Source organism: Flavobacterium sp. FlaQc-28, assembly GCF_044007415.1.
GTDB lineage: Bacteria > Bacteroidota > Bacteroidia > Flavobacteriales > Flavobacteriaceae > Flavobacterium.
The window spans coordinates 519,043-630,116 of sequence record NZ_JBIPCM010000003.1; the positions used below are offsets into that span (position 1 = coordinate 519,043).

The 111,074-nt window shown below is 34.0% G+C and carries 86 protein-coding genes and 1 pseudogene; 34 read left to right on the top strand and 53 right to left on the bottom strand.

Annotated features, from left to right (window positions below; genetic code table 11):
* Positions 1 to 102 precede the first annotated feature (102 nt).
* The 3 genes from ACHRVL_RS11520 to ACHRVL_RS11530 form a co-directional block, all read right to left on the bottom strand.
* Positions 103 to 1,683 carry a sodium:solute symporter gene (locus tag ACHRVL_RS11520; RefSeq protein WP_395412865.1) on the bottom strand — a complete coding sequence of 527 codons (1,581 nt, stop codon included), beginning with the start codon at positions 1,681 to 1,683 and terminating at the stop codon, positions 103 to 105.
* A complete protein-coding gene (locus tag ACHRVL_RS11525; protein ID WP_395412867.1) occupies positions 1,680 to 2,744 on the bottom strand; it encodes a Gfo/Idh/MocA family protein in 1,065 nt (354 codons plus the stop codon). The genes ACHRVL_RS11520 and ACHRVL_RS11525 overlap by 4 nt, the downstream gene beginning before the upstream one ends.
* Positions 2,745 to 2,908: 164 nt before the next feature.
* On the bottom strand, positions 2,909 to 5,422 hold the full coding sequence (locus tag ACHRVL_RS11530) for an L-rhamnose mutarotase (protein WP_395412869.1): 2,514 nt from the start codon (positions 5,420 to 5,422) through the stop codon (positions 2,909 to 2,911).
* 430 nt (positions 5,423 to 5,852) lie between these two features.
* On the opposite strand from ACHRVL_RS11530, the gene ACHRVL_RS11535 reads away from it, so the two are divergent.
* Both ACHRVL_RS11535 and pelA read left to right on the top strand, forming a co-directional pair.
* The gene (locus ACHRVL_RS11535) at positions 5,853 to 7,535 is read left to right on the top strand and encodes a glycoside hydrolase family 28 protein (RefSeq protein ID WP_129053551.1); all 1,683 of its coding nucleotides are present in this window, start codon (positions 5,853 to 5,855) and stop codon (positions 7,533 to 7,535) included.
* A gap of 13 nt (positions 7,536 to 7,548) precedes the next feature.
* Complete coding sequence (pelA, locus tag ACHRVL_RS11540; protein ID WP_395412871.1) at positions 7,549 to 8,736, top strand: pectate lyase; 1,188 nt, start codon at positions 7,549 to 7,551, stop codon at positions 8,734 to 8,736.
* Between the two features lie 96 nt (positions 8,737 to 8,832).
* On the opposite strand, the gene ACHRVL_RS11545 is transcribed toward pelA, so the two are convergent.
* The 5 genes from ACHRVL_RS11545 to ACHRVL_RS11565 form a co-directional block, all read right to left on the bottom strand.
* Positions 8,833 to 9,663: an amidohydrolase family protein gene (locus ACHRVL_RS11545; RefSeq protein ID WP_395412873.1), complete on the bottom strand. Its 831-nt coding sequence runs from the start codon at positions 9,661 to 9,663 to the stop codon at positions 8,833 to 8,835.
* A gap of 6 nt (positions 9,664 to 9,669) precedes the next feature.
* On the bottom strand, positions 9,670 to 10,467 hold the full coding sequence (locus tag ACHRVL_RS11550) for an SDR family oxidoreductase (RefSeq protein WP_395412876.1): 798 nt from the start codon (positions 10,465 to 10,467) through the stop codon (positions 9,670 to 9,672).
* Positions 10,468 to 10,625: 158 nt separating this feature from the next.
* Positions 10,626 to 11,639 (bottom strand): zinc-binding alcohol dehydrogenase family protein, encoded by a 1,014-nt coding sequence (locus tag ACHRVL_RS11555; RefSeq protein WP_395412879.1) that lies wholly within the window; start codon positions 11,637 to 11,639, stop codon positions 10,626 to 10,628.
* A 215-nt stretch (positions 11,640 to 11,854) separates the two neighbouring features.
* Positions 11,855 to 12,709 (bottom strand): fumarylacetoacetate hydrolase family protein, encoded by an 855-nt coding sequence (locus tag ACHRVL_RS11560; RefSeq protein WP_395412880.1) that lies wholly within the window; start codon positions 12,707 to 12,709, stop codon positions 11,855 to 11,857.
* Between the two features lie 91 nt (positions 12,710 to 12,800).
* Positions 12,801 to 13,565: an SDR family NAD(P)-dependent oxidoreductase gene (locus ACHRVL_RS11565; RefSeq protein WP_395412883.1), complete on the bottom strand. Its 765-nt coding sequence runs from the start codon at positions 13,563 to 13,565 to the stop codon at positions 12,801 to 12,803.
* A gap of 325 nt (positions 13,566 to 13,890) precedes the next feature.
* Between ACHRVL_RS11565 and ACHRVL_RS11570 the strand changes: the two genes are divergently transcribed.
* The 7 genes from ACHRVL_RS11570 to fucP all read left to right on the top strand — a co-directional run bounded on the left by ACHRVL_RS11570 (position 13,891) and on the right by fucP (position 21,681).
* Entirely contained in the window at positions 13,891 to 15,039 is a 1,149-nt protein-coding gene (locus tag ACHRVL_RS11570; RefSeq protein ID WP_395412885.1) for an ABC transporter substrate-binding protein, read from the top strand.
* A complete protein-coding gene (locus ACHRVL_RS11575) occupies positions 15,036 to 16,181 on the top strand; it encodes a CaiB/BaiF CoA transferase family protein (RefSeq protein ID WP_395412887.1) in 1,146 nt (381 codons plus the stop codon). The genes ACHRVL_RS11570 and ACHRVL_RS11575 overlap by 4 nt, the downstream gene beginning before the upstream one ends.
* 1 nt (position 16,182) lies before the next feature.
* Positions 16,183 to 17,319, top strand: a complete 1,137-nt coding sequence (locus ACHRVL_RS11580; protein ID WP_395412889.1) for a CaiB/BaiF CoA transferase family protein — start codon at positions 16,183 to 16,185, stop codon at positions 17,317 to 17,319.
* Positions 17,320 to 17,322: 3 nt separating this feature from the next.
* On the top strand, positions 17,323 to 18,549 hold the full coding sequence (locus tag ACHRVL_RS11585; RefSeq protein ID WP_395412891.1) for an extracellular solute-binding protein: 1,227 nt from the start codon (positions 17,323 to 17,325) through the stop codon (positions 18,547 to 18,549).
* An 80-nt stretch (positions 18,550 to 18,629) separates the two neighbouring features.
* Complete coding sequence (locus tag ACHRVL_RS11590) at positions 18,630 to 19,688, top strand: Gfo/Idh/MocA family oxidoreductase (RefSeq protein ID WP_395412893.1); 1,059 nt, start codon at positions 18,630 to 18,632, stop codon at positions 19,686 to 19,688.
* A gap of 96 nt (positions 19,689 to 19,784) precedes the next feature.
* Positions 19,785 to 20,225: a MaoC/PaaZ C-terminal domain-containing protein gene (locus ACHRVL_RS11595; RefSeq protein WP_089059310.1), complete on the top strand. Its 441-nt coding sequence runs from the start codon at positions 19,785 to 19,787 to the stop codon at positions 20,223 to 20,225.
* A gap of 154 nt (positions 20,226 to 20,379) precedes the next feature.
* The gene (fucP, locus tag ACHRVL_RS11600; protein ID WP_395412894.1) at positions 20,380 to 21,681 is read left to right on the top strand and encodes an L-fucose:H+ symporter permease; all 1,302 of its coding nucleotides are present in this window, start codon (positions 20,380 to 20,382) and stop codon (positions 21,679 to 21,681) included.
* A gap of 133 nt (positions 21,682 to 21,814) precedes the next feature.
* Here fucP and ACHRVL_RS11605 read toward each other — a convergent pair whose 3' ends face one another.
* From ACHRVL_RS11605 to ACHRVL_RS11615, 3 genes are read right to left on the bottom strand one after another with little or no spacing between them, the layout of a single operon-like run.
* Positions 21,815 to 23,221, bottom strand: a complete 1,407-nt coding sequence (locus tag ACHRVL_RS11605) for an efflux transporter outer membrane subunit (RefSeq protein WP_395412896.1) — start codon at positions 23,219 to 23,221, stop codon at positions 21,815 to 21,817.
* An 18-nt stretch (positions 23,222 to 23,239) separates the two neighbouring features.
* Positions 23,240 to 26,407, bottom strand: coding sequence for an efflux RND transporter permease subunit (locus ACHRVL_RS11610; protein WP_395412898.1), 3,168 nt, complete (start codon positions 26,405 to 26,407; stop codon positions 23,240 to 23,242).
* Positions 26,408 to 26,409: 2 nt separating this feature from the next.
* On the bottom strand, positions 26,410 to 27,573 hold the full coding sequence (locus ACHRVL_RS11615; RefSeq protein ID WP_395412899.1) for an efflux RND transporter periplasmic adaptor subunit: 1,164 nt from the start codon (positions 27,571 to 27,573) through the stop codon (positions 26,410 to 26,412).
* 266 nt (positions 27,574 to 27,839) lie between these two features.
* Here ACHRVL_RS11615 and ACHRVL_RS11620 point away from each other — a divergent pair, with 266 nt between their 5' ends.
* From ACHRVL_RS11620 to ACHRVL_RS11630, 3 genes are read left to right on the top strand one after another with little or no spacing between them, the layout of a single operon-like run.
* The gene (locus ACHRVL_RS11620; protein WP_395412900.1) at positions 27,840 to 28,883 is read left to right on the top strand and encodes a sensor histidine kinase; all 1,044 of its coding nucleotides are present in this window, start codon (positions 27,840 to 27,842) and stop codon (positions 28,881 to 28,883) included.
* A 2-nt stretch (positions 28,884 to 28,885) separates the two neighbouring features.
* A complete protein-coding gene (locus tag ACHRVL_RS11625; RefSeq protein ID WP_089054715.1) occupies positions 28,886 to 29,614 on the top strand; it encodes a LytTR family DNA-binding domain-containing protein in 729 nt (242 codons plus the stop codon).
* Positions 29,615 to 29,631: 17 nt separating this feature from the next.
* Positions 29,632 to 29,925: a DUF3861 family protein gene (locus tag ACHRVL_RS11630; protein WP_089054716.1), complete on the top strand. Its 294-nt coding sequence runs from the start codon at positions 29,632 to 29,634 to the stop codon at positions 29,923 to 29,925.
* Between the two features lie 70 nt (positions 29,926 to 29,995).
* Here the strand turns inward: ACHRVL_RS11630 and ACHRVL_RS11635 are convergent, their stop codons facing one another.
* Both ACHRVL_RS11635 and ACHRVL_RS11640 read right to left on the bottom strand, forming a co-directional pair.
* On the bottom strand, positions 29,996 to 30,886 hold the full coding sequence (locus tag ACHRVL_RS11635; protein ID WP_395412901.1) for a dihydrodipicolinate synthase family protein: 891 nt from the start codon (positions 30,884 to 30,886) through the stop codon (positions 29,996 to 29,998).
* A 12-nt stretch (positions 30,887 to 30,898) separates the two neighbouring features.
* Complete coding sequence (locus ACHRVL_RS11640) at positions 30,899 to 31,360, bottom strand: cupin domain-containing protein (RefSeq protein WP_089054718.1); 462 nt, start codon at positions 31,358 to 31,360, stop codon at positions 30,899 to 30,901.
* Between the two features lie 97 nt (positions 31,361 to 31,457).
* Here ACHRVL_RS11640 and ACHRVL_RS11645 point away from each other — a divergent pair, with 97 nt between their 5' ends.
* The gene (locus tag ACHRVL_RS11645; protein ID WP_395412905.1) at positions 31,458 to 32,870 is read left to right on the top strand and encodes a PLP-dependent aminotransferase family protein; all 1,413 of its coding nucleotides are present in this window, start codon (positions 31,458 to 31,460) and stop codon (positions 32,868 to 32,870) included.
* A gap of 61 nt (positions 32,871 to 32,931) precedes the next feature.
* Here the strand turns inward: ACHRVL_RS11645 and ACHRVL_RS11650 are convergent, their stop codons facing one another.
* Complete coding sequence (locus ACHRVL_RS11650) at positions 32,932 to 33,195, bottom strand: DUF2024 family protein (RefSeq protein WP_395412907.1); 264 nt, start codon at positions 33,193 to 33,195, stop codon at positions 32,932 to 32,934.
* Positions 33,196 to 33,288: 93 nt separating this feature from the next.
* Complete coding sequence (locus tag ACHRVL_RS11655) at positions 33,289 to 33,516, bottom strand: thioredoxin family protein (protein ID WP_089059321.1); 228 nt, start codon at positions 33,514 to 33,516, stop codon at positions 33,289 to 33,291.
* 161 nt (positions 33,517 to 33,677) lie between these two features.
* On the opposite strand from ACHRVL_RS11655, the gene ACHRVL_RS11660 reads away from it, so the two are divergent.
* Together ACHRVL_RS11660 and ACHRVL_RS11665 are read left to right on the top strand one after the other, a co-directional pair.
* Positions 33,678 to 34,409, top strand: coding sequence for a YggS family pyridoxal phosphate-dependent enzyme (locus ACHRVL_RS11660; protein WP_395412909.1), 732 nt, complete (start codon positions 33,678 to 33,680; stop codon positions 34,407 to 34,409).
* A 31-nt stretch (positions 34,410 to 34,440) separates the two neighbouring features.
* Positions 34,441 to 35,175 carry an AAA family ATPase gene (locus tag ACHRVL_RS11665; protein ID WP_395412911.1) on the top strand — a complete coding sequence of 245 codons (735 nt, stop codon included), beginning with the start codon at positions 34,441 to 34,443 and terminating at the stop codon, positions 35,173 to 35,175.
* A 49-nt stretch (positions 35,176 to 35,224) separates the two neighbouring features.
* On the opposite strand, the gene ACHRVL_RS11670 is transcribed toward ACHRVL_RS11665, so the two are convergent.
* The 4 genes from ACHRVL_RS11670 to ACHRVL_RS11685 form a co-directional block, all read right to left on the bottom strand.
* Positions 35,225 to 35,836, bottom strand: coding sequence for a thioredoxin family protein (locus ACHRVL_RS11670; protein WP_395412914.1), 612 nt, complete (start codon positions 35,834 to 35,836; stop codon positions 35,225 to 35,227).
* 11 nt (positions 35,837 to 35,847) lie between these two features.
* Entirely contained in the window at positions 35,848 to 36,324 is a 477-nt protein-coding gene (locus ACHRVL_RS11675) for a TlpA disulfide reductase family protein (protein WP_395412915.1), read from the bottom strand.
* Positions 36,325 to 36,451: 127 nt separating this feature from the next.
* Complete coding sequence (locus ACHRVL_RS11680) at positions 36,452 to 36,850, bottom strand: hypothetical protein (protein ID WP_395412916.1); 399 nt, start codon at positions 36,848 to 36,850, stop codon at positions 36,452 to 36,454.
* 36 nt (positions 36,851 to 36,886) lie between these two features.
* Positions 36,887 to 37,204: a helix-turn-helix domain-containing protein gene (locus ACHRVL_RS11685; RefSeq protein ID WP_129024893.1), complete on the bottom strand. Its 318-nt coding sequence runs from the start codon at positions 37,202 to 37,204 to the stop codon at positions 36,887 to 36,889.
* Between the two features lie 165 nt (positions 37,205 to 37,369).
* On the opposite strand from ACHRVL_RS11685, the gene ACHRVL_RS11690 reads away from it, so the two are divergent.
* From ACHRVL_RS11690 to ACHRVL_RS11700, 3 genes are all read left to right on the top strand, one after another.
* Positions 37,370 to 38,287 carry a DsbA family protein gene (locus ACHRVL_RS11690; RefSeq protein WP_395412918.1) on the top strand — a complete coding sequence of 306 codons (918 nt, stop codon included), beginning with the start codon at positions 37,370 to 37,372 and terminating at the stop codon, positions 38,285 to 38,287.
* Between the two features lie 296 nt (positions 38,288 to 38,583).
* Positions 38,584 to 38,967 (top strand): hypothetical protein, encoded by a 384-nt coding sequence (locus ACHRVL_RS11695; RefSeq protein WP_395412920.1) that lies wholly within the window; start codon positions 38,584 to 38,586, stop codon positions 38,965 to 38,967.
* A 269-nt stretch (positions 38,968 to 39,236) separates the two neighbouring features.
* Positions 39,237 to 39,518, top strand: coding sequence for a PrgI family protein (locus ACHRVL_RS11700; protein WP_129024895.1), 282 nt, complete (start codon positions 39,237 to 39,239; stop codon positions 39,516 to 39,518).
* A gap of 152 nt (positions 39,519 to 39,670) precedes the next feature.
* Here the strand turns inward: ACHRVL_RS11700 and ACHRVL_RS11705 are convergent, their stop codons facing one another.
* From ACHRVL_RS11705 to ACHRVL_RS11720, 4 genes are all read right to left on the bottom strand, one after another.
* Positions 39,671 to 40,045, bottom strand: coding sequence for an STAS/SEC14 domain-containing protein (locus ACHRVL_RS11705; RefSeq protein ID WP_089054731.1), 375 nt, complete (start codon positions 40,043 to 40,045; stop codon positions 39,671 to 39,673).
* Positions 40,046 to 40,207: 162 nt separating this feature from the next.
* A complete protein-coding gene (locus tag ACHRVL_RS11710; protein ID WP_370432323.1) occupies positions 40,208 to 41,233 on the bottom strand; it encodes an NAD(P)-dependent alcohol dehydrogenase in 1,026 nt (341 codons plus the stop codon).
* Positions 41,234 to 41,810: 577 nt separating this feature from the next.
* Positions 41,811 to 42,446 carry an HAD family hydrolase gene (locus ACHRVL_RS11715; protein ID WP_395412922.1) on the bottom strand — a complete coding sequence of 212 codons (636 nt, stop codon included), beginning with the start codon at positions 42,444 to 42,446 and terminating at the stop codon, positions 41,811 to 41,813.
* 126 nt (positions 42,447 to 42,572) lie between these two features.
* On the bottom strand, positions 42,573 to 43,604 hold the full coding sequence (locus tag ACHRVL_RS11720) for a LacI family DNA-binding transcriptional regulator (protein ID WP_395413016.1): 1,032 nt from the start codon (positions 43,602 to 43,604) through the stop codon (positions 42,573 to 42,575).
* A 181-nt stretch (positions 43,605 to 43,785) separates the two neighbouring features.
* On the opposite strand from ACHRVL_RS11720, the gene ACHRVL_RS11725 reads away from it, so the two are divergent.
* From ACHRVL_RS11725 to ACHRVL_RS11740, 4 genes are all read left to right on the top strand, one after another.
* Complete coding sequence (locus tag ACHRVL_RS11725) at positions 43,786 to 44,235, top strand: YhcH/YjgK/YiaL family protein (protein WP_395412925.1); 450 nt, start codon at positions 43,786 to 43,788, stop codon at positions 44,233 to 44,235.
* 116 nt (positions 44,236 to 44,351) lie between these two features.
* Positions 44,352 to 45,164 (top strand): SDR family oxidoreductase, encoded by an 813-nt coding sequence (locus ACHRVL_RS11730; RefSeq protein ID WP_395412927.1) that lies wholly within the window; start codon positions 44,352 to 44,354, stop codon positions 45,162 to 45,164.
* A 31-nt stretch (positions 45,165 to 45,195) separates the two neighbouring features.
* A complete protein-coding gene (gene uxuA, locus ACHRVL_RS11735; RefSeq protein ID WP_395412929.1) occupies positions 45,196 to 46,380 on the top strand; it encodes a mannonate dehydratase in 1,185 nt (394 codons plus the stop codon).
* Between the two features lie 129 nt (positions 46,381 to 46,509).
* A complete protein-coding gene (locus ACHRVL_RS11740; protein ID WP_395412931.1) occupies positions 46,510 to 47,073 on the top strand; it encodes a DUF2911 domain-containing protein in 564 nt (187 codons plus the stop codon).
* Positions 47,074 to 47,148: 75 nt separating this feature from the next.
* On the opposite strand, the gene ACHRVL_RS11745 is transcribed toward ACHRVL_RS11740, so the two are convergent.
* Positions 47,149 to 47,634 carry a copper resistance protein NlpE gene (locus ACHRVL_RS11745; protein ID WP_395412933.1) on the bottom strand — a complete coding sequence of 162 codons (486 nt, stop codon included), beginning with the start codon at positions 47,632 to 47,634 and terminating at the stop codon, positions 47,149 to 47,151.
* A gap of 194 nt (positions 47,635 to 47,828) precedes the next feature.
* Here ACHRVL_RS11745 and ACHRVL_RS11750 point away from each other — a divergent pair, with 194 nt between their 5' ends.
* Positions 47,829 to 48,161, top strand: a complete 333-nt coding sequence (locus ACHRVL_RS11750) for a YegP family protein (protein WP_089054739.1) — start codon at positions 47,829 to 47,831, stop codon at positions 48,159 to 48,161.
* Between the two features lie 47 nt (positions 48,162 to 48,208).
* On the opposite strand, the gene ACHRVL_RS11755 is transcribed toward ACHRVL_RS11750, so the two are convergent.
* The 9 genes and pseudogenes from ACHRVL_RS11755 to rhaT form a co-directional block, all read right to left on the bottom strand.
* The gene (locus tag ACHRVL_RS11755; protein WP_395412935.1) at positions 48,209 to 49,462 is read right to left on the bottom strand and encodes a gliding motility-associated C-terminal domain-containing protein; all 1,254 of its coding nucleotides are present in this window, start codon (positions 49,460 to 49,462) and stop codon (positions 48,209 to 48,211) included.
* Between the two features lie 4 nt (positions 49,463 to 49,466).
* On the bottom strand, positions 49,467 to 54,383 hold the full coding sequence (locus ACHRVL_RS11760) for a beta strand repeat-containing protein (protein WP_395412936.1): 4,917 nt from the start codon (positions 54,381 to 54,383) through the stop codon (positions 49,467 to 49,469).
* Positions 54,384 to 54,788: 405 nt separating this feature from the next.
* A complete protein-coding gene (locus ACHRVL_RS11765) occupies positions 54,789 to 55,376 on the bottom strand; it encodes a lactate utilization protein C (protein ID WP_395412938.1) in 588 nt (195 codons plus the stop codon).
* Entirely contained in the window at positions 55,366 to 56,769 is a 1,404-nt protein-coding gene (locus ACHRVL_RS11770) for a lactate utilization protein B (protein ID WP_395412939.1), read from the bottom strand. Before ACHRVL_RS11770 ends, ACHRVL_RS11765 begins: the two co-directional genes overlap by 11 nt.
* A gap of 155 nt (positions 56,770 to 56,924) precedes the next feature.
* A pseudogene (locus tag ACHRVL_RS11775) lies at positions 56,925 to 57,664 on the bottom strand ((Fe-S)-binding protein).
* Between the two features lie 295 nt (positions 57,665 to 57,959).
* On the bottom strand, positions 57,960 to 59,321 hold the full coding sequence (locus ACHRVL_RS11780; RefSeq protein WP_395412942.1) for an FGGY-family carbohydrate kinase: 1,362 nt from the start codon (positions 59,319 to 59,321) through the stop codon (positions 57,960 to 57,962).
* 36 nt (positions 59,322 to 59,357) lie between these two features.
* On the bottom strand, positions 59,358 to 60,632 hold the full coding sequence (locus ACHRVL_RS11785) for a TIM barrel protein (RefSeq protein ID WP_395412944.1): 1,275 nt from the start codon (positions 60,630 to 60,632) through the stop codon (positions 59,358 to 59,360).
* Positions 60,633 to 60,990: 358 nt separating this feature from the next.
* Complete coding sequence (locus ACHRVL_RS11790; protein ID WP_395412946.1) at positions 60,991 to 63,132, bottom strand: bifunctional aldolase/short-chain dehydrogenase; 2,142 nt, start codon at positions 63,130 to 63,132, stop codon at positions 60,991 to 60,993.
* A 24-nt stretch (positions 63,133 to 63,156) separates the two neighbouring features.
* The gene (gene rhaT / locus ACHRVL_RS11795; protein ID WP_395412949.1) at positions 63,157 to 64,206 is read right to left on the bottom strand and encodes an L-rhamnose/proton symporter RhaT; all 1,050 of its coding nucleotides are present in this window, start codon (positions 64,204 to 64,206) and stop codon (positions 63,157 to 63,159) included.
* Positions 64,207 to 64,600: 394 nt separating this feature from the next.
* Between rhaT and ACHRVL_RS11800 the strand changes: the two genes are divergently transcribed.
* Positions 64,601 to 65,641: a GntR family transcriptional regulator gene (locus ACHRVL_RS11800; RefSeq protein WP_089054749.1), complete on the top strand. Its 1,041-nt coding sequence runs from the start codon at positions 64,601 to 64,603 to the stop codon at positions 65,639 to 65,641.
* Positions 65,642 to 65,897: 256 nt separating this feature from the next.
* On the opposite strand, the gene ACHRVL_RS11805 is transcribed toward ACHRVL_RS11800, so the two are convergent.
* Entirely contained in the window at positions 65,898 to 66,953 is a 1,056-nt protein-coding gene (locus ACHRVL_RS11805) for a hypothetical protein (protein ID WP_395412951.1), read from the bottom strand.
* Positions 66,954 to 67,248: 295 nt separating this feature from the next.
* Between ACHRVL_RS11805 and ACHRVL_RS11810 the strand changes: the two genes are divergently transcribed.
* The gene (locus ACHRVL_RS11810; RefSeq protein WP_395412953.1) at positions 67,249 to 68,304 is read left to right on the top strand and encodes a serine hydrolase domain-containing protein; all 1,056 of its coding nucleotides are present in this window, start codon (positions 67,249 to 67,251) and stop codon (positions 68,302 to 68,304) included.
* Complete coding sequence (locus ACHRVL_RS11815; RefSeq protein ID WP_395412954.1) at positions 68,301 to 69,227, top strand: alpha/beta hydrolase; 927 nt, start codon at positions 68,301 to 68,303, stop codon at positions 69,225 to 69,227. The genes ACHRVL_RS11810 and ACHRVL_RS11815 overlap by 4 nt, the downstream gene beginning before the upstream one ends.
* Before the next feature lie 155 nt (positions 69,228 to 69,382).
* Here the strand turns inward: ACHRVL_RS11815 and ACHRVL_RS11820 are convergent, their stop codons facing one another.
* The 6 genes from ACHRVL_RS11820 to ACHRVL_RS11845 all read right to left on the bottom strand — a co-directional run bounded on the left by ACHRVL_RS11820 (position 69,383) and on the right by ACHRVL_RS11845 (position 79,250).
* Complete coding sequence (locus tag ACHRVL_RS11820; protein ID WP_395412956.1) at positions 69,383 to 70,096, bottom strand: DUF1266 domain-containing protein; 714 nt, start codon at positions 70,094 to 70,096, stop codon at positions 69,383 to 69,385.
* Between the two features lie 12 nt (positions 70,097 to 70,108).
* A complete protein-coding gene (locus tag ACHRVL_RS11825) occupies positions 70,109 to 70,801 on the bottom strand; it encodes a hypothetical protein (RefSeq protein WP_395412958.1) in 693 nt (230 codons plus the stop codon).
* A gap of 17 nt (positions 70,802 to 70,818) precedes the next feature.
* Complete coding sequence (locus ACHRVL_RS11830; protein ID WP_395412961.1) at positions 70,819 to 71,280, bottom strand: hypothetical protein; 462 nt, start codon at positions 71,278 to 71,280, stop codon at positions 70,819 to 70,821.
* 267 nt (positions 71,281 to 71,547) lie between these two features.
* Positions 71,548 to 73,401, bottom strand: a complete 1,854-nt coding sequence (locus tag ACHRVL_RS11835; protein ID WP_395412963.1) for a rhamnogalacturonan lyase — start codon at positions 73,399 to 73,401, stop codon at positions 71,548 to 71,550.
* 244 nt (positions 73,402 to 73,645) lie between these two features.
* Positions 73,646 to 75,772 carry a hypothetical protein gene (locus ACHRVL_RS11840; RefSeq protein ID WP_395412966.1) on the bottom strand — a complete coding sequence of 709 codons (2,127 nt, stop codon included), beginning with the start codon at positions 75,770 to 75,772 and terminating at the stop codon, positions 73,646 to 73,648.
* A gap of 70 nt (positions 75,773 to 75,842) precedes the next feature.
* Positions 75,843 to 79,250: a DUF4450 domain-containing protein gene (locus ACHRVL_RS11845; protein WP_395412968.1), complete on the bottom strand. Its 3,408-nt coding sequence runs from the start codon at positions 79,248 to 79,250 to the stop codon at positions 75,843 to 75,845.
* Between the two features lie 330 nt (positions 79,251 to 79,580).
* Between ACHRVL_RS11845 and ACHRVL_RS11850 the strand changes: the two genes are divergently transcribed.
* Both ACHRVL_RS11850 and ACHRVL_RS11855 read left to right on the top strand, forming a co-directional pair.
* Positions 79,581 to 82,436: a glycoside hydrolase family 2 TIM barrel-domain containing protein gene (locus tag ACHRVL_RS11850; RefSeq protein ID WP_395412969.1), complete on the top strand. Its 2,856-nt coding sequence runs from the start codon at positions 79,581 to 79,583 to the stop codon at positions 82,434 to 82,436.
* Positions 82,437 to 82,612: 176 nt separating this feature from the next.
* Positions 82,613 to 84,088 carry a rhamnogalacturonan acetylesterase gene (locus ACHRVL_RS11855; RefSeq protein WP_395412970.1) on the top strand — a complete coding sequence of 492 codons (1,476 nt, stop codon included), beginning with the start codon at positions 82,613 to 82,615 and terminating at the stop codon, positions 84,086 to 84,088.
* 129 nt (positions 84,089 to 84,217) lie between these two features.
* On the opposite strand, the gene ACHRVL_RS11860 is transcribed toward ACHRVL_RS11855, so the two are convergent.
* From ACHRVL_RS11860 to ACHRVL_RS11895, 8 genes are all read right to left on the bottom strand, one after another.
* A complete protein-coding gene (locus ACHRVL_RS11860; RefSeq protein WP_029272605.1) occupies positions 84,218 to 84,394 on the bottom strand; it encodes a histone H1 in 177 nt (58 codons plus the stop codon).
* A 306-nt stretch (positions 84,395 to 84,700) separates the two neighbouring features.
* A complete protein-coding gene (locus tag ACHRVL_RS11865) occupies positions 84,701 to 86,029 on the bottom strand; it encodes a glycoside hydrolase family 28 protein (protein WP_395412972.1) in 1,329 nt (442 codons plus the stop codon).
* A 63-nt stretch (positions 86,030 to 86,092) separates the two neighbouring features.
* A complete protein-coding gene (locus ACHRVL_RS11870; protein ID WP_395412974.1) occupies positions 86,093 to 87,385 on the bottom strand; it encodes a DUF4861 domain-containing protein in 1,293 nt (430 codons plus the stop codon).
* A gap of 38 nt (positions 87,386 to 87,423) precedes the next feature.
* Positions 87,424 to 87,750, bottom strand: coding sequence for an L-rhamnose mutarotase (rhaM, locus tag ACHRVL_RS11875; RefSeq protein ID WP_395412976.1), 327 nt, complete (start codon positions 87,748 to 87,750; stop codon positions 87,424 to 87,426).
* A 36-nt stretch (positions 87,751 to 87,786) separates the two neighbouring features.
* Positions 87,787 to 88,857 (bottom strand): glycoside hydrolase family protein, encoded by a 1,071-nt coding sequence (locus ACHRVL_RS11880; protein WP_395412978.1) that lies wholly within the window; start codon positions 88,855 to 88,857, stop codon positions 87,787 to 87,789.
* A 106-nt stretch (positions 88,858 to 88,963) separates the two neighbouring features.
* Positions 88,964 to 90,493, bottom strand: coding sequence for a sialate O-acetylesterase (locus ACHRVL_RS11885; protein ID WP_395412980.1), 1,530 nt, complete (start codon positions 90,491 to 90,493; stop codon positions 88,964 to 88,966).
* Positions 90,494 to 90,855: 362 nt separating this feature from the next.
* Positions 90,856 to 92,391 (bottom strand): RagB/SusD family nutrient uptake outer membrane protein, encoded by a 1,536-nt coding sequence (locus tag ACHRVL_RS11890; protein ID WP_395412982.1) that lies wholly within the window; start codon positions 92,389 to 92,391, stop codon positions 90,856 to 90,858.
* Between the two features lie 6 nt (positions 92,392 to 92,397).
* Positions 92,398 to 95,541 (bottom strand): SusC/RagA family TonB-linked outer membrane protein, encoded by a 3,144-nt coding sequence (locus ACHRVL_RS11895; RefSeq protein WP_395412984.1) that lies wholly within the window; start codon positions 95,539 to 95,541, stop codon positions 92,398 to 92,400.
* A 445-nt stretch (positions 95,542 to 95,986) separates the two neighbouring features.
* Here ACHRVL_RS11895 and ACHRVL_RS11900 point away from each other — a divergent pair, with 445 nt between their 5' ends.
* Together ACHRVL_RS11900 and ACHRVL_RS11905 are read left to right on the top strand one after the other, a co-directional pair.
* Positions 95,987 to 98,788 (top strand): glycosyl hydrolase, encoded by a 2,802-nt coding sequence (locus tag ACHRVL_RS11900; RefSeq protein WP_395412986.1) that lies wholly within the window; start codon positions 95,987 to 95,989, stop codon positions 98,786 to 98,788.
* A 22-nt stretch (positions 98,789 to 98,810) separates the two neighbouring features.
* On the top strand, positions 98,811 to 99,935 hold the full coding sequence (locus ACHRVL_RS11905; RefSeq protein WP_395412987.1) for a glycoside hydrolase family 88 protein: 1,125 nt from the start codon (positions 98,811 to 98,813) through the stop codon (positions 99,933 to 99,935).
* Positions 99,936 to 99,996: 61 nt separating this feature from the next.
* Here ACHRVL_RS11905 and ACHRVL_RS11910 read toward each other — a convergent pair whose 3' ends face one another.
* Both ACHRVL_RS11910 and ACHRVL_RS11915 read right to left on the bottom strand, forming a co-directional pair.
* The gene (locus ACHRVL_RS11910; protein WP_395412989.1) at positions 99,997 to 100,395 is read right to left on the bottom strand and encodes a hypothetical protein; all 399 of its coding nucleotides are present in this window, start codon (positions 100,393 to 100,395) and stop codon (positions 99,997 to 99,999) included.
* A gap of 98 nt (positions 100,396 to 100,493) precedes the next feature.
* Positions 100,494 to 101,030 carry a YcxB family protein gene (locus ACHRVL_RS11915; RefSeq protein ID WP_395412991.1) on the bottom strand — a complete coding sequence of 179 codons (537 nt, stop codon included), beginning with the start codon at positions 101,028 to 101,030 and terminating at the stop codon, positions 100,494 to 100,496.
* Positions 101,031 to 101,375: 345 nt separating this feature from the next.
* Here ACHRVL_RS11915 and ACHRVL_RS11920 point away from each other — a divergent pair, with 345 nt between their 5' ends.
* The 4 genes from ACHRVL_RS11920 (at position 101,376) to ACHRVL_RS11935 (ending at position 106,137) form a co-directional block, all read left to right on the top strand.
* On the top strand, positions 101,376 to 102,470 hold the full coding sequence (locus ACHRVL_RS11920) for a sensor histidine kinase (protein WP_395412993.1): 1,095 nt from the start codon (positions 101,376 to 101,378) through the stop codon (positions 102,468 to 102,470).
* A gap of 4 nt (positions 102,471 to 102,474) precedes the next feature.
* A complete protein-coding gene (locus tag ACHRVL_RS11925) occupies positions 102,475 to 103,809 on the top strand; it encodes a sigma-54-dependent transcriptional regulator (protein ID WP_395412995.1) in 1,335 nt (444 codons plus the stop codon).
* Positions 103,810 to 104,104: 295 nt separating this feature from the next.
* Positions 104,105 to 105,085, top strand: coding sequence for a helix-turn-helix transcriptional regulator (locus ACHRVL_RS11930; protein WP_395412997.1), 981 nt, complete (start codon positions 104,105 to 104,107; stop codon positions 105,083 to 105,085).
* A 59-nt stretch (positions 105,086 to 105,144) separates the two neighbouring features.
* Entirely contained in the window at positions 105,145 to 106,137 is a 993-nt protein-coding gene (locus ACHRVL_RS11935; RefSeq protein WP_395412999.1) for a helix-turn-helix domain-containing protein, read from the top strand.
* Between the two features lie 82 nt (positions 106,138 to 106,219).
* Here ACHRVL_RS11935 and ACHRVL_RS11940 read toward each other — a convergent pair whose 3' ends face one another.
* The 3 genes from ACHRVL_RS11940 to ACHRVL_RS11950 all read right to left on the bottom strand — a co-directional run.
* Positions 106,220 to 108,202: an OmpA family protein gene (locus tag ACHRVL_RS11940; RefSeq protein WP_395413001.1), complete on the bottom strand. Its 1,983-nt coding sequence runs from the start codon at positions 108,200 to 108,202 to the stop codon at positions 106,220 to 106,222.
* A gap of 17 nt (positions 108,203 to 108,219) precedes the next feature.
* Positions 108,220 to 109,131: a type IX secretion system membrane protein PorP/SprF gene (locus ACHRVL_RS11945; protein ID WP_395413003.1), complete on the bottom strand. Its 912-nt coding sequence runs from the start codon at positions 109,129 to 109,131 to the stop codon at positions 108,220 to 108,222.
* 303 nt (positions 109,132 to 109,434) lie between these two features.
* Positions 109,435 to 111,074: gliding motility-associated C-terminal domain-containing protein (locus ACHRVL_RS11950; protein WP_395413005.1), on the bottom strand; the 1,640-nt coding region annotated here is incomplete at its 5' end.

A 111,074-nucleotide genomic window follows, 5' to 3' on the forward strand; every position in this document is an offset into this window, starting at 1 on the left:
TTCTTCGCAAATTCATACGTATTTACACTCATTTTCATCTTTTTTTACGCATAAAAAAACGCTTTCTTATAGAAAGCGCTTTTTATGATATATACTAAATTTTTAATTCCCATTAAAAACCAAATACAAAACCAAAATCGCTAACCCCAACAAACCAAACAAAAGCTTCACCTTTTTACTAGTTTTAGGAATATCGGTTTCATCTGAAACATTCACTTCAGGATTTTTATCGGTTAAAGAAATAATAACGGCTGTAATTAAAAGCACAGCAAAAATGTAAAACGAAATCAATAAAAAGTGAGGCCAAACTGGATATTTATCGGCAGGAAAAATCCATAAATATAAAACCCCAACAAATAAACTAAACGCAGAACCCCAAGAAAGTGTTGCATTTACGGCTTTTTTCGTAGTGCGTTTCCAGAAAACACTCAAAAGGAAAACAACAGATAACGAAGGCGCCAAGAAACCTAAAACCGCCTGAAAAATATTGAATAAATTCTGTCCTTTGATATTGTCAATCGCAACGGCAATCAGAATCGCAAAAACACATCCTGCAGCAATTGTTAATCGGCCAATTTTAATTTGATCCTGAATCGTAGCCGTCGGGTTGATTTTCTTTACATAAATATCATTCGTAAAAACGGTGCTCAAAGCGTTTAAAGAAGAACCAATTGTTCCCACCAAAACGGCAATCATCACGCAGATTACCAAACCGTTCATTCCGCTTGGGAAAAGATTCGTAACCATAGTCATATAAGCTAAGTCTGAATTGCTTCCTAATTCTGGATATAACGCATAACACAAAATTCCGGGAAGAATAAACAATGGCAAAGCCATAACTTTTAACCAACCAATGAAGTTTACCCCCAATTGTCCCTGCTCCAAGTTTTTCGCTCCCAAAACACTCTGAACCATCGATTGATCGGTACAGAAAAAAGCAACTGCAGCAACAGGATATCCTAACAAAATAGCCGGCCACGGATAATGCGCATCATCTGAAGGACGGACTAAATTCCAAAAGTTAGAAGGGGTTTTCGCTATTAAAACATCAATTCCACCCAGTTTTTGCAAACCTAAAAACGAAAGCGTCAATGAAACTACAATCAGCAGAATCATCTGAAAAACATTCACTTTTGCAATCGCTTTTAATCCTCCGGCAAACGTAAAAATTCCAGAGAAAATCACTAAAACCGTAACGCTCTGCCACATCGGGATTCCTAAAATCTGACGAACTAAAACGCCTCCGCTGAATAATCCTAAAGACAGCCAGCTTACCAAAATTTTTACCAAAGCGTACCAAGCCAAAATATTTTGCGTACTGTCGCCGTAGCGTTTTCCCATATATTCGGGCATCGTGCTTACTTTACTTGCAATATATCTTGGTGCAAAAACCATCGCCAAAAGCAGCAAAAACACAAAAGCGTACCATTCGAAATTTCCTGCTACAATTCCCGTAGCGTAACCAATACTCGCAAAAGCCAATAATGACGAAGGCCCAACATTGGTTCCCCACATATTAAACCCGATGCTATACCAGTTTAAAGAATTTCCAGCCAAAAAAAGCGTTTCGTTTTTCTTTCTCTGCTTCATACTTACCACATATCCAATGACCAATAGAGCCACTAAATAACCCGCTACAATCACAAAATCGAGCGTGGTTAATTTATCGTAGATACTGTTCATAGTCCGTATTCGTTAAGAATATCGGCAATTTTAACCGGCATTCCAGTTTGCAAAGATTTATCCATTGCTTGTAACAAAGCTACCGTTCCAATTCCTTCTTCCATGTTTGGATAAGCTTCAAAACCTTGCTCGATACTGTCTGTAAAATATTCTAAATAATTCTGATATTCCCCGCCGTGATGGCTTCGCCCTTCAAAACGGAAATAATATTTTATCGTGCTGTCGCCCCAAGTAATCACTTTTTCTTCGCCTGTTTTGTCTGTAACGGCATAACGCAATTCATGATAATCAGCTTGGCTTGCTCCTTCTGTAGCTCTTAAAATAGTACTCATTCCACTATCACGTTGCGCTGGCTGAGTTGGCGAAGTATAAACACCGCTTACACGAGCAATTCTTCCATCGGTCGCTTTAAAGATAAAATGCATCGTATCTTCATTCTTCAATCCTGCCTTCTGTCCGTTACTGCTGATCATTCCATAACCCATTACTTCCTGAATATTTGGCAAATACCATCTAATAAAATCTACAGGGTGACTCAAACCTCCGTACAACCATTTAAACGATTGCAAAAGCGACCATTCTTTCTTCAAAAACCATCTGTGATCGGCATGATATTGTGCCTCGATTGTAATTAAATCTCCAATTAATCCTGCTTCAAAATCGGCTCTTTGTCTTTTGGCTGGTTCAAAGAAACGAGAACTTTGTCCAATAAAAACTTTCTTTCCAGTCGATTTGCTTAATTCTAACAATTCTTTTGCATCCGAAAGATCATCGATAAACGGTTTGGTGCAAACGACATGTTTTCCATGCAACAAAGCTTGTTTTACATGTTGTGCATGAAGATGATCTGGCGTATAAATCGCTATAATATCAATTGACGAATCGTTTAATAAATCGTCATAATTAGTGGTGTACAAATGAAAATCGAATTCTTTTGCTCGCTGTTTACACAATTCTTCGTTTCGGTCGCATATTTTAACGAGTTCTAGTTTTGAACTTTCTATAGCAGCCGACATTGTGCTTCGTCCTTCTCCAAGTCCTAGAATGGCTATTTTTAACATGAGGTGTGGTTATTTTAGATTGTTGATTTTGTTTTTTTTTGCCACAGATTAAAAGGATTAAATGGATTTTTTAATCTGTGGAAATCCTTTAATCTGTGGTTAAATATTTTTTTTCGCGTTTAAACCCGACAGGTTTTAAAAACCTGCCGGGTTTATTATGCGTATTATTTTTTTGCTTCTACTTCTACTTTATTTAAGAAAATCCATGTTTCATCTGGTTTTGCGCCTTCAATTCCAGATTGGTATTTTTTCATTAAGGCATTCCATTGATCTACTTTCGGATTATTTTCTGTTGTTTTCGGATTTAGTTTATCCAAACTTTCTCCTTTCGGAATACTGATTACCAAGATCAATTGTCTGTCTTTTTTGAAAACCTGCAATTGCTGAAAATCGGCGTTACAGAAACCTTTAGCAACTTCTGGCCATTTCTCAAATTGCGTTTTATGATAATCCACATATTCTTTTTGCAGTTTTTCATCAGCAGGAAGATTAGCGGTTAAAACCACATTTTCCCAATCTGATGCTGGTTTTGAATCTTTACATCTTTCGAAGTTTTGGAAATCGTAAACCAAATCTTCATAGATTTTAATTTCTAAAGAAGGGAAAGCGCCCGCCAGTTTTCGCTTTGTTCTTTCTGGCTGATTCATTTTTCCGTAAATCACCAAATGATTTTTCCATTGGTACAATTCCTGACCTACAATTCTAAATCCAGTTAAAGTCGATTTGATTTTTTCGATATCAAAATCAGAACCTATTAATTCTATCGCATATGGTTTTGGCATTTCCTGCAATCCCCATTTTTCATCGATTACAACTTCTTTTTCTAAATCTTTGTAAGGCGCTCTGATTCCGGCATTTTCTTTAATTTTAGAACTTACATACGGATCATTGTGTTCCCAGATATTTCCCTTTGGGCCGTTATGGTTTTTAAGTATTTTCTTTTCGGCAATCCAGTTGTTTTTAATGGTAAAACCTTCACTTCCTTCATCGGTATATAAATACAGCCATAAAAACGGATCATGCGCATACGGACTGTTGTAAACTTTGTCGATATAATTTTCTTCGATTCGGCTGTTTGGTTGAGCCGAAAGCGTGTAAATTCCAGCAACATCATGTAAATGTTTTGCATAATGATGAATTTTATTCGCCAAAATTTTATTGTTCTGCATTACGTTTGGCGTGTGGGTCCAACCCCAACCCATTGCCATTCCGGAATACGATACATCCGAAATTTCGTTATGTTCAATTGTGATGTTTCTAACAAAACCAGCACTGATTCCTAAAGTTCCCCAATCTTCATTGGTTACGTTGGTAATTAAATTATCTGAAATCACTTCATCCGAACACATTTCTCTTTCATCTTTTATGATTAGAGGCAAATGCGCTTCAAAAGCTTCTTCAGAGAAGACACCAACATTGATGGCGCTTCCGCCAATATCTTTAAACAAATTTCCTTTTACAGTATTATGATTTGTTCCTTTATTTAAGTCTAAACCAGTCGAAGCCAGATGCTCAAAACGGCACGATTCAAACTGAATATTATTGGCATAATTTACTTCAACCGCTGCACGAGGTCTTCCTACCCAAGCTTGATTTTCTAAACTTGCCTGATTTGGCGTTCCTGGAATTTTAAGTTTATAAGCATCCAACAAATACATACCAGATTGCAAGGGCACATGACCTTGTTCTGAAGGACGAAGCCAATTGCTGTATTGAAATGAAATACCTTTAAATTGAAAATGATGTACAGGAGAATCGATAGTTCCTTTTACTTCAACCAGATTTTCTAAAACTGGAACAGTAACTTTAACCGAATTAATATCTTCACCCTGACGTGGAATATAATAGACTTTAGCATTCTTTTTATCTAAAAACCATTCTCCGGGTTCGTTTAATAATGAAAGAGCGTTGTTTAAATGAAAAGCAGAATTTCCGTTGTTTTTAGAAATCCACGGTGCAGGCCAAGGATGCTCACTTTGGATTCGGCTTTCAGGCTCTTCAAACGAAAGTCTGGCGCTGTCTTTTTGCACTTCAATATTTTTAATTCTAAGGTTCGCAATCGACCACCATTGCACAATAAACATTTCCATTCCTGGTTCAAACTTAACCGACTTATCTTTAAACGGAATCCAGCAAGTCTGCGATTTATGATCCCAAGACAAAATTCTATCCATTGTATTTCCTGCCGTACTTTTAGCTCTAACGGCTTTTTTCCCGTTTACCCACAATTGTCTGTAATTGATTAATGAACCCGCTTTTTGAGGCGCATCGGCTACCCAAAATATTCCTTTTTTACCATTTAAAACGCTGACTTTTTTCCAGTTTTTTATTTCAATTCCACCACTTATAATGGATTTAGCATTTACATCAGCTTCAATTGTTGTTGGACTTTCGGCGGTTCCAGAATCTTCTGGTCGTACAAACAAAGGTTCGTTTAAATAATAGGTTCCATTCATTACTATAATACGAATACCATCTTTAATAGATGGATCTTTTAATCGGCGTAGCTCTCTAGCTTTTCGCATTGCCATATGAACAGTTGCCAGCGGATTTGATTTTGTTCCGAGGTTGGAATCATTTCCAGATGGTGAAACCCAAATTTCTGCAGCGTTTGCCGTAAAAATTGTAAATACCGTTAAAAAAACGATTAGTAATTTGTTGAAAGGAATTAAACGCATTATTTATAGTATTGATTTTTTTATTGGGATAAAATTACGAGGCATTAATTTTAAGTATTATTATTTTTACAAATAAATGTATTTTTAACACTTTTACCAAATAATTAGGACAATTTAAAAGAATATAAAATTACAGGCATCCTGTACCCTCCTGTAATTTAGGATAAACATCAAATTCTTGCCTTCCTTTTAAGCTAAAACTCCAAATGAAAATCTTAATCAATTTCCCATAAAAAAATTAAATTCATAAAAAATCTGTTATAATTAAATCAAAATTGTCGTTTCATAATATTTTTTTAATAGATTTGTGTAATCGATTACATTATTAAATTATAGTTTATAAGGGATTTTTTTATTCATCAAATAAAAAAATAGCAGATAAAAAATCTAGCCGACATCAAAAGTAAATTTTAACCATAATACAATTCTAATGAAAACTAACCTGACTAATCTTTTCTGTACAGCTTTGACCATTCTGGCAGCAAGTTTTTCTGTACCAGCTTTGGCGCAAAAAGCATCTGACACTTACAAAGACATTGAATTTAAAATGACCAAAATAAAAGAGCCGGTTATTCCTAAAAACAGTGTAAACATAAAAGATTTTGGTGCCGTAAACGGTGGTTATGTTTTAAATACTAAGGCTTTCGCGGATGCTATAGATGCCGTTTCAAAAAAAGGCGGCGGAAAAGTTATTATTCCTCCTGGAATCTGGCTTACAGGTCCAATTATCCTAAAAAGCAATATTGAATTACACGCAGAAAGAGGTGCTTTAATAAAATTTTCTACAGACAAATCTTTATATCCCATTATCGAAACCAATTTTGAAGGCTTAAACACTTGGCGATGCATCTCTCCTATTTATGGCAAAAATCTTGAAAACATCGCTTTCACAGGAAATGGTGTTTGGGATGGTTCTGGAGAAGTTTGGAGACAGATTAAAAAAAGTAAATTAACTGAGAGCCAATGGAAAGAAGCTATTTCTAAAGGCGGTGTTTTAAATGCACAAAAAACGAGCTGGTATCCATCAGAAACCTTTATGAATGCTTCTAAAGGTGCAGATCAAAATGTGCGCCCTGATTTAAAAACTAAAGAAGATTTTGAAAAAATTCATGACTTTTTACGACCTGTATTGGTAAGTATCCAAAACAGTAAAAGAGTTTTATTTGACGGTCCTGTTTTTCAAAATTCACCAGCTTGGAATATTCATCCTTTTATGGTGGAAGATTTAATCGTGAGAAATGTAACGGTTCGTAACCCTTGGTATTCTCAAAACGGAGACGGTCTAGATATAGAATGCTGTAAAAATGTTTTGGTTGAAAATTCAAGTTTTGATGTCGGTGATGATGCAATTTGCATTAAATCAGGAAAAGATAAAGATGGACGTGAAAGAGGTATTCCTAGCGAAAATATCATCGTAAGAAACAATATCGTATATCACGGACACGGCGGTGTAACAGTTGGAAGCGAGATGTCCGGCGGCGTAAAAAACCTGCATGTTTCAAATTGTACTTTTATGGGAACTGATGTTGGTTTACGCTTTAAAAGTGCACGCGGAAGAGGCGGTGTTGTAGAAAACGTATTTATTTCGGATGTTTATATGACTGATATTCCATCGCAGGCCATTTCTTTCAATTTGTATTATGGAGGAAAATCAATAGCTGAAACTTTAGAAGAAGGCGGAGACAAAATCATTAATAAAGCAATGCCTGTAACGGTTGAAACGCCTCAGTTTAAAAATATTTCGATTAAAAACATTACGATTAAAGGTGCTCAGCAAGCGGTATTTTTACAAGGTCTTCCTGAAATGAATCTTGAAAATATCGAAATTTCAAACTTAACAGTTACGGCTGAAAAAGGGTTTTCGATTATTGACGCAAACGGAATCAAAATCACCAATGCGAAACTAGATATTGAAAACAGTAATGTATTTGAAGTTTACAATGTAAAAAATATGTCTTTAAAGAATGTCGAATTCAATTCTACATCTCCTAAAGCTGTAAATATAAATGGTGAAGGGAACGCAAATATCGAATTGGTTTCTTCTAAAAATTTAGATTTTTCAAAAACAACTACACTTGGAAATGATGTTCCAAAAGGAGCTGTAAAATTTTAATCACAATTTTAAAATGAAATTTATCAATAGTTCAAAAGCAGTTGTTTTAAGTCTTTGCTCTTTTTCGTTTCTACATTCAAATGCACAAACTAGCAAAGAGGAAAAATCAGTAATCAGTACCAAAGTTTTTACAGATGGGACCAATCATTGGTACCATATTAAAGACAAAACTAATATCGTAAATCCAATTCCGAATCAGCCTCAATATGCTGAAACGGATTATGCTAAAATTGCTGATAATATCTTACTTTTTCAGCGCAATAATGGCGGATGGCCTAAGAATTACGATATGAAAGCGATTCTGACTCCAAAACAAATTGATACGGTTATTGCAACCAAACCAATTTTGCATACTACTTTTGACAATGAAACGACCTACACACACGTCAATTATCTGGCTCAAGTTTATACTTTAACTAAAGAAACAAAATACAAAGACGGTGCGCTAAAAGGAATTGATTTTATTTTGGAAGCGCAATACGGCAACGGAGGCTGGCCTCAATATTTTCCTTTAGAAAAAGGTTACAGCCGACATATTACCTTTAATGACGGCGCTTATATAGGTATTATGAATCTTTTGAAAAAGATCGTAAACAATGACCCTGATTTTGCATTTATTGATACTAAAACTAGAAAAAAAGTGACCGCTTCATACGAAAAAGGAATTGACTGTATTTTAAAAATGCAGATTAAAGAAGATGGAAGACTTACGGCTTGGTGCCAGCAGCATGATGAAATTACGCTTTTACCAGCATGGGCACGAAAGTTTGAGCCACCCAGCATTTGTAATGCCGAAAGTGTTGATGTCGTATTGTTTTTAATGGCAATCGATAATCCGAATGAGAAAATCATAAACGCGGTGCAAAGCGCTGTAAAATGGTTTCAGGATTCTAAAATATACAATACAAGAGTTGAAAGTTTTCAAGCTCCAGAAATGGATTCTAAATACAAAAAAATCACCAACGATGTGCGTGTTGTAACCGATACTGCTGCACCGCCAATCTGGACGAGATATTATGAATTAGGAACTCATAAACCTTTATTCTGCGATAGAGACAGTCAATTTTTGTATTCTTTGGCAGAAGTAAGCCGAGAACGCAGAAGCGGTTATGCGTGGTACACGGATAAACCGGAAAAAGCATTAAAAAAATATGCGGCTTGGCAGAAGAAATGGAGTGCTGGAAATGATGTTTTGAAATAATTTTCCGCAACAAATAAAAAAATATTAGCCACAGATTAAAGGATTTTCACAGATTTTTTAATCATTTTAATCCTTTAATCTGTGGCAAAAAATCTATTACAGATTATAAAATGAAACCGCATTTTCAAACCAAATTTTATTTTGGTCTTCGATAGAGAACTTCGAAATATAATCTTCTAAAGTTTTTACAACCTCGATATAATCAGAAGCAATATTAAGAACCGGCCAATCTGAGCCGTACAGTATTTTATCTATTGATAAATTTTCAAAAATCACATCCAAATACGGTTTTAAATCCTCTGGTTTCCAATTGTTCCAATCAGCTTCAGTGACCATTCCTGATATTTTACACCATACATTGTCGTATTTAGCAATTTCTTCGATTCCTTCTCTCCAGGAATCAATACTTCCTGATTTGATATTTGGTTTAGCAATATGATCAATTACAAACTTTTGATTCGGGAAATCTTTTACCAAACTTATCGCAGCTGGTAATTGACGATGAAAAATGAGAATATCATACGTGAAATCAAACTCTTTTAAAGCTGAAATTCCGTTACGAAAATCTTCTCTGAACATAAAATCATCAACTTCGCCTTGTACAACATGTCGGAATCCTTTAATTGTTTTATTCGAAGAAAAATGACGTAAACGTTCTGAAATATTATCTGCACGAAGATCAACCCAGCCTACAATTCCTTTTATAAAATCATTTTTAGATGCCAAATCCACAAGGAAATTGGTTTCGTCTTCAGACTGACTTGCTTGAACTGCTACACAACCAGAAAACTTATTTTCTGTAAGCAATGGCAATAAATCTTCTGGCAGGAAATCTCTTTGAATTTCTGACATACTTTCATCAATCCAGCTGTCTCTAACAGGATCAAATTTCCAAAAATGCTGATGAGAATCAATTCGGTTATTCATTTTGAATTAGTTTACATCGTTGATTAAAGCACGATCTAAGTGTACGTAGCCACCATCTACAAAAACAAATTGTCCAGTTGTATGCGAAGAACGATCAGAAATAATGAAAAGCGCCGTATCAGCAATTTCTTCTGTTTTCGTCATTCTTCCTTCAAACGGAATGCTTTTGTTGATTTTCTTTAAAACGGTTTCTCCATCTTCCAATGTTTTAATCCAATCTTCGTATGCAGGAGTATAACTTTCAGCAATAATAATAGCATTCGAACGGATTCCGAATTGAATTAAATCTACCGCCCATTCTCTCGTAAGTCCTAAAACTCCGCCTTTTGCCGCAGCATAACCTGAAGTTCCGCCTTGTCCCGTTAAAGCTACTTTTGAACCAATATTCAGAATATTTCCTTTTGATTCTTTTAAGTATGGAAGCGCATATTTAACCAATAAAAAATAACTTACTACATTTAGTTTTAAAGAATCCATAAATTCCTCGTAAGAAGCATCTAAACCAGCACCGTCATTTACACCAACATTGTTGATTACAGCATCGATTCTTCCGTATTTTGCTACGATTGCTTTTACAGCATTTTCTATTTCTACAGGATCAGTTACATCAGTCTGCACAAATAAAGAATCAATTCCCTTGTTTTTAAGCTTTTCCACATAAGCGAAACCTCTTGCATTTCGGTCTACCAAAACTGGAATCGCACCTTCATCTGCAATTCGGTTAATGATTGTTTCTCCAATACTGCCTTCTTTTCCAGCAGAACCAGAGACAACAATTATCTTATTTTTTAAATTTAAATCCATTTTTTTTTGTGTTAAATGTGATTTGTAAAATGTAAAATGTTTTTTCTTTTGTAAAATATTAAGATGTGAAAAATGAAATACAAAATGGAGTAAGTTTTGTTCTTTTACAGCAAAAGTCACATCTCACATTTTACAAATCACATTTCACATTTCATTAATTATTCTATCTCGATTAATGCCTTAATTACATTATTTTTCGGATCAATTAATTGTCCGAAATCAGTAATCATTTCAGAAAAACTTGTTCTATGTGTAATATACTTTTTAGGATCTATTTTGCCTTCTTTCAAGCATTTCATTACATACTCAAAGTCTTCAATAGTAGCATTTCTGCTGCTCATTAAAGTAGATTCTCTCTTATGGAAATCAGGATGGCTGAAACTTAATTCTCCTTTTTGAAGTCCGACTAAAACAAATCTTCCGCCATGCGAAATATAATTGAAAGCACTGTTCATTACATTTCTATTTCCGGTAGCGTCGATCACAACATTCGCCATATCACCATTTGTTAATTCAGCTAGTTTTACGGCTACATCATCGTTTAACGGATTGATCGTTTCATCCGCATTCAACTCAGTTTTACAGAAATTTAATCGGTAATCATTGATATCCATTACGATCACTTTTGCTCCAGCAATTTTAGCAAACTGAATCAATCCAATTCCAATTGGCCCTGCTCCCATTACTAAAACCGTATCCGTTGACTTCACAGCCGCTCTTCGTACTCCGTGCGCTGCAATTGCCAATGGTTCTACCAAAGCCAATTCATCATAATCTAATCCCTGCCCGTGAAGTAAATATTGTTCTGGAATCGAAACATATTCAGCCATTCCGCCGTCAATGTGTACCCCAAAAACTTTAATATTTACACAACAGTTCGTTAAACCATTTCGGCAGGCAACACATTTTCCGCAGTTGAAATACGGAATAAAAGTTACTTTATCACCCGGTTTAAAACCTTCCGCATTTCCTTTTACATATTCTGCTGCCAATTCGTGTCCTAAAATCCTAGGATATTCAAAATACGGCTGCGTTCCGCCAAAAGCGTGAATATCAGTTCCGCAGATTCCAATTCTTTTAATTTTTAAGAGAACCTCACCATCTTTTGGTTCGGGAATTTCTTTTTCTTTTAATTTAAATTCCTGTGGCTTTTCGCATACAATAAATTTCATCTTCATTTTTTTTTTAACTACCCGTAGAACACAATTAGCGAAAATTTTATTTAACACATAGAAACATAGATTTTTTGTTCCTAAAAAGAGAGTAAAAAAGAAACTAGTTTCTTAACACATAGCTATGTTTGTTAATGCAAGTGAAACGCCTTTCTTAGATAAACAAATTCTATGTTTCTATGTATTTAAAATAATTATGCTCAACGAGTTAATAATTACTTTTTATAGGCAACCGCAGTCTGCCTGCTTGTACCTAAACCTTCAATTCCAAGTTCTACAACATCGCCTGCTTTTAAGTAAATTGGATCTGGTTTAATCCCCAAACCAACTCCCGGAGGCGTTCCTGTACTAATGATATCACCCGGAAGCAAAGTCATAAACTGACTTAAATAATGCACTAAATAAGGAATTTTAAAAACTAAATTTAACGTGTTGCTGTCTTGATATTTTTTACCGTTTACGCTCAGCCACATCGATAAATTATCGACATCTTTTACTTCATCTTTTGTAGCCAAAAATGGTCCAAGAGGTGCAAATGTATCGCAGCCTTTTCCTTTTGCCCATTGTCCGCCGCGCTCAATTTGAAATTCTCTTTCACTGTAATCATTCAATAAAGCATAACCTGCGACGTAGTCTAAAGCTTCAGCTTCTTCAACATAACTTGCTTTTTTGCCTACAACAAATGCTAACTCTACTTCCCAGTCGGTTTTCACACTGTTTTTCGGAATAATCACATCATCATCCGGGCCGCATAAAGAAGTTGTTGATTTAAAAAAGATAATCGGCTCTGTTGGAATTGGTGCGTTTGTTTCTTTACAGTGATCTACATAATTTAATCCAATACAGATTATTTTTGAAGGTCTCGCCACTGGAGATCCTAAACGAACACTCGCATCAACTTCTGGTAAAGCAGGATTGCTGTCTAATGCTTTTTGTAATTTTTCTAAACCATTTTCTTCAAAAAAACTTTCGTTAAAATCTGAAACGATAGAAGAAACATCATATCTTTTTTCATTAATTAAAACTCCTGGTTTTTCTTTTCCGATTTCTCCAAAACGTATTAATTTCATTTTCTTATATATTTTAATTATTATTTTTTTAGGTTCTAAGGTGCTGAGTTTTTCCTTAGCGTCTTAGTCCCTCAGAACCTTAGTCCCTTTTCTAGTTATTTAACTTAATAAATCCTCCATCAATTGGGTAATCACATCCTGTGATAAATCCAGCTTCTTCGCTGCATAAGTATAAAGCCAAAGCAGCTATCTCGTCTGGTTTTCCCATACGACCGATTGGTTGTGATTTAGAAAGTTTTTCAAACATTTCTTCTTCTTTTCCGGCATAATTTTTAGAGATAAATCCATCTACAAAAGGTGTGTGAACTCTTGCTGGAGAAATAGAATTACATCTGATATTTTCACTTAAATAATCTCTTGCTACAGATAAAGTCATTGCCATTACAGCTCCTTTTGCTGTTGAATAAGCAAATCTATCCGAAATCCCCACCCATGCCGCAATTGACGCCATGTTTAAAATTACACCGCCATTTGAAAGTCGGAATTGCGGAATCGCAGCAAACAAACAGTTGTAAACTCCTTTTACGTTTACATCCATTACACGGTCAAAATCAGCTTCAGAAGTAGTGTCTACTTTCCCAACATTAGCGATTCCTGCATTATTGATTAAAATATTGATATTACCAATTTTATCAAAAGTCGCTTTAACATCAGCCTGACTAGAAACATTACAAGCATACGAAAATACACTTCCTCCGGCATTTTTAATTTCGTCAACAGCATCTTGTGCACTTTCAATAGATAAATCAATAATATGAACTTCTGCTCCCTGCTTGGCAAACAAAGCAGCAATTGCTCTTCCTATTCCGCTTCCGCCGCCCGTTATGACTGCTTTTTTATTTTGTAATGAAAACATCCCTTTAATTATTTAGTATTATAAAAACCGTATTTTTTGATCAAAACATTTACATAAAATAATAAATGTAAAAAATACAATTACAAATGTAGCTGATATAAATTAAATTTGAGTTTTATTTTTTTACTAATCTAATAAAATGATCTTTCTTTAATAAATTATAACATTTTTTAATCGCTTTGTAAAAATTTCACAGAAGTTTAAAGCTTTACACAAAAAAGAATGTGTTAAAAACTACAATTTCTTGCCTATCTCAATCTTATTCCTAATTTTGTAATTGTATTTTTTACATTTATTATTTTCCATACACATAATTCAATCAAAAATGGCAGTATTAAAAGGCATTACGTGGAATCATACAAGAGGTTTATTGCCTATGGTTGCAACGGCACAGCGCTTTACAGAGTTAAATCCTGAAATCGAAATCACTTGGGAGAAAAGAAGTTTACAAGAATTTGCAGATGCTTCCATTGAAGATCTTGCAAAAAGATTTGACTTACTTGTAATCGATCATCCGTGGACAGGTTTTGGAGCGCATACTAATGCTATACTCCCTCTTTCTGATTATTTGTCTGTCGATTATATAAAAGACCAAGAAATAAATACGGTTGGAAAATCATACGGAAGTTATGTTTTCAGCAATAAATTATGGGCCTTACCAATTGATGCCGCGACTCCGGTTGCTGCAGCGCGTTTGGATATTTTAGAAAAAGCAGGACTTGAAGTCCCTCAAACATATGACGATTTATTGGCTTTAGCCAAAAAAGGTTTGGTCGCATTTGCTGGAATTCCAGTTGATGTTTTAATGAGTTTTTATATGTTTTGCTGCAGTTTAGGAGAAGCTCCGTTTCAATCTGAAGATAAAGTTATTTCTGCACAAACAGGAAAAATAGCTTTACAGTTGTTTAGAGAATTGGCACAATTAATTGATCCTGCCAACTTTAATCGAAATCCAATTCAGGTTTACGAAGCGATGGTAAATTCAGATGAAATTGCTTATTGCCCATTTGCTTATGGATATTCAAACTATTCAAGAGCGGGATACGGCAAGAATCTGCTTCATTTTTATGATTTGGTAAAACTGAATAATGCGCCAATGATTAGTTCTTTGGGCGGAACAGGATTAGCTGTTTCATCTTTCAGTAAACATATTCCGGAAGCGATTCGCTATGCTGAATTTACAGGATCATCTCATGTTCAGCAGAATATTTTTGCCGATAATGGCGGTCAGCCAGGACATTTGCAAGCATGGAAAAACGACAGGATCAATTCGATCACAAATGATTATTTCAAAAATACCCTGCCTGCTTTAGAAAGAGCATTTTTAAGACCAAGATACTCTGGACATATGCATTTTCAGGATCATGCCGGCGATGTGGTTCGTGATTATTTATTGTATGGCGGTAACGAAGAACTGGTTTTAGAAGAATTGGATTTGCTTTATGCTAAATCTTTAAAATTGCAAAACTCATGAAACCATTAGAAGGATTAATTGTTTTAGAATTCTGCCAGTTTTTGGCAGGTCCTTCCGCTGGATTAAAATTAGCCGATTTAGGTGCGAGGGTTATCAAAATTGAGCGTCCTGTAAAAGGCGAAGCGTGCAGACAATTAAGCATTAAAGACCTTTTTGTTGATGACAGCAGCCTTTTGTTTCACACGATCAACAGAAATAAAGAATCTTTTGCAGCCGATTTAAAAAATCCTGACGATTTGGTTTTAATTAAAAAACTAATCGAAAAGGCTGATATTATGACGCATAATTTCAGACCGGGCGTAATGGAAAAAATCGGACTGGATTATAATACAACGCTTATCATTAATCCGAAGATTATTTACGGAACTATAACAGGATACGGAGATAAAGGTCCTTGGGCAAAAAAACCAGGACAAGATTTGCTTTTACAATCACTTTCGGGTTTGAGCTGGTTGAGCGGACGAAAAAGTCAAGGGCCGGTTCCGTTTGGTCTGGCTGTAGCCGATTTAATGTGCGGGAATCATTTTGTACAAGGAATTTTGGCTGCATTATTAAAAAGAGCCAAAACAGGAAAAGGTGTTTTAGTTGAAGTGAGTTTACTAGAATCTATTCTAGATGTTCAGTTTGAAGCGCTTACTTCTTTCTTAAATGATGGCGGACAACAACCGGAACGAGGTGATATTAAAGGAAGCGCACATGCTTTTTTGAGTGCGCCTTACGGAGTTTACAAAACACAAGACGATTATATTTCGCTGGCAATGGGCGATTTACTTTTCATAGGAAACACGCTTGGAGTCGATTTAAATCAATATGCTGACAAACATCTTTGGTTTGAAAAAAGAGACGAAATCAGAGCCATTTTAGCCGATAAACTAGCGGAACAGAAAGCCGATTATTGGTTAGAATTACTTCAAAAACAAGGAATTTGGGCAGGAAAAGTTCTCGATTATGAAACTTTAGACCAACAGTCATTTGTGAATGAATTACAATTAAAACAAACCGTAAAAAATTCAGACGGCGAAACTTTGGTAACAACCCGAAGTCCAATTCAGCTTGACGGTAAAATTTTAGACAGTACAAAAGCAGCTCCTAAAGTGGGCGAAGACAATTTAGCAATACACGAACAATTTTTAAACGAGTAGAATGAAACCCTTAGAAGATTATTTAATAGTAGATTTTAGTCAGTTTCTTTCGGGTCCGTCGGCAAGTCTTCGCTTGGCCGATTTGGGCGCACGCGTTATAAAAATTGAAAAACCAGGAACTGGTGATATTTGCAGAACCTTATATACTTCTGACTTAATTATGAATGGCGAATCGTCTGTTTTTCATACCATAAACAGAAATAAAGAATCGTTTGCCATTGATTTTAAACAACCAGAAGAACTTCAAAAATTAAAAAAATTATTAGCGAAAGCCGATGTTGTCATGCATAATTTCAGACCGGGCGTAATGGAACGCATTGGTTTAAGTTATGATGATGTAAAAGCAATAAATCCAACTGTGGTTTATGCTTCAATTTCTGGTTTTGGAAATCATCCTGAACTTAAAGATTTACCGGGACAGGATTTATTATTACAATCTTTAACGGCTTTAACTTGGCTGAGCGGTAATCACGAAGATGGTCCTGTACCAATGGGATTGTCGATTGTTGATATGCTCGCGGGCGCACATTTAGCACAGGGAATTTTAGCCGCTTTGTATCGAAAAGCAACACAAAATATAGGCGGGACCGTTCAGGTTAGTATGCTGGAATCGGCTTTTGATTTTCAGTTTGAGACTATTACAACTTTCTTTAATGATGGCGGTGAATTACCCGTTCGAACTAAAACTAATAATGCTCACGCTTATCTAGGCGCACCATACGGAATTTACGAAACCAAAAACGGTTATCTAGCTTTGGCAATGGGTTCGATTCCAGTTTTAGCTTCGCTGCTAAAATGTGATGAATTGCTACAATTCCCAGAGAATAAATTTACGCTGAGAGATGAAATCAAAAATATTTTAGCCTCTCACCTATTGACACAGGAAACGCAATTTTGGCTGGATATTTTAGAACCGGCTGACATTTGGTGCGCAGGCGTTTTAAACTATGAACAGCTTTTCAAAGAAGACGGTTTTAAAGTTTTAGAGTTTACACAGCAAGTTGAAATGCTTGACGGATATTCCTATAAAACTACGAGATGTCCTATAAAAATTGACGGTGAATATTTTACATCAACTAAAGGTTCTCCAAAATTAGGACAGGATAATGAGCGAATTATAAACGAGTTTATAGCATAAAATATGGCAAAATTTAGAATCGCTGTTAGAAAATTTTCTCCTTTTGAAAGCACGCTGCAAAAGCTGTGGGATGCTTTTTGTTTGAAAAACAATATTCAGATTGACGTTGAAATGATTCCAATGGAACTTCACGATCTTTATGAAAAAACCATTGTAAAAAAAGGTTTAAAAAAGGGTAAATGGGATATTGCACATCTAAATACGGATTGGATTTTTGATGCTGCAAATGAAAAAGCGGTTCTAGATTTAACTTCTTTTATTTCTCAAAATCCTCCACAGAATTATCCTGACGGCTGGCACAAATCTTTATTGCATTTACAGCAGATTAATAACGGAACATACGGTCTTCCGTTTCATGATGGGCCTGAGTGCTTGATTTTTAGAAAGGATTTATTTGAAAATCCAACAGAAAAAGAAAACTTTAAGAAACAATTTGGTTACGAATTGTTCCCTCCTAAAACTTGGGAGCAATTCACCCAAATCGCGACATTTTTCAACCGCCCTGAAAGCAATTTATACGGCTGTGTTTTTGCCAATTATCCTGACGGTCATAATATGGTTTTTGATTTCTGTTTACAGCTATGGACACGCGGCGGCTCACTCTTAGACAATAACAATCAAATTAATATCAATCATAATCAAGCTGTTGAAGCTTTAGATTATTATAGAACTATAGTAAGTAATACAGATGCTGTTCATCCGGGGTCGAAGAATTTTGGTTCTGTTGAAGCTGGTATGGCTTTCGCCGAAGGGCAAGCAGCAATGGCAATTAACTGGTTTGGATTTGCCTCTATGTGTGAAGTAATCGAGGAATCGAAAGTAAAAGGCAAAGTTGATATTACTGAATTGCCTTTTAACGCAGACTGCAAAACGGCTTCGTTAAATGTGTATTGGCTGTACACGATTGGCACAGGAAGTAAAAATCAACAATTGGCTTACGATTTTTTACGATTCGCGACAACGGCTGAAAGTGATAAATTGTTGACTACTGAAGGCGGAATCGGCTGTCGAAAATCGACTTGGAATGATGCCGAAATCAATAAAACGATTCCGTATTACCATAAACTGGAAATGCTGCATGAAAATGCTTTGACTTTACCACAAACTCCAATCTGGCCTAAAGTGACTGAATTTATAGATCAGATGGTTTTGAAAGCGATTGAAACAGAAATTCCATCAAAAATACTTTTAGAAATAACACAGCATAATATTGAAAAATTAACGAAGTGATTACGTGCAGTCAACATTGTCAAAGTTTAGAACTTTGACAATGTTTGCTTCTAGTAACTAACCATAAAAAAGTTAACAAAATGAATATTCCATATAAACCTTTACTTCCCGAAACCAAACAGCCGATTATCATTATCGGAGCCAGCGGAATTGTAAAAGACGCACATTTACCTGCCTATAAAATGGCTGGTTTTACGGTTTTTGGCATTACGAACAGAACTATTGCAAAAGCACACGATCTAGCAAAAGAATTTGAGATTCAGCATGTTTTTGAAAATGTTGCCGATGCTGTTAAAAATGCACCATCAAATGCGGTTTACGACATTACAGTTTTACCTGATCAATATATAGAAATATTAGAGCAATTACCTGACGGTGCAGCAGTTTTGATTCAGAAACCTATGGGAAATGATTTGACTCAAGCCAGAGAGATTGTTGCAGTCTGCGAAAGAAAAAACCTCGTTGCAGCAATCAATTTTCAACTTCGTTTTTCACCATTTGTAAGTGCTGCCAGATATTTAATTAATGAAGGATTGATTGGCGATTTATATGATTTTGAATTTAAAGTTACGGTAAATACACCTTGGGAATTATTTCCGCTAATCAAAGAACATCCGCGATTGGAAATTCTTTTTCACAGCGTACATTACATCGATTGTATACGATCTTTTCTAGGAAATCCAAAAAGTGTAATGGCGAAAACAGCCAAACATCCGCTTAAAAAATTATCATCATGCCGTTCTACTATTATTCTTGATTATGGCCAAGACAAACACGTTGTTATCAACACAAATCACGATCATCATTTTGGTCCAAATCACGAAGAAAGTTACATTAAATGGGAAGGGACAAAAGGCGCAATCAAAGCCAAAATGGGTTTATTGATGAATTACCCTGACGGACTTCCAGACATTTTTGAATATGCAATTGAAAACGAAGAAGGCAAATATGAATGGAAAAAAGTTGATCTTGAAGGTTCATGGTTTCCAGAAGCTTTCATAGGAACGATGTCAAATTTAATGCGCTTTAAAGAAGGCTCAGACTCAAAATTATTAGCAAGCGTTCAAGACGTTTTAGATACCATGAAAGTTGTTGAAGCTTGCTACATCAGCAACACAAATGGAGGAATTTTAATTTAAGTCTTAAAGTCGAAAGTCTTAAAGACTTGGCTTTATAACACTTTATGACTTTTAACATTACAACTTTAGACTTTACAACTTTACGACTAAATATTTATGTATTTCAAATCAACATTTTTCGAGGATTACTTACTTGATGATAAGCGAGTAACTTTAGGCAGAACTATTACAGAAACTGATTTTGTAGTTCATGCCGGGCATACGGGAGATTTTTTCCCTCATCACATGGATGCTGAATGGTGTAAAACACAACCATTCGGACAGCGTATTGCGCATGGAACTATGGTTTTTGCCATTGGTATCGGACTAACTGCTTCTGAAATAAATCCTGAAGCTTTTTCTAGAGGATATGACAAAATGCGTTTTGTAAAACCAGTTCATATTGGCGATACGATCCACTCTGAAATTACCATTTCTGAAAAAGGCGAAGCCAAAAATCCCGAAATGGGAACCGTAACAGAACATGTTGAAATCATTAACCAAAGAGGTGAAGTGGTTTTGGTATGTGATCACCTTCTTTTGGTCAAAAAGAAATAATTCTTTTTGGAGGTGCAAAGGTTCAAAGTGGCAAAGGAACAGAGGTTTTTCTCCTCATTACCTTTAGATCAAGATGCGCTAATGTGCGTCTCTACAAAAAAATCTTTGAACCTCTGAACCTCTGCATCTTTGAATCTTTTAAAAAAACTAACTAATGCAAGTAACAAACCAAACTGGCGACATACACGAAGTAACGTCAGAAGGCGGAAAGGGAACAAAATACCTTTTGCCATTTATTTTAATTACCAGCTTATTTTTCCTTTGGGGAATGGCACATAATCTGGATTCTATTTTAATTCCGCATTTAAAAAAAGCATGCGAACTAAACAATCGTCAATCGACATTAATTGATACTTCGGTATTCTTTGCCTATTTTATAATGGCGATTCCAGCGGGAATGCTTATTAAACGATTTGGTTATAAAAACAGTATCATAACTGGATTATTGGTTTTCGCAGCGGGTGCATTTTTATTTGTACCTGCAGCAAATACGAGAACTTATGAATTGTTTTTATTTGCACTATTTGTAATTGGCTGCGGATTAACAATTTTAGAGACAAGTGCCAATCCGTATGCGGCAATTTTAGGACCTGCAGAATCATCTTCTAAAAGATTGAATTTAGCGGCTTCATTCAACGGTTTAGCAGCTATGATTGCTCCAATTGTAGGTTCGTTATTTATCCTTTCTGGTACAAATCATACACCTGAACAAATGGCAGCAATGCCCGAAGCAGAGAAAGCATCCTATTTATTGGGTGAAGCTGCTGCAGTAAAAATGCCTTATATTATTTTAGGAAGTGTATTGGTTTTGGTAGCAATTATATTCTACTTTATGCATCTGCCTTCAATGAAACCTCAGCATACTGAAGCCGAAATTAAACCCGGATTTTTCTCTGTTTTAAAATTTCGTCATTTAAGCTGGGCTGTCGCAGCGCAGTTCTTTTATGTTGGTGCACAAGTTTGTATTACGAGTTTCTTTATTAGAATAGCACAGCAAGGCGCAGGTTTAGATGAAAAAACAGCAGGATATTATCTTGGTATTTACGGTTTCTTATTTATGGCAGGACGTTTTATTGGAACTTTCTTCTTGAAGTTTGTAAAGGATTATGTTTTACTTTCTATTTATTGTGCTGCCAGTATTGTGCTTTGTTTATTAGCAATTTACGGAACTGGAATTGTGGTTATTTACGCACTTGGCGGTATTGGCTTTTTTATGTCAATTATGTTCCCAACTATTTTCTCATTAGGATTGGTTGGTTTGAAATCGAATACAGAAACCGGCTCTTCTTGGCTTGTAATGTCGATTGTAGGCGGCGCGATTCTTCCTTATGCAATGGGAACTTTAATCGATATCAAACATGATGATATTCAATCAGGTTATATTATTCCGCTTTTGTGTTTTGTGATTATTTTATCGTTTGGTTTGTATGGTCATAAAGTGAAAGTTTTAAAATAATAAACCATTCTCGATATTAGATTTAATAAAAAACGCCTCAATTAATTGAGGCGTTTTTCGTAATGTTTAAATTTAATTAATAGGCGATCATCGAAGAAACATGATCATTGTGGAATTTTTATTGCTTTCACTTCTATTTCCAGCCTCCGCCAAGAGATCTGTACAAATTAACAACGGCTTGCAGTTTCTGCAGGTTATCATTTACACCGCTCAATTGCGCCGCTAAAAGGTTTTGTTCTGAAGTTAATACATCTGTGTAATTTGTTGCCGAGCTGTATTCTAAAAGCTGTTGCGTAAAATCGACTGCTTTTTCTAAAGCTTCAATTTGTTTTTCTCTTGAATCTTCTTTTTCTACTGCCATCTCATAAGCATACAAAGCATTTGAAACTTCTTGTCCAGCATTTAAAAGGCTTTGCTGAAAATTATTGTAAGCTTGTAATTGTTGTGACTGCGCAGTTGTCAATCTCATTTTATTAAGCCCTTGATTAAAAATTGGCTGTGTTAAACCGCCAATAATCGAATAGAAAATAGAATTACTAAAGAAATCTTTCAACTCTAAATTCGAAAATCCGCTGCTGGCTGTAAGGGTCAAACTTGGATAAAAATAAGTTTTAGCCAAATTCGTCGATTCAAAAGCAACTCTGAAATTAAATTCCGCCTGACGAACATCTGGACGATTGTGCAGCAATTGTGAAGGCATGCCTACAGCAATATTCTCAGGAATAATCTGCGTACCTAATACTCCTCTTTCAATTGCTCCAGGCGCCTGCCCTAACAAAATATTTATTGCATTCTCAGTTTCGCGAATGCTTTGTTTTAAATCTGGAATCAATACCTCAGCAGCATGTTGATTGGCTTCACTTTGCACTACAGCTGCACCCGTTACAATAGCTCCTTCTTTTAATGCTTTAATCGTTTCAACGTTCTTAATACGACTTGCCAATGTAGCTTCTGTAATTGCTAATTGTTTATCGTAAGCTAGCAGCAAGAAATAATTATTTGCAATGTCTGAAATCAATTGTGTCTGAATTGCTTGCTTTGCAGCATCTGTAGCAAGATAAGAAGCTAAAGCTGCTCTTTTTGAACTGCTTAGTTTTCCCCAAACATCAATTTCCCACGAAGAACTTAAACCTAATTTATGGGTTGTAGTTAATGTATTGATATTAATACCTGGAGGAAAATTAAGTCCCGCTTGCGATTGTTTATTTCGCGTAATGTTTGCATCTACATTTAATGTTGGATAATACGCTAATTTACTTTGACGTAAAGCAGCTCTCGACTGCACAATATTTTCAATTGCATTTTTCAAGTTAAGATTTTGGTCTAATCCTTTTTGAATTAATGCATTTAATTTTTCATCTTTAAAAACACTCTGCCAAGGCATATCGGCAATTGTAGCAGAATCGGCAGAAGCCTGATCACGATACAACTTATCTGTTGAGAGCGTTGTTGGACGTTCGTACTTTTTGGTAATCGAGCACGCACTTAAAAGTGCGGCTGTGATTACCATCAGAATATATTTATTTGAACTCTTAGTCATCTCTGTTTGAATTAAATTTTACTCTTTGTGAGCTTCTAGTAACTGAATTTCCTCATCATCGTCTTCATCATCATAACCGTCTTTTGCAGGACCGCTTACTCTTTCTTGTAAGGTTTGGAAAATGATAAACAGAACCGGAATTACAAATACTCCTAAAATGGTTCCAATTAACATACCTCCAACAGCTCCTGTTCCAATCGATCTATTTCCTACAGCTCCTGCTCCAGTAGCAAACATCAAAGGAACAAGTCCTAAGATAAAGGCAAACGAAGTCATTAAAATTGGTCGTAAACGTGCTACGGCTCCTTCGATTGCTGCTTGCACAATTGGCAGACCTTTACGTCTTCTATCAAGGGCAAATTCGACGATCAAAATACCATTCTTCGCAAGAAGTCCGATAAGCATGATTAAGGAAATCTGCAAATAGATATTACTATTTAGCTTGAACACAATCGAGAACAAATACGCTCCCGCTAATCCAAACGGAATGGAGAATAATACCGCAAACGGCAGAATATAACTCTCATACTGCGCACTTAATAAGAAGTAAACGAATACTAAACACAAAATAAAGATGAAAATCGTTTCACTTCCTGATGCTAATTCCTCACGCGTTAATCCTGAAAATTCGTATCCGTAACCTGCTGGCAGATTTTCTGCAGCAACTTCTTGAATTGCTTTAATCGCATCTCCAGAACTAAATCCTGGGTTTGGAGCTCCAGTAATCGAAATAGAAGAGAAAAGGTTAAATCTTGAAATCGATTCTGGTCCAAAAACTCTGGTCATTTTTACAAACTCCGTAATTGGAGCCATATTTCCAGCGCTGTTACGAATAAAGATTTTATTTAATCCTTCTGTATTGGTTCTAAACTCTGGCGAAGCCTGAATCATCACACGATACTGTTTTCCAAACTTATTGAAATTCGACGCATACAATCCGCCATAATACCCTTGCATAGTTGATAAAATTGTGTTTATCGAAACTCCTGCATCTTTGGCTTTTGCCAAATTAATGTCCATCATATATTGAGGGAAACCAGGATTAAAAGGTGTTGTCGCGTATTGTATTTCTGGACGTTTAGATAACTTTTCTAAAAACTCAGTATTTACTTTAAAGAACTCAGCAGTTGTATGTCCGCCTTTATCTTGAAGCTGAAATTCGAATCCGCCGCTTTGTCCAAAACCTTGAATAGTAGGAGGCGAAATAAAGAATATATTGGCTTCACGTATTCCTCTTGTTTTAGCAAAAAGCTGCCCAATAACATCATCAACACTTAAATCACGATCACCCCACGGCACTAGTTTTACAATAACCATACTATACGCACTTCCCGCTCCAGCAGTAAAGTTCTGCCCTACAATACGAAGTGTATTTTTAACTCCCGGAATCGTCTTAGCAATACTGTCTACTTGTTTAGCAATTACATCAGAACGTTCCATAGAAGATGATGGCGGCAAACTGATATTAGCAAAAACAGTTCCTTGATCTTCCGAAGGAACGAAAGCAGATGGTGTGGTTTTCATCATGTAAAATAATGCCAGACCTGAAATCAAAATTGAAGCTAATACAATCCATTTTTTTACAGAAAGGAAACTTACTGAACGTTTATATCTTTTGGTTACATTATCAAATGCAACGTTAAATGAAGTATAAAAACGCTGTAAATAACTTTTATGTTTATGATCATCTGCATGCGGTTTAAGTAAAAGCGCACACAAAGCCGGACTCAACGTCAAGGCATTTACTGCCGAAAGTATAATCGCTACAGCCAGTGTAATACCAAACTGCTTATAGAAAACTCCTGTTGATCCTGTAATAAAAGTTACCGGAATAAATACAGCCGCCATTACTAAAGTAATCGAAATAATCGCTCCAGAAATTTCGTCCATAGCATGAATAGTCGCTTTTTTAGCCGATTTATAACCGTGATCTAATTTGGCGTGTACCGCCTCAACGACCACAATTGCATCATCGACAACAATACCAATGGCAAGAACCATAGCAAAAAGCGTCAACAAGTTGATCGTAAATCCGAATAAATTCAGGAAGAAGAACGTTCCTACAATTGCAACCGGAACTGCAATTGCTGGAATCAAAGTAGATCTAAAATCTTGAAGGAAAATAAATACTACAATGAAAACTAATATAAAAGCTTCAATCAAAGTATGAATTACTTTCTCAATAGAGGCATCCAAATTTTCGTTGACGTCAACCATAATGGTATACTTCATTCCTTTTGGAAAAGTCTTTGCCGCTTCTTCAATTAATTTTTTAGAATTAATAATTACATCACGAGCATTCGATCCAGGAGTCTGGCTGATCGCCATAGCTGCCGATTCTACACCGTTTGTTTTAATCGTCTGAGCATAACTTAAAGATCCTAACTCTACTTTAGCCACATCTTTAAGTCGGAGCATTTGTCCGTTTCCTACCGATTTAATAACAATATCCTCAAATTCTTGAGCACTGGTTAAACGTCCTTTGTATTTAATTACATATTGAAATGCTTGATTTCCGTTTTCACCAAATTTACCTGGCGCCGCTTCAATATTTTGTTCTGCCAAAGCAGCCGAAATATCACTCGGAATCAATTTATATTGCTGCATTACATCTGGTTTCAGCCAAATTCGCATAGAGTAATCTTTTGCACCAAAAACGGTTACATCTCCTACTCCAACTACACGCTGAATTTGCGGAACAAGATTGATCTTCGCATAATTTTGAAGAAACGTTTGATCATAAGCTTTATCATCACTGTATAAAGAGAATATCAATAAGTTACTACTCTGACTTTTGGTTACTGTAACCCCTGCCTGAGTTACCTCAACTGGTAATAAACTTGTTGCTCTTGAAACTCTATTTTGAACGTTTACTGCTGCTAAATCTGGATCTGTACCAACTTTAAAGAAAATTTTAATAGAAGCATTTCCATCATTTGTTGCTGTAGAAGTCATGTAAGTCATGTTCTCTACACCATTAATCTGCTCTTCAAGAGGAATTACAATACTTTTAAGTACTACGTCGGCATTTGCTCCAGTATAACTTGCCGCTACGTTTACAGTAGGAGGTGCAATATCTGGATATTGAGAAATAGGTAACTCTATTAGGCCTAAAACACCTAAAATGACAATAATAACAGATATTACCGTCGAGAGTACGGGTCTTTGTATAAATTTTTTAAACATCTTTATTGTTTTAAGTCAGCATAAATCATTTCTGATTTTTGATTATTAGCTTTAATCTCACTTCCTTCTTTTAAAGAAGCTACTCCTTCTAATACAATTTCATCTCCTGCTTTCAAACCGCTTGTTACTACGTAATAGTTTTTGGCTGTATTTTCAAGAATCGTAATATTGGCATTTTTAGTTTTGCCATCTTTACCTACAACTACTGCAAAAATTTTATCCTGAAGTTCAAATGTTGCGCTCTGAGGAATGATCATAGCATCTTTTACTTCACTCGGTATTCTAATTGTTGTACTGCTTCCGCTTCTAATAATTCCTTTTGGATTTGAAAAACGAGCTCTAATATTTACAGTTCCTGTTTCGGTATTAATCAACCCGTTTACAGTTTCTATTTTTCCTTTTTGATCGTAAGCTGAACCATCTGAAAGCAATAAAGAAACATCCGGCAGACTTTTAATTTTCTGACTTAACGATATTCCGGTGTTATCTTTAGTGAAATTTAAAAGTGCTTTCTCATTCATTGCAAAATAAGCATACACATTTCCTATGCTCGAAACTGTTGTTAAAGCTTCTGCAGTATTAGAACTTACTAAACTTCCTAAACGAAATGGAATTGAACCTACAACGCCGTCAACTGGACTTGTTACTGTTGTATATCCTAAATTGATTTTGGCATTTACTAAAGCTGCATTTGCCTGTGCTAAAGCTGCTAATGCCGATTCGTAAGTATATTGAGCTGACTCTAAGTCATATTTGCTTATAATACCTTTTTCTACTAATGGTTTTACTTTGTTAACTGCAAGTTTTGCGCTGCTTACATCTGCTTGTGCGCTTTTAATGCTTGCAGCAGCAGTTCTAACTTGCTGCTCGTATTCTGGTGCACTAATTTTAAACAATGGCTGGCCTGCTTTTACTACTGCACCTTCATCTACAAAAATCTTGTCAATATAACCTTCAACTCTTGGTCGAATATCAATATTCTGCTGTCCTTGAATACTAGCAGGATAATCGCTGTTTAGCGTAGCTGATTCTGGCTGTAATGTCAGCGTTTTATACTCTTTAACTTGTGGCGCGCCTCCGGCTTGAGCCGATTTATCATTTTTATTACCACAAGATGCGATAATAATTGATGCTGCGAAAATGCTTAAAAACGATTGCTTATTCATTGTTAAAATGTGTAATTATCTATTTATTAGTAAGCAAAAGAACTAAAATAGAATACGCAAAAAATAGGAAATAGACGAAAAGCAAAAGACAATCGATAGAGATGAGCTGACACACGATGAAATTTTCTAAAAATTAAACAACTGTTTAATTTCTGAACTCATCGGTTCTAATAAGGTTTATAAAGTCTCTAAATCTCTTTTTAGCGATTGCTTTTATATCTTATTTAAATAAAATGTAATATTGTCATAAAAAAAGAAAACGTATAATGGCTTCAAACATTTTTAGACCTTATTTATTTACTGGACTGCATATTTTGAGCTGGTTATTATTGGGATTTATCATGTTGTTTTACATCCCTTTAACTTGGAATGTAGTGCTTCCAACGGTTTTTTGGATTTGGCAGATAATAGTATTGTTTTTATTAATAATTGTTTTCTATTCGAATGCCCGAATTATAGTTCCAAGAACCATAATAAAAGATAATACTTCACCATTTCTGCTGTGGGCTCTGCTCATTGTTTTTGCTATGCAGATCATTGCCTTTTTTTATACGTCACAAACAGATCTTCACAGCAAAATACGCTTGGTTTTAGGACTAAAAAAGTATAAAAGCCCTTATTTTGATAATTATGTTTTAATGCTGACTTTATTGGTTTTAGGAATCAGTACAAGCTGGGCTATGCTGCAGCATTGGCAAAAAGCCGCTCAGCACAAACAAAAACTGGAACAGGATAAAACAATGGCTGAACTGGCAATGCTTAAAGCACAGATAAATCCGCACTTTTTCTTTAATTCTCTTAATAGTATTTATTCACTGACTTATACCGATATTGAAGATTCAAGAAATGCACTTCATACTTTGAGCCGAATGATGCGCTACTTACTTTACAGTACCGAAGAAACGACAACTTTACTGAAAGAAGCTGACTTTATGAAGGATTTTATTGCTTTAATGAAACTTCGTGCCAACAGTAAACTTACTATTACAACTGATATACCGCAAAAAATTCACGATTACCCAATAGTTCCAATGTTATTATTACCTTTAGTAGAAAATGCCTTTAAACATGGTGTTCATGCTACTGATAAAAGTGAAATTCATATTTCGCTGAGACAAAAAGACAGCACTTTAGAATTTGAAGTAGAAAACACGTATTTCGAAAAATCTTCAACTACAAATGAAGGCGGTATTGGGTTAACAAATACAAAACGCAGACTGCATTTAATTTACCCTGACAAGCATACTTTAAAAGCCGGTATTGCTCCAAATGGTAAATACAATGTAAAACTGCACTTAACTTTAGATTAACGATGGTATTAAAATGTATAGCTGTAGACGATGAACCACTCGCATTAAAGCTCGTAGAAACTTTTATTGAGCAAACGCCTTTTTTACAATTGAGCGCCAGTTGCGATAATGCAGTTGAAGCTATGGCTTTGATTCGCGACAAACAACCAGATCTTGTTTTCTTGGATATAAACATGCCAAATTTAACTGGAATGGAACTCGCCCGACTTTTGCAAGATCAGCCGGGATCACTTCCAAGAATTGTTTTTACAACAGCTTACAACCATTATGCAATAGAAGGTTATAGAGTAAATGCAGTAGATTATCTCTTAAAACCTTTTAGCTATGAAGAATTTCTGCGTGCCGCAAACAAAGTACTGCAATTAACAGAAGATAATTCTAACCAATTTCAGTCTATTACTGCCGATGATGAGTTTATTTTCTTAAAAGTCGAATACCAATGGGTTAGAATTTCTTTAAAACATATTTTATACATCGAAAGTTTGAAAGATTATGTAAAAGTACATCTCGATGACTCTCAAAAAACAGTGCTGTCGCTTATTTCCTTAAAAGCACTCGAAGAAAAACTGCCTTCAACCAAATTTATGAGAGTTCACCGCTCATTTATTGTTTCGCTGGATCAAATTACCGCTATTAGTAAAAACTCACTTTTTATTGGAAAATTTGAAATTACAGTAGGCGAGCAATACAAAGAAACGTTTAAAACCATCGTAGATAAATGGTTAAAATAAAATTGAAATAGAATATCATGGAAAAAAGATCAAACAAATATCATTTGACATTAAGTCTAAAACAATATGCAAATGGTGAAACAGAACCCGCAAAAGAACTTGGACTGGAGTTTAGTAATCACGATGAAATCTTTGGAATCATAGAAAAAATAAAAGACAAAAACATATTCGATAATCCGCATGAAGCAACACAGTTTGCAGTAGGTTTAAAATTATTTAATGAAATACACATCAAACATCGCAAAAATCCTTTGTTTGACGAATTAAACGAAGTGTTTCCTATCTTTATGAAAAAGCTTAAAAGTTTATAATTTTACACAGAAAAGCAGCCAAACTTAATTATCAGGTTTGGCTGTTTTTTTTTAGAATCTATTCTTATTTCTAATTCAAATTATTAACTAATTTTAAAATAGCACTAAGTTCGGTGCTTTCTTTTTCAGTTAACGGCAATAACGGTTTTCTTAATTTTCCGCCGTCAATTCCCATACTGTTCAAACCCGATTTTATTGCTCTTGGAAGTCCTTTTTCTACAATGAACTTCAATAAATTGATCTGCTTATAAAATACTTTTTGAGCTTCTTTTAAATCATTGTTTTGAATGGCCTTGTATAAGGCAATATTCAATTCAGGAATTAAATTGGGAGCTGCCGTACACCAGCCCGTTGCTCCTGCCGCAAATGCAGAAAGTGCCAGCGGATTTGATCCGTTGTAAAAAGCTACATCTTCGCCTAACTCCTTCTTCAAATAATGCATTCTTTGAACATCTCCCGTACTTTCTTTAATCATTGTAACATTCGGAATTTCGAGAAGTCTTTTCAATAAAGCTGGCGACATATCAATTCCTGCTGTAGCTGGGTTATTGTAAGCCATTATCGGAATAGAGATTTGTTTTGCTACAGCATCGTAATGTTTCACAATTTCGTCATCGCTTAATTTCCAATAACTCATCGGAATAATCATTACAGCATCAGCACCTGCTTTTTCGGCAGTTTTCGCGTGATAAATAGTTCTTTCAGTCGTTAAATTTGAAACTCCTACTAATATCGGAACCCGCCCTTTTGTCTGTTCAACAGTTGCTTCAGTAATAGCCTCTTTTTCTTCATCATTCAAATAAGGCATCACTCCTGTACTTCCCAGCGGAGCAACTGCGTGAGATCCTGATACAATTAACCGCTCTAACAATTGCTTGTAAAGCTTAATATCAACTTTTTCATTTTCATCAAATGGCGTAATTGGGTAGGCAATAATACCTTTAAACTGTTTGTTTTTCATTTCTTTGCTTTTTTATAAATCTCTTCCCTCTTCTTCTCTAAGTGCTACTCCTAAATTTTGCAATTGCGGTGCATTTTCAGTCGCAATGTATTTTGCATTTTCAGTATTGCTTAAATTCTGATGTCTGTGCCATGTCCAAGCTGGAATGTAAACCGCATCTCCAGCCTTCCACTCTACTTTCTGATCCTCGATTTCAGTATATCCAGAACCTTCAATTACATATAGCAATGTTTCGTACGTATGTCTATGTCTGTTCGTTAATTGTCCAGGCAATAATCCTCCAATAGTCATGCTTACATTTTTACTTGGCAGATCGACAAAAAACACTGGATGTTTTCTCTCCGTAGAAAATTGATCGTGTACACCCGCGTTTTCAACATTTCTATGAATTAATTTTTCAGGCATTACAAAACTTGGTCTTGCATAAGTTTGATGAAAATCTTTTGATGAGAATTTTTTTTCTTTAGTTTCCATGTTCATTAAATTTTAATTGTTGCATTATTGCGTGACAAAAATATTGTAACTTTGGACTGTACAGATAACACAGTTTTATCACAAACAACTAGTCCAGATGTTACGACCATGGCAATTTGAAATTCAGTTAGATAAAAAATCAGATAAAGCACTTTATCTGCAAATTGCCGATGCTATTATAGCCGCAATTAAATCACACAAACTTACCTCAGGAAATGCTTTACCTGGAAGTAGACAACTTGCTGGTTTACTGAATGTAAACAGGAACACAGTCATCGAAGCACTAGACGTTTTAACTGCCGAAGGCTGGCTCATTACAATCGATAGAAAAGGCACTTTTATTGCCGATTTATCACCTGATATGCTTTGTGATAAAAAGAACGATTCTCAAATTAATGCAACTATAACGGAAGCAAAAACGCATCTTATTTTTGATGATGGATTACCCGACAGCAGTCTTGCGCCGATGAATGATCTTGCTCGTGCTTACAGAGAAATCTTTAATCGAAAATCACGAAGACAAATTATGGGATACAGCACTGAACTTGGCGATATCGAATTCAGAAAAGCGATAGTCCAGATGCTGAATTTTAAAAGAGGGATGAACGTTTCGGCAAATGAAATCTGTATTACAAGAGGAAGTCAAATGGCAATGTATCTAGCGGCTCATTGTTTGCTCACTAAAGATGATTTTGTGATGATCGAAAATCCAGGCTACAAACCTGCTTGGGAAGCTTTTGAAAATGCCGGTGCAAAACTGCTTCCAGTAAATGTCGCATCAGACGGTTTAGATTTACATGAAGTTGAAGCTTATCTTAAAAAGTATCCAAACATAAAAGCCATTTACGTTACACCTCATCATCAATTTCCGACGACGGTTACAATGAGCTTAAAAAAGAGGTTGAAATTGATCGAATTATCCAATCACTATAATTTTACCATTATTGAGGATGATTATGATAATGAATTTCATTTTGGACAACGACCAATTTTACCCATTTCAAGTTACAGCAAAGCAAAAAACTTTGTTTACATAGGCACATTAAGTAAAATTGTAGCGCCGGCACTGCGAATTGGTTATCTTGCAAGTTCGGTAGAAAACGTAGAAAAGATTGGAAAACACAGAAAAATCATCGACGTTCAAGGGGATAACATCATGGAAGAAGCGGTCTTGAACCTTATAAACGAAGGTAAAATAAAAAGACATCTCAAACGAACGAGTTTAATTTACAAGGCTAAAAGAGATTATTTTGAAAGTCTTTGCAAACTCCATCTTAAAGATAAAATTACTTTTATTAAACCAGAAGGCGGTTTGGCTTTTTGGATTGTTCCAAGTACTGAAACTAATCTTCAAAAAGTATGTGATGAATTGTTAACCAAAGGAATCAAAATCATGAATCCTGAAAAATTCAGTTTTGAAAAGCCCGTTTTAGGTTTGCGTTTGGGTTATGCTTCTCTTAGTGAAAAACAACTGGAAGAAGGAATTATTGCACTCTCTAAGTACTTATAAAACATAAAAAAAGACTGAAAACACAAAGATTTTCAGTCTATACTAAACTAAGAAAACAAAATTAATTGCAATTTTCCATTTCGATAATCGAAAAGCCGTTTTTACGAATTTGATTTTCAATTTCTAAAGGCGCTTTATCGATATGACAAAATCTGCATTCTTTCGAAGTTAAAGACTGACCTTCTTGAGAAACACTTTTAAGATACGTTTTTCCATATTCAAAAACCTGTTCTGTATCGCTCGTATTTTCATCAACTAAAATATCAAAATGCATAATCTTACCGTCTTTTCGGGTAACATAAGTATCCCATACTGCTACTTTCATATTGTTTTTTGTTTGTCGTTTTTAGTTTATGGTTTGTGAAAACTTAACTTTGTCAAAGTTTCAAACTTTGACAAAGCTTGAAACCACCTGTGTTTATCCAATTACATCTGCAATTGAGGCTCCAAAATTAATATGAAGCACATTTCCGTTTGGAGTTACTAAGGCTGGCACTGATTGTACACCTGCTTTTTGAGCTTCTGAAATTCTCGCTCTGTCTTCTCCAATATTTACTACTTCAACATCTTTAACTAAATTTAAAATGTCGTGTTCGGCACTTACACAAACTGGACAGCCGGCGTGATAAAAAATTGATTTGCTCATTTGTATTTGTTTTTAATTTGACTTTATTGCCATGACAAAATTAGAAAGGATATAAAGTTGTTAAATAATCCAGTTTTCTCATTTATAGAAGAAACTGGACTATTTGAAATACTCAAAACTGGATCTTTTTTACGTTTCTCAATGCCTTTACCTTTGCAGCTATGAAGGAAGATATTATTTATAATTTAAAGCAAGTTCATCAGCGTATTGAAGATGCCTGCAGACTTTCTAACCGAAAATCATCAGACGTACAATTATTATTGGCGACTAAAACGGTCTCTGCAGAGAAAATACGAATTGCAATAGAAGCAGGAGAAACACTTATTGGCGAAAACAAAATGCAGGAACTTCGTGATAAAGATTCTGGTTTGGAAAATTTAAATATCGAACGTCATTTTATTGGACATCTTCAAACCAATAAAGTCAAAGATGTTTTAAAATACGCATCCTGTATTCAATCTTTAGACCGATTGTCTTTAGCCGAAGAATTAGACAAACAATTATCAAAGGAAAACAAAAGCGTTGATGTTTTTATTCAAATAAACACTTCATTTGAAGAAAGTAAATTTGGACTTGCACCAACTGAAGTTATCTCTTTTATAAAAGAAATAAAAAAATATAAAACTTTAAACATAAAAGGTTTAATGACAATTGGTTTATTAGACGTTGAAAAAGAAAAAATGCGTCCGTCATTACAATTACTTCGAGAAATAAGAGATCAAATTTATAATGCTCAAATTGATGGCATAACTCATTTAAAGCTTTCAATGGGAATGTCGCAGGATTTAGAACTGGCTATTACCGAGGGTTCAAATATGGTAAGAGTAGGAACTTCAATTTTTGGAAATCGTTTTTTAGGAAAAGAAATCTGGAATGAAAATATTGCAGAATAAAGCATAATTTTGCATTAAATAAAACACACAAATGAATCTGTACGAACTTGTTGTAAACGATACTGAAAAAATTGCACTTGATGATTTGCTTTTCAGTGAAGAAAACAAAACGACATTGCTTAACACAATCAAAGAGCATAAGTATATTGACGAATTAAAAAAATACAATCTCAACGTCAACAATAAAATACTGCTTCATGGTCATTCCGGCTGTGGTAAAACTACAACTGCAAAAGCCGTAGCAACAGCTTTAAATAAAAGCATTGTTATTATCAACCTCAGCACTTTAATTAATGCTAAAATTGGAGAAACTTCAAAAAATGTAAAGGCTCTTTTTGACAAAGCAATTCGCGAAAAAGCAGTTTTATTTCTGGATGAATTTGATCAAATTGGCAGAAGCCGAGAAAGCGACGATAAAGATGTTGCCGAAATGAGACGTTTGGTAAACACTATAATCCAATTAATCGATTATTTCCCGACAGATAGTTTATTGATTTGTGCGACGAACTTTTACAATAGTATTGATTCGGCATTGCTTCGCAGGTTTCAAATTAAACTAAAATTCGAAATGCCGAGTAAAAATGAACTGAATACGTATTATGATAAAATACTTGATGTTTTTCCTGCCCATTTACAGGATATTTCACGTAAATATGATATTTCATATGCCGAAGCAAAAGATTATGTTCATACAGCGATGAAAAGACAAATTATTGCTGAATTGGAACTTCAAGAACAAAAAAAACGTATTGAAACTATTTCATAAAAAAACGCCTCAAAATTTTGAGGCGTTTTCATTTATAGAACAAATATTATTAAGCTTTTGCTTTTCTTTTTACAGTACAGCCAATTTCTTTAGTTTGCGTTACAGCAGGCTTTTGATTGCTTTTTAAAGCTGCAATTACATCTTCGGCATATTTTACTTTATCTGCTTTTGTGCCTTCTGGATCATTATCAATCGCGCCAACATATTCTACTACATTTCCTTTTGCTGTTTTAGAAACGATAAAAATGTGAGGCGTGCGTTTTGCACCATACTCATCGGTAATTTTTTGTCCTGGATCTAACAAGTATGGAAAAGGATATTTTTTCTCTTTTGCCAAATCCTGCATCTTGTCAAAAGTATCTGCTTTTGAAGCTTCTGGATCGTTAGGGTTAATTGCAATTACAGGATATCCCTGTGGTTTGAACTTTTTATCTAAATCAATTATTCTTTGTTCGTAACCTACTGCGTAAGGACACGTATTACAAGTAAAAACTACTATATAACCTTTTGCTTTTGGAAAACTTGCAAAAGAAACCTCTTTATTATCTACATTTTTCAGTTTAAAATCTGGAGCAGTATCACCAGCTTTAAGTGTTGCAGTTTGCGCCTGAGCTAGAAAGGCAGAGAATGCCAGCATTAATAAAAGGATTATTTTTTTCATGGTTTTTGGATTTACAGTTTTTTATATTCAGTTAATAATTGTTCGTAAGTAAATTCACTTTCGACAAACTTTCGCTTGCCATTTTTTATAAAAAGCGTTGCAGGAATACTTCCTGACCAGCTTGGATCAATTCGATCGATAAATTCCTGCGGACTTCCTTCATTCAATAGAAATACTTCGTTTTTCAGATTTTTTCTTTTCACAAACGGAATTACATTCGAGTTCAACTTTGATTTAAAATCCAAACTTACTAGTAATACCGCCAATTTATCTGATTTATGTTCTGCGCTTAATTTTTCAAAATGCGGTAACTCTTTTATACACGGCGCACACCAAGTTGCCCAAAAATTAACAACATAAGTACTGTCTTTTCCCTTTTCAATTCTTTCATTAAGCTGATCTATTGTAAGCAGTTTTACATTTTGACTATAAGATGAAACTGAAAAAACAACAAATAGAAACAGATAAAAAAATGACTTAATTTTCATGAGGTACAATACTTTAGGATTATTTTTTGCCTCACAAATATAAACTAATGAAGTTTTAGTTTTTGTTAATGAAAGTTTAATAGTAGAAAGAAAATTTCTACAGCATTAAGAAAATTCCCTCAAAATACTACCTTCCAGTTGTTACATTTAAATTGTTAACAAACAAGAGCGTTTCTCCATTATCTAATTTAGTAAGAGATAGAATTCCGTTTTTATTCTCGTTAATTCCATTTATTCTAAAACAGAATTCATTACCGTCTCTGTCCATGAAAGTTAAAAATTCGGTAGTATCGTTTGAATTGTTTTGACAGCGGTGAGAAATAGTATAACCATACATTACTTTAAAAACATCCTTATCATAATTATAGATTTTCCTGTCTTGAGTAAAAACCCATTTTGTATTTCGATTCCTGTCGGCATACCAAGTTCCAATAATTTTCTGTGAGGATGGCTCTTCTGTTTGATTATTCCCAAAACTTAAAGGAAATTGCAGTAACATCAATAAAACTAAAAACAGTCTTTTCATATTAATTTTAAGTTTTCTTTACACTTCAAAAAAAATCTATTTCTCTAAAAACAACTCTAATTGTTTAAAAACAGGAATCAAGGATTTTCCCTTCTCAGATAACGTATATTCAATATGAAGCGGCTTCAGCTTGATAACCTTTTTATCTAAAAGTTCGAAATCTTCCAATTCGCGAAGTGCGACGGCGATCGATTGTTTATTTGATCCTTTTAAATCTCTTAAAAGTGTATTGAAACGCAACGGACCCTCTACTGCTAATAGAAAAATCTCCGGTTTCCACTTACCTGATAATAACTTCAAAAGTGCTTGTGCTGGACATTCGTTATCTTTTTCTGCTTTACTTTCTGTAGTCATCTTTTTTAGACTAATTGATTTGTTATTAAATATGGACGAGCTTTGTTATGTAAAAATATAAATTAAAACCTAAAGCAAGAATTATAAACAGTAATTATGAAAATACTTTCGCTGTTATTAATCCTAATTTGCAGTGCGAGCTGTCAATCGCAAACTAATTCTAGAATGAACGATAATAAAACAAATCCGTTACTGTGTGATTCTGAAAGCGGTATGTGCGAAATGCCAGTTGGCAAAGCATCAAATGAAACAACGGTTATTAAATCCGAAAGTAAACCTGTAAAAATTATTTATTATACTGACCCTATTTGTTCTTCATGCTGGGGAATTGAGCCGCAATTGAGAAAACTAAAACTGGAATATTCCGAGTATTTTGAAATAGATTACAAAATGGGCGGTTTACTGCCTGACTGGAGTTACAACAGCGGCGGTATAAGTAAACCATCGGATGTTGCTCATCATTGGGATGAAGCAAGTCAGCATTACGAAATGCCAATTGACGGCAATGTTTGGCTTGAAGATCCATTGGATTCTTCTTATCCTTCTTGCATTGCTATGAAAGCCGCGCAAATTCAGAGTAAAGAAAAAGCAGTAATTTTTATGCGTATCCTACGTGAGAAATTATATCTCGAAAAAAAGAATATTGCTAAATGGGATAATATTGCTGAAGCGGCCAAACTTGCAAATCTTGACATTGCAAGACTAAAAAGTGATTACGATGGAGATGCTAAAAGACTTTTTCAGGAGGATTTAAATTTAGCGAGAACACTTGGTGTAAGAGGTTTTCCAACTTTATTTTTTGCTGATAAAAACAACAATCAACTAACAGTTTATGGTTCTAAACCATATGCATATTATGAAAATGCTTTGCTGGCATTATATCCTGAAGCAAAAAAGAAGATATTTAAAAATGAAAATCCATTATCTCTTTTTGAGATCTATCCAACATTGGCTCCAAAAGAATATGCCGTGATTTTAGATATTTCATATAATCAGGCGGAAGAAATACTTGATGAATTATTTAAGGATAGAAAATTGGGGAAAATATCTATAAAAAATCATTCACTTTATTTTAGAAGTTAGTTTTTTGGACCGAAGCCATAAAGATCAATTTCTTTATGGCTTTTTTATGTTTTAAACTTAACAGTAAGCAGTAATTCCTTTTTGTTCCTGCAGTAAATCTAACTACCTGAAAATTATGCAGCTATAATCTACTTTTCTATAAAAGTTTTTTCAATTTTTAAAGTACCTTTGTAAATATGCCCAAAATTAATGACACTTAAACTCCTCTAAATCAACTAAAAAAGAGGTTGTTTTCTCTATTTTCGGAATATATAAAAACTTTGGAAGCTAAGAAATAATGAAAAAATAGAAAAGTTATGAAAAAGCTAAACAACCAAGATTATGGTCTTAGAGACCCTGATTTTATGGATCAGGAAAATTTTGATTATACTGTAAATTTTTCACCTGACGAAGATCCATATCAATATCAAGAAGAGTTTATCGATGATGGACGAAATCAAACTACTGATTTTAATGGAAATGAATCGATAAGAATGGAAAACATTCCTAATGAAGAACGAGTTATAAACGAAGATAATTCGATCACTAATGATAGTGAAAAAGCAAATCAAGAGAAGGACAACAGCACTAATGAACTAAACTTTGAAAATGATCTAGAGAAAGAAAGAGATTTAGATAAAGATGAGGATTTAAGTGATTTTGATGCCGAACATTATCCTGAAAATCATCCTAGAGCCTAAAAACTGCTAAATTTTAAAACAAAACGCATTTCGTAAATAAGAATCCAGGCTTTAGGATACAATTAACGTTTTTATCGTTTACTATTATAAACTTTTGTTAAACGATCCTTGATGATTGATTTTGGCTGGATTTTCGCCGATCTTTATAATCTTACGATTTCTTTCTGGTTTAGCAATTCGTAAAAAAATCAACAGTTAAAACTAGAATAAACGTAACATTTTTATTACATTAGACAAAATTAGGTATCATTAAATAAATTATCATAATTATGGAAAAACTAAATTTTATAGACCCATTATTACACGGAATTAAACCTGAAAAAAAAGATTACAAAGACTACAGACCATCGGTTAAACATTTAGTATTTGCGGGATTAGGCTCTCTTTTGGCTGGAGCCGTACTTAAAAAAGCCGGACAAAATAAAACGGCTGCAGTGGTAGGAAGTCTTGCTGTACCTTTGCTTGCAGCTGCATGCTATAAAAAGATAACAGAGACTTCTAAAGAGAAAAGAGAAAAAACCGACAGCAGCGGTATCGAATATAATTATTAGCCAGTGTTTTTTAAGCTTCAATTTAAAAACTTGAAATCTAAAATAAAAAACACTTGTAGATTCACCATTTTGTTTGATTACAATTCGTGAATTTACAAGTGTTTTTCTTTTAGTTTAAAAATAAAATTGATTTAAAAATTGAAATCATTTTTTTAGGCAAGGTTAATATTTCCTTCTACCCAGTTTAATGCTTTATTAAAAGATTCTTTTCTAAAACCGTGAAATTCTCCCGGAACTACATAGCCGAATCCGTTTGCAAGCGAAATTATTTCTTCAGAATCTGATACTATCGCCGCTCTATTCCATTTTCCAAGATTTTTAAGTCCCAACAGCGCTTCCTGAAGCCACTCGCCTGCAGTAAATTTTTCTACTTCAGTATCCAAAACCAGTAAAAAATTAATTTCATTAGTTTGCTTTACCAAATGCTCGACAGCAGGAACAACAACGATTAAAAAATCTTCTTTTGTCATTTCTGCCAATGCTCTAAAAGCAACTAAATTATCAGTTGTGTCAATTTGATGTATCATAATATTACACTTTTTGAGTTATTATTTTTGAGCCTGCCAAGTCTTATTCCATCACAGTTTTAGTTAGAAATCTAATTTTAGAATACTAAAAGGCAACTCAAATTTACCATTAGATTTTTATTTTTCATTATACTCTTTCATTCATTATTTACAAGATTACAATTAAGGAATCAATACTGCTCTTCCTTTTATTTGTCCATGCCTTAGTTTATCATAAACTTCGACTGCTTGATCTAAACTGTATTTTTCAACTTCAATGTGAATCTTCTTTTGAAGTGCCAGTCCTATGACTTCCATTAATTCGGTTCTAGAACCCCAGTAAGGGTTTGTTAAACTTACCCCAAAAGGCAGACCATTCATATTGTATTCATAATTTCCGCCGCCAAGACCAACAATCGTTAAATCGCCGTCTAAACCAACAACTTTTGTTCCTAAGTCAATTGTAGAAGTAGCTCCCACAAAATCAATTACAACTTTGGCTTTTTTAATTCCTGTAATCTTCTTTATTTGTTCGGCAGCATCTTTATCTGTAGAATTAATAGCATAAGCAGCTCCTAATTTTTTAGCAAATTCGAGTCTTTCTGGAGTTATATCGCAAGCTATAATAGTTGAGCCGCACATTTCTGATAAAATTTGAAGCGCCACATGACCCAATCCTCCGACCCCAATTACAACCACGTACTCATCTGGCATTAACTTATGTAATGATCTCTTAATTGCTGAGTACGGCGTTAAAGCTGCATCTGTTAACGGAGCCGCAATCACAGGATCTAAATCATGAATTGGCACCAGCAAACGCGATGAAGGCACCAGCATATAATCAGCCATTCCTCCATTTAAACCAAGACCTCCGCCAAAAGCCATTTCTGACTGGTGGTCGCAGTAATTTTCATTAGAATGCTGACAAGGTTTACAATGACCGCATCCCCAAGGACCATAAACCAAAACTGCGTCTCCTTTTTTAAATCCTTTTACATCCTCTCCTATTTCTTCTATCCAGCCTGCGTTTTCATGCCCCAATGTAAAAGTAACACCAGATACAATGCCATCATCAATTATATGCAAGTCTGAATGACATACTCCAGCACCGCCAATTTTTAATAATACTTCATCGCCTTTTGGAGATGGTTTTTCTAAATCATTCACAATCCTAACATCTTTATGTCCAAAAAAACGCACTGCTTTCATAAGATTTTTTTTATAAGTTAGTCTAGTAAATTTAATCAAATAAAATTCAACTATCACATTTTCAAGGCTATTTATACATTTCTTAACGCAATCTAAATCAAGAATCAAGGGTGTAGTAAACAGGTATAGAAACACAAAAACCTATTTCATTAAAGAAATAGGTTTTGTCAAAAAAATAAAAAATAAACTAACACAACATTTTAATTGTCTTTTAATACTAAATGATAAACTTTATTGGTCTATTTTAAAGTATCAGCAACTATTTTATTGTTGTTATTATAGTTTGAATCTTGTATCGTATATAAATGTTTTATTTTAAAAAAATGAGCCGTATTTTCATTCATTAAAAAACGTAAACAATTAAAAAAACTATACTTGATATAAACTCTATAAGGAGTTGCAATTTTAGGACTTTAAATTGCTATTATGTTTATGGCATTGTTACGAAATCATAATGTTTAGGAATTTCAATAGAAATTCAAACGAACTATTTCACACGCTCTTTTAGTAATCGCATCAAGAAATGAACATATCATAAATAAAAAATGGCTGTCTTTTTTTGACAACCATTTTTATATTATAAACTTACAATAGCAGCAAGTTCTTCGTAGCTTCTAAAGAGTATTGCTCCCTCCTTTTCTAAATCATTATCATTATATCCGTTTGCAAAACCATATACTTTAAAACCGCCATCTATTCCGGCTCGTACACCTGCAACACTGTCTTCAACCACAATACAGTCTTTTACATCAAAACCCATTTCTTTGGCCGCGTGCAAAAAAATTCCCGGTTCTGGTTTCCAACTCCCTATTTGATATGAACTAAAAAGCTTGTTCTCAAACTTATTCAATAAACCAGCGACTTCAAGATTTAAACGGATTTTTTCAACTGGTCCACTTGAAGCAACACAATAAGGAATTGTGAGTTTTTCTATAAATGAAACAATACCTTCCATTGGTTTAACCTGTGTTTTAAAAGCACTAAAACTTCTCTGACGAAATTCTGTTTCAAAAGTTTCTGGAAGTTCTTTATCAATAGTTTCTTCTATATATCTGAAACAATCTTTTAACTTACGACCGTTGAAATTGCGATAAGCGTCTTCAATTTTCATTTCAAAGCCATGTTCTGACGCCATTTCAAGCAATACTCCGTTGCCAATTTTCTCTGTATCGACCAACACACCATCACAATCGAAAATAATACATTTAACCATTTTTATTGATTTTCATTTAATTATAATTTTAACTCGCACAAAAGTGAAGTCTTGTAAATTACAGAATATAATTCATTTAACTGTCGCATTATTGATAATGATTTCAAAATCCTAAATCGAAAAAAATCACTTTTTGGCTGAAGAATAATTCTCTTTCAAAATAATTTCAAGTGGCATATAATGTGTTGGCTCTGTATCTTCTTTTAAAACCATTTTTTTATACAAATACTGAATTGCCATATACCCTTGATCTTCTGGTCTTTGATTAATCAAAAAATCAATTACGCCTTTATTTAAGTATTCTATATTTTCTTTTAATAAATCGTAGCCTATAATTCGAATACCTTTTATATTTTTTTGTTCTAAAAATTGGGCTGCAATATAGGCTCTCGAATTGGGCACGAAAATGCTGCTTATTCCAGAAAACATTTCAAGATTTAACTCATCAACATTTGAATCTTTTAAAGTAACTTCTGAAAATTTAAAATTTGTAAGTTCGCTATTGTCTTCAAAAAAAGAATAAAATCCCTTTATTCGCTGCAAATAAACAGATGTACTTTCGATTTCTTGGGTGATTTTAAAAATCAAAACATGCCTTTCTTTTTTTACTGCAAAACTTATGAGTCTTCCAGCTAAATAACCGCTCTGAAAAGCATCTTGACCTACATAAGCATATTCATTATTGTTTGAAATATTCGAATCGATCATCACAACTGGAATATTCTTGTTTTTGTATTCGTTTAAAAACTGAACCGAATCTTCCTGAAAAATAGGCGCAAAAAGCAATCCGTCACACTCAAAATCCATCACTTTTTTTACTGATTCTTTAAAAGAAGCCGTATTATAATCATAATAGAAATAATCTAAAACAATTCCAAATTTACTAAACTCAATGGCAGCTTTTTCTATTCCCTCCGCCTGACTGCGCCAATATTCAAGATTTTCATGTTTGGGAAGAAAAACTGCAAAACGAAACTTCTTATTTAAAGCCAGATTACTCGCCAAAATATTACGCTTATAACCAAATTCCTCAATTATAGCGTTGACTTTATCTACAGTTTCTTGCGCCGCCTGTCCGCGATTATGAATAATTCGGTCAACAGTTCCTGGAGAAACATTAGCTAATTCGGCAATTTTCTTTATTGTTATGATATTGATTCTTTTTAAGTTAAAATAATAAGGGCTCCATTATAAAATTATATTTTTTCAGCAAAAACAGGTTGTTATACATTACATTTTACATACATTTGTAAAACACCGTGTGCGTACACGTAAAATTACACATAATACATACACGGTGCACTTTTTTATAATATTTATTTTAATTAAATCTTACCCAATGATAATAGATTCATTACATAATGCAGCGAAATATTACAGTCTGCATCCCAATTTTCAAAAAGCTTTTGAATACGTCAGCCAAACTGATATTGCCAGCCTTGAAACTGGTTCGTTTGAAATCTGCGAAGGTTTAAAACTTATTGTTATTCATGGTGATGGAAGTACAAGAGAAGAAAGCATCAAAAGTTTTGAATGTCATGATAAAAACATTGATATTCAAATTTCGATACAAGGTCCTGAAACTTTTGCTTGGAAACCAAGAGAAAAATGTATAAAACCAAATGGGGATTACAGCGACGAAAGAGACGTACGTTTTTTCTTTGATAAACCAGATATGTTTTTTGAATTGCAAGAAAAGCAATTTGCCATTTTATTTCCTGATGATGTTCACGCAACAATGATTGGCGAAGGTTTTTTGAAAAAACTGGTTTTTAAAGTAAAGATCTAATTCCCTGTCGGGGAAATTTCAAACTTTAAATTCCAAATAAAGAACTTAAAACATTGCTTTTCAAAAGTTGGGATTTAAAGTATTGGGATTTAAACATTATAAATTATAAAATAGATATGGATTCAATATTTAATCTAAAAGGAAAAATTGCGCTTATCACAGGTGGTGCGGGTGTGTTAGGAAGTAATTTCGCAAACGTTTTGGCTAAACAAGGTGTTATCGTTGGGATCGTTTCTCAATCTATTGAGAAAGCGGAAAAAACGGTACAGCATATAAAAGCAAGTGGCGGAGAAGGTTTTGCTATTCAAGCCAATGTTTTGAATAAAGAAGAATTAGAAAAAGCAAAAGATTTTATTGTTGAAAAATACAATCGTCTGGATATTTTAATTAATGCTGCAGGCGGTAACATGCCGGGAGCTACTGTACAACCGGATCAAGCTGTTTATGATATGAAAAGCGATGACTTACAAAAAGTTGTCGATTTAAATATCATAGGAACTATGCTTCCAACTCAGGTTTTTTCGGAGCTTTTTGCAAAACAAAAATCAGGAAATATCATCAACATTTCATCAGCATCGGCGCAAAGACCATTAACGCGAGTTGTGGGCTATTCTGCTTCAAAAGCAGCAATCGACAATTTTACACAATGGATGGCAGTTGAATTAGCACAGAAATATGGTGAAGGAATTCGCGTAAATGCTATTTCGCCCGGATTTTTTATTGGAGAACAAAACCGAGCTTTATTATTAACTCCTGAAGGAAATCTGACTCCAAGAGGCGAAAAAATCATCGATCATACGCCAATGGGAAGATTTGGAACGCCAGAAGATATTGACGGTGCTCTTTTATTCTTATGCAGTGATATGTCAAAATTCGTAACGGGAACTATTTTAAAGGTTGACGGCGGGTTTGCTGCTACAAGTATTTAATAAACTAAATTACAAAACAACATAATACAAAATGGAACAAACATTAAGATGGTTCGGACCAAATGACCCTGTTTCTTTACAAGATATTGCACAAACTGGCGCAACTGGAATTGTAACTGCTTTACATCATATTCCAAACGGAGAAGTTTGGAGCGTAGATGAAATCAACAAACGAAAAATTGAAATTGAATACCAAGACGGTGATCCTAAAAAAGGCGCTTCAGGATTGACTTGGTCAGTTGTAGAAAGTATCCCTGTACATGAAGATATTAAAAAACAAACTGGAAATTATCTTCAATACATTGAAAACTATAAAGAAAGCATTCGAAATTTGGCTTTATGCGGTATTAAATGTGTCTGCTATAATTTTATGCCTGTTTTAGACTGGTCTAGAACTGATTTATCTTATACGGTTGAAGACGGATCGAAAGCGCTTCGTTTTGACATTAATGCTTTTGCTGCTTTTGAATTGTTTATTTTGAAAAGACCTGGTGCTGAAAAGGAATATTCACCAGAGCAGACTCAAAAAGCGAAAATTTATTTTGAAGCAATGACTGATGAGTATAAGGTAAAATTACAACAAAACATTCTGGCTGGGCTTCCAGGCGCTGAAGAAGCTTATACTGTTGAGGATTTTTTAATTACTTTAAGTGCTTATAATCATATTGATAGACAAGCTTTAAAAGATAACTTGTTTTACTTTTTAAAGCAGATTATTCCGGTTGCAGAGAGCAAAGGTGTTTTGATGGCAATTCACCCTGATGATCCTCCTTATCCAATTTTAGGTTTACCGAGAGTGGTAAGTACGGAAGAAGATTTGATCGAATTAATGAATGCCTCTCCTTCAAAATCAAACGGTTTTACTATGTGCACAGGTTCGTACGGTGTTAGAGCTGATAATGATTTACCTGGAATTATAAGACGTCATGGAGATAAAATGAATTTTATTCATTTAAGAAGTACACAGAGAGATGAAGAAGGCAGTTTTTATGAAGCAAACCATCTTGAAGGCGATGTAGATATGTACGAAGTGGTAAAAGCAATTCTAGAGGTTGAAAAAAGAAACAACAGCAAACTGCCGATGCGTCCGGATCACGGACATCAAATGCTGGATGATTTAAAGAAGAAAACAAATCCCGGTTATTCTGCAATTGGTCGCTTACGTGGATTAGCAGAACTAAGAGGGCTTGAAATGGGAATTAAAAAATCGTTTTAAAATTTTCCGATGTCTTTTTAGATTAAATTTAAGAGTCGTTACCAATTCATTAACAAAAAACTAACTGTAATGATGTGATTTTTAATCACTATTAACTTACTTTGTACTTATTCTAAAAATTGTAATCCTATGAAAAAATTAAGTTTACTTGCAGTTACTTTATTTGCTGCATTTACAGTTCAAGCACAGGAAGTTGTAAAATTTGCTCCCCTGGATGCAAGTCCTGTAGATATTTCTTATTTTCCTAACAAAGCTGTTAAGTTCAAAAAAACTGATAATCCAGCTCCCGTTGTCAAAGTTACCTATGCAAGACCGTCAGTAAAAGGACGTACTATTTTTGGTGATTTGATTAAGTATGGAGAAGTTTGGAGGGTTGGTGCTAATGAAAATGTAGAAATTAAATTTTACAAAGCAGTAACTATTGAAGGTAAAAACGTTCCTGCAGGAACTTACAGTTTGTTTGCAATTCCTGAAAAAGACAAATGGACAATTATTATCAACAAGGAACTTGATTTATGGGGCTCTTATGCTTATGATGAAAGCAAAGATGTTGTTCGAGTTTCTGTTCCTGTAAAACCAGTTTCTACAGTAATCGAAGCTTTATCAATTGCTTTTACATCTCAAGGAACTACAGCGAATTTGGTAATTGGATGGGACAAAACAACAGTTGAATTGCCTATTACAGTTAAATAATTCAAACATTATATATACAAAAAGAGACTTTTAAAAAGTCTCTTTTTTGTTTAAAATCAAATCATTCGTATGCTATTATTTTTTCAAGGTTAAAGCATAATTAAGCTCTGACTTGATTATTTTTTTCTCTCGATCTAACATATATACTTTCTCAGGATCTGCGCTGTAATAACCATAATAAATCTGGTTCTCTGCAGGTTTATCCCAATTCAATATATAGATTGTCCCGTTTGGATCGTTTTCTAAACCTCTTTCGGTATTAAAAGTTCCTTTTTCTACAAACTCTTTTTCAGGCGATTTTCCTTTGTAAATGGTATACAATTCGAACTTATGGCTTTCCATGGTACCATCTCCTTGATAAATTTTTAGAACCGTTTCTATACCGCTGCAATCTGCACATGGTAATAATCCTTCATAAACATCAACCTTCGCGGCTGTACTTTTTTCAGTACTTACTGTTGTCGAATCTTTCACAGTAGTTTCTACTGTATCTTCTTTCTTTTTAGAATTGCAAGATGAAATCAGCGTTGCAATTACTAATACAATACATAGTTTTCTCATAATAATTATAGCTAATATTTAATTCAAATATAAAGAAATCTCTTATATAATGACTCAAAATCACTAAATTGTAAAGAAAATATTCCGTTATAATTATCCTATTAATTATTTTTTCTGACACTAGCGATTGTATAATTAAGTTTTGTATTTTTATAGAAAGCAAAATATTATAGTTAACTTAAATAAAAAACTAAATGGGAAAATTTGTAATTACTAAAAGAACCAATGGTGAATTTCAATTTAATTTGAAAGCTGGTAACGGCCAGACAATTTTAACAAGTGAAGGCTATACAACAAAAGCGGCCTGCACAAACGGAATCGAATCTGTAAAAACAAACTCACAAGATGATGGTCGTTATGACAGAAAAGAATCAAGTAACGGAAAACCTTATTTTAATTTAAAAGCCAGCAATGGACAAATAATTGGTTCAAGTGAAATGTATGAAAGTGTAGCTGCGAGAGAAAACGGAATTGAATCTGTAAAGAAAAATGCTCCAGACGCTGTTGTTGATGATCAGACATCATAAAAAAATATAAAACAAAAAACGAGGTATTTTACACCTCGTTTTTTATTCTATCTATTATTACTTACATAGAGATAACCCGATCTCTTAATCGTCTCTTCCCCTTTTTTGTATTCTAAAATATAAAAATAAGTTCCTGTAGGCAGTCCCTCATCTTTCTTTACGGTGTCACGTCCTTCTGAAAATCCAAAAAACATATTATCTACTTCGTTGTACGATTTAGCATCATACACTTTTACCCCCCAGCGATTGTAAATTTGAACTCTATTATCAGGAAATTTATCAATTCCTTTAATTAAAAAACTATCATTTATACCATCTCCATTGGGCGAAACTGCATTATAAATTATAATTTCATCAGATGGAGGAGCTGGATCGTCTTTTTTTACCATTGCAATTGTAAAAACTCCATAACCACTTACTTGTGTAGTTACTAGTTTTGTAAAATCTGCTCCGGTAAGAAGATCAGTGGTTACACCTCCTTCATTAATCCATTTAGCAGATGCTGTATCCCATCTTACAATTGCTAATTCAGTTGCATTACTTTCCTGAAAGAAACCATCTGGTGTAGTATTTTTGTCTAATGTTAGACTTAAAACTGCTTTATCAGTTCCTCCTTCTTGAGTTAAATTCCAGTATTCAGCCTGATCTATTGTAATAATTTTATCTTCTTTACTTGTGTAAGGATAAATATTCCCTATGCTTTCAAAAAAATATTCTGTCGTATAAATATTATTTATATTTTGGCTTCCATCATTTACTGACGGTCTATAGTAAACATCATCGCCTACTGGAAATTCAAATTTTGCCGCACCTTTTTTTTCTACTCTCCCATCTACAAAACTCAAATTACTAGTATCAGAATGAGATGCGTTTTCATTAAAAATCATTTTTCCTATATCATTGGCAGCATCAACAATTCCATTTTTAAAAGTAGCCAGTTTATTAATGACAATTGTAGACGCTAATCGGAAAGGCACATTACTCGAAGTATTATTAAATTCTATGTTTTGGAAATATGGCGGCGCAGCTCCTTCAATAGACTGTAGATTACTTCCTATAAAAAAAATTCTTCCATCACTTAAATCAGTATAAGTAAATAGCCCGTCATTTTTAAAATTGGAATAGACATAAAAATTTCCATCATTTAAAACATCCCCACTTTCTTTATTATCAAAATCTACAACAGTAGAAAGCTGCGTATTGGACAAAACTGATAATTCACCTGTATTTACAGTTTGCGAAAACGCCTTTCCAATACAGAAAAGTATGATTATACACCATTTCAAATGTTTCGTTTTCATCTTATTACTTATTAGATGATGTTTGTTCTAATAATTTTTCCAAACGTTCTAAACGTAAATCCATTTCAGCAGATTTCTGCTTAAGATTTTGAATTTCTTTATCCTTTGCTTCCAGTTCTTTCTGCTGTTCAATAACATGAAGATATAATTCTTCTACTTTCTCTAAAACCTGAACAGATAATTTTGTAACATTAAAAATATAATCGCCCTTTTCATTTTTTGATAATTCGGTAATTCCTGTAACTCCAGGCAAGTGTTTATTTTCATTCACGAACTTTTCGATTTCTTTTAATGATTTGAAAGAATATTTTTCATTACTAGAGCCAGTTTTATTAAAATAATTTTCAAATACATAATCAGGATAAGTGGTTGTAGCAGTTTGAATAGATCCATTTACAGCAAGCCACACAGAAGGATCTATAGTTCCTAGCAAATTCGCTGTACCGATTCCCACCTTTCCCATTTGATATATAGCATCAGTATTTGAAGTCGCTTTAACTGTTGAAGACTGTGTTTGCCAAGGCTCTAAAGCTATCAAAGATGAACTTATTATCCTTAAAACACCTGATGCATCTGCAACTACAACATTATCAGTTCCAAGGCCATTCATTAATCCTTCAAATCGAACAGGATCAGCATTTGTTGTAGGTTTAACATGTAAACTGTTTAAAGGAGCTGTTGTACCAATACCTACAAAAGGAGCTGGTATGAGAGAAAGATTCCCAACTTCGGCACCTAAAATAATAGCATTCGATGCTGATGTATTCGCATTTCTACCAATTACAACACTATTAACTGCCCCCGTAAGAACATGTGAATTACTTCCTATTGCAACACCATAATTCGCATTTGTTACAGCTGAGTGTCCTATACCTATTGCATCTGTTGTTCCAGCAAGACCTGCTGCAGCTGCGTATCCAAGAAAAGTGCCATAATTATTCGTTGTATTACCATCTGTACTGCCTGTACCTCCAATGCAAACATTGTAACTCCCTGTTGTATTACCATAAAGATTTCCAGCACCTATTGCAATATTTTTAAAACCTGTCGTATTTGATCTTAAAGTAGAACCACCAATAGCAACATTATTATTACCATTATTACCATCGGTAGCATTTGTATTTAATAGTGCACCATTCCCAATAGCAATATTATTAAATCCAATTGTATTTTTAGTTAAAGTATTTGGTCCAATTGCGGTGTTGCCAAAACCTGTTGTATTAACAGGAAGAGCATTTGCACCTAAAGCAGTATTGTACCATCCTGTAGTAATAGCTGTTAGAGCATTTCCACCAAAAGCTGTATTACTAAAAGCAGTAGAAGCACTTGGCAGCGTTGTACCCGCATCTGCAGCTCCGGCATTATAGCCCAAATAAGTATTAGGGAAATATGGATCACCACCCGTAATACCTATTTTACCTGCTGGTACATTATTTACTTTAAAATTAAGCTGATTACTGTCTGTAGTTCCTACAAAATTGGTTCCGGGAGTAGTACCTGCATTTCCTAATATGTTCCAATTGTTTGTATTTAATGGTGCAGAACTTCTAGTTTTAAGTACACCGGTTGCGTCTACCACTACTACATTATCTGTTGTTGCCACACTTGCCAGTAAACCATCAATGCGTACAGGATCATCAATACCTACAGCTTGAGGAGACACATGCAAAGTATTTTGAGGTGTATCTATGTTAATACCTATTTTTGCTGCTTTCGCTAATGTTGAAAGGTTATTTACTCCAGTACCATAAATAGCATTACCAATATTTAATCGATTGCTTCCGCCTGTTGTTGGAGCAAGAGGAAAAAGATCTACAGTGTTTCCTATAATAATATTTTGGCTTCCTGATGCTATGTTTGCACCTGCCTGATACCCTAAAGCAGTATTACCCGTTCCGCTTGCAAAAGTACCAAGTGCACTATTCCCCATTCCCACATTTTGATTTCCGGAATTATTAACAAGAAGAGCACCTACTCCAACAGCATTATTATAATTACCTGTATTTGCTTCCAATGCTCTATATCCTACAGCGACATTTCCTGTTCCACTTGAAGTACTCATTAATGTAGCATGTCCAAAAGCTGTATTATTTGTACCTACTGAATTTGACAATGCTTTGTGTCCAAAAGCTGTAACACCTGATTGAGATAATATACCCGATTTAACATTATTGATCTTGAATATTAAAGATTGTCCATCAGTAGTACCAAGAAAATTTACAGTAGAATCTGTTCCTCCATTACCAGTCATTCTCCAAAAGTTTGCATTAGAAGCTGTCACTGTTCTTAAAATACCAGTCGCGGTAGCTACCACAAAACTATCTGTAGCAGAATTCCCTGCTTGTAAACCCTCAGCACGAATAGGATCTGCTGTACTGGTTATATGTAGTGTATTACTCGGTATAGTATTTCCTATTCCTACTTTTACTGCATCAGAGCCTGTACCTCCTAAAACCATACTATTACTTGCTCCAACTTTTGCATTGTAACCTATCGCTGTAGCATTTGTAACATTTAAGCCAGATCCTGTAAGATCAGCAAGGGTACCTATAAAACTATTGTTTGTTCCGATTGAATTACTTACTCCTGCGCTGCTTCCAACTCCAACATTAAAAGAACCTGTGGTATTTTGAAGCGCTCCCGTTCCAAGTGCTGTATTCGACTGACCAGCTAAATTATTTTGAAGTGTGAGATAACCAAGAGCCACGTTGTTAAAACCTGATACAGTACGTTGAAGCGCAAAAGTTCCAACTGCTGTATTGCCATTTGTTGTATTTGCCGCCAGAGCATTATCTCCTATACCAATATTCCCATAGGCTGCATTTGATAGAGCCGCTCCTGCAAATCCTGAATTAACTCCAAAATAAACAGATGACGTACCAATTCCTGCAGTTTGATAACCAATCCAGCCCGCATGATCGTTCCCTACTCTAAAATTTAATCCAACATGATCTATAGTACCTATATAATTGCCCCCGCCTAATGTAGTTGCTGTAGTACCAGAGTTTCCTGTTGTATGCCAATTATTTAATACAGTTGATGGAAGTGTTTTTAAAATACCAGTCCCATCAGCAACTATCAAATTATCGGTTCCTGAAACACTTGGCTGCAGACCTGAAATGGCTAAAGTATTTGTTGCATTTGTTGCAAGACTTGTTGGAGTTGTCAAAGTACCTCCTAACTGCACATTTCCGTTAAGAGCAGTTAAACCATTATTAGCAGAAACTAAAACCGGAACTGACGGTGTTGAAGCAACACCATTTACCGTTGAAACTAAACTTCCATTTGTTGCCGTCAAAGTGTTACTATTTACTATGTTAACCGCCGTTCCTGTTACACCGTTGACAGTTGTGCTCAAAGAGTTTACAGAACTTGTATTAGAAACCGTAGTTCCCGCTGCAATTGCGGGGGTCAAATCTAAAGCAGCGCTCGCGACACCATTTACCGTTGTTGTTAAATTGGTTCCTGATAATGATGTTTCATTTGTATTGATTATTGGAGCACCCGAACTTGTTATCCCGTTTACCGTTACAGTTGAAGTATTCACACTTGATGCATTAGAAACACCGCTCACAGCATCTGATGATGAAGTAATGCCGTTTACATTAGACGTTAATGTGTTTCCCGACAAACTTAAAGCATTGGTCGTTCCAGCTGTAATTGCAGGAGTCAAATCAAGAGCCGTACTGGCAACACCATTTACCGTTGTGGTTAAACTTGCTCCTGATAATGAGGTTTCATTTGCATTGATTATTGGAGCACCCGAACTTATTATTCCGTTTACCGTTACTGTTGAAGTATTCACGCTTGATGCATTAGAAACACCGCTCACAGCATCTGATGATGAAGTAATGCCGTTTACATTAGATGTTAATGTATTTCCTGTCAAACTTAAAGCATTGGTCGTTCCAGCTGTAATTGCAGGAGTCAAATCAAGAGCCGTACTAGCAACACCATTTACCGTTGTGGTCAAACTTGCTCCTGATAATGATGTTTCATTTGCATTGATTATTGGAGCACCCGAACTTGTTATCCCGTTTACCGTTACAGTTGAAGTATTCACACTTGATACGTTAGACACACCGCTCACAGCATCTGATGATGAAGTAATGCCGTTTACATTAGACGTTAATGTGTTTCCCGACAAACTTAAAGCGTTGGTCGTTCCAGCTGTAATTGCAGGAGTCAAATCAAGAGCTGTACTGGCAACACCATTTACCGTTGTGGTCAAACTTGTTCCTGATAATGATGTTTCATTTGTATTGATTATTGGAGCACCCGAACTTGTGATTCCATCCACCGTTATTGTCGAAGTGTTTCCACTTGAAGCGTTTGAAACTGTAATTGTCTTTGTAATAGCCGAAGGAAGTAACATTGCACCGCCATCAGTTCCAACTACCAATAAATTATTTGTGTTTTTACTTACTACTTGCGAAGTTGATGTAGCTCCAGCTTCGTTAGTATACGTAATTGTACCTGTCCCTAAATCTTGAGTCTGTGTTGTGATCGTTTCATTTGCTTTTACTATCACGCTAAAATCGATTGGCTGTAAATTTCCAGAAGGATCAACATAAGAAAACTCTTTAGTTGTGGAATTATAAATAACAGTTCCTGGAGCAGTAGAAGTTTCACTATCAATTACAATTCGGTTCCACTTATTGTTATACCAATAGTAATATCCCGGTTTTATATCGGCAACTGCCGCTGTATTAAAAACCAATAAACTATTTACGTTCCCACTAGTTATTGTAGATGCGTCTGTAGAATTAACTAAATTCAACCGCGGAATTAATACTCCACGATTTGATGCAACAATTTCTAATTGAGAAGAAGAATTAGGCATTGGTGTTCCAATACCAACTTGAGAATAGGTAACAAAACTACCTAAAAATAAAATTATAAAAAAAACATGTTTTTTCATATAAACCAAAATTATCGTTATTAACCATCTAAGAAAAATGCAAATATATAAACAAATACTTACAAAATAATAAATAATCGTACTACATTAAAATAATTTCTTACAAATTTTATATTGTATTTTAATAGTTCCGATTTTTGTTATAAAGTGTAAAGAATTACCTATTCAAAAAATATTTCAAATTTTAATGGCGGATAATGAAATTTAATATGGTACATAAAAAAGATATTCATTATTAAGGATATGTAAATATATAAAAAAAATACAAAATACTCAATACCAAATACTTAATAAAAACAATATACAATTTTACTTACAGTAATCTATTCGTATTTTACATTTTTATCTATTTAAAACAAAAAAAGAGGGCTTATCAGCCCCCTTTCAATCTAAATTATTATTTTTTTAATCTAATAAAAACACAATCAAGCCTCTTGCACCGTGTGCTCCTAAAACCAGTGATTGCTCAATATCTGCCGTTTTTGAAGGTCCGGCAATAAAAGTTCCGAAACCATATTCCTGATCCCCTATTCTGTCATAAGCTTGCTGCATTGTACGCACAATATCATTTTTATGAACAATTATCGCTAAATACTGCGCAATAAATGGCGCAACACGCTGACCTAAAACAGCATCGGTTACCCAAAGTCCGCTGTTTTCTGCAACTCCAAAATGAGCTTTTACAACTGTTAACTCAACATCTTGCAAGGAATGCGGATCGGCATTGTCCCAATCTAAAGAAGCAATTTCTGAAAGCTCTGGAAGCGTTGTAATTAATCTCTTTCTAAGATTATAATTGGCTTTTATATAATCAATTATTTCTTCATAATTAGATACTTCAACAGGATCTCCTCCAATTCCTTTTAAAACCGTTTTATAGGTTTCTAAGGTATCAAAATCTTCGGAACCTAAGAGACTTAAATCTGGCAGTTCTGTAACCAAATCAGGCTGATTTAGTTTTATTCTGTTTAAAATTTCGGCTTTACTGCTCATTATCTTTTGCTTTAGATTCTCTTGAATTTTTCTTATACCATTCTCTAAAAGATTCCTCAGGAACATCTGGCATTTCGCGTTGATCGTACCATTTGTTCATTTTATTATTGACCATTGCGGGAATATTTTTCATTACAAATCTTCCTGATTTTCCTGCAATGTTAAAAATAGTTGGATTTGCCAGTACTGTTGCCATCGTTTTCATTGCAATGGTTTTGGCTTTTGGTGTATAACCGTCTTTTACCAAAACCTGACGCCATTTGTACAACTGATCGTGAATATCAATTTTTACTGGACAAACGTTAGTACAAGAACCACAAAGCGTACTTGCAAATGGCAAATCTGCATTTTTGCTCATATCTAAGTTAGGCGCTAAAATAGAACCAATTGGTCCAGCTACCGCATTGTGATAACTGTGTCCGCCGCTTCGTCTGTAAACAGGACAGGTATTCATACAAGCACCACAGCGAATGCATTTTAGAGAATTTCTAAAATCTTCACGCCCTAACTGTTTACTTCTTCCGTTATCGACAATTACAATATGAATCTCTTTTCCGTCTCTAGGTTTTTTAAAATGGCTTGAAAAAGTTGTTATAGGTTGTCCTGTTGCACTTCTTGCTAACAATCTCAAAAAAACACCTAAATGTTTTCGCTGCGGAATTAGCTTTTCAAATCCCATACAAGCAATATGAACATCAGCTAAATGTGCGCCCATATCGGCATTTCCTTCGTTGGTACAAACTACAAATTCTCCCGTTTCTGCTACGGCAAAATTCACTCCGGTTAAAGCTGCTTTTCGCGTTAAAAATGTGTTTCTTAAACTATGTCGTGCCGATTCGGTTAAATATTGAGGGTCAAAATTTCCTTTTTCTGTTCCCAAATGTTCGTGGAAAGTTTCACTTACATCTTCCTTTTTTAAGTGAATAGCAGGCAAAACAATATGACTAGGCGGTTCTTTGCGAAGTTGTACAATATATTCACCTAAATCTGAGTCGATAACTTCTATGCCTTTTTCGGCTAAATAATCGTTTAAATGACATTCTTCTGTAAGCATCGATTTTGATTTCACCATTTGCTTTACATCATGTTTTGCCATGATCGAATGTACAATTTCATTGTGTTCTTTCGCATCAGCTGCCCAATGTACAATGATTCCGTTTCTTTGAGCATTTGCTTCAAATTCGACTAAATAATCATGAATATTAGAAAGTACATTGGCTTTGATTTTTGAAGCCGTTTCACGTAATAATTCCCAATCATCAATTTGATGTGCCGATTTATCACGTTTCGCACGAACAAACCAAAGTGTTTCATCATGCCAATTGACACGCTCCACATCTTTGTTGAATTTTGCTGCGGCTTCGCTGTGCTGTATTATTTTTTCTGATGACATTTTTAATTATTTAAAAGTCAATTTTGAAATGTTTATTATTGGTATCTTCTGTTTAACCGCAAAGTTCGCAAAGTTAATTTCTAATCTTACAGCGTGCTTTGCGTATTTTTTCTTTGCGAACTTTGTGGTTAAAAAAACTAAACTCAACGCTTATTTTAATTTTCTAGTGAATTTAATATTTCAGCAATATGAATGGTTTTTATTCTGCTTTTTTGTCTTTTCAAAATTCCGTCTAAATGCATCAAGCAAGACATATCACCTCCTGTAATATAATCAACATTATGACTTTCGTGATCTTTTATTCGGTCTTGTCCCATTTTTACAGAAACGGCTTCTTCAGTAACACAAAATGTTCCTCCAAAACCGCAGCATTCATCTTTTCTGGTTAAAGCGACTAAATCAAGTCCTTCGATATTGTGAAGTAATTGCTCGGGTTTCGAGAAAAACGGCGCATTTAATTCTGACATCTGCGAAAGATGCAAACCGCGTTGTCCGTGGCAGCTTACGTGCATTCCCACTCTAAAAGGAAAACGTCCGTCGATATGATCGATTTTTAAAATATCAGTTATAAACTCTGTTAATTCAAAAACGCTGTTTCTGATTTTTATCGCTGCTTGTTCATTTTTATCATCATGCAAATGGTCTTTTACATGTAGAACACAACTTCCTGAAGGGCATACAATATAATCGAATCCTGAAAAATTGGCTATAAAATAGTATCACAGCCTTTTGTTAAGTGTGCATAACCGCTGTTTGCCATTGGCTGTCCGCAGCAGGTTTGTCCCATCGGAAAATGAACTTCACAACCTAATTTCTGTAAAAGTTCGTACGTCGCAATACCCACTTTTGGGTAAAACTGATCGACGTAACACGGTATAAATAGCCCGATTTTCATTTTCTATTGTTTTTATTTTTTAACATTCTAGATGTTATATTTTTCTCGCAGATTTGGCAGATTGTGCAGATATTTTAAAATTAAATCTGAACGAATCTGCTTGCTGTTTGTCATTTCTACGAAGGAGACTCAAGCAATAGCGAACAGACGAAGTAAATCTCCGTTAGAATTTCAACAAAGATTGATGCTTTTAGAAGCAGAGCTACTTGCGAAGACTTCTCCTTCGTCGAAATGACAATACTATCGCAATTTCAAGCAGCTTTTAATTCTTAATCTACTTATCTGCGTTGTTATCTCAATGCTTATAAAATTTCAAATCAATTAAGTCATTCTGAATGGGTTTAGGATTCCAGTTTTGATGAATTGCCAATGCAGCACCCAAAGCACTTGCCTGCGCCATTGATGCGGCATAAACTTCAATATCAGGGAAAGCTTCGGCTAATAAATTCATATAAATTGAATTTTTACTGAAACCTCCGTCTACAAAAATTTTCTTTACAGGACTGTTATGAATGACTAAGTTAGTTGAAAATACTTGTTGCTCTACCAAATCTAACATTAATTGATGATAGGCAATTTCATAGCTTTTAAATGTCTTCAGCTCTCTTTTTTGAAAAGGGCATTCTTTCAGTATATCAAAATTATACTTTTTAGGGTAAATAATCTGAAAATTTAAAGCTCTTAAATTAGATACAATGTTTTTATCAAAATAAACCTCTTTGTATGTATCGATCGGAACTTTAAAATATTCTGCTAATCTTTTGGTTTGTATTTCGTGTTCGTTTCCTGCAAAAAGTCTTGCGGCTTTTACAGGTTTTTCTGTGTATTGCAAATAGCACAAACAATCGTTTTGTAATTCCTCAAAAGTCAATTGTTTATTATTGAACGGATTTAAGGAAATACTCCACGTTCCTGTTGACAATAAAACAAAAGGCTCTGTAAAATTTATGGTATATGGAATTATAGCTGATGAACTATCGTGAAGTCCTGCTCCTACTGATAAACCATCTTTTGTTTTGATAACGTCTTTTCCGTAATGAAACTCAGGAATTTTAGGTGAAATGCCTTCGTTTTTTAACCATTTATGGTATTTCATTTTCTTGAAATTCCAAAGATTGGTATGACACCCCACACTTGTAATATCGGCGTAAGCTTCATTGGTTAAAAGAAAACTCAAGAATTGCGGAAGATGCAGACAGTATTCTACCTTTTCGAATAATTCTGGCCTTTCTTCTTTTAAACGATAAATCTGCATTCCTGAATTTAAACTTCCCAAAACTGGAGAAGCTGTTTTTACAGCAAATTTTTCTTTGCCTTTATATTTATGATAGAATTCGTTTTTTAAACCCTCTGGATAATCTTTTAGATAATTATACAGAGGAGTTAAAATTTTTCCTTCTTTATCAATGTAGACAAAACTAGCACCGTAGGTACTAAAATTGATAGCTTTTAATACATAATTGGTTAAGGCTTTTATTTCTTCTAAACGCTCAAAAATCCAATTTTTAAGCACTTCTATATTCTCGCACGGAAAACCGTCTTCGTCGACTGTTTCGTCCAGATTGACAGATTTCTCCCAAACGATTCTATAGTTTTCATCAAATAAGAATACTTTTTTGTTTGTTTTACCAATATCAAAAATTGCAACTACATTCATTTAATTAATTATAAATTGTGAATTATCAATTATAAATTATAAGCCTGTAGCTAATGTTTTTAATCCTCTTTCTCCAATTAGATTTTTTCTAACAGATAGGCTTCTGTACAATTCAACTGGATTTAAAGCGGCACCAGAACGGAAACGAGCCTCGGCAACTAATGCACGAACGTCTGTACGGAAAGCATTTTGAAGAATTTCCTGTGCCTTTACGACATCATTTTCTTCCTGTGCTTTTTCTAATGCTTTTCTGTCTACAGAAAGTGCTTGCGCATAAGCAATCATAATAGCTTCTACAGACTGCAATAAATCTTCTAACGGATCTTTGATGTTGTGCGATGCGTCGATCATCCAGCCAAGATCTTTGGCGTGGTTCATTCCTCTTGCATCCATTCCTTCAACTAATTCATTGAAAATCAAAAATAATTGATATGGTTTTAAAGCTCCTGCTGTTAAATCGTCGTCGCCGTATTTTGAATCGTTAAAGTGGAATCCGCCCAGTTTGTTTTCCATTAATAATAATGAAACAATCTGCTCGATGTTTGCATTTGGTAAATGATGTCCTAAATCGACTAATGTCTGCGCTTTATCGCCTAACTTTTTAACATACGAATAAGACTGTCCCCAATCAGCAACTGTCGTTGAATAAAAGTTAGGCTCAGCACATTTATATTCTAAAAATAATTTCCAGTTTGAAGGCAATGCATCGTAGATTTCTTCTAAACTTTCTAATGTATTTTGATACGCTTTACGAAAGTTCAACTGTCCAGGAAAATTAGAACCATCAGCAAGCCAAACTGTTAATGACTCAGATCCTAATTCGATTCCGTGTTTAATTACTTCAATATTATGAGCAATCGCTTGTTTACGAACTGCTTTATTTACGTTTTGCAACGAACCGTATTTATAAGTATGCTCTGCATCTGCCTGATCTTGAAATGTATTCGAGTTCATGGCATCGAACTTTAAATTGTGCTGTGCCGCAAGCGCTTTTATTGCTTTATAATCTTGTGGAATATCCCACGGAATATGAAGCGAAATAGCTCCTGAAGCATTGTTTAATTTATGAAGTAAACCAACATCTTCGATTTTTTCTTCGATTGAACGCGGTTCTCCCCCACCAGCAAAACGTCCAAATCTTGTTCCTCCTGTTCCTAAAGCCCAAGATGGAATTGCAATTTGAAAGTCGATTAACTTTTGAATAATGGCTTCTGTATTATCAATTTCTGATGCTGTAAAAATCAGTTTATTTTGGTGCTTTTTTAATAATTCCTCGTTATGAGATTCAATATTGTTTGATCCGATTATCATAATACTTATTATTTTAATAGAGATACAAGATATACAATTTAATTTTATTCGTGTGTTTTTAACACATAAAAATATAACCTTAAAAGTTCTCCCATCAAAACACCTAATTATGCATTAATGATGAATCATTTTTTCTATTTTAAAACTTAAGAAAAAACTATATTTCTATAGGTTAAAGCATTTTTTGAACTCGAAAATTATATAATCGTTCTCTGCGTTTAACTTTATTATTTTATGCTATTTAGTCTTCTTTATAAAAGTCTTATATCTAAAAAAATCTAACGTCCGAAATATCGAACGTTAGACCACAAAAAACCACTTTTGCTTAAACAAACTTATAAAAAAACCTAAACAATCTTTATCTATAAAAGCCCATTGCAACACCGCCGTCTACGTTTAAGGCATTCCCTGTTGATTTACCAAGTAAACCACCAACAAAAGCAAAACAAGCGTTTGCAATATCATCTGGCAATATGATTTCATTTAATAACGTACGTTTTGCATAATAAGCTGGAAGTTCTTCAACTGTAATTCCATATGCCTTTGCACGACCTTCTGCCCATCCGCCAGACCAAATATTTGAGTCTGAGATTACAGCATCAGGATTTACTGTGTTTACACGAATTTTATCAGCTCCTAATTCAGCAGCCATTAAACGTGTTAAATGTGCTTGTGCAGCTTTGGCAGAGCCATATCCTGGATTATTTGGACCAGCTACAACAGCATTTTTAGAAACAATATTTACAATATCACCTCCAAAACCTTGTTTACGCATTACTTCAATTCCGGCTTTAGAAACAATAAATTGTCCTTTTACCAAGATATCGTATAATCTATCCCATTCTTCAAGAGTATGCTCTGCAATAGATTTTGAAATACTGATTCCGGCATTGTTTACAATAATATCTACACCTCCAAAAGCTAAAGAAGCTTGATCTAAAGCTAATTCTGTACTAGCTTCATCTGTTACATTAAGTAATGTACTCGCAACCGCATCTTTTCCAAAAGCTTTAATAAACTCAGCTGTTGCCCCTTCTAAACGCTCTTGATTAATATCGTTGATTACTACACTTGCACCTTCCTGAGCAAATTTCTTAGCAATAGCTTTACCAATTCCGCCCGCAGAACCAGTAATAACAGCTACTCTGCCAGACAATGCTTTTGGTTTTGGCATACGTTGTAATTTTGCTTCTTCTAATAACCAATATTCAATATCAAAAGCTTCTTGGTGAGGCAGCGAAGTATATTCTGAAACAGCTTCTGCACCTTTCATTACATTTACTGCATTCACATAATATTCTGATGCCAAACGTGCCATCGTTTTATCTTTTGCAAAAGTGAACATACCAACTCCAGGATATAAAATCACAACTGGGTTTGGGTCACGCATTGCAGGAGAATTCGATTTCTTGCAGGCATTATAATAGTCTTTGTACATAGCACGGTAAGCTTCAAAAGCCGGGGCTAGTTTTGCTTTAACCGCATTTATATCTGATAAATCTTCATTTGGATCTAATTCTAAAACCAATGGACTGATTTTAGTTCTTAAGAAGTGATCCGGGCAAGAAGTTCCTAATGGAGCTAATTTTGAAAGATCATTTGAATTAATGAATTCCAAAACTCTTGCATCATCTGTATAATGACCAATCATTTGACGCTCTGACGAACAGAAACCTCTTAAAATCGGAGCAACTTTTGCGGCTTTCAATTTACGATCACCTTCTGGAAGGCTTTCGATTTTCTGACCTCCAAAAACGGGGCGTTTTTTACCATAATTATTTTCAAGGTATTCAGCACATTTTTCGATTACTTCCAATGTATTGATGTAACTTTCGTATGCAGTATCACCCCAAGTAAATAAACCATGAGACCCCAACATGATTCCTCTTAGTTTTTTACCTTTCTTTTCTGCTTCTTCTAAACAACTTCTTAATTGAAGTCCTAAATCGAAGCCCGGACGCTGCCATCCAACCCAGCCGATTTCTCCGTTAAATAATTCTTCTGTAATTTTTGCTCCGTCTTTTGCTGCTGCGATTGCAATTGCCGCATCTGGATGCAAGTGATCGATATGTTTAAATGGTAAAAAACCATGCAAAGGCGTATCGATAGACGGCGCTTTTGAAGCTAAATCGAAAATACAATGATTGAACAATTCTACCATTTCATCTTCAAACTCAATTCCTCTGTATACATTTTCAAGATTGCGAAGTCTGTCTAAATATAACGCCGCACAACCTGATTTTGTTAAAGTTCCAATATCACCTCCAGAACCTTTAATCCACATAACTTCAGAGCTTGCTCCAGTTAATGGATCTTTATCCGTAATTTTTACAGAAGTATTTCCTCCTCCGTAGTTTGTCAATCTTAAATCGGCTCCCAATAAGTTAGAGCGATAAATGAAAAGCGCTACTTCATCACCAGCTAGTTCTTGAGCTTTTGCCTCATCCCAAAGATAGCTAACATGCTTAAAATTCATATTTTTTGTATTTGTATTTGACATTGTTATCATATATTTTTTCAGTATTTATAAAGAGTTTCCAATTCCCACTAAAACAATCGAAAGCATAATTAATCCGATTCCCCAAAGGAATGTTCTAAATGTTTTTTTCGATACTCCAGTCCATTCTTTCAAATAGAATCCCCAGAAATTAGCCGTTAGAATAATAGTTGCCATGTGCAGAATCCATGAACTTGCACCGTTTCCTAATTTGCTTTCGCCCATTCCGTAAAAGAAAAACTGCAAAAACCACATAGTTCCAGCAAGTGCTGAGAAAAGCACATTTTTAGTAATTGGAGTAGATTTGTTGGTGTAATCACCAATGCTTTTGTTTTTGAAATTAAGATATAGACACCAAATAAAATTGGTAGTCAAACCTCCCCAAAGCAAAACAATATAAGTTACGTTGTTTTGAAATAAAGGATTACAGCCAAATTCAACTGCTTTTTCTGCCATCGGTTTTCCAGCTTCGATTCCGTAATTAAAGAATGAACTTAAAATACCAGAAATAACCGCTACAGTTAACCCTTTTGCTAAACTAAAATCTTTATCCTTATCTTCATGTCCAGTTGCAAAATCTTTTTCTTTCAGCATTCCGGCTTTTCCAGAAATAGCGATTCCTAAAAGGCAAACCGCAACGCCCAATAAAACCAATTGTCCGCCAGAACTTGCCAGCATATCCGAAAATGAAATTTTACCTGCTGTTGGGTATAAATCGTAATAGATAGAAGGAACTAATGCGCCAAACGCAGAACAAAATCCTAAGGTAATTGAATTTCCTAATGACATTCCAAGATAGCGAACGCCTAAACCGTATGTTAAACCTCCAACTCCCCAAACCAATCCCATTGAATAAGTAAAGGCTTTAATAGAAGGAGATGCTGCAACAATAATTTCTGTGAAATTTGGAATCGTTAAATAAGCCGCAATCGGCGGTACAATTAACCAAGAAAAGAAACCGCCCACAAGCCAGTAGCTTTCCCAAGCCCAATCTTTAACTTTTTTAAAAGGCATATAAAAACTACCTGAAGAAAATCCTCCGATAGAATGAAAAATAATTCCTAATAATGATTCCATTTAATAATTTGTTTTTTTGGTTAATTGTGATAGTTAATTTGGTTTTGTAAAATAATATAATGCTCGAAAGAAAACTGTCCTGTACTATCCTTTATGAATCTTGTAATTATGTTAAAACTGCTTATTATTTGCAAAGAACAATCCTTAAGTATTGGAAAAGTAAATTTAAAAACGCTATTTTAGCGATTGATTTCGTAATTATTATATCCTCAGTTCACTACCAAATTGTGAAAAACACTTAAATATAAAACAAGCCGTATTTAATTGCGCTTTTTTTGTAAGGAAAGTAATAAAATCAGTATGTAAAGCAGGTTTTAAAAACCATTTTTTTAATATTATAATTTAAAATTATGTTTCATTACCAAAATATGAAACTAGTTTGCAAAACATAATCATGATTAAATTAATTAAAATAGATGAAGATTCGAGGGTTCCAAAATACAAACAAATTGTAGACTCGATTTTACAGAATATTGCGAACGGAAATTTAAAAATAAATCAAAAAATCCCCTCTATAAACAGTTTTAGTGAAGAGTTTTATATGTCGCGCGATACCGTAGAAAAGGCATATAATATTCTGAAAGAGCGAAAAATTATTTCATCGATTAGAGGAAAAGGATACTACATTACCAGAACAAAACTAGAATCTAAAGTAAATATTCTGTTTTTATTTAATAAACTGAGTGCCTACAAAATGAAAACGTACAGCTCGTTTATTAATACACTTGGCGCTAATGCTCATACTGACCTTCATATTTATCATTGTGATGAAACATTGTTTTTGAATTTGTTAGACAAATTTGAAGGTGCTTATGATTATTATGTAATTACCACGCATTTTAAAACTGATGAATTAAAACATTTAAGTTTTACTGATGAAGTTGCAAAAGCAATTCAAAGAATTCCGCAGGAAAAGTTAGTTTTAATGGACAACATTAAACTAGGAATGGAAGGCGAAATTATTAAAATATATCAGGATTTTGAAAATGATATTTACAATGCTCTAAAAGAAGGTTTAGAAAAAATATCAAAATACAAAAAGCTGATTCTAGTTTATCCAGACAAAGCTGTTTATCCTTATCCAAGAAGAATCTTGCACGGATTTAGAAAATTCTGCGTGGAACACGAAATTAATTTTGAAGTTTTAAGTGAGGTTTACGATGATATGATTCTTAAAAAAGGAGATTTATTTATTACTATTGAAGAGTCTGATCTTGTAAACTTAATGAAGCAAATTCGTGACGAAGAGTTTATTCTAGGAGAAGAAATCGGCGTTATCTCTTATAACGATACTCCTCTGAAAGAATTATTGGGTATTACTGTAATGTCTACAGACTTTAATGTAATGGGCGAAACCGCTGCACGAATGATTTTAAATAAAGAAAAAGGACAAGTAAAAGTGCCTTTTAATTTTATTGATCGAAATTCTATTTAGAAGGTTCAAAGGTTCAGAGAAGCAAAGGTTCAAAGGTTTTCTTTTTGAAAACTTAAGTTTTTTTTTTGTCTCTTTCTAACAAAACATATACTTTTCAAAACAATATTTATACTTTAAAATTACCTCCAAACTTAGCTGGAGGTAATTTTAAGACTGTTTAAAATAAATAATAAGATTTTCACTGCTCTCTGTTTTTTTTTGATTTGAACAACTTAAAATCAAATCTAAAATCACAATAAAAAATTCTAATACTTTTTTATTTCAATTTACTTAATGCTTTAGAGTTTCTAAGAAGAAAAACATATTGAAAATAATCTGTTGTAAACGAACCTTCTTGAGGAACAATGTTCTCTCCAAAAACTCTTGATTTTATGTTTATTAGATTTTGTGATTTAAGATAAGGCGAATTTTGAGCATTAAGCTTGAAAAGAGTAATTGCATTAGGTTTGCTTAATTCTTTTAAATCATTAATTCCTTTTACAAGCATTAAAGGTCCATCTGCATTGATCCAATCTATCCTCTCGTTTTCTGGTGTTGGAAGTTGCGGGTTTTTAGGAAGATACATTTCGCTGTCTATAGTATAACTAACCATACTTGTTGTTTTAATTCCAGCCTCTTTTAATTGTGTGGCAAATGTTTCTTTTCCTCCCTCAGATTTCTTTTGTATAGTATGAAAATATCCAAAAAGACCGTAAAACTTTTCATTCTCGATATTCATTTTTTTAATTGAATTCTTAAAATTCGCGATCATAGCTAAATCTCTCGAACCTTTTGAAGTATCATCAAAATTCTTATCTATTCCGATCACAGTAATCTTTGAAGAATCAGATAATTTTTGATTGTAATCATAAACAGCATTCCATTTATCAAATAGTTCCTGACTTGATTGCTGAGGAATTCTTTTAGCTATATTTAAAACAACATCTTTTAGTACTGCTTCGTCTTTACTGTTTTTTAATAAAAAGCTGTTTAGCTTTTTAGCTGTTAAACTATCCATTTCGGCAATATAATACTTGATTCCAGCTTTTTTATTCAGGAAAAATAACATCTCCTTATCTAGAGTTTGATTATCTGCATAACCGTGAATTTCTCCTAAAAGAAAAACTTTTGATTTATAAAAATTGTCATCAAATAATTTCTCGTCGATTGACTGTGTTATCTCAACTTGATTTTTTGCTAAATAATCAATATTTTCTTGGTTTGTAGAACCTATAAATATTTTATTACTGATGTAAAAATAGATTAGGGAAATTAAACAAATACTTAAAAGAGAAATAAATGCGATTTTAAAAAATTTTAAAGTTTTCTTCATGGTTATAGAGTTATATTATTTTGCTTCAAAAGTATTTTAAGCTGAGTAAATAATAAATTTTTATGTACTGAACTGTATTTTTTTAATGACGAATTGTATTTTATTGTAAAAAACACCCCTTCTTTTTCACTTTAAAACAAACATTCGTTTCTAAGTAATTTTGTCATTAAGTTTTAATTTAGAAGCAACGTCTTAAAACTAATTTTAATTACATTTATCCTGTTAAAATAAAAATACAATACCATCGTTTTCAGTATTAATTTTCAAACCTAACTAAAAAAAAACTAAAACTTAAATGAACTATTTTCTTCGACTAACGTGTGTCTTATTTGTTCTATTTCTTTCTTCCTGTCATTCTTTTGCGCAACAAAAAGATAATTATTCTGCTAAAATTGACAGCTTAATTAAAGTCACAAGTCCTAGATCATTTAATGGAGTCGTTTATATACAGCAAAACGGAAAAACAAAATACTCAAAAGCTTTCGGTTATAGTAATTTCAATACAAAGGAACCTCTTAAAATTTCTGATAGATTCTCGACCATGTCAATTGCCAAACAAGTTACAGCAGTACTTGTTTTAACTGAAGTCGAAAAAGGAACAATCGATTTACAGCATACTGTTCGAAACTATTTACCTAATTTTAAATACAGTTGGGCAGACTCTGTTACTGTACACCAATTGCTTAATAATACATCGGGAATTAGCAGCGAAAGCCTTGATAAACCTTTGAAATTTTCTCCGGGAAGTAATTTTAGTTATTCTAATCCCGGTTATTCTCTTTTGGGTGAAATTCTCGAAAAACAAAGCAAAAAAAGCTATCAACAATTAGTAACAGCATTGTTTAAAAAATGCGGTATGAACAATAGTTCTTACCCTTCGGAAAGTGCTCAAAAAACTTTAACAAAAGGGCATACTGTAAAAATTGATGGAACATTTAGAGTAAATGAAAAAATTAATTTTGAACCATCTCTATATTTTGGTTCCAATTTAATTGTAACAGCACCAGATTTAGCAAAATGGAATGAAAAATTACATAATGGTAAACTGCTAAAAAGTGAGACTTATAAATTAATGACAAGTTACTCTATTACAAACACGCATATTCTTTTTAGCGACAAACCAATTGGTTATGGCTATGGATTACGAATTAATGATAAAGCAGCCATTAAAGAAATTGGACATACTGGTTTTCATCCTAGTGAAGGTTTTACTGCGGTTAATTTGTATTATCCAGCAAGTAACACCAGTGTAATCGTAATGGAAAATCAAGCAAATGAAAACTTTGATATTGCGTACTATTTTGAACAGCAGATACGAAGAATTGTTTTGAAATCTAATCTTTTAAAATGAAGAAGCTGCTATTTATAGTGAGTTTGGTTCTTTTCTCGGTACCTATTTTTGCTCAAACTATTTACTCTAAAGCATACGGAAACAGTAAAAATCCTGCTGTTATTTTTATTCACGGCGGACCAAGCGGCAACTCTAACCTTTTTGAAGGAACAACTGCCAAAACTCTAGCTAATAAAGGTTTTTATGTTATTGTTTATGATCGACGCGGCGAAGGAAGATCTAAAGATGAAAATGCTGTAATGACTTTTGATGAAAGTTTTAACGATTTAAATCAAATTTACAAGACTTACAACATAAGCAAAGCCAATATTCTTGCTCATAGTTTTGGAGGAATCGCTGCTACTTTGTATACGGCTAAATTTCCAAAAAAAGTTAGTTCATTAGTTCTTGCTGGAGCTTTGTTCTCACAACAGGAAACTTACGATCATATTCTAAAAAATGCTGTTGCATATTTTAAAAATGACACTTCTAAACTTTCTCAAATCAAGAAGATTGAAAACCTGAACAAAAGCACCGCAGAATATCGAAAGGGATGTTATGACATAGCAAGTGAAATGAATTATTTCGTAATGCCAAAACCTACAAAAGAAAGTACAGCATTAAGAAATCAATATGAAAAAAGTATCTTCTATAAAACTGCTGTTAAAAATGCAGAATCGCCTATCAAGTTTTACAAAAATGAATCAAAAAAGAACATCGACACCAAATCGATACTTCGAGAAATAAAAGCTGAAAAGATTCCTGTTTATGCCATTTATGGTAAAAACGACGGCATATTTTCAGAGAAACAATTAGCAGATATGCAGCAAATTACTGATAAAAATAATTTCAAAATACTGAATAACTGTTCCCATTATTTATTTGTAGATCAACAAAATGATTTTATAAATTTTGTATCAAACAAATTGAAGCACAAAGGCTGATATTTTCACTGTTAAATAAATTAAAACCAGAGTTCCTTTTAATCGAGAAACTAATCTAAAAAATAAAGAATCGCAGTGTTTACAAAAGTATACTCTGCGATTCTTTTTATTTATATCTCATTTTCTACTGCTAAAAATGAGACTTAATCTCTAGTTCACAAGTATTTTTTATTACTCATAGGACTTTTTTTGTTATGAAGTAAATCGTCAGCAATTTGAATCATTCCGCTGTTGTTTGAACCTCCCCAAAGCTGTCTTCCAAATATATAGCTTTTGGTATATTCTTCCCAAGTGACACAATAGCTCTTTAGACTTTTATATGATTTTTGAAGATATTCTTTCAATTCGGCTTCAGAAAGATAACCAGCTTCATAACAGCAACGTGCTAAAAAAGCTCCTCTTCCATAATTCCAAGCAGCATCTTTTGTTCTTTTTATCTGTACAAAATCTTTAATTACATTTTGCTCTATTAACTCAGGAACAACATTATTTAGATTTCTGTATATCTCTAAATATCTTTTAAAAATTTCTTCTTCGCGAGGTAAATTCGATTTTAAAATAGAAACATAATCTTCTTTATTCTCAAAAGCATCATACACAACATCTATATATTGGTCCTGATTTCTTTCCTGCAAATCTAAAAGTATTTCGATGGCACCATCTTTATCAAATATAGTCCAGTAATCCTCCAAAATTGTTTTTAAAACGCTTTTACTAAGTCCTGTTTCATAAGAGTTAAGATAGGCAGATTGCTGTTCAGCATACATTGAACTAATTAATAAATAATCTAATTGCTGACCAACGACTACATTTTTATCGTTTAATCGTATACTTTTAAACGCATTAAAAATCTTTGAAAGAAAAACCATTTCTATTTATTTTTATTGCAGATTAGGAAACTTGCTTTGTAATACTTTTACAAAATTCTCTCCTACTACCTGATATTTTGCTCTTGTTAAGAACTGTTTATTTACATTTAAAATATCTGCTGGATCTGGCGTATAATGCAATCTGTCATGAATTTCAAGTGACAAAGGATTACCATCTATATTAAATGTAATGATGTGTACTTTTGGCAAGTATTCTTCAGCCGATTTTGCGTATACACCAAACTGTGATTTTAAAATTCCACCATCTCTAAGTTTTGCTTCTTCAATTCGGAAATTATCAAAAACAATGTGCTCGTCTAACTCTCCAACAGTATCAGTACTGAAAAAGTGTAAATCATTACCGCTCAATACCCAAAAACATTCTGTTTCTATTCTTTGCAGTTTAACTCCTACTGCCGAAAGAGCAACATTTTTTAGGCCATCGCTTACAATTTCCTGAACTTTCTCAGCTTTAGTTTGCGGCACAGATGCCGACGTATAAGCATCTATTGTTTTTCCTTTCATCCATTCTTTTAGTTGTGGAAAATCTTGTTTTAGAACCTCTTCTTTATGAAGATCATACTTTGTTCTTTCAACATCTAAGTCAATTTCTTTTTTTACCGAAGCATGTTTTTTATTCATGTATACCATAAAAATGATACCGGCAATTACTAAAACAACGGGAATTAAAAATAGTGGATTCATAATTTAATTAAATTTATTTAAAGGTTAAGTGGTTTGACATCTTTCTTTTTTTCTTTTCCAAACAAGCCGTAAAAAATCAAGCATAGCAGAAGAAATAGAATTATCTTTCCGCCATACTGCGTATAAAATCCAAGTTTTAACAACTCGACTTTGTCTAATTTATTTGTAGTGATTATTTTTTCAAGCTGTTCATTCGACAACTCATAATATCGGTAAGAATCTGACTTTGTTAATACCAGTTTTGGTTCTTGAGTAATCCAAACGGGTATCCATGCGATATTGTATTCCTGATGAAGTCTGCCAAGATCTAAATGTACATTTGATTCTTCTTTTGAAAGATATTCATCTGTATTAGGCAAGTCTGAGACAATTTCGATTTTATCAATTTTTCCAATTGGTATTTTTACTTTGGCGGAAGCTAAATTGAAAGAAAATAAACTAATAATTACTAATAAGAAAATCTTTTTTATATCATTCATAATTTTCAATCGTCTCAATTTAATCAGGATTATTTTAAATTAGTCTATATTTTAATACAATACAAAAAATAAAATCTGCGAGTATTGTAAAAAAAAAGACCTCTTGGAAAGTTCTATTCAAATATATGTCATTTTTCTTACACCAAACAACAATAAAATTAAACTTTTAACTTTTTTACTAGAATAACCTTATTTTAAAGACCTGATTGTTATTTTATTTTAAATGTTATTTTAACATTTTACAAAATATTAGAATGTCTGTCTCCCTTAATTATCTTGGATTTTAACCAATACAATATTTGGTTTTGGAGCCGGTTCCATAGCTGCTCCCATATAAAAACTAGTATGCGGCGGCTGATTATAACCTACATTCTGCCAAGCGATGCTTAATCGATATTGCGGATCATGCATTAAGGTATATTGTCGCACATTAGTTGGAATTGTCGTCGAATAAATTCTAAGTTCTTTATTATCCTCCGATCTCAAAATCAATTCTTCACGCCAGTCGCCTAGAATATCTGCAGAAAGTGCTGGTGTCGATTTTGTGCCGTTGTTTGAAACTGCACCTTCTGCAGTAAACAACCTTCCAAAATTATATTTATCGATATAATTTGAATTTAAAAGTTCTCTTGAAGTATCTCCGTCCCAATAAATTAAAAAGTTAGTTGAGCTTGGTGCTTTTCCAATGTTATTTCCTTTCATATCATGCAAATATGGCGAACCTGACCACCAGCACTGCGCCCCTTTTCGAGTTGGGTCAATATTATCTGCAACACCTCGTCCTACATCTTCATTAAGAGAACCTGTAAATAATACTTTTCCATCTTTAGCCGAAAATAAAGTAACACCCGGCCCTGTTGTTCCGTTTTCAATTTCGTGAATTCCAAAAACTTCTAAGCCCGGAATATCCAAATCAAGATCAGAAACATGAATCGCATCTCCGTGTCTAAAACCCGTTGTATACAAACCCTCTCCGTTGTCATCAACACACATCGATCCGTAGATTATTTCATCTTTTCCATCATTGTCAACATCAGCAACTGTAAGGTTATGATTCCCCATTCCCGAATATGGATTTTCAGCATCTTTACTATCAAAAGTCCATCTTGACGTTAATATTTTATTTTTAAAATCCCAAGCAGCCAAAACCGTTCTGCCATAATAACCACGGCACATTACAACACTCGGATGAATTCCGTCGAGATAAGCAATACAAGCAATAAAACGATCCATTCGATTTCCTTTTGTATCATTGCCCCCGCTTCCTCCTCTTCCGCCCCAGCCAGCCAAATCACCTCGCTGTGGAATATAATCTACTGTTGTAACCAACTTTCCTGTTTTACCATCAAAAACCGAAAGATATTCAGGTCCTTTTAAAATCTTGCCATAAGTTTTAGAATCAGGATCACGGTCAACCCAATCTTTTGAAGCATCTCCAACCACATTTCCTTGGCTGTCAGTTGTTCCATCTGCAGTTTTACAAACCAATTCCGCTATACCGTCACCATCTAAATCATACACCATAAACTGCGTATAATGTGCGCCTTCGCGAATGTTCTTTCCAAGATTAATCTGCCACAAAAATATTCCGTCTAAAGTATACGCCTGAAATATTGGTGGATCTGTAATTCCCGTTTGAGAATTATCATGTCCCTTTCCTGTCATGTGCACAATCAAATCGTATTTTCCGTCTCCATTTAAATCACCTACCGAAACATCATTTGTCGCATATCCTTCAATTTCTCTTAATTTAATAGATAAATATTGTTTAGCAGAAGCATTTGCTGGAATTGTAAAACTCCCCAAAACTTCAGATTCCTTTCCTTTTAAAACTGTTTTTACAAACCAAGTATTTTCTTCTTTAGAATTCGCTTTAGTATCAACAAAATTGGTCGCGCCTGTAATAGGCTTTTCATTTAATAAAACGGCTTTTTTGGCACCGCTTTTTCGATAAAGATTAAAAGCCAGATCATCAGAATCTGTTCCTAAAACCCGCCAGCTCACAAAAAAATGTCCTTTATCTTTGATGGCGATAATACCACGGTCTAGACTTTCCATTTGTCTTTGCGAAAAAACAGAAACCGATAAAAGCAATACTATTAGAAGACTTATTTTTTTCATGATTGTTATTTGAATTGTAATGAATAGCGGCTGTTTTTCTCTTACGCCATCATATATCATTTCGACGAAGGAGACTTGAGCGATAGCAAACTGGCGAAGCAAATCTCCGTTAGCGGCTCGACAAAGATTGGTTATTTACTTTATAGAGTTTCTTGCGGAGATTTCTCCTTCGTCGAAATGACAAACTGAACTTGAAAATAAAAACTTAGTCCCTTAGCATCGTAGAAACTTAGACCCTCAAAAATCAAAACATCTTTTTAAATCCTTCGCTCTTAACCTTCCAAGTTCCATCTTTTGGGAAGCCCGGATTATCTCCTTCTGATCCGTCCCAGCCAGCACACATCATGGCAACAGCTGTTAGAATTCCACCGTTACCCGGAAGATAAAGCGTTAGTCGTTCCGCCTGATAATTATGTCCGTTTTTTAAATACGTATTCGTTGTTACTTTCATAAAAAGAGCATCAATGGCTTTATCGGGCATATTTAAACGTGCTGCCGACATCGCCGTCATCGGAAAATCCCAACCCCAGGTTTTATCCCAAGACCAAGTTTTCCAAACCAGATCAAAGGTATTTTTCATGATTTTTTTATCTAAAAGAGACGTTTCAGGAAGCATTCCAAATGTTCCTAAAACCGATGGATGATCTGTTTTAAATTCTGGATTAGTATAGGAATCTGTCGCGCTTTCTGTTGCCAGATACACATTGTCTGCAACAGGAAGTTTTGACAATTTAGCCAAAACCGTTTCCCATTTTTCGGGCACTTTTTGGTTTAGTTTTTTCTTCCATTCAATTGCTGTTTTCAAAGCCCAGTTCCAGTACGCCAATTCATACGTTGGATTAAAAGTTTCCATTGCTTTAAAACGTTCCTGAGCCGGAATCACGCCCGGTCCTAAAACATAACGATCTGTTTTTGAATCATAATTAGCAAACGAAGCCATAAAATCAGCCGTTGCAAAAACACGCTCGCTGTATAAATTTAAAGTTGAAGTTGTTGGTTTTGCTCTGTAAATCAATTCAGCATAAGTAATAAAATGCGGCTGCTGCCAAATTAAAAATGAACCTACAGACGACGGACTTTCGTTCCCGTCTGCATCAACCATTTTCTGCCATCTTGCTCCTTCAAAACCCTGTCTTTTGGCAATATTTTTGGCTTTATCAAAAACCTTTTGATACCACGGAAGACTCTTTTCTAACAGTTCTGGCCTGTTCCAAAGCGCAAAATGAACGCCGTGCCACCAGTGCATTTCTAAATGCGGTTTTCCGTACCAGCTGTTATACGTTAAACCCGTTTCTTGAGGCGGTACTTTTCCAGTGCATTGAAGTTTCGTAAGATATTGTGATAAAATAATTCTGCGTTCCAATTCATTAGCACGAGGATCTGTACTGCCTGAAAAATCAACTGCAGCACCACTGTTCCAAAATTTCTCCCAGCCTTTTATACTGCTGTTTTGAATATCAGCAAAAGAGGAATTTTTAACCGATTTTTTTTCTGCTAAAGCAAAAAGACAACTTAATTCTAATGTATTAGTATTCAAAGCTTCAACAACAAAATAATGATCTGAAGTTTGTTTTATCTGAGCATTTCCTTTCCAATTTAAATTTACATTGTACGAAATACTATCCATTACATGAGTAACAACAGCTTCTGTTTTTGATTTTGCTGTAAGTGTGCTTTTATAATCCTGTTTTCCTTCCCATTTTGTTCCCATATCTGCCCAATCGCCTGTTGGAAATGGAATTCGCAAACTTATCTTTAAACGTTTTTGCTGCAATAAATCAGATTTTACTTTTACGCCTATTTCATCTTTCTCTTGATGTGAAGCTGTTAAAACCGTTACAGGAGTTCCTTCAATTTCAAAATAACTTTCTATTTCTCCTGTCCACACATTTAGTCTTTGCGAAATGGCTTTTACATCAGATGGCTTTACCAGACTTCCATCTTTCTTCGTAATTTCAAAACCTAAATTTCCCAGCTGCAATAAATGCGGATTCTGTCTGAACCAGTTTACTGCTTCTACTTTTCGTTTTGGTTCTTTAATCTGAACCGTATATGAAATGTCTCTTCCGTATTGTTTGTAATCTCTTAAAGTCTCCGAAAATTTATAATTATTAGTGTTTTTATAACTGTCCCAGCCCCACTCCGATTGTGTTCCAAGCGGAATTCCGTTTTGATATTCTTTCGGAAAAGTCTGCAGTCCGGTTGCATCAACCGTAAAAGCAAAAGCACCATTACCAACAGTTAAAGATGCAAGAGTATCAATAGCCGAAATTTGAACATTATGCCTTGTTACCAAAACCTTTCGGTCGATTTTCTGTGCAAAAAGCGAAACCGAAAATAAGAATACACTTAAGAGTCGATAGTTTTTCATGTGGTTATTTTGTTTTGATAGTTTTTTTGAAGTTTAGGATTTCAAATTATCTCATTATGTAATTGACTAATTATCTAATTAATGTCACACTCATCAAACCAATCACAACATCATTTGCAATAGTTTTCAGAGTCAGGTTTTTTAAAGTTTTATTTTTATTCAAAGGCAGTTCTAAAATCGTTCCTGCGCCACCGTCAACTCCATAACTGCTAAATCCTTTTATGGGTTTAAAATCTTTAAAATCTCTAGAAATTTCTCCTGTTTTAAAATAAACTCTCGGCGGTCTTGGAGCATCGGTTGTAAAGGCAAGTCCGTCAATAAAATAATCTTGTTCGATTGGCCACCAGTTTTCTGGATTTTTTAAAGGTAAAACTTCCGAAGTTCCGTCAGTATACTCTATTTTGATTTCTCCGTTTACGATTCTACTCTGCATTGGGTTTGTAGTTCCTGCAAGCATAAAATAAGCATATGAAGCTTTTCCGTTTAACGGAATACTAATGCTTTCTGGGAAATTATCCCACATCGATGTAAAGATTATATTTTTCTGATTTTCATCAGAAGGTGTTTGAAAAGGAACTCCATTTGGCGTTGTAACTTTTCCTGTCTGCTTAGCTTTTTCACGCAAACCTTTATCATCAATTTGAACCGAAACGTTAGGATAACACCAATTTCCAATTCCTTGCTTGGGCAATTGTAAGGTTACCGTTTTGGGTCTTGGCGACAAATATTCGTAATTGAATATATCGGTGACTTTGGCATTAAAAAAAGAAGATAATGCTACGGTTTCTGTTTGCTGCGATTTGTCCAGTGGAATATCCCAATTAAAGTCTTTCTGATTTGATTCTTTAGGTTTTATGTTTAACTCAACTGGATACCACCATAATAATTCACCCTGTTTCATCTGAATAAAGAATGTTTTATTTCCCTCGCCATTTACAATTGATTGAAGTGTTCTTTCTTTTTTATCAATTTGATTTAAAACAGCTTGAGGATCATAAATTGAAACCATTTCTCCTTTTGCAATACTTATATTTAAGGCATCACCAGAATTATATGAAGACTTAGTATATATTTTTCTAAAAGTTCCGCCTTTCCAATTGATAACAACATCATAAACTTTATTATAAGGAACTTCAATGCTGATTTTTGGAGTTCCAATACTCTCTGGGATACCTTTCCAAGACATATTTTTTCCATTAACAGTAATACTTTCAATTCCATCAAAAAGAGCATTTACTATTAATTTCAAGCCCATTTTTGCTACAAAACGGTTTTCGATATGATAACTGTCTTTCTTATCTTTTCGACTAAAATCAATTGAAATATCAGGAATTTCTAGGGATACGTTTTCCCATTTTTCTGGAAAACCGGGTTTTATGGTTAAAACTTCATTTACAGCATCCGGCTGAATCCCGAAAAGTCCTTCGACTAAAGTTCGTGAAGCCATTCCAATTGGATCAGCAAAATCGCGGTACAATTCGCCGCGCATCGCATCCTGAAACATAAGTTGTTCAAAACCACCCGGCGAAGCGCCCAAATACATACTTTCGATCAAAGCACTTTCCCACATGGTGTACGCTTTTTCAGATTGTCCGCCTTGCCAGAATGCAAGCGAAGTATGTAATTGTTCGGCCAAAGCAACATTATTAGTTGACCATGTATAAGGCTGCCAATTTGTAGTGCTGATTAGGTATAAATCTTTTTTATCCAATCCGTCTGCGGCAATTGGAATATGCGGAATTTGATTATTAACATAATCAAGCATTTGATAATTCTCAAAAGGATTTGATAATTCTGAATCTATAGTGTGGTAAATGCTCCAAACTCCAGGTGAATCGTGCAATATTCTATTTCCTAAAGCATCTTTATATTCAGCAAAAATTCCTTTTTTCGGAATCCAAAGCTGATTGTTTGTCGCTTTTAGAATTTTATCTGCTTCTTTTTCAAAAGGAACGGCATCTATATTTATTTTCTTAGCCAGTTCTGCCGCCATTTTATTGGCATAATAATTATAAGCCGAAGAATGAATTACTCCGCCTCCGCTGTATTGCAAAGCGTCACTTGCCCAAATTGAAGCATAAGCATCATAAAGTCCGTCATTATCTGGATCAAAATTTCGTTTTTCCCATTTTAAATGTCGTTCAATTGTCGGCCACATTTCTTTTAAGAAAGCCATATCTCCCGTCCATTTAAAATGACGAAACATCTGATCGAAAAAAACCAAATTCATATCATAATGATGCGCCACATTATTTTTATTCGGACTTCGGCTGATGTAACCGCTGCTGAACATTGAAGTTCCTATTTCTTCTTTCTGACGTGCCAGATTTTTTTCTTCATCAAACACAACTGGACCACTTTCAGGCGATATTACCTGCGAATTGCTGTAACTTGTAAAATGCGTTTTTGCTCTATCGTGCCATCCCAAAGGATCTGCCGTGTAAGCCCCGCGCCAAGCATTTAAATACATTCTCCAGGCAATGGCACCATGAAGATAGGCTGGACTTTCCCAAATTCCGTCAGAAGCAATAGCAAGTGCTGAACCTAATGTATTAATATAATTATCAGGCGTTTTCACTTTAATTCGATTGGCTAAAAGATGTGTTGCTGTAACTGATTTTTCGTAAAGTTCGGCAATCGTTTTCTGTGTATAATTTACTTTTGAAGCTTCGGGAACAAAAAGCCAATAGCTTCCTTTTTCGGAAATAGAACTTACTTTCCCGCTTATTAACGGCAATGCTGCTGACTTAGAATTAAAAAGTTCTAAAGGTTTATTCTGAACATTGGCATCTGCTAAACGAACATCAGAATTTGGAAAAAAACCGGTAACACTTTTATTATTTCCTGTTTTCTGTTTGTTGCTTTCAGAACCATAATCCAAAAGGAAAGATTCCTTTTGGAGCGTATATTTATTATTAAGGCAGTAATTGGGTTGTAAATAAAAAACAGATTCCGGATCTGCACCAATATCACCGTCACGACTGAACTTTTTTCCAGTTGCACCGCCAAATGCCCAAATTAGACTAGTTTTTTTAGACCATTTTTCGCTATATAATTTTACAATAAAACCTTCACTTTCTTTTAATGCGACAACATCAATAAACAATTTCCCTCCTTCCAAGATTGGATCTTCGATTGTGTATTGCATCGTTCCCAAAACATAACGTGTATCAATTTTCGCAGCTTCGGTAATCCATTTGCTTTCTTTTCCGTTTGTTAAACCTAATTTGAAATTACCGCTCATTCCAGGCATATACATAGCAAATTCTGGCAAATCTCCAGTTTCAACTCTAAATCCAGTGTTCGAACCATAAAGTGCACGATTAAATTTTCGGGTTCCATTTTTCAAAACAAAACTATTTCCTTCGGGGGCGTAATGTAGTTTACGAATCGGTGTTTTTTCCTGACCAAAAACAATCATAGTTGAAGTCAGAAATAAGCCCGCTAAAGTGCAAATAGTACGTTTTTTAATTCCCATAAAACTCAAATAATTGATAATTCTTAAAATTTGAATAATAAAATTTATACTCGCTTATTTTATTAATTCAATAATTGAGATGCAATTTCTTTGTTTTTTAGCGGGATACTATCCTGCACCTACCTGATTTTATAAATTTAAAAAATATATTAATTTTTAGAATTATCTAATATTTTTTAACATCATAGTACAGGATACAATATAAAAAAGGAACAAGTAGATTTGAAAATACAATTTCTATTTATTGATTAAGTGAAAAGAAATAGAATTTGTAAAATGACATTTTAAACGGATTAAACTATACTTAATTTTAAAGTTCGACAAAATATTATGTTTTCAAATTCTACAATTAAAATTCTATTTTTTATCTCACTTCACCTCTTTACTAGTCAAAATTCTAAAGCACAAAAAACAGATTTAATTTATCTTTCGGGGAAAGATTTTGAGCATCCTGTGCAATGGGATTTTTATTGTACTGATGGAAACAACAGCAAAGTCTGGTCTAAAATAAATGTGCCTTCTCAATGGGAACTGGAAGGTTTTGGCGAATATACTTATGGACGCTGGTACAAGGAATTAAACCAAAAAGAACCCAGTAAAGAAGAAGGTTTTTATAAATATGAATTTGAAATACCGTTAGATTATAAAAATAAAAATGTTCTAATCGCTTTTGGCGGTGCCATGACGGATACAGAAGTAAAAATCAACGGAAAAACTGCAGGGCCAATACATCAGGGAGGTTTTTATGAGTTTAAATATGATATTTCTTCTTTATTAAAGTTTGGTTCTAAAAATATACTGGAGGTTCATGTTTGGAAACATTCTGCTAACAAATCTGTAAACAACGCTGAACGAAGAGCAGACTGGTGGCTTTTTGGCGGTATTTATCGTCCAGTTTGGCTTGAAGTTTCTCCTAAAACCCATATTCAGAATATTGCTGTAAATCCAAAAATGGATGGTTCGATTACTGTTGATTTAAATCTAGACGATATTTCAAAAAATACACTTTTAGAGGTCTCACTTTCTGATAAAGATGGAGAAAATTTCTCTGTTTTTACTTTTCCGCTTAAAGCGAAAACTACAAAAGTAACCATCACAGCAAAATGGAATAATATCAAAGCATGGAATCCTGAAACACCTAATTTATACAATTTAAAACTGGTTTTAAAACAAAACGGAACTGCACTTCATGAATACGATAAAAAGATTGGTTTTAGAACTTTAGAGTTTAAAAAGAAAGACGGCATTTATGTAAACGGCACTAAAATTATCATGAAAGGTATTAATCGCCATTCATTTTGGCCTGAAGGCGGAAGAAGTACAAGTAAACGTATCAGCGAACTGGACGTTAAACTAATTAAAGATATGAATATAAATGCAGTTCGCGGTCATTACCCGCCTGACGATCATTTTCTGCAAGTCTGTGATTCGCTTGGACTTTTTGTTTTAAATGAATTGGCTGGATGGCAAAATTCATATGATACTGAAACGGGAACTAAATTGGTTAAAGAAATGGTTGTGCGAGATGTAAACCATCCATCAGTTATTATTTGGGATAACGGAAATGAGGGCGGCTGGAATTATGATGTTGACAAAGTATTTGCCGAAAATGATCCGCAAAAAAGAATCGTCATTCATCCGTGGGCCGATTTTGACGGTTGGGACACACATCATTACCCAACTTATCTAACGGGAATGCATCGTTTTAATTCGGGTGAAAATGTATTTTTTCCAACTGAATTTATGCACGGAACTTACGATAACGGACATGGTGCGGCATTAGAAGATTTTTGGAATCGGTACAAAGAAAGTCCGCTTTTTGCAGGAGGTTTTATGTGGGCAATGCTTGATGAAGCGGTAAAACGCTCGGATTGGAAAGGCGAGCAAAAGTTTGATTCAAAAGGTTCTTTGGCAGCTGATGGAATCCTTGGACCTCATCGTGAAAAAGAAGGAAGTTATTTTTCGGTTAAAGAAATTTGGGCGCCGATTCAATTTCAGTCCAAACAAATTACGGATGCTTTTGATGATACTTTTTTAATTTCGAATGATTATCTATTCAGTAATTTGAATTCCTGTAAAATGGAATTTAAAGTTCTAAAGTCCGAAAATGATGTTCTATATACGAATAAAACAGCTCAGAAAATAAGTTCGGGAAAAATTGAAATTCCGAGTATTGAACCAGGAGAAACTCGAAAGATAAAATTTGATGTGCCGCCAAATTTCTTTGAAGGTGATATTTTATCGATTACGGCTTTTGACCAATTTGAAAAAGAAATTTATACCTGGACGTGGCCAATTCACAAAGCTGCATTTTATGCTTCTAAATTTCTAGCGGTTCAAAACACAAAAGCAAAAGCTTCAGCTGACAAAAGTGATTCTGAAATTATTTTAAAAGGAAATGATGTTACGGTCGTTATAAATGCTGCGACAGGAGAACTTCAAAAAATCAGCAATAAAACTGCTGTGATTCCGCTTACGAATGGTCCGCGTCCAATTGGAATGAAAGCAAAATTAAAAAATATTCAGATTTTGCAAGAAGGAAAAAAAGCAGTCTGCATCGTAAATTATTCGGGCGGATTATCTTCTATAAAATGGATTATGGAAGCTGATGGAAGATTAAAAATGGAAGTATTGGCTTTAAAAAATGCTTCTGGCGGAGAGGGTTTTGACGGTGCTTTTTTTGAAGATAAAATCAATGCTTTTGGTATTACGTTTCGTTTTCCTGAGAAGGAAGTCGCTGGAATTAAATGGTTTGGACGAGGTCCATATCGAGTTTGGAAAAACAGAATTAAAGGCACAACATGCGGTTTTTGGGAGAAAGAGTTCAACAACACGATTACAGGAGAAAGCTTTGAAAACCTGATTTATCCAGAATTTAAAGGATATCACGCTAATGTATTGGGCGCCAGTTTAAAAGCCGGAACCTCATCGTTTAAGGTTTTCAGCGAATCTGATAATTTGTTTTTAAGATTATTTACACCTGATTTACCTAAAAATGGTTTCCCAGGAAGTTCTCCCCAGCCTGATTTTCCTGAAGGTGATATTTCGTTTATGTATGAAATTCCGGCAATGAGAGATTTTAAACCTTTAGAACAACAAGGCCCGCAAAGCCAGCCGACAAACATCCGAATTAAAAAAGGCGACGATGGGATAAGGATGGATTTGTGGTTTGATTTTAGAAACTAAATTTTGCTTCAGGCTGAAAACACGATATCATTTAACCGCAAGGTTCACAAAGATTTACGCGAGGTACGCAAAGCTTTGCGTCCTTTGCGCTATTTCAACAATAGTTAAAAAAAACTTTGCGAACCTTGCGGTTAAACAAACCTATTCCACAACTCAAAATTCATAAATCAAAAAACATGAAATCACTTAAGATATTTTTTATTTTCTCTTTAGCTGTATTATTCATCAATTTTACACCAAAACAAGACCATAAACCTACTCTTTTTACGGTAGGAGATTCTACTGTAAAAAACGGAAAAGGCAACGGCGCAGGCGGACTTTGGGGCTGGGGAGATTTTATTGGACAGTTTTTGGATACTACTAAAATTAAGATCGAGAATCATGCTCTAGGCGGAACAAGCAGTCGCACTTTTCAAGACAAAGGCCTATGGAATGTAGTTTTAAACAAACTTAAAAAAGGCGATTATGTACTAATTCAATTTGGTCATAATGATGACGGACCTTTAAATGACAGTCTGCGTGCTCGAGGCACTATAAAAGGTATTGGAAATGAAACTCAGGAAATTAATAATATCCTCACTAAAAAACACGAAACGGTACACAGTTACGGCTGGTACATTCAGAAAGTAATTCGTGAGGCTAAAGCAAAAGGCGCTACTCCGATTGTTTGTTCACCAATTCCGAGGAATGACTGGAAAGAAGGAAAAGTACCTCGAAACAATACTTCATATGGTTTATGGGCAAAACAAATTGCGGAAAAAGAAAAAGTTACATTCATTAATTTGAATGAGAAAATGGCTCTTGAAATGGAAAAATTAGGGGAACAAAAAGTAACGGGAACTTATTTTTATAAAAGAGATCATACGCACACCTCTGCAAAAGGGGCTGTTTTATCGGCTTCGGTAATTATCGATGAAATAAAACACAGTAAAAACTCTTTAAAAAATTATGTTCTAGAAAACCCGAAAATTATTCTTCCTGTAAAAAACAAAGTCTTTTTAATAGGCGATTCTACTATGGCCGATAATGGAAATCTAGACGCTGTTGGCTGGGGCGTTGCTTTTCCAAAATATTGTGATACTACTCGCATTGCCGTTATCAATAAAGCAAAAGGCGGCAGAAGCAGCAGAACTTTTGTCTCTGAAGGTCTTTGGGATGACGTAAAAAATCAATTACAACCGGGTAATTTTATTTTAATTCAGTTTGGTCATAATGACGCAGGTGCAGTTGATAAGGAAAAATTCAGAGGTTCGTTAAAAGGAATTGGCGATGAAACTCAGGAAGTAATTCGTCCTGACGGATCTAAAGAACTCGTACATACTTTTGGCTGGTATATGACAAAGTTTATTCGAGAAGCTAAAGAAAAAGGCGCAATTCCGATTGTTTTAAGCTTAACGCCAAGAAATGAATGGCCAAACGATAAAGTAGAACGCAGAACGGATACTTACATAAAATGGTCGAAAGAAATTGCAGAGAAAGAAAATGTTCTTTATATAGATTTGAGCGAAGCGGTAGCTAAAAAATATGAAGCTCTAGGAAAGGAAAAAGTAAAAAGCTTTTTTCCCAAAGATCATACCCATACAGGTGCAGAAGGCGCTGATTTAAATGCATTGACTGCTGCAGAATGTATAAAAAAAAGTTATGAGTTGTGAACAAACCTTCTACTTCGCTCAGGCTGACAGCTGATTTCATTTGTCAAGCTGAGCGGAGTCGAAACCAACTTGAAACCTGAAACCTGAAACAAAAAAAAACCTCGTCAGATTGACGAGGTTTTAATTGTATTATTTTTTTGATTCTTCGATAGAAACTTTTCTGAACTCTTTCAAAAGTTTTTCGATTTCTAAAGTAGCTTTACGTGCTCTTGGTCCTGCAGCTTTGATACCTTTTTCAGTTAAAGATTCAGCTTCTGCTTTGAATGCGTCAATTTCGGCGTTGATTTTTACTAATAGATCTTTCATGCTTGTACTTATTAAATTAAGGCGCAAAAATAGAGGTTTGATTGATAGTTACAATAAATTTGCTGTTAAAATTATCATTGTTTTTTGTGCTTTAAATTAGCGTTAAAATCACATTTTATTTTCGTCAAAACTCCCCTATTACAACAAACTATTAATCAACTATTTACTAACGAATAAAAAAGAGAATGCTCTTACGAGTACTCCAAGATACCCGTTTTAAAAAAAACACAAACTTTAAAAAAAAGCTAATTTTTGTTCTGTTTTAGTTAAAAAAGGACCATCGTTTATTGAGGATATGCGTAAAAATTACTCTATTAACTGCTTATTTACATAGACATTCTTAAAACTCACTCCTTTTATTAGACTTTTATCAATACTTGTTTTCGTTGCTTGAATCTTCAAATTCTCGAATGTAAAATTGGATAAACGAACGTTTGGATCATTTTCTACACCATAAAAGGTTTCGCATTTTAAATCAATATTTTTTAAGGTTACATTGTCTCCGTATGACAACGGGACATCTGGACGGCCTTTTAAATCAAAAAATTGTTTCCAAGCAAATATTGCCAGTCCAGTTTTGGCTTCGCCTTTTATATCTTCCACTCTAATATATTCATATCGCTGCGGAGTATCTGGTCTCATTTTAAGCCATAACATTCGCGAAGCTCCATCTATTTTACAATTTCTCATAATGACATTTCGATTGTGAATAGATTCGCTTCCGTTTGTTAACGCGGAATGACAAAATCCGAAATTGGTATTTTCAATGATTATATTAGAATTTGGACCGTTGTTTTTATCTTGATCTGCATAAGGTCCTTTTCCGCCTTTTAATGCAATTGCATCATCGTTTACTGACATATAGCAGCCTCGTATTAATACATTACTGCAAATATCAATATCAATAGCGTCTGTGCTTGGTGCTTTAATTTCGATATGAGGCGAAAAAATATACAAATCAAGCAGTTTTACATTATTGCATTTATAAAAATGATTGGTCCAAAAACCTGAATTAATCAGTTTTACATCCTGAAATTGTACATTGTTTGAGTTCCATACAAAAACAAGTCTTGGTCTCGAAACTTCTAGATTAGTACACTTTGGATTAATTTTTCGTCTTTCCCAAAAGGCTTCCCAATATTTTTTACCATTTCCGTTGATAGTTCCTTTTCCTGAAATCGAGAAATTGTCAACACCATAAGCATTTACCAAAGCTGGAAAATAATCCAGGTTCTGTCCTTCCATTCTTGATGGCATTATTGGATAATCAGCAATATTATCTGAGCCTTTTAAAACTCCTCCTTCTGAAACGTACAATGCCGTTTTTGGTTTAAAAAATAAAGCACCGCTTGAATAAACTCCTTTTGGAATCACAATTACTCCTCCTCCATTTGCGGCAGCTTTATCAATAACTTTTTGTATTGCAGCAGTCTGAATTTTGGTGCTGTCTTTCCCAACATTAAAATCTGTAATAACGTATTGTTTACCTAAGTTCTTTAATTGAATTTTAGAATAATCTTTAAACCAATTTGAAATTGGACTTCCGTCTGGGAATGTGTCATTAGTATAGTTCTGCGAGGATGCGACTTGAGAAAAGCCAATAACGCAAAAAAGGATTCTTAAAATAGTTTTCATTTGGTTAGTTGTTAGTTTTGTAGTTATTGAACTTTGTCAAAGGTTTGCGTTCTTATATACCTTTTATTTTACTTCAACTTTAATTTTGGCAGATAACTGCTTTGCTAAAGTTGTGACGTAAGAAGTAAAATAAGCTGAATCTTTAAAGTTTTTATCGGCACTGAGTTCCCAGCCGGCGATTGGGTAATAACTTACTTCTTGATTGTTTTTTACGGAAACTTTTATTAGATATGAATCTGTTAACTGTCCCGTTTTTGGTGCTTCTATATATCCTTTGTAAACATTTTTAGGAACTATTACAGCGGTTCCTAAAATCCATTGACGTTCGTAGGTTAATTTATCATGCTGAACAAAACATACGAAATCTCCTGCCTCAATTACCTGCAAAGGGTTCTGATTGTTTAAATTAGAAAGCGTAATTAATAATGTGTCGTTTCCTTTTAAACCATTTACCGAAACTGTATTTTTATAACCGTACATTCCCGGCCAGATTGAAGCTGTTTCTTCTGCTTGATATTTATTTCCTGATGCTTCCCAGTTTTGATATTTATAGTTTAGAACTGAATTTACAGGGCCTTCGCTGACGATTTTAAATGTTGTTTTTTCGATATTGTTTAAAGTATCATTGGCTAAAATTCCAAGTCTGTTTATTTTATTATTATCTGTCAACAGTGCAAAACCTCCTAATCCTGCTGAACTTCCAACAGGAAAAATATCTCTTCCCCAATCGTGCATTACATGGTAATTGTCTTCAACTGCACCTTTGCTGTTTATTCCAACATCTTCTGGCGTAATTCCCGGCGTTTTCTTTCCGAAAACATCTTTGCAGTTTCTTCCATCCAAATAATGTCTAAAACCTACTTTATCATTTTCCCAAGTCGGACCATCGGTTTGGTATTTTTGATAACCGAGTTTTTTATGTACCTGATCAGCCAATAAAACTTCTTCTGTATCTGGATGAACAGGCAGGTTTTTACCTTCTCTTTTTCCAAATCTGGCGCTTGTTCTAACCGTGAACTTTGGATCTTTATTTGACCAGCTTAAAACGGTTTTCTTTTCTTCTTTTGCTGAAAAATCAGTTACCAGAAACAATTCGTCCCATTTTCCGTCACCATCTAAATCATTTACCTGAGCCGGAATTGTATCTTTTTTGTAAATTAAAATGGGATACTTTCCAGATTCATTATTTAGAGAAAGTTGGTTTCTTTTTATCGAAATGGCTTTTTGAGTCAGTTCAATATTAGAAGTATTTTTCAGGATAATTGTATTTTCTGTCGTTTTCTTTTGTGCATGAGAGCTTGCAGAAATCAATATAGATAATGCAATTGGCACGTAAAGTTTTGCTGTATTCTTCATTCTTATTATAACTTTTTAATTTAAAACAATTTACTCATTCAATCTAAATGGAAGACCTCTTTTAAGGGATATGCTTTAGGCGAATTGTCTGGATTTGTTTCCATAATATCAGCCATATAATTCCACCATTTTTTCATAAGAGGATGGCTGGAAAGTTGTGAACGATCAAAATCTAAACTTAATTTTTGAACGCCAAAAAGTATTCCGCTTTCTTCATCCAAAAAAATAGAATAATCTTGAATGCCGTTTTCAGACAATAAAGCTGTCAATTCTGTCCAAATAGCATCGTGTCTTATTTTGTATTCGGTTTCAAAACCTTTTTTCAGTTGCATTGTAAAGGCGTTTCTAACAATTTGATTTTCCATTTTTTTGCTGTTAAACTGTTTGATTTAAAATTTCATCTAAACGATTTTAAAAATAAACGCTGATGAAGTTTCATATTTTCCTCCCTGCGATGCCGTAAATAAATAAGTTGCTTTTCCGTTTTGAAATAATAATTGCGGGCGTTCTGCGCGTCCGTATCGATTTAAATGTTTCGGAGCTTCTGGTTCTTTTATATATTTGCTTAAAGGTTGATATGAAATTTGCGGATCATTCCAATGAATCCCATCATTGGAGTCCATATAAAGTCCGTAATCCATTCCAAAAACGCCCATATCTCTCGCCAGCATTTTGAACTTTTTATTTTCATACCATACAAAAGCGTCTTCACATTGCTTGTTATCTCCTAATTTTGAAAAATCAATCAATGGATTGTTTTTGTATTTTATATAAGGTCCTGTCAACGATTTAGAAATTGCTAATCCGTATTTTCTGTTTCCTTTGATTGGAAATTTTGGATGAACATAATTCTCTGTATCTAATGATTTATAATAAAGCCAATATTCGCCGTTTGGATGTTTTAAAAAAGATGGATTTGTGGTTAGTAAATCATCCCAAGCACCTTGTTCTCCAGGCTGCAACAATGGTTTATCTGGTCGTTCCCATGGTCCGTAAAGTGAATCTGAAGTTGCTAAACCAATTCGCTTTGTATCCATTTTTCCGTTCGAATTTCCCATGAAAAAAAGCGCATATTTTCCGTCTACAAAATGAATACTTGGATTATGGCAAGTTGTCGCATCCCAGAAACCTTCGCCTCTTGGTGCTAGAATAGTACTGACATATTCATAAGGTCCTTCTGGTTTATCGGCAACTGCATGTGCAATTTCAGAACCGTTTATCCAGCCGCTCATACTTTTTGATTTTTTCCAACGAGAAAAAAACACATGAATCTTACCATCCGGCCCTTCAATTGGACTGTTGCACCAAACATAATAATCTTCAAATTCTAAAGCACGCCCAACTGGTTGAAGTCTTTTCTCAAAATCTGAAAGTTTTGGATCGTCGAAAAAAGCACTGGCTTCTGCCGAAAACGGAAGACACAACGCAATCGCAGCGAGAGAATTTCCAATTATAAATTGTCTTCGATTCATTTAACTTTTATTCAGATTTATATTTATCTCTTAAATATTCTCACGCAGATTGAGCAGATTTATTAAGTTTTATAAACTATGTATCTATGTGTTCAAAAAAACGTTTTTACTTCTTCTCCGCTATTACCCAATCATCTGTTCTAAATGGAGATGCAGGCAGATTTTCATTGTTGAACAAATTAGGTTCTGGAACAGCTTTCCAAGCAAATCGAACTGCTGCGGGTTCTTTTACTTTAGACGAAGTGACTATTATTGTTTTTCCTTCATTTTTTGCTTCGGCAGGATAAAAAACTTGATCATTTCCTGCGATTTCAAATTCTTTCAAGGTATCACCAGTTTTCTTTAATCCAGAATCGGCATAATCAAAAAACAATTGTACTTTTTGTTTCTTAATTTTCATATGGTTAAAAATAGGACCTGAATATACCAGTTTATTTTCTCCATAGGTTTTAGCTCTTGCGATAAGGGCTAATCTATAACCAACTGTCTGTTTATCTATTGGATGAATATTTTGTGCATCTCCAACATCCGTTGTAACTACCATTCCGCTGTTTGGTATTGTTTTCAAAGACATTAATTGGGCTTCTCTTATTTCTGCATTTTGTCCTTTATGCGGTGTTATCTGCACATAATAAAATGGAAATTCACCTTGTTTCCATTCTTCTCTCCAACTTTTTACCATCGTTGGAAATAAACTTCGATACAAATAAGCTTTTCCTGAATTGCTTTCGCCTTGATACCAAATTGCTCCTTTTATCGTGTAGTTTACTAGAGGATGAAGCATGCCATTATACAAAACATACGAAGTTTTATTGGGTTCTTTTTTAGGCTTTTTTAATTGGGATTTAGGAGCATTTGCTGCGCTTGCAATTCGTTCGTTTGTAAGCGCTAAATAATATGCTTCCAGCTTTTCTTGATATACTTTTTCATTTTTTGCATCTTCTTGCAAAATGGGCAAGAAAGCAACATCTTCTTCTAAAACATTTTGCGCTGTCCAAGCTTCGGCTTTGGTGCCGCCCCAAGAAGTAGATATTAAACCAATTGGCACGTTTAGTTTTTGATACAAATCTCTTCCAAAGAAATAAGCTACTGCCGAGAATGTTTTAATACTTTCAGGCGAACAGATTCTCCAGCTTCCTGTAACATCTTCGAGTGGTTTTGCCGATGCATTGAGTGCAACTGTAAAAAGTCGGATATTAGGGAAAACAGCATTTTTTACTTCTTCTTCATAGTTTTTGACACCTGTTTTCCAAGTTCCTTCTTCTCTTCCAACAGGGAAAAACATATTTGACTGGCCGGAACAAAGCCATACTTCGCCAATAAGAATGTTTTTCAACGTAATTTTGTTAGAAGCTTCGATCGTTATATTGTATGCCGTTTCTCCTCCTTTTGGCGTTTCGACTGTTGTTTTCCAATTTCCTTCGGCATCAGCAGTAACATTTACTGGAAGATTTGACCATCCTAATTGAATGTTTATTTTTTCATTTGGAGAAGCCCATCCCCATAAATTAACTTTTGCATTTTGCTGTAAAACCATATTATCACTTACCAAAGCTGGAAGTTTTACCTGAGCTGAAAGTGAGAGTTTTGCACTCAAAACCAATAAAAGTAAAAGAATTTTATTTGGATTTTTCATTGTTAGTTTTTTTTATCTAAGTAACACTTTAAATTTAAATTAGCAGTTCTTTTTTTGCATCCTGTGCTTACCTGTTTTTTTTACACCTAAAACCTAAAAAAGCTGTCTGAAAAAGACAGCTTTTTAAAAACAAAAAATATATAAAAAAATACTAATTACAAATATATTCCTGTTGGGTGTAATTTGTTAAAAAAATTAAACACATAGAGACATAGATTCTATCCTTAATAAAGAAGACAAAAAGAAACACATTTCCTTCACATAGCTATTAATGTCTATTTAAAATAAATGAAATGTCTTTTTTTTAAGCAACAAACCTATGTCTCTATGTGTTAGATAAATTTCGTCCAGCTGATTAATTACTAATCGTAACCTAAATTTTGATCATAAAGCCCTGGAACTGCTAGAAGTTCTTGTAACGGAATTGGATACAATAATGAGTTATTATCGATTGTTCGGATTTTATTCTCAGTATCCTCAGCAATTCTCCAAGCGTTCATAGTAGCCACTGCTTTTCCTGATCTAATTAAATCAAACCATCTTGTTCCTTCTGCAAAAAACTCTTTTCTTCTTTCTTCAAATAATTGATCTAAAGTAATGTTTACTGCATTTGCAGGCACACCAGCTCTGGTTCTTACTTTATTAACAATAGCATCAACATCTGCTTGAGTACCGCCGCCGCCATGAAGCGTACATTCTGCCATAAGCATCAAAACATCAGTATAACGAGTGATCATAAAATCAACTCCCCAATCTTCACGTCCGTTTCCATATCTGGCAGGATCAATGTATTTTTTGAAAACCGGCAGGGTGTAACTTCCTTTGTAAGTTCCAGAAGCTACAGTATAACTTGTAGCAATACCATAAAGTTGTCTTTTATCAGTGGCTGTAAACAATTTCATGAAACCAGCTGAAATTGGTCTTGCTTCTAAAGCTCCTTGTGCTGATAAATTTACAGAGGCAAAATAAGGTTCGTACCCTAACTCTACCATGAAGTTTCCGCCTACAGGAGTCGAAATATTTTGTGTGTAAGAAATAGTCAATACGTTTTCTTTATTGGCATTTCCTTCAGTTTTAAAAATGGGTTCGTAATCTGTACCAAAAGCATATAAACCGCTCAACTTAATATCGTTTAATTGTTGATAGGCTTTGTCCCACTCATTTAAACCTAACATTGCACCGTCAATTCCGTAAGTTGGACTTGAACGAGTCATATAAACAAGTCCTAAAAGTGCTTTTGCTCCATATTTTGTAACACGTCCGTAATTTGCATTATCATAAGAAGGAAGCAAATCTGGAATTGCCAATTCTAAATCTGAAATAATTAGTTTGTAAACATCTGCAACTGCAGTTCTTTTTATTTTTGAAGCTTCTCCGGCAGTCATCGTTCTGTCAATTAATGGCACACGTCCAAACCATCTTAACAAATCAAAATAACAAAATGCTCTAAGAAAACGTGCTTCGGCAGCCATTGCGGTTTTATCTGCTGGATTTGTAAAAATCACATCCCCTTTTTCTGCAATTTTTTCTAATAACTGATTTGCTTTATAGATTGCATTATAATTGGTAAGATATGCTTCTTTCACATAAGTATTAGAACTGATAGAAGTGTAAAAACTATTAATTCCTTCCCAATCTCTTGATGCTGTTGTTGTAGCCATCAAGTTATCAGATCTGGTTTCACTTAAATTCATTACTCGGTTTGCATAACCATATACGGTTGCTCCGTGAAAAGCAACAGAATAAGTTGCGTTTCTTGCCTGTACAAAATCGCCTGGTGTTGCATAAAAATTTTCGATCGTGCCTTGCGATAAAGGCAGCTGAGTCAGCTCATCTGTACAAGATGATTGTGTGAACAACATTAACGCACCTGCTGCTATGAAGATATATTTTTTCATTTTCGTTTAATTAAAATTAATGTTTAGTCCGATAACTAATGATTTTGCCAAAGGCGCTCCACCGTAATCTACCGGTACAGAGAAATCACTGTTTGAACTTGCTGAAGTATTTACTGCTTCTGGATTGAAACCAACTTTATATTTGTTCCAGTAGAACCAGTTTTCTCCTGTTACATATAATCTTGCATTATCAATTCTTGTAATTCCTTTTAAGGCTTGTCTTAGATTATATCCAATAGAAATACTTCTAATACTTACATAATCTGATTTGTACAACCAGTCAGAATTAGCTTGATATCCAAAAGAAGTTCTCCAGTTTCCTCTAACTGCTGGATCTACATTTAATGAATTTTCTACAGATCCCATTCCAGTACGATCAATTGCACGACCTGTTAAACCATAAACTGTACCTCCGTTTTGACCTTGAACCAAAACATTTAAATCTAAATCTTTGTATTTAAAACTATTTGTAATTCCCCAAGTGTATTTTGGTGTTGGGTTTCCTAAATCAACGCGATCTTCTGAATTGATTTTTTTATCTCCGTTTTGATCTATATATCTAGGATCTCCTAATACTAATTTATTTCCTCCAATTGTAGTGCCTCCAGTATCAATATCAGCCTGTGTAACTACTCCATTTTGTTTTAATCCAAAAATGGTATACATTGGTTTTCCAACTTCTAGTTTAATAAATGGTACACCTCCATCAAAAGAGTTACTAATTTCAATTTTAGATTGATCTGGTCCTAATGCTAGTACTTTATTTTCGTTATGACTTATGTTTGCAGATGTTCTCCATTCAAAACTTGGTGTCTTAATGTTTAATGAATTTAGCTCAAATTCCCAACCTTGATTTTGAACTTCTCCAATGTTTGTAAGGTAAGTAGGAAAACCTGAATCTCCTGGAACAGGAACTCTTAAAAGTAATTCGCTGTTGTTTTTTCTGTATACTTCAAATGTTCCAGAAAGTCTGTTTTTGATAAATCCAAAATCTACTCCAAGATCTATACTTTTTGATTCTTCCCAATGTAAAGTAGGATTTGGAATTGAAGCTGCTCCTTGACCAATTGCTACTGCACCGCCTATTGAATAATTGAATGTTCCAAGTGTCGCATAAGATCCGTAGCTGCCAATATTATTACTTCCGTTTGTACCCGCACTTGCTCTAAGTTTCAAATCACTAAGCCAATTCACCTCTTTTAAAAATGATTCTTGCTTAATTCTCCATCCTAATGAAACGGAGTAAAAATCTCCCCATTTTCTATCAGAACCAAATTTAGACGAGCCGTCACGTCTGATACTTCCTGATAAAATATAACGTTCTTTAAAGTTGTATTGTAAACGTGCGAAGTAAGACAGCAACGTACTTTTCTCTGCATTTGTAGATCCAATTGATCCTGCTGGAAGCGTTTCTATACTTGAACTATTATAAAGTGCTCCTGAAGAAAGTGTTGATTTTGTTATTTCGTATGAGTTGAACGATTGTCCTAAAAGCACATTAAAACTATGGCTTCCGAAAGTTCTGTCATACGTTAAAGTATTCTCATTAACAATATTTTGTCTTCTGTAAGTATTATAAGCTCCTCTAATACTCGCTATTACATCATTTGGAGTATAGCTTTCGTTGGTATTATCAGAGTTATCAAAGTTAATAGTACTTTTTAGTGTAAAACTTTTAGCGAATTGATAACTTGCATATCCAGAAATTAAATTTCTGTACATAGAGTTTCGTCCTGTTCTTGCTAAAGCGTTCAACATATTTGTGGTACTGCTTCCCCATGCGTATCTTGTCGTATATTTTTCTCCAGCAGCATTAGAAGCGCTTTCAAAAACTGGCGTTGCAGTAAGTGCTTTAAACAACGTATTATCTTTACCTTCAACGCCCGGATCATTTTTAATAGAATATGAAGGTGCTAAATTAATTCCCATTTTAAAGCTTTCTGATAGTTTAACATCAACATTTGCTCTTGCTGAGAATAATGAATAATCTGTACCTACAATGTATCCTGTATTTTTTTGATAATTGGCAGACACATAATAATTTACTGCATCTGTAGCCCCAGAAGCAGATAATTGATAGTTATTGAATTCTCCCGTACGGAAAACTTTGTCCTGCCAATCGATATAATCTAATCCTGGATGTCCCGGAATATCCCATCTGTCATCGTACAAATAAGTATAATACCTTGTATTTGCTGTTGTAAGCGGTGCTGTTGGATTTTTTAAATTGTAAGCCGCAATACGTTCTGCATTTGATTGACTTGCAGATGCTCCTGCTATTCCTGAACCTACCCATTGTGCATCAATCATTGTTTTGGCTCTGTCAATCCATCCTTGAGATGAAAGCATATCCACACGGTTAGCTTCTTTATTGACCCCGCCATACATATTAAAAGTAAATTTTGTTTTACCTTTTTTACCTTTTTTAGTGGTAATAATCACAACCCCATTTGAAGCTCTCGAACCATAAATTGCAGCCGCTGCAGCATCTTTTAATACTTCGATAGAAGCCACATCATTTGGATTCATGTTGTCCAGCGGACTTCCGTTTGAGAATGATCCGTTGCTGTTGCTTCCTTCAGTATAAATTGGAAATCCATCAACAACGTACAAAGGCTCATTTCCTGCTGTGATCGAACCAGCTCCTCTAATTTCAATACTAAAAGGCTGCCCCGGTAGTCCCGTAGTTTGTTTTACACGAACTCCCGCAACCTGACCAATCAAACCTTGGTCGATTCTCGAAATCGGACGTTCTGTAAAATTCTCTGTTTTTATTCCAGAAATCGCACCGGTAGTTAGTTTTTTCTTTTGTGTGCCGTAACCAATAACTACGACTTCATTCAGGCTTGAGCTCTCTGCATCTAGTGAAACATTGTAACTTGCTGCGGTGCCAATTTTTATTTCCTGCTTGACGAATCCCACAAACGAAAATACTAAAGTCTCTCCTGGAGCGGCATTAATGCTGTATTTTCCATCAAAATCAGTACTTGTTGACCTATTCGTTCCCTTGACAATTACATTTACGCCGGGTATCGATAATTTGGCTGGGTCGGTAACGGTTCCTGTAACCGTTTTTCCTTGCGCATAACCTGATGAATACACTAGTACACATAAGGCTATAATCAGCAAAAGATTAAGCTTGTTTTTCATAAAAAGTTAAATTTGGTTAGGTAATTAGTTCAAACCAAATTTATTTAGAAGCGACTTTCACAGCATCCTGTAGTATCCTGTTAGCTTTCAATATATTACGAAATCATATTAAGTTTACTTTAACAAAAAACAACTCAACTGCTTGATTTACAACCGATAATTACACACAAAATACACAAATACATTATACTAAATTTTATTAAATTATTTTTTAACTATTCGTATTTTTTCACATAAATTAATATCAATTAAAAAACTTTATAACTTATTTTATGATAATTTAATTTTTACAATATTCAATAAAAACAGGACGCAACAGGATAGCATTTTGATGGGTTGCTTATACTTTTACTTTTGTACAGAGAATTTTAAATATGTTTTTATGAATTCTGTTTTTACAAAAAATGAATAAATTCTAGTAACAGGTAAATCTTTTAGATCAATAATGAAACAACTTCAAACATTCTGCTTTATTACCTTATTTTTTATTTGTAATTACAACCTTTCTGCGCAGGACAGCAATACTTCACCGTGGCCAAAATCTACAAACATAAATCAGCCATGGACACGCTGGTGGTGGATGGGCAGTGCCGTTGATAAACCAAATTTAAAAAAGACTTTAATCGATTTTAATAAAGCTGGAATTGGCGGTGTAGAGATCACTCCTATCTATGGTGTAAAAGGAGAAGAAAGTAATTATATAGATTATCTTTCTCCAAAGTGGATGGAAATGCTGGATTACACTATCCAGACTGCTGACAGTTTGAAAATGCAGGTCGATATGGTTTTAGGTACTGGATGGCCTTATGGCGGATCACATGTTACTCTGCCTTATGCTGCAACTAAACTTATTGTTGAAAAATATCCGCTTAAAAAAAATGAAACATTTGATCGAAATATAACGCTTGACAGCAGTAAAGAAAAAACTCCTGCTGAACTTTTATATGTTGCAGCTTACGGAAGCGACGGCTCTTATATAAATTTAACGGACAATCTCGAAAAAAACAAAGCAGCTTCAAAAGATAAAGGAATTGAAGGATCTGCAATTAAGCTTCCTAATAAAATGGAGCCAAACCGATTAAACTGGAAAGCCAAACAAACCAATTATACCATTTATGCCATATTTAGCGGCAAAACAGGGCAACAGGTAAAAAGAGCCGCTCCCGGAGGAAAAGGCTATACTTTAGATCATTATTCAACAGAAGCTTTAAATGCCTATGTAGTTCCTTTTAACAATGCTTTTAAAGGGCGAGAGGGAAAAATAAGAGCTGTTTTTAATGACAGTTTTGAAGTTTACGGAACCGATTTTACGCCCAATTTCTTTGAAGAGTTTCAAAAATTAAGAGGTTACGACTTAAAAAAACAGCTTTCGATTTTATTGAATGAAACTGACAATGAAATTGGAAATCGAATTAGAAGCGATTACCGTCAGACTATTGCTGATTTATTACTCAATAAGTTTGATAAATCATGGACAAACTGGGCGCACTCAAAAAATTTCAAAACAAAACTACAGGCACATGGTTCACCAGGTAATTTAATAGATTTGTATGCATCTGCTGATATTCCAGAATGCGAAACTTTTGGTTCGATGCCATTTGATATTCCGGGTTTTCGACGTGAGAAAGAAGATATTCGTGAAGGCGATGCTGATCCTGTAATGCTAAAATTTGCATCGTCGGCAGCACATATTTCAGGGAAAAATTTAGTCTCTTCTGAAACTTTCACGTGGCTGAGAGAACATTTTAAAACTGCACTGTCACAATGTAAGCCCGAAGCCGAAGATTTAATGCTAAATGGTGTTAATCATATTTTTCTTCATGGCTCTACCTACTCTCCAACGCGCGCTGCATGGCCGGGATGGGAATTTTATGCCTCTGTTAATTTTAATACTAATAACACCATTTGGGAAGATGCTCCCGCTTTGTTTTCCTATATTTCAAATTGCCAATCGATGCTTCAACAAGGAAAATCCGATAATGAAATCCTTCTCTATTGGCCAATATTTGATACTTGGAATAAATTTCAAAACGGAAATTTATTTTATCAGTTCAAAATACACTCTTTATCAGAATGGCTGTACGGAACTTCTTTCTATGATACTACAAAAAGCCTGATGAAAAAAGGATATAGTGTTGATTTTATCTCAGATAATTTTATAACCGAAGCAACAGTTGCAAATGGAAATTTAATGGTGTCTGGAGTACGTTACAAATCATTGATTATTCCATCTTGCAAAAAAATGCCGTTTGCAACCATGCAAAAACTAATCGAACTAAAAAAAGCGGGTGCAGTAATCCTATTTGAAGGTCTGCCGGAATCTGTTCCAGGTTTCAATGATTATAAAAAGCAAGAGCAAAATCTTCAAAATCTTTTAACCTCAAATAAAAATACTATTGAGCCAGTTTCTGATGTTTTAAAAACTTTAGAAAATTTCAAAATTCAGCCTGAAAATCTCGTCAATACAGGACTTAAATTCATCAGACGAGATGTTGACGGCGAAAAAATTTATTATGTAGTAAATCACACTACAAAAACAATAGATGATTTTATTCCATTACAAATTGAAAACAAAGAAGTCATTATTTTTGATCCTTTAACAAAAGCATTTGGCAATGGTCAAGTTGACAAAAAAAACGGAATGACCTATGTTAAAATAAAAATAGAACCCGGACAATCCTATTTTTTAAAAACGGAGAATACAGCTTCTCAAAAAAAATGGAAATATTATGAAACAGTATCTCCACAAATCTCTTTAACAGGAACTTGGAAATTAAGTTTTGAAAAAGGCGGACCTAAATTCCCTCAAAGCACCACACTTACTAACTTAGAATCTTGGACAAAATTAAACTCAGAAGCCGAAGCTTTTTCGGGCACTGCTGCTTATATACTGCAGTTTGAGAATCCAAACCCTAAAATAAGTCATTGGAGTCTTGATCTTGGCGATGTTCGAGAAAGTGCCAAGGTTTGGATTAATAACGAATTTGTTGGCACCGCTTGGTCTGTTCCGTATAAATTGAACATTCAAAAACTAAAACCGGGTAAAAATATTTTGAAAATTGAAGTCACTAATCTTCCTGCAAACAGAATAAGAGATATGGAACTGAAAGGACAGGAATGGAAAATCTTCCATGAAATAAATATGGTTGACAAAGATTATAAAAAATTTGATGCGACAAAATGGAATCCAATGCCTTCTGGGCTTCTAGGACCAGTAACACTAACACCTTTAAAAGAACTGAACTAACTATATAACCATCTATTGAAAAATGAAAAAATTACTCTTTCTTTCACTCCTATTTGTTTTCTCGCTGAGCCGCTTAAATGCTCAAGAGCCTTTTGATAAAAAACAGGTGCTGCAGCAAATGATACTTGCAAATGATTATTTTATGCAAAAATGGCCTGATACTGGAAAAACTATAATCACAAACAAAGAACGCCCGAGCAATATCTGGACTCGAGGGGTATATTATGAAGGATTAATGGCTCTTCATGAAATTTATCCTAAAGATTCATTTTATGATTATGCTTATGCATGGGCTGAATTTCATAAATGGGGATTTAATGGCGGTAACGTAACCCGAAACGCTGACAATTATTGCGCTGCACAAACCTATATTGATTTGTATAATTTAGAACCTGATTCTAAAAAGCTCAAAAATACAAAGGCAAACATAAATATGCTTTTAAATACTCCTCAAGTAAATGACTGGTCATGGATTGATGCTATTCAAATGGGAATGCCTGTTTTTGCAAAAATGGGAGTTTTAGAAAAAGACAATCGATATTTTGAGAAAATGTATGAAATGTATATGTTCTCTAGGAACAAACACGGTGATAATGGTTTATTCAACCCAAAAGAAGGTTTATGGTGGCGTGATGCCGATTTTGATCCGCCTTACAAAGAGCCAAATGGAAAAAACTGTTACTGGAGCCGTGGAAATGGATGGGTAATTGCAGCTCTGGCAAAGGTTTTAACTATTATTCCTGAAAATGCTCCGCATAGAGATCAATATGTAAAAGATTTGAAGGTCATGGCGGCTGCACTAGTTCCCATACAAAGGGCAGACGGATTTTGGAATGTAAGTCTATATGATCCAACTAATTTTGGCGAAAAAGAAGCATCTGGCACTGCGTTATTTATTTACGGAATGGCATACGGAATAAACAACGGCCTTTTAAAAAGAGAAACTTATCTGCCTGTAATTCAAAAGGCATGGAAAGCCATAACAACCGAAAGTCTTCATACAAATGGTTTTTTGGGTTATTTGCAATCTACAGGAAAAGAACCTAAGGACGGTCAGCCATTATCGTATGATAAAATCCCTGATTTTGAAGATTACGGTTTAGGATGTTTTTTACTGGCAGGATCAGAAATCTATAAATTAAAATAATAAAAAAATGGGCACGCAAAAACGTGCCCATTTTTTTATTATTGCATTTTTACAATACAATCTATGACATGTAAAGTAAAGCTTTCTGAAAACTATTAAACTGCATCTGTGTAATACTTGGATTTGTAAATGCGATTTCTGGCAGTTTAGGCATCAAGTCTGATTTATTTTTAAAATACGCTTTTAAATCTCTAAATATTTCTGTTCTGCTCTTTGTAATATCAACTAAACAAAGGTTTTTTATGTCTTCTAGAAAAAACAAACCGCTCAGAAGATTTTTATTTGAAAAGCAAATCATAACGTTTCTTCCTTTTTTATCTAATTTTAAAAAATCGATTAATTCTGATTTCTCATAAATAACAAAAATAGAACGATCAAAATCTTTTGATTCTTCTTCGTTTTTTAACAAAAAAGAATCCTCGGAAAATTCAAATTCATCTTTAAACTTTCTTTTAAACATTTTTAAAAAAACTTTCTTATTATCACGCACTAAAACTCTCTCTTTCCTAGTCATCTTTCTTAAAATTATTTATTAAATACTTTATATGTCAAGTGTAATTATACTTTTACAACATGAATTACATTGTTTTCTACAAATGAAATTAACGCCTCTATATTCCTCTCATTAGTCTTTTTATTTGATATAGAAATAATATATCCATTTCGCTCTTTAAAATAGAGAAACAAAAACTTCTTTGTTAATATTGCTTTTTCAATTTTACTCCATTTATGTGTGAAATTGCCAAATGGCGAATAAATGTAGATGAAGCAATCTGTAAAGCTGATTTTGTATTTATTTTTAACTTTTTCAGGCTCTAACTTTTTTGCCAATCGAAAAATGATCTCACAAATTGAATTAACAAAAGAATTTTGGATCATTAAAAAAATTATAATCAAAGCCAAGCTTCTAATTATCCATTCTACAAGATCATCTTGTATGTTTAAGTCAAGAAAAATTAAACCAAATAATACAATTCCCAAAAAAAGCAAAATCCAATTTCTATAAATATTCTTAAAATACATTTCGTTCAATTTTTGTATTTCAGAAACATTCAATTCAAATTGTAATGAAAAGTTAGAAGTTTTCATACTCATAGAAATAAAATTTGCAAGATGGATTTGTTTTCGAAGGAGCAAAATTATAACAAACTTCAAGGTGAATTTGACCACTTTAAGACATAATATTATCAAAATAAGACTTTAATTATCAAAAAAAACACTTGTAAGAAACAGCACAACAAAAACATTGAATTTTATCGCATAAAAGAAATTATAAAACAGCCTCTATAAGTTAAAAAAATATCAAAATAAGTCAAAAAACAAAAACGTATTTATTTTATTTTCAAATAGTTAAACAAATAATACATTTAATATCTCTACCTCAAAAAAATAATTACTTTTGCCGAAATTTAGAATGATAAAAAATTTTATTTCTTACAAATGAAATCTAATTCAACTGAAAAAAAACTTAAGGAACGAGTTAAAGAACTGACATGTCTTCTTGAAATTTCGTCGACAATTGCACTAGCAGATCGTGCTGAAAAAAAAATTCTTCAAAAAATAATACTAAGCGTAAAAAAAGCCTATATGTATGATGAAGATATTGTCATTGAACTTCAAATTCAAGATTTTATTTTAAGCACCTCAAAATTACCTAAACATAGTGTTTTTCAAATCAGTGATATAACTATTTTGGGAACAAATTCAGGCTTTATAAAAGCACATTATCCTAAAAATAAATTCAACAGCACTAATTTTCTTAAAGAAGAACAAAAACTTCTTAATGCAATCGCATTTGAAATTGGAAATTACCTTGAAAAATTTCAAATTTTAGAAAAAAAGAATCAATTAATGAGAAGCATAGAACGTTTGGATCGTCTATCAATATTGAGCGAAATGACTGCCGGCATCGCACATGAACTCAACAACCCTTTGGCAAATATTTTAGGATATGCCGAGTTAATCAAGCTTAACAATAATGACCCTGAAATTGATGCAGATATTTCGACAATAATAAACTCCGCAATTTACAGTCGTAAAATTATAACTAAGATTTTATCATTCACCTGTGATGTTCCCTATCATTTTGAAATACAAGAAATCAAACCAATTATAACTTTTGCCGTATCCCTTTTAAAGCAAAATTTTCAACGAAAGGAAGTCAAAAATGAATTAATATTTAAAAACACTATTGATTATATAAGTGTCGATTCTATACAGCTAACACAAGCTTTACTAAATTTATTAGTAAATGCCCTCGATGCATCACCCGAAAAAAGTATACTAAAAACTACAATTGAAAATGATTTTCAACATTTATTTATTACTGTAGAAGATCAAGGCCAAGGCATACAAGAACATATCAAATCAAAAATATTTGAGCCTTTTTTCACAACAAAAGTTACAAAAGAAAGCTGTGGTATAGGATTAACAATGGTCTCACGAATCGTCAAAATTCATAATGGCGAAATACTAATTAAAGACAATTTTCCTCAAGGAACCATTTTTACAATAAAACTACCTTTAACTGAATAAAGATATGCCTTTACTAAAAGAAAAAATACTGATTGTAGATGACAGCTATGAGATGCTTGAGCTGATTCAACGTTATTTAACCAAGCGGAATTATCTTACTTACAAAGCATCATCTGTCATAGAAGCAATTGAAGTTCTAAAACACAACTCAATTGATTTGTTGGTTACAGACTTTTACATGCCTGAACTTAATGGTACAGAGTTATTAAAATATGCCGCTGAACATTTTCCATCGCTTCCAAAATTAGTTATAACAGGAATGCCGTCTATTGAAAATGCCATAAATGCATTAAAATCTGGTGCATTAGATTATTTAGCTAAGCCCTTTACCGCTGAGGAATTTTATCTGGCAGTTGAAAACTCGCTTATAAGAGCAAAAAACAATCAAATACTATCTTCTGAAGGCAAACTTTCATTACCAGAAGAAAATAATTATGCTGGAATAATTGGATACTCTAAGCAATTTAAAAAATTGATTGATACAATCCAACGTGTCAAAAACAACACTGCAAATGTATTAATTGAAGGTGAAAGCGGCACAAGTAAAGAATTAATTGCAAGAGCCATTCATTATCAAGGTACCCGAGCTAAGATGCCGTTTATAACAATCAATTGCGGCGGAATTCCCGAAAGTCTTATAGAGTCAGAATTATTTGGTCATGCGAAAGGCGCATTTACAGGAGCTGCAGAATCTAGAATTGGCTTATTTCAAGCTGCCCATATGGGAACCATTTTCTTAGATGAAATTGGCAATGCTCCGATGACAGTACAAACAAGACTTTTAAAAGTTTTACAAGAAAAAGAGATAACCAAAATAGGTTCAACGGTAACCGAAAAAATAGATATCAGAATAATAGCTGCAACTAATAACGATTTGTCTCAAATGATTTCAAAAGGTACTTTTAGAGAAGATCTTTACTATCGTCTTAATGTCGTAAACATTAAAACTGCACCATTAAGAGACCGAAAAGAAGACATCATACCGCTTGCCAAGCATTTCATTTCAAAATACTGCAGTGAATATGGCAGGCCCGAAGTCGTAATCGATAATAAAGCCTCCGAAATTTTGTTCCGTTATAAATGGCCGGGCAATATCAGAGAACTTGAAAACATAATTCAGAGAATGATTATTATGAGCGATAACAAAATATCCGTTGAAAACATACCTGAACACTTAAAATATCATTTTTCTGAAAATATAGAGCCGCTAAAATCATTGAAGGAATTTGAAAAAGAGCAGATTTTAAAAATATTAAATGCTGTTGGCAATAACAAAACAAAAGCGGCAAAAATCCTGCAAATTGACAGAAAAACTTTAAATCAAAAATTAGCAAATTAAAACGGGGAATAATTCCCTTAACTGGGAATTTTTCCAAAGTAAAAAAAGGCTATTATTTTTCAAGTAAAAATTAATTAATTGATTCCCAACAACTAAACAAATTTAAAAATATTAGGCATACCTTTTGTCTACTATAAGACAAATAAATATCATAATAAGATTTTTATTACAATAAAATAAAGCAGAACTTACCACCCTGCACCTATTGTTACCTCCCTGCAGTCCAAAAACATTTTGAAAATCAATTAATTAACAAAAAAAAATATTAACTTTAGCTAAACAAACAATTCTTCAAGTGAAAACAATAGAGCATTACTATGATGCCAATCTAAACTGGACCGTAGATTTGGCAAAGCAATTTGGGGGAAAAATAGACGGGAATTTTATAATAGTACCCGAAGATATACAAACGGGAACTAGATACTTTCTCGATTGCGGAGATGGAATTATTGCTTATTATATTGATGTAGAGTATAAAAAAAACCTCCATCTTATCCAAAAAAATTTAAATGATGATTTTGTTGCGTTTTACTATAATCTTACCGAAGGAGAAGCAACTATGTCTGTTCATAATTTTTTATATAATGTCAGCAAATGGCAGTATAATTTATCTGTTGTAGATGGCTCGTTAAAGTCTGACTATCATGTAACAGCAGGCAGTAAAACATATGCCCTATGTATCTTTGTAAAGAAAAACACATTAAAACTATTTGTTTTAAGAAACAATATACGGCTTAACAACGTTAACGAGATTATAGATCCCGAAAAAAACACTATGATTCGATTTGATCGAATGAGCGGTAATAGTTTTCATTTATTAAATGATTTAAGAAAAAAAGAAGTGGGCGGACCTATTTTTAACCTTCATCTTATTGGAACTGTTCATATGCTTATTGCAAATTATTTAAAAAAAATAAGTACTAAGCGTATTATTATTCAAAGAGTCAACCAACAAGATCTAGCCACAATTATTTCGCTGCAGATGTATTTGATTGAACATATTGAAGGTAATTTTCCAAGTATTAAAATTCTATCTGAAAAAGCCAATATGTCAGAATCAAAATTTAAAACTCTTTTTACTAAAATAACCAGTCAGACTCCTAGTACCTTTTTTATGGAAAATAAATTATTACTTGCTAAAGACATGCTTGAAGCAAAGCAATTAACAATTTCTCAAATTTCTGACCAATTACATTTTACCCATAATTCTTATTTTGCATCAAAATTTAAAGAACATTTTGGTCTCTCTCCAAAAGCTTACATACAACAGTTATAAAATATTGTCAAATAAATAAGTTTAATTTTAATACCGCATTTAAAAATAAAAATTTATCTATGAAGAAAATATTTCATTTTTATAGTTTAACTCCAGAATGGCTTCACAAATTAGCTGAACAGATAGAAACAAACGTTATAGAGGATAAAATAATAAATTTTCCAAAAAAAATTGGCTTCGGAAGTTTGTATTTCAGCCAGATAACTTCCAGTATTTCTATTGTTTTTATGGACGTAATTCTGAACACGCCACTAGAAATATGTCGGGAACCTTCTGAAAATGAATTGTATATTTTTCATTACGATTTAAGTGAACATGTAAATCTTATAAAGATTAATAATGAGAATTATGAAATTGGTTCTTTTGATAAATTAGATCTGGCTATTATCGATAACCAAATTGCAAGTTCATTTAAACCTAATGTACATGAGCGAACTTTTGCATTAAGAATACTTGTAGATAAAAGTCTTCTTAACGATTTTATTACACAATATTCCGTCAAATTACATGAAAATAAAGCTTATGAACAGTCAAATTCCAGTTTCTATCATTATGGTCATATTGACAGCAACAGTACATTGTTACTTAAGTCTTTAAAAAGTAAGCCAATAAATGATTTGTCTTTTGATTCTTTTGTAAAAGGCATATCATTAAAACTGCTTGGCAATTTTTTTAGTAAATTCTATGATGCAGAGCATAAAACCGATATAGTAACACATACTGAAGATGAAGCAATTCATAAAACAGAAAAGTATCTTCTTGATAATTTATCTGGTCCTTTTCCTTCTCTGACTTTTTTAGCTGCTATGGCTGGAATGTCAGAATCTAAATACAAAACATTATTTAAGAAATGCATGAACATAACCCCAAATTATTTCTTTATTACCGAAAAAATGAAATATGCTCAAAAACTACTGCGTAGTGGTAATTATAATTCTCTCACTGACATGCTTTATGAATTCAACTACAGCAAGTTAAGTTATTTTTCTTTACAATACTATAAGCATTTTAATAGAAAACCTAGCGAGGATTTTGTAAAAAATATTAAGTAGAAAGATAAAAAACTAATTTTATAAAATACCCCAAAAACTTATTTCAATTTTTGGGGTATATTATTTATACAACCTTTATAACTTATTTTACGTTTATAATAAACTCAGAGCGTCTATTTAACTGATGCTCAGATTCTGTACAAGATACACCGTTTGTACATTTATTTAATATTTTTGTTTCTCCGTATCCTTTACCTGAAACTCGATCTGCTGAAATACCATGTTTTACAATATAATCAACAGTAGCTTTAGCTCTGTTTTCAGATAAGGTCAAATTAAACTCATCACGTCCTCTACTATCAGTATATGAGTTTACCTGCACTGAAATACTTGGTCTAGTTAGCAGCACTTCTACCACTTTATCAAGTTCTACTTTTGAAGATTCACGTATTTTATAACCATTGTAATCAAAATAAATAGGTTTTAAATTCAAAACTTTATTCAAATCATCACCAGGCACCATTGTTTTTATTTCATTTTCAACAACTACTTCCATTTCATTTACAAACTCAAAAGAGTATTCTCTTTTTTCTAGTGGTTTAAATGGCGGTGCAATCTGTATTTTTTCGGCAATACCCGTTTTTTTATAAATCAATTTATAGTCAATAAAAGGCATCAATTCTGCAGTGTATTTCCCGTCTTTATCAGTATAAACCGTATTAATTAATTCATTCTCGGTGTTATAAATTTCAACAGCTGCTCCTTCAATTCGTCCGCCTGAAGTATACTTTAAAGTACCAAAAACAATAGGTTTTATATTAAAATCAAAAGCTACAGGACGATTTTCCGTAAAACTAAAAATATCATCATTTCCATTTCTGTCAGAAGAAAAGTATCCCATTTTTGTTTTTCCATTAACTGCATACGCAAAATCATCAGCGCTGCTGTTTACTCCATCACCTAAATTTACAACATGATATGCACCTGCCGCATCTTTCATTGCAGCAAATACATCAAGCCCGCCTAATCCAGGATGTCCGTCAGAAGAAAAATATAAAATACCTGATGAGTCCATAAATGGATATGTTTCTCTTCCTAAAGTATTAATCTCATCGCTTAGTTTTGTAACATCATTTCCAACAAAACCACCTTTTTTTAGACTTACGACATATAAATCTGAATTACCAAAAGCATTGTTTCTGTCAGACACAAAAAAGAGTTCAGTTTCATCTGGACTTAAAGCTGGATGTGCTGATGAAAAACCGTCACTATTTACTGGATATGCAAGCTCTTTTACATTTTTCCATTTTCCTCCAATATTTTGAGCAGAATAAATTTTTAAATATGTAGTTCCTTTTTTATCTTCACCTAATTTTCCATCAATATAATTGTTTCTGGTAAAAAACATTGTTTTACCATCTTTAGTTATTGCTGGAGTACTTTGGTGGTATTCTGTATTTATATCACCTTTCAAAGGAGTTGGATTTTGCAGTCCGCCATCAGCAGTCATATCAGCTTGATACAGTTTTAAAAATGATTTTTCATTCCAGCTGTGTTTACGTTTAAAAACTCCCCCTGTATCTCTTGCTGAAGTATAAATAACTTTATTTGATCCATAAAAAACACCTCCAAAATCTGAAGATGAAGTATTAATATCTACAGGTTTAAAAGTATAACGCCCGGATTGTTTTTTAATACCCTCCAACAGCTTTATCTCATTCCAGTCTGCACTTAAATCTTTTTGTCCAGAACGTTTGTAGTATTTTTTTATTACGGCCTCTGCTTCATTATATTTTTGTGAGTTGTTCAGCGTTTGCGCGTATCTAAAATAATATTCAGGAGCAACATTATCTGAAGAACTCATAACTTTAGAATAACATTTTTCTGCTTCTGGATAATTACCATTATAATAGTATGAATCTCCTAATTTTTGGTATAATTCTGTCGAATTATTTCCCTTACTAATTTGGTTCTCATATAATTTAATTGCTTTTATAAAAGCAAACTTATCATAGGCATCATTTGCTTTCTGAACTTTTTTATCTTGAGCATGTATTTTTCCAATACCTAGTATACAAGCTATTAGGAAAACAAAAATAAAATTTGAATTTTTATAAATCATCATAGTATATATTATCGTTATTAGAAAAATCTTGGTGTAACTAATCTTGTTTTAGATCTGCTTAACAAATCAAATCTCAGGAAAACTTCATGAGATCCAGAATTGTAATTCCCAATATTATTGGTATCATAATCATATGCATACCCTACTTGAATACCATTTGTGACTTGAAAACCTGCCAATGCACTTACCGCAGCATCCCAGCGATAAGCCGCTCCAATAGTAAACTTGTCACTGAATAAAAAGTTTGCAGAAACATCTACTGCAATTGGTGCACCTGGAACTGCTTTTATTAAAGCTGCCGGCTTAAATTTTAAATACGGATTAAGATCAAATACATAACCTCCCATTAAATAAATATGTGATTTTTCAGTATAAGTTGTTGCCTTAACATCATCATAAAAAGAGGTTTTTAAAAGCTGCGGAACTGATAATCCCACATACCAATTGTAAGAGTGTACATAAAACCCTGCTCCCACATTTGGTGAAAACTGAGATATTTGACCTGACAAATACGGATCAGGATCCTTTATATTTAGTTTATTATAATCAACATCAAAGTTGTTGAAACCTCCAGAGATACCAAATGAGTATTTAATATCTGTACTTCCTAAAATAGTATACGAATAATTTACTGTTGCACCTGTAGAAGTTACTGGGCCAATTTTATCGCTTACTACGTTTAATCCTAAACCGCTGTAAATTCCTAATGGTGATTGTACAGAAAAATTCATTGTTTTTGGAGCTCCATCAAGACCTATCCATTGTGTTCTGTATAAAGCCATAGCACTTAATACTTCTCTTGATCCTGTATAGCCCGGATTAAAAGTCATTGTATTATACATGTACTGTGTATATTGGGATTCCTGCTGAGCAGAAGCATCCCAAACTCCTATTAACAATATTATTACTGTGTAAAAAATATTTTTCATTACATAAATTAATTTTAATTATTATTTAATAGTTCTCTTATAGTAAATATTACGTTGCAAAATTCTCCCTATTATGTAAATAATTTTACTAGTAAAAGTTTTTAATATAACAGATTAAGACAATTCTAGCCATTAGACTTTAAAACCACTCAAATAACTGTATTGCAGATTGTTGCTTATAAAACATGATCTGTAATTTGTGAACTATGAATTATGGGCAGATATTATAAAACAAACAGGACCGCTCTCGCAGTCCTATTTCCATTTTGAATTATTGGTTAGTTAGAAATTATTGGTTACTTGTTATTGATTACTGATATACAGATAACCTGATCGTTGTACTTGTTTTCCGCTGTCATCGTATTCTAGAGTGTAGAAATAAGTTCCCGTTGGAAGTTTATCACCTCTTACAACCGTAGTGCGGCCGTCTGAGAAGCCTTCAAAAGGATTTGTTACGTTGTCGTATCCTTTTTTCTCATAAACCTGTACACCATATCTATTATAGATTCTTACTGTATTATTTGGGAAACAATCAATACCGTCAATAACAAATTTGTCGTTTAAACCGTCTCCATTAGGAGAGATACCATTAAAGATATTGGGCAGACAGGAAACATTTATAGTCTGAGTAAATACATTTTCGTTGCCGCAGTCATCACTTGCGGTCCATGTTCGTACGATCGAATAACGGCTGCTGCAGTCAACATTGGCTTTTGTTTCTTTAAAATCGACTGCTGCATTACTGCAATTATCTGTTGCAGTAAGTGTCGCCGCTTCGGGAATAGTGCTGCAATCTGCATTTACAACAGCCTCTGGCAATGCTTCGACAAAAACAGGAGCAGTTGTATCATTAACTTTAATGATCTGAGTACATACTGCGCTGTTGATTATAGTATTCTCTCCAGCATCATGTACTCCATTTTGGTTTTCATCTGCGTATTCTGTAACTGTATATGTTCTTGTTATATCTGAATTGCATCCTCTATCTGGGCTGTTTGAGGCAATAATTTCAATAACACCACAGTTGTTAATGATTTTTCCATTGCCATTTCCTAATGCTTCAAATTGGGATTTGGTTAAACTTACGGCCGTTGGCAGTTCATCATAACAAGATACACTTGTTGGTGAAAAAGTTGGACATTGTACACTAAACACACAGCAATTTGGCGATGCACCTGCAACTGTTATAGTATTGCAGGCATATTTATCCTGAATGCTTATATTGTATGCTGTTCCAGACAAAATTTGATCTGATGTCCAGGTATTTCCGGACCATGTTCCCGGTGCTCCAGTTCCTAAAACTGTATAAGGCGCTTCGCCTGTTACGGTTAAAGTCACAGTATATTCTGATTTATTACTAAGACAAACTGCTTTTTCTGGTGTTGCTAATGCAATTGCGTTTATTATTACATTTTGGCGCACACTGCTTATATTTCCGTTTTTATCGTCAAAAATCCATTCTACTACTGTTGTTCCTAAAGCAGTAATTGGAAATTGCGTTGTTGTGGTTCCTTTAATTATTCCTGCGCAATTGTCTATAGCTTCAGGTATTACTGGAGTTACAGAACATTCCCCTGTTATGTCTGTCAAGACGGGTGCGACAGGAGCCGTTATATCTTTTAAAATTACTTTTTGAATGGCTGTTGAACTATTCCCATTTCCGTCATTAAATGTCCATGTAACATCTGTTTCGCCTTGCGTTATAATTGGAAATTGAGTTGTTGTAACTCCTGTAATCGTTCCAGCACAATTGTCTGTTGTGGTTGGCGCCGTTATAGTATCAACGGAACATTCTGCTGTTACTGTAGTCAAAGTCGGAACTACTGGAGCTGTAATATCTTTTAAAATTACTTTTTGAATAGCTGTTGAAGTGTTTCCGTTTCCGTCATTAAATGTCCATGTAACATCTGTTTCGCCTTGTGCTGTAATTGGAAATTGGGTTG

Bases quoted from the DNA above. Each gene is read 5' to 3' on its own strand.
- ACHRVL_RS11675 (WP_395412915.1), bottom strand. From the start codon at position 36,324: ATGAAAATTAAGTCATTTTTTTATCTGTTTCTATTTGTTGTTTTTTCA.
- ACHRVL_RS11805 (WP_395412951.1), bottom strand. From the start codon at position 66,953: ATGAAGAAAACTTTAAAATTTTTTAAAATCGCATTTATTTCTCTTTTA.
- ACHRVL_RS11665 (WP_395412911.1), top strand. From the start codon at position 34,441: ATGAATCTGTACGAACTTGTTGTAAACGATACTGAAAAAATTGCACTT.
- ACHRVL_RS11590 (WP_395412893.1), top strand. From the start codon at position 18,630: ATGAATATTCCATATAAACCTTTACTTCCCGAAACCAAACAGCCGATT.
- ACHRVL_RS11840 (WP_395412966.1), bottom strand. From the start codon at position 75,772: ATGAAAAACTATCGACTCTTAAGTGTATTCTTATTTTCGGTTTCGCTT.
- ACHRVL_RS11640 (WP_089054718.1), bottom strand. From the start codon at position 31,360: ATGGAAACTAAAGAAAAAAAATTCTCATCAAAAGATTTTCATCAAACT.
- ACHRVL_RS11660 (WP_395412909.1), top strand. From the start codon at position 33,678: ATGAAGGAAGATATTATTTATAATTTAAAGCAAGTTCATCAGCGTATT.
- ACHRVL_RS11945 (WP_395413003.1), bottom strand. From the start codon at position 109,131: ATGAAAAATATTTTTTACACAGTAATAATATTGTTAATAGGAGTTTGG.
- ACHRVL_RS11935 (WP_395412999.1), top strand. From the start codon at position 105,145: ATGAAGAAAATATTTCATTTTTATAGTTTAACTCCAGAATGGCTTCAC.
- ACHRVL_RS11560 (WP_395412880.1), bottom strand. From the start codon at position 12,709: ATGAAATTAATACGTTTTGGAGAAATCGGAAAAGAAAAACCAGGAGTT.
- ACHRVL_RS11550 (WP_395412876.1), bottom strand. From the start codon at position 10,467: ATGGATTTAAATTTAAAAAATAAGATAATTGTTGTCTCTGGTTCTGCT.
- ACHRVL_RS11740 (WP_395412931.1), top strand. From the start codon at position 46,510: ATGAAAAAATTAAGTTTACTTGCAGTTACTTTATTTGCTGCATTTACA.
- ACHRVL_RS11845 (WP_395412968.1), bottom strand. From the start codon at position 79,250: ATGGGAATTAAAAAACGTACTATTTGCACTTTAGCGGGCTTATTTCTG.
- ACHRVL_RS11925 (WP_395412995.1), top strand. From the start codon at position 102,475: ATGCCTTTACTAAAAGAAAAAATACTGATTGTAGATGACAGCTATGAG.
- ACHRVL_RS11820 (WP_395412956.1), bottom strand. From the start codon at position 70,096: ATGGTTTTTCTTTCAAAGATTTTTAATGCGTTTAAAAGTATACGATTA.
- ACHRVL_RS11870 (WP_395412974.1), bottom strand. From the start codon at position 87,385: ATGAAGAATACAGCAAAACTTTACGTGCCAATTGCATTATCTATATTG.
- ACHRVL_RS11690 (WP_395412918.1), top strand. From the start codon at position 37,370: ATGAACGATAATAAAACAAATCCGTTACTGTGTGATTCTGAAAGCGGT.
- ACHRVL_RS11825 (WP_395412958.1), bottom strand. From the start codon at position 70,801: ATGAATCCACTATTTTTAATTCCCGTTGTTTTAGTAATTGCCGGTATC.
- rhaM (WP_395412976.1), bottom strand. From the start codon at position 87,750: ATGGAAAATCAAATTGTTAGAAACGCCTTTACAATGCAACTGAAAAAA.
- ACHRVL_RS11565 (WP_395412883.1), bottom strand. From the start codon at position 13,565: ATGTTTTCATTACAAAATAAAAAAGCAGTCATAACGGGCGGCGGAAGC.
- ACHRVL_RS11910 (WP_395412989.1), bottom strand. From the start codon at position 100,395: ATGTTTAAAAGAAAGTTTAAAGATGAATTTGAATTTTCCGAGGATTCT.
- ACHRVL_RS11630 (WP_089054716.1), top strand. From the start codon at position 29,632: ATGGAAAAAAGATCAAACAAATATCATTTGACATTAAGTCTAAAACAA.
- ACHRVL_RS11585 (WP_395412891.1), top strand. From the start codon at position 17,323: ATGGCAAAATTTAGAATCGCTGTTAGAAAATTTTCTCCTTTTGAAAGC.
- ACHRVL_RS11835 (WP_395412963.1), bottom strand. From the start codon at position 73,401: ATGAAAAAAATAAGTCTTCTAATAGTATTGCTTTTATCGGTTTCTGTT.
- ACHRVL_RS11680 (WP_395412916.1), bottom strand. From the start codon at position 36,850: ATGAAAAGACTGTTTTTAGTTTTATTGATGTTACTGCAATTTCCTTTA.
- ACHRVL_RS11655 (WP_089059321.1), bottom strand. From the start codon at position 33,516: ATGAGCAAATCAATTTTTTATCACGCCGGCTGTCCAGTTTGTGTAAGT.
- ACHRVL_RS11715 (WP_395412922.1), bottom strand. From the start codon at position 42,446: ATGGTTAAATGTATTATTTTCGATTGTGATGGTGTGTTGGTCGATACA.
- ACHRVL_RS11920 (WP_395412993.1), top strand. From the start codon at position 101,376: ATGAAATCTAATTCAACTGAAAAAAAACTTAAGGAACGAGTTAAAGAA.
- ACHRVL_RS11710 (WP_370432323.1), bottom strand. From the start codon at position 41,233: ATGAAAGCAGTGCGTTTTTTTGGACATAAAGATGTTAGGATTGTGAAT.
- ACHRVL_RS11635 (WP_395412901.1), bottom strand. From the start codon at position 30,886: ATGAAAAACAAACAGTTTAAAGGTATTATTGCCTACCCAATTACGCCA.
- ACHRVL_RS11865 (WP_395412972.1), bottom strand. From the start codon at position 86,029: ATGAAAACTATTTTAAGAATCCTTTTTTGCGTTATTGGCTTTTCTCAA.
- ACHRVL_RS11770 (WP_395412939.1), bottom strand. From the start codon at position 56,769: ATGTCATCAGAAAAAATAATACAGCACAGCGAAGCCGCAGCAAAATTC.
- ACHRVL_RS11760 (WP_395412936.1), bottom strand. From the start codon at position 54,383: ATGAAAAAACATGTTTTTTTTATAATTTTATTTTTAGGTAGTTTTGTT.
- ACHRVL_RS11695 (WP_395412920.1), top strand. From the start codon at position 38,584: ATGAAAAAGCTAAACAACCAAGATTATGGTCTTAGAGACCCTGATTTT.
- ACHRVL_RS11905 (WP_395412987.1), top strand. From the start codon at position 98,811: ATGAAAAAATTACTCTTTCTTTCACTCCTATTTGTTTTCTCGCTGAGC.
- ACHRVL_RS11750 (WP_089054739.1), top strand. From the start codon at position 47,829: ATGGGAAAATTTGTAATTACTAAAAGAACCAATGGTGAATTTCAATTT.
- ACHRVL_RS11650 (WP_395412907.1), bottom strand. From the start codon at position 33,195: ATGAAAGTAGCAGTATGGGATACTTATGTTACCCGAAAAGACGGTAAG.
- ACHRVL_RS11645 (WP_395412905.1), top strand. From the start codon at position 31,458: ATGTTACGACCATGGCAATTTGAAATTCAGTTAGATAAAAAATCAGAT.
- ACHRVL_RS11615 (WP_395412899.1), bottom strand. From the start codon at position 27,573: ATGAATAAGCAATCGTTTTTAAGCATTTTCGCAGCATCAATTATTATC.
- ACHRVL_RS11575 (WP_395412887.1), top strand. From the start codon at position 15,036: ATGAAACCATTAGAAGGATTAATTGTTTTAGAATTCTGCCAGTTTTTG.
- ACHRVL_RS11605 (WP_395412896.1), bottom strand. From the start codon at position 23,221: ATGACTAAGAGTTCAAATAAATATATTCTGATGGTAATCACAGCCGCA.
- ACHRVL_RS11940 (WP_395413001.1), bottom strand. From the start codon at position 108,202: ATGATGATTTATAAAAATTCAAATTTTATTTTTGTTTTCCTAATAGCT.
- ACHRVL_RS11610 (WP_395412898.1), bottom strand. From the start codon at position 26,407: ATGTTTAAAAAATTTATACAAAGACCCGTACTCTCGACGGTAATATCT.
- ACHRVL_RS11525 (WP_395412867.1), bottom strand. From the start codon at position 2,744: ATGTTAAAAATAGCCATTCTAGGACTTGGAGAAGGACGAAGCACAATG.
- ACHRVL_RS11705 (WP_089054731.1), bottom strand. From the start codon at position 40,045: ATGATACATCAAATTGACACAACTGATAATTTAGTTGCTTTTAGAGCA.
- ACHRVL_RS11780 (WP_395412942.1), bottom strand. From the start codon at position 59,321: ATGAATGTAGTTGCAATTTTTGATATTGGTAAAACAAACAAAAAAGTA.
- ACHRVL_RS11855 (WP_395412970.1), top strand. From the start codon at position 82,613: ATGAAATCACTTAAGATATTTTTTATTTTCTCTTTAGCTGTATTATTC.
- ACHRVL_RS11670 (WP_395412914.1), bottom strand. From the start codon at position 35,836: ATGAAAAAAATAATCCTTTTATTAATGCTGGCATTCTCTGCCTTTCTA.
- ACHRVL_RS11570 (WP_395412885.1), top strand. From the start codon at position 13,891: ATGGCAGTATTAAAAGGCATTACGTGGAATCATACAAGAGGTTTATTG.
- ACHRVL_RS11530 (WP_395412869.1), bottom strand. From the start codon at position 5,422: ATGCGTTTAATTCCTTTCAACAAATTACTAATCGTTTTTTTAACGGTA.
- ACHRVL_RS11545 (WP_395412873.1), bottom strand. From the start codon at position 9,663: ATGAATAACCGAATTGATTCTCATCAGCATTTTTGGAAATTTGATCCT.
- ACHRVL_RS11620 (WP_395412900.1), top strand. From the start codon at position 27,840: ATGGCTTCAAACATTTTTAGACCTTATTTATTTACTGGACTGCATATT.
- ACHRVL_RS11745 (WP_395412933.1), bottom strand. From the start codon at position 47,634: ATGAGAAAACTATGTATTGTATTAGTAATTGCAACGCTGATTTCATCT.
- ACHRVL_RS11895 (WP_395412984.1), bottom strand. From the start codon at position 95,541: ATGAAAAACAAGCTTAATCTTTTGCTGATTATAGCCTTATGTGTACTA.
- ACHRVL_RS11815 (WP_395412954.1), top strand. From the start codon at position 68,301: ATGAAGAAGCTGCTATTTATAGTGAGTTTGGTTCTTTTCTCGGTACCT.
- ACHRVL_RS11535 (WP_129053551.1), top strand. From the start codon at position 5,853: ATGAAAACTAACCTGACTAATCTTTTCTGTACAGCTTTGACCATTCTG.
- ACHRVL_RS11880 (WP_395412978.1), bottom strand. From the start codon at position 88,857: ATGAATCGAAGACAATTTATAATTGGAAATTCTCTCGCTGCGATTGCG.
- uxuA (WP_395412929.1), top strand. From the start codon at position 45,196: ATGGAACAAACATTAAGATGGTTCGGACCAAATGACCCTGTTTCTTTA.
- ACHRVL_RS11900 (WP_395412986.1), top strand. From the start codon at position 95,987: ATGAAACAACTTCAAACATTCTGCTTTATTACCTTATTTTTTATTTGT.
- fucP (WP_395412894.1), top strand. From the start codon at position 20,380: ATGCAAGTAACAAACCAAACTGGCGACATACACGAAGTAACGTCAGAA.
- ACHRVL_RS11765 (WP_395412938.1), bottom strand. From the start codon at position 55,376: ATGAGCAGTAAAGCCGAAATTTTAAACAGAATAAAACTAAATCAGCCT.
- ACHRVL_RS11625 (WP_089054715.1), top strand. From the start codon at position 28,886: ATGGTATTAAAATGTATAGCTGTAGACGATGAACCACTCGCATTAAAG.
- ACHRVL_RS11700 (WP_129024895.1), top strand. From the start codon at position 39,237: ATGGAAAAACTAAATTTTATAGACCCATTATTACACGGAATTAAACCT.
- ACHRVL_RS11810 (WP_395412953.1), top strand. From the start codon at position 67,249: ATGAACTATTTTCTTCGACTAACGTGTGTCTTATTTGTTCTATTTCTT.
- pelA (WP_395412871.1), top strand. From the start codon at position 7,549: ATGAAATTTATCAATAGTTCAAAAGCAGTTGTTTTAAGTCTTTGCTCT.
- ACHRVL_RS11685 (WP_129024893.1), bottom strand. From the start codon at position 37,204: ATGACTACAGAAAGTAAAGCAGAAAAAGATAACGAATGTCCAGCACAA.
- ACHRVL_RS11885 (WP_395412980.1), bottom strand. From the start codon at position 90,493: ATGAAAAATCCAAATAAAATTCTTTTACTTTTATTGGTTTTGAGTGCA.
- ACHRVL_RS11520 (WP_395412865.1), bottom strand. From the start codon at position 1,683: ATGAACAGTATCTACGATAAATTAACCACGCTCGATTTTGTGATTGTA.
- ACHRVL_RS11800 (WP_089054749.1), top strand. From the start codon at position 64,601: ATGATTAAATTAATTAAAATAGATGAAGATTCGAGGGTTCCAAAATAC.
- ACHRVL_RS11890 (WP_395412982.1), bottom strand. From the start codon at position 92,391: ATGAAAAAATATATCTTCATAGCAGCAGGTGCGTTAATGTTGTTCACA.
- rhaT (WP_395412949.1), bottom strand. From the start codon at position 64,206: ATGGAATCATTATTAGGAATTATTTTTCATTCTATCGGAGGATTTTCT.
- ACHRVL_RS11860 (WP_029272605.1), bottom strand. From the start codon at position 84,394: ATGAAAGATCTATTAGTAAAAATCAACGCCGAAATTGACGCATTCAAA.
- ACHRVL_RS11915 (WP_395412991.1), bottom strand. From the start codon at position 101,030: ATGAGTATGAAAACTTCTAACTTTTCATTACAATTTGAATTGAATGTT.
- ACHRVL_RS11725 (WP_395412925.1), top strand. From the start codon at position 43,786: ATGATAATAGATTCATTACATAATGCAGCGAAATATTACAGTCTGCAT.
- ACHRVL_RS11850 (WP_395412969.1), top strand. From the start codon at position 79,581: ATGTTTTCAAATTCTACAATTAAAATTCTATTTTTTATCTCACTTCAC.
- ACHRVL_RS11785 (WP_395412944.1), bottom strand. From the start codon at position 60,632: ATGATAATCGGATCAAACAATATTGAATCTCATAACGAGGAATTATTA.
- ACHRVL_RS11730 (WP_395412927.1), top strand. From the start codon at position 44,352: ATGGATTCAATATTTAATCTAAAAGGAAAAATTGCGCTTATCACAGGT.
- ACHRVL_RS11555 (WP_395412879.1), bottom strand. From the start codon at position 11,639: ATGAAATTTATTGTATGCGAAAAGCCACAGGAATTTAAATTAAAAGAA.
- ACHRVL_RS11830 (WP_395412961.1), bottom strand. From the start codon at position 71,280: ATGAATGATATAAAAAAGATTTTCTTATTAGTAATTATTAGTTTATTT.
- ACHRVL_RS11790 (WP_395412946.1), bottom strand. From the start codon at position 63,132: ATGTCAAATACAAATACAAAAAATATGAATTTTAAGCATGTTAGCTAT.
- ACHRVL_RS11580 (WP_395412889.1), top strand. From the start codon at position 16,183: ATGAAACCCTTAGAAGATTATTTAATAGTAGATTTTAGTCAGTTTCTT.
- ACHRVL_RS11755 (WP_395412935.1), bottom strand. From the start codon at position 49,462: ATGAAAACGAAACATTTGAAATGGTGTATAATCATACTTTTCTGTATT.
- ACHRVL_RS11595 (WP_089059310.1), top strand. From the start codon at position 19,785: ATGTATTTCAAATCAACATTTTTCGAGGATTACTTACTTGATGATAAG.